This window comes from Mycobacterium riyadhense (assembly GCF_963853645.1).
GTDB classification, from domain to species: domain Bacteria; phylum Actinomycetota; class Actinomycetes; order Mycobacteriales; family Mycobacteriaceae; genus Mycobacterium; species Mycobacterium riyadhense.
Genome location: NZ_OY970456.1, coordinates 5,804,513 through 5,917,842 on the forward strand (window position 1 = coordinate 5,804,513; position 113,330 = coordinate 5,917,842).

General features: G+C 65.8%; 110 protein-coding genes, 2 tRNA genes, 1 other RNA gene and 8 pseudogenes (2 of these 121 running past the window's edge). 53 read left to right on the top strand and 68 right to left on the bottom strand.

Translation table 11 applies throughout. From position 1 onward, the window contains the following. Positions 1-697, top strand: partial view of an acetate--CoA ligase gene (acs, locus tag AADZ78_RS25470; protein ID WP_085251801.1) — the 3' end only. 1,250 nt of this gene lie to the left of the window's left edge; 697 of the gene's 1,947 nt are visible here — the last part of the coding sequence; its start codon lies beyond the left edge, outside the window; it ends in the stop codon at positions 695-697. Here acs and AADZ78_RS29305 read toward each other — a convergent pair. From AADZ78_RS29305 to AADZ78_RS25475, 3 genes and pseudogenes are all read right to left on the bottom strand, one after another. After that, positions 666-770, bottom strand: a pseudogene (locus AADZ78_RS29305) (hypothetical protein); the annotation flags it as partial. The gene acs and the pseudogene AADZ78_RS29305 sit on opposite strands and share 32 nt — an antisense overlap. After that, positions 763-849, bottom strand: a pseudogene (locus AADZ78_RS29310) (hypothetical protein); the annotation flags it as partial. The pseudogenes AADZ78_RS29305 and AADZ78_RS29310, both read right to left, overlap by 8 nt. 67 nt (positions 850-916) lie before the next feature. Then, positions 917-1,612, bottom strand: a complete 696-nt coding sequence (locus AADZ78_RS25475; protein WP_085251800.1) for a S1 family peptidase — start codon at positions 1,610-1,612, stop codon at positions 917-919. A 205-nt stretch (positions 1,613-1,817) separates the two neighbouring features. Between AADZ78_RS25475 and AADZ78_RS25480 the strand changes: the two genes are divergently transcribed. Together AADZ78_RS25480 and AADZ78_RS25485 are read left to right on the top strand one after the other, a co-directional pair. After that, positions 1,818-2,333: a phage holin family protein gene (locus tag AADZ78_RS25480; RefSeq protein WP_085251824.1), complete on the top strand. Its 516-nt coding sequence runs from the start codon at positions 1,818-1,820 to the stop codon at positions 2,331-2,333. Continuing rightward, positions 2,334-3,290, top strand: a complete 957-nt coding sequence (locus AADZ78_RS25485) for an alpha/beta fold hydrolase (RefSeq protein WP_085251799.1) — start codon at positions 2,334-2,336, stop codon at positions 3,288-3,290. On the opposite strand, the gene marP is transcribed toward AADZ78_RS25485, so the two are convergent. The 4 genes from marP to nth are packed head-to-tail and all read right to left on the bottom strand — an operon-like array spanning position 3,283 to position 6,648. Next, on the bottom strand, positions 3,283-4,476 hold the full coding sequence (marP, locus tag AADZ78_RS25490) for an acid resistance serine protease MarP (protein ID WP_139828880.1): 1,194 nt from the start codon (positions 4,474-4,476) through the stop codon (positions 3,283-3,285). The genes AADZ78_RS25485 and marP overlap by 8 nt on opposite strands. 5 nt (positions 4,477-4,481) lie before the next feature. After that, positions 4,482-5,270: an NUDIX hydrolase gene (locus AADZ78_RS25495; RefSeq protein ID WP_204079019.1), complete on the bottom strand. Its 789-nt coding sequence runs from the start codon at positions 5,268-5,270 to the stop codon at positions 4,482-4,484. After that, complete coding sequence (locus AADZ78_RS25500; protein WP_204081735.1) at positions 5,267-5,911, bottom strand: TlpA family protein disulfide reductase; 645 nt, start codon at positions 5,909-5,911, stop codon at positions 5,267-5,269. Before AADZ78_RS25500 ends, AADZ78_RS25495 begins: the two co-directional genes overlap by 4 nt. Beyond that, positions 5,911-6,648 (bottom strand): endonuclease III, encoded by a 738-nt coding sequence (nth, locus tag AADZ78_RS25505; protein ID WP_085251822.1) that lies wholly within the window; start codon positions 6,646-6,648, stop codon positions 5,911-5,913. The genes AADZ78_RS25500 and nth overlap by 1 nt, the downstream gene beginning before the upstream one ends. A gap of 104 nt (positions 6,649-6,752) precedes the next feature. Here nth and AADZ78_RS25510 point away from each other — a divergent pair, with 104 nt between their 5' ends. Both AADZ78_RS25510 and crp read left to right on the top strand, forming a co-directional pair. After that, the gene (locus AADZ78_RS25510; protein WP_085251796.1) at positions 6,753-7,106 is read left to right on the top strand and encodes a hypothetical protein; all 354 of its coding nucleotides are present in this window, start codon (positions 6,753-6,755) and stop codon (positions 7,104-7,106) included. A gap of 95 nt (positions 7,107-7,201) precedes the next feature. Then, positions 7,202-7,876 carry a cAMP-activated global transcriptional regulator CRP gene (crp, locus tag AADZ78_RS25515; protein WP_085251795.1) on the top strand — a complete coding sequence of 225 codons (675 nt, stop codon included), beginning with the start codon at positions 7,202-7,204 and terminating at the stop codon, positions 7,874-7,876. 75 nt (positions 7,877-7,951) lie between these two features. On the opposite strand, the gene AADZ78_RS25520 is transcribed toward crp, so the two are convergent. Genes AADZ78_RS25520 through AADZ78_RS25530 form a run of 3 tightly spaced genes read right to left on the bottom strand, consistent with a single transcriptional unit; the run spans position 7,952 to position 9,390 of the window. Continuing rightward, positions 7,952-8,749, bottom strand: a complete 798-nt coding sequence (locus AADZ78_RS25520) for an MBL fold metallo-hydrolase (protein ID WP_085251794.1) — start codon at positions 8,747-8,749, stop codon at positions 7,952-7,954. Positions 8,750-8,755: 6 nt separating this feature from the next. Then, positions 8,756-9,220: a RidA family protein gene (locus tag AADZ78_RS25525; RefSeq protein ID WP_085251793.1), complete on the bottom strand. Its 465-nt coding sequence runs from the start codon at positions 9,218-9,220 to the stop codon at positions 8,756-8,758. A gap of 8 nt (positions 9,221-9,228) precedes the next feature. Further along, the gene (locus AADZ78_RS25530; RefSeq protein WP_003419736.1) at positions 9,229-9,390 is read right to left on the bottom strand and encodes a DUF4177 domain-containing protein; all 162 of its coding nucleotides are present in this window, start codon (positions 9,388-9,390) and stop codon (positions 9,229-9,231) included. 76 nt (positions 9,391-9,466) lie between these two features. On the opposite strand from AADZ78_RS25530, the gene AADZ78_RS25535 reads away from it, so the two are divergent. Next, entirely contained in the window at positions 9,467-10,492 is a 1,026-nt protein-coding gene (locus AADZ78_RS25535; RefSeq protein WP_085251792.1) for an ArsA-related P-loop ATPase, read from the top strand. Beyond that, positions 10,489-11,649: an ArsA family ATPase gene (locus AADZ78_RS25540; RefSeq protein WP_085251791.1), complete on the top strand. Its 1,161-nt coding sequence runs from the start codon at positions 10,489-10,491 to the stop codon at positions 11,647-11,649. The genes AADZ78_RS25535 and AADZ78_RS25540 overlap by 4 nt, the downstream gene beginning before the upstream one ends. Positions 11,650-11,909: 260 nt before the next feature. Here the strand turns inward: AADZ78_RS25540 and whiB4 are convergent, their stop codons facing one another. Then, positions 11,910-12,266, bottom strand: a complete 357-nt coding sequence (whiB4, locus tag AADZ78_RS25545; RefSeq protein WP_085251790.1) for a transcriptional regulator WhiB4 — start codon at positions 12,264-12,266, stop codon at positions 11,910-11,912. Between the two features lie 358 nt (positions 12,267-12,624). Between whiB4 and ponA2 the strand changes: the two genes are divergently transcribed. The 4 genes from ponA2 (at position 12,625) to AADZ78_RS25565 (ending at position 17,302) form a co-directional block, all read left to right on the top strand. Further along, complete coding sequence (ponA2, locus tag AADZ78_RS25550; protein WP_085251789.1) at positions 12,625-15,051, top strand: transglycosylase/D,D-transpeptidase PonA2; 2,427 nt, start codon at positions 12,625-12,627, stop codon at positions 15,049-15,051. A gap of 57 nt (positions 15,052-15,108) precedes the next feature. Beyond that, complete coding sequence (locus AADZ78_RS25555) at positions 15,109-16,065, top strand: metallophosphoesterase (protein WP_085251788.1); 957 nt, start codon at positions 15,109-15,111, stop codon at positions 16,063-16,065. Next, the gene (locus AADZ78_RS25560; protein WP_085251787.1) at positions 16,062-17,168 is read left to right on the top strand and encodes a PLP-dependent cysteine synthase family protein; all 1,107 of its coding nucleotides are present in this window, start codon (positions 16,062-16,064) and stop codon (positions 17,166-17,168) included. Before AADZ78_RS25555 ends, AADZ78_RS25560 begins: the two co-directional genes overlap by 4 nt. 60 nt (positions 17,169-17,228) lie before the next feature. Then, positions 17,229-17,302: transfer RNA gene (locus AADZ78_RS25565), tRNA-Pro, on the top strand. Between the two features lie 66 nt (positions 17,303-17,368). Here the strand turns inward: AADZ78_RS25565 and AADZ78_RS25570 are convergent. From AADZ78_RS25570 to AADZ78_RS25630, 13 genes and pseudogenes are all read right to left on the bottom strand, one after another. Then, positions 17,369-17,851: a PIN domain nuclease gene (locus tag AADZ78_RS25570; protein ID WP_085251786.1), complete on the bottom strand. Its 483-nt coding sequence runs from the start codon at positions 17,849-17,851 to the stop codon at positions 17,369-17,371. Continuing rightward, positions 17,848-18,072: a FitA-like ribbon-helix-helix domain-containing protein gene (locus AADZ78_RS25575; protein WP_085251785.1), complete on the bottom strand. Its 225-nt coding sequence runs from the start codon at positions 18,070-18,072 to the stop codon at positions 17,848-17,850. Before AADZ78_RS25575 ends, AADZ78_RS25570 begins: the two co-directional genes overlap by 4 nt. Positions 18,073-18,338: 266 nt before the next feature. Beyond that, positions 18,339-18,734 (bottom strand): barstar family protein, encoded by a 396-nt coding sequence (locus AADZ78_RS25580; protein WP_169726360.1) that lies wholly within the window; start codon positions 18,732-18,734, stop codon positions 18,339-18,341. A gap of 117 nt (positions 18,735-18,851) precedes the next feature. Further along, a pseudogene (locus tag AADZ78_RS25585) lies at positions 18,852-19,115 on the bottom strand (ribonuclease domain-containing protein); the annotation flags it as partial. Between the two features lie 23 nt (positions 19,116-19,138). Further along, positions 19,139-19,786: pseudogene (locus AADZ78_RS25590) on the bottom strand (hypothetical protein); the annotation flags it as partial. 54 nt (positions 19,787-19,840) lie between these two features. Then, positions 19,841-19,999, bottom strand: a pseudogene (locus AADZ78_RS25595) (hypothetical protein); the annotation flags it as partial. Beyond that, positions 20,000-20,296 (bottom strand): hypothetical protein, encoded by a 297-nt coding sequence (locus tag AADZ78_RS25600; protein WP_085251782.1) that lies wholly within the window; start codon positions 20,294-20,296, stop codon positions 20,000-20,002. It lies immediately after the preceding pseudogene. Between the two features lie 402 nt (positions 20,297-20,698). Continuing rightward, entirely contained in the window at positions 20,699-20,941 is a 243-nt protein-coding gene (locus AADZ78_RS25605; RefSeq protein ID WP_085251781.1) for a hypothetical protein, read from the bottom strand. 24 nt (positions 20,942-20,965) lie between these two features. Beyond that, positions 20,966-22,450 (bottom strand): cytochrome P450, encoded by a 1,485-nt coding sequence (locus AADZ78_RS25610; protein ID WP_139828872.1) that lies wholly within the window; start codon positions 22,448-22,450, stop codon positions 20,966-20,968. Beyond that, a complete protein-coding gene (locus tag AADZ78_RS25615; RefSeq protein WP_085251821.1) occupies positions 22,437-22,739 on the bottom strand; it encodes a DUF4193 domain-containing protein in 303 nt (100 codons plus the stop codon). Before AADZ78_RS25615 ends, AADZ78_RS25610 begins: the two co-directional genes overlap by 14 nt. Before the next feature lie 192 nt (positions 22,740-22,931). Next, positions 22,932-23,258: a heme-binding protein gene (locus AADZ78_RS25620; protein WP_085251779.1), complete on the bottom strand. Its 327-nt coding sequence runs from the start codon at positions 23,256-23,258 to the stop codon at positions 22,932-22,934. Positions 23,259-23,592: 334 nt separating this feature from the next. Then, positions 23,593-24,354 carry an endonuclease/exonuclease/phosphatase family protein gene (locus AADZ78_RS25625; protein WP_085251778.1) on the bottom strand — a complete coding sequence of 254 codons (762 nt, stop codon included), beginning with the start codon at positions 24,352-24,354 and terminating at the stop codon, positions 23,593-23,595. An 85-nt stretch (positions 24,355-24,439) separates the two neighbouring features. Beyond that, a complete protein-coding gene (locus AADZ78_RS25630) occupies positions 24,440-25,384 on the bottom strand; it encodes an acyl-CoA dehydrogenase (protein WP_085251777.1) in 945 nt (314 codons plus the stop codon). A gap of 192 nt (positions 25,385-25,576) precedes the next feature. Here AADZ78_RS25630 and AADZ78_RS25635 point away from each other — a divergent pair, with 192 nt between their 5' ends. After that, complete coding sequence (locus tag AADZ78_RS25635) at positions 25,577-26,152, top strand: nucleotidyltransferase (RefSeq protein ID WP_085251776.1); 576 nt, start codon at positions 25,577-25,579, stop codon at positions 26,150-26,152. A 22-nt stretch (positions 26,153-26,174) separates the two neighbouring features. Here the strand turns inward: AADZ78_RS25635 and AADZ78_RS25640 are convergent, their stop codons facing one another. Then, positions 26,175-26,432, bottom strand: coding sequence for a DUF7218 family protein (locus tag AADZ78_RS25640; protein ID WP_085251820.1), 258 nt, complete (start codon positions 26,430-26,432; stop codon positions 26,175-26,177). 273 nt (positions 26,433-26,705) lie between these two features. Between AADZ78_RS25640 and AADZ78_RS25645 the strand changes: the two genes are divergently transcribed. Beyond that, positions 26,706-27,872 (top strand): glycosyltransferase, encoded by a 1,167-nt coding sequence (locus AADZ78_RS25645; RefSeq protein WP_085251775.1) that lies wholly within the window; start codon positions 26,706-26,708, stop codon positions 27,870-27,872. Between the two features lie 2 nt (positions 27,873-27,874). On the opposite strand, the gene AADZ78_RS25650 is transcribed toward AADZ78_RS25645, so the two are convergent. From AADZ78_RS25650 to AADZ78_RS25660, 3 genes are all read right to left on the bottom strand, one after another. Beyond that, positions 27,875-28,498, bottom strand: coding sequence for a PAS and ANTAR domain-containing protein (locus tag AADZ78_RS25650; protein WP_085251819.1), 624 nt, complete (start codon positions 28,496-28,498; stop codon positions 27,875-27,877). 175 nt (positions 28,499-28,673) lie between these two features. Continuing rightward, a complete protein-coding gene (locus AADZ78_RS25655; protein WP_085251818.1) occupies positions 28,674-29,189 on the bottom strand; it encodes a DUF6328 family protein in 516 nt (171 codons plus the stop codon). A 394-nt stretch (positions 29,190-29,583) separates the two neighbouring features. Beyond that, the gene (locus AADZ78_RS25660) at positions 29,584-29,952 is read right to left on the bottom strand and encodes an STAS domain-containing protein (RefSeq protein ID WP_085251773.1); all 369 of its coding nucleotides are present in this window, start codon (positions 29,950-29,952) and stop codon (positions 29,584-29,586) included. 162 nt (positions 29,953-30,114) lie between these two features. Between AADZ78_RS25660 and AADZ78_RS25665 the strand changes: the two genes are divergently transcribed. From AADZ78_RS25665 to AADZ78_RS25685, 5 genes are read left to right on the top strand one after another with little or no spacing between them, the layout of a single operon-like run. Then, positions 30,115-31,017 (top strand): STAS domain-containing protein, encoded by a 903-nt coding sequence (locus tag AADZ78_RS25665; RefSeq protein ID WP_085251772.1) that lies wholly within the window; start codon positions 30,115-30,117, stop codon positions 31,015-31,017. A 21-nt stretch (positions 31,018-31,038) separates the two neighbouring features. Further along, positions 31,039-31,428 (top strand): STAS domain-containing protein, encoded by a 390-nt coding sequence (locus tag AADZ78_RS25670; protein WP_085251771.1) that lies wholly within the window; start codon positions 31,039-31,041, stop codon positions 31,426-31,428. After that, a complete protein-coding gene (locus AADZ78_RS25675; RefSeq protein ID WP_139828871.1) occupies positions 31,418-31,828 on the top strand; it encodes an ATP-binding protein in 411 nt (136 codons plus the stop codon). The genes AADZ78_RS25670 and AADZ78_RS25675 overlap by 11 nt, the downstream gene beginning before the upstream one ends. Beyond that, complete coding sequence (locus AADZ78_RS25680) at positions 31,821-32,447, top strand: SpoIIE family protein phosphatase (protein WP_139828870.1); 627 nt, start codon at positions 31,821-31,823, stop codon at positions 32,445-32,447. Before AADZ78_RS25675 ends, AADZ78_RS25680 begins: the two co-directional genes overlap by 8 nt. Continuing rightward, positions 32,444-34,675: a SpoIIE family protein phosphatase gene (locus AADZ78_RS25685; RefSeq protein ID WP_085251770.1), complete on the top strand. Its 2,232-nt coding sequence runs from the start codon at positions 32,444-32,446 to the stop codon at positions 34,673-34,675. The genes AADZ78_RS25680 and AADZ78_RS25685 overlap by 4 nt, the downstream gene beginning before the upstream one ends. Positions 34,676-34,727: 52 nt before the next feature. Here the strand turns inward: AADZ78_RS25685 and AADZ78_RS25690 are convergent, their stop codons facing one another. After that, positions 34,728-35,282: a type 1 glutamine amidotransferase domain-containing protein gene (locus AADZ78_RS25690; protein WP_085251769.1), complete on the bottom strand. Its 555-nt coding sequence runs from the start codon at positions 35,280-35,282 to the stop codon at positions 34,728-34,730. A 191-nt stretch (positions 35,283-35,473) separates the two neighbouring features. After that, a complete protein-coding gene (locus AADZ78_RS25695; protein WP_085251768.1) occupies positions 35,474-35,938 on the bottom strand; it encodes a GatB/YqeY domain-containing protein in 465 nt (154 codons plus the stop codon). A gap of 26 nt (positions 35,939-35,964) precedes the next feature. Here AADZ78_RS25695 and AADZ78_RS25700 point away from each other — a divergent pair, with 26 nt between their 5' ends. Genes AADZ78_RS25700 through AADZ78_RS25720 form a run of 5 tightly spaced genes read left to right on the top strand, consistent with a single transcriptional unit; the run spans position 35,965 to position 41,499 of the window. Beyond that, complete coding sequence (locus tag AADZ78_RS25700) at positions 35,965-37,320, top strand: hypothetical protein (protein ID WP_308204483.1); 1,356 nt, start codon at positions 35,965-35,967, stop codon at positions 37,318-37,320. A gap of 24 nt (positions 37,321-37,344) precedes the next feature. Further along, the gene (locus tag AADZ78_RS25705) at positions 37,345-37,995 is read left to right on the top strand and encodes a DUF4129 domain-containing protein (protein ID WP_085251766.1); all 651 of its coding nucleotides are present in this window, start codon (positions 37,345-37,347) and stop codon (positions 37,993-37,995) included. Beyond that, positions 37,977-39,131: a DUF4350 domain-containing protein gene (locus tag AADZ78_RS25710; RefSeq protein ID WP_085251765.1), complete on the top strand. Its 1,155-nt coding sequence runs from the start codon at positions 37,977-37,979 to the stop codon at positions 39,129-39,131. The genes AADZ78_RS25705 and AADZ78_RS25710 overlap by 19 nt, the downstream gene beginning before the upstream one ends. Next, complete coding sequence (locus tag AADZ78_RS25715) at positions 39,128-40,123, top strand: AAA family ATPase (RefSeq protein WP_085251764.1); 996 nt, start codon at positions 39,128-39,130, stop codon at positions 40,121-40,123. The genes AADZ78_RS25710 and AADZ78_RS25715 overlap by 4 nt, the downstream gene beginning before the upstream one ends. A gap of 53 nt (positions 40,124-40,176) precedes the next feature. Further along, positions 40,177-41,499, top strand: a complete 1,323-nt coding sequence (locus AADZ78_RS25720) for a DUF58 domain-containing protein (RefSeq protein WP_085251763.1) — start codon at positions 40,177-40,179, stop codon at positions 41,497-41,499. 25 nt (positions 41,500-41,524) lie between these two features. Here the strand turns inward: AADZ78_RS25720 and AADZ78_RS25725 are convergent, their stop codons facing one another. Continuing rightward, positions 41,525-42,517, bottom strand: a complete 993-nt coding sequence (locus tag AADZ78_RS25725) for a stage II sporulation protein M (protein ID WP_085251762.1) — start codon at positions 42,515-42,517, stop codon at positions 41,525-41,527. 62 nt (positions 42,518-42,579) lie between these two features. On the opposite strand from AADZ78_RS25725, the gene AADZ78_RS25730 reads away from it, so the two are divergent. Both AADZ78_RS25730 and AADZ78_RS25735 read left to right on the top strand, forming a co-directional pair. After that, positions 42,580-43,458, top strand: coding sequence for an RDD family protein (locus tag AADZ78_RS25730; RefSeq protein ID WP_085251761.1), 879 nt, complete (start codon positions 42,580-42,582; stop codon positions 43,456-43,458). A gap of 165 nt (positions 43,459-43,623) precedes the next feature. Continuing rightward, positions 43,624-44,334, top strand: a complete 711-nt coding sequence (locus AADZ78_RS25735; RefSeq protein ID WP_085251760.1) for a PadR family transcriptional regulator — start codon at positions 43,624-43,626, stop codon at positions 44,332-44,334. 34 nt (positions 44,335-44,368) lie between these two features. Here AADZ78_RS25735 and glpK read toward each other — a convergent pair whose 3' ends face one another. From glpK to AADZ78_RS25750, 3 genes are all read right to left on the bottom strand, one after another. Continuing rightward, the gene (gene glpK, locus AADZ78_RS25740) at positions 44,369-45,886 is read right to left on the bottom strand and encodes a glycerol kinase GlpK (protein WP_085251759.1); all 1,518 of its coding nucleotides are present in this window, start codon (positions 45,884-45,886) and stop codon (positions 44,369-44,371) included. A gap of 65 nt (positions 45,887-45,951) precedes the next feature. Beyond that, positions 45,952-46,389, bottom strand: coding sequence for a type II toxin-antitoxin system VapC family toxin (locus AADZ78_RS25745; protein WP_085251758.1), 438 nt, complete (start codon positions 46,387-46,389; stop codon positions 45,952-45,954). Further along, on the bottom strand, positions 46,386-46,619 hold the full coding sequence (locus AADZ78_RS25750) for an antitoxin (protein ID WP_085251757.1): 234 nt from the start codon (positions 46,617-46,619) through the stop codon (positions 46,386-46,388). The genes AADZ78_RS25745 and AADZ78_RS25750 overlap by 4 nt, the downstream gene beginning before the upstream one ends. Before the next feature lie 81 nt (positions 46,620-46,700). Here AADZ78_RS25750 and AADZ78_RS25755 point away from each other — a divergent pair, with 81 nt between their 5' ends. Together AADZ78_RS25755 and AADZ78_RS25760 are read left to right on the top strand one after the other, a co-directional pair. After that, positions 46,701-48,173 (top strand): glutamate--cysteine ligase, encoded by a 1,473-nt coding sequence (locus AADZ78_RS25755; protein WP_085251756.1) that lies wholly within the window; start codon positions 46,701-46,703, stop codon positions 48,171-48,173. Between the two features lie 20 nt (positions 48,174-48,193). Beyond that, positions 48,194-48,886 (top strand): class I SAM-dependent methyltransferase, encoded by a 693-nt coding sequence (locus AADZ78_RS25760; protein WP_085251755.1) that lies wholly within the window; start codon positions 48,194-48,196, stop codon positions 48,884-48,886. A gap of 28 nt (positions 48,887-48,914) precedes the next feature. Here the strand turns inward: AADZ78_RS25760 and egtE are convergent, their stop codons facing one another. The 11 genes from egtE to AADZ78_RS25815 all read right to left on the bottom strand — a co-directional run bounded on the left by egtE (position 48,915) and on the right by AADZ78_RS25815 (position 59,619). Next, a complete protein-coding gene (egtE, locus tag AADZ78_RS25765; RefSeq protein ID WP_085251754.1) occupies positions 48,915-50,084 on the bottom strand; it encodes an ergothioneine biosynthesis PLP-dependent enzyme EgtE in 1,170 nt (389 codons plus the stop codon). Further along, a complete protein-coding gene (gene egtD / locus AADZ78_RS25770) occupies positions 50,081-51,046 on the bottom strand; it encodes an L-histidine N(alpha)-methyltransferase (protein WP_085251753.1) in 966 nt (321 codons plus the stop codon). Before egtD ends, egtE begins: the two co-directional genes overlap by 4 nt. Then, on the bottom strand, positions 51,043-51,744 hold the full coding sequence (gene egtC / locus AADZ78_RS25775) for an ergothioneine biosynthesis protein EgtC (RefSeq protein WP_085251752.1): 702 nt from the start codon (positions 51,742-51,744) through the stop codon (positions 51,043-51,045). Before egtC ends, egtD begins: the two co-directional genes overlap by 4 nt. Then, the gene (egtB, locus tag AADZ78_RS25780) at positions 51,744-53,033 is read right to left on the bottom strand and encodes an ergothioneine biosynthesis protein EgtB (RefSeq protein WP_085251751.1); all 1,290 of its coding nucleotides are present in this window, start codon (positions 53,031-53,033) and stop codon (positions 51,744-51,746) included. Before egtB ends, egtC begins: the two co-directional genes overlap by 1 nt. After that, positions 53,030-54,337, bottom strand: coding sequence for an ergothioneine biosynthesis glutamate--cysteine ligase EgtA (gene egtA / locus AADZ78_RS25785; RefSeq protein ID WP_085251750.1), 1,308 nt, complete (start codon positions 54,335-54,337; stop codon positions 53,030-53,032). The genes egtB and egtA overlap by 4 nt, the downstream gene beginning before the upstream one ends. 169 nt (positions 54,338-54,506) lie before the next feature. Continuing rightward, positions 54,507-55,784 carry an ISKra4 family transposase gene (locus AADZ78_RS25790; RefSeq protein WP_169726357.1) on the bottom strand — a complete coding sequence of 426 codons (1,278 nt, stop codon included), beginning with the start codon at positions 55,782-55,784 and terminating at the stop codon, positions 54,507-54,509. Between the two features lie 59 nt (positions 55,785-55,843). Beyond that, positions 55,844-56,269: a DUF6788 family protein gene (locus tag AADZ78_RS25795; protein WP_085251679.1), complete on the bottom strand. Its 426-nt coding sequence runs from the start codon at positions 56,267-56,269 to the stop codon at positions 55,844-55,846. Positions 56,270-56,408: 139 nt separating this feature from the next. Further along, on the bottom strand, positions 56,409-57,056 hold the full coding sequence (locus AADZ78_RS25800) for a sensor domain-containing protein (protein WP_139828896.1): 648 nt from the start codon (positions 57,054-57,056) through the stop codon (positions 56,409-56,411). Positions 57,057-57,148: 92 nt separating this feature from the next. Next, positions 57,149-58,597, bottom strand: coding sequence for a catalase (locus AADZ78_RS25805; protein WP_085251935.1), 1,449 nt, complete (start codon positions 58,595-58,597; stop codon positions 57,149-57,151). Positions 58,598-58,736: 139 nt separating this feature from the next. Continuing rightward, positions 58,737-59,156, bottom strand: a complete 420-nt coding sequence (locus AADZ78_RS25810) for a hypothetical protein (protein ID WP_085251936.1) — start codon at positions 59,154-59,156, stop codon at positions 58,737-58,739. Between the two features lie 115 nt (positions 59,157-59,271). Continuing rightward, positions 59,272-59,619, bottom strand: coding sequence for a hypothetical protein (locus tag AADZ78_RS25815; protein ID WP_308204493.1), 348 nt, complete (start codon positions 59,617-59,619; stop codon positions 59,272-59,274). A 353-nt stretch (positions 59,620-59,972) separates the two neighbouring features. Between AADZ78_RS25815 and AADZ78_RS25820 the strand changes: the two genes are divergently transcribed. Beyond that, positions 59,973-61,421, top strand: coding sequence for a PE family protein (locus AADZ78_RS25820; RefSeq protein ID WP_204903297.1), 1,449 nt, complete (start codon positions 59,973-59,975; stop codon positions 61,419-61,421). A gap of 128 nt (positions 61,422-61,549) precedes the next feature. Here AADZ78_RS25820 and AADZ78_RS25825 read toward each other — a convergent pair whose 3' ends face one another. From AADZ78_RS25825 to AADZ78_RS25835, 3 genes are read right to left on the bottom strand one after another with little or no spacing between them, the layout of a single operon-like run. Further along, positions 61,550-62,668 (bottom strand): DUF4185 domain-containing protein, encoded by a 1,119-nt coding sequence (locus tag AADZ78_RS25825; RefSeq protein WP_372510570.1) that lies wholly within the window; start codon positions 62,666-62,668, stop codon positions 61,550-61,552. A 23-nt stretch (positions 62,669-62,691) separates the two neighbouring features. Beyond that, positions 62,692-63,729 (bottom strand): aspartate-semialdehyde dehydrogenase, encoded by a 1,038-nt coding sequence (locus tag AADZ78_RS25830; RefSeq protein WP_085248917.1) that lies wholly within the window; start codon positions 63,727-63,729, stop codon positions 62,692-62,694. Further along, positions 63,730-64,995: an aspartate kinase gene (locus AADZ78_RS25835; RefSeq protein WP_085248916.1), complete on the bottom strand. Its 1,266-nt coding sequence runs from the start codon at positions 64,993-64,995 to the stop codon at positions 63,730-63,732. Positions 64,996-65,277: 282 nt separating this feature from the next. Between AADZ78_RS25835 and leuA the strand changes: the two genes are divergently transcribed. After that, complete coding sequence (gene leuA / locus AADZ78_RS25840; RefSeq protein WP_204903296.1) at positions 65,278-67,323, top strand: 2-isopropylmalate synthase; 2,046 nt, start codon at positions 65,278-65,280, stop codon at positions 67,321-67,323. Positions 67,324-67,777: 454 nt separating this feature from the next. On the opposite strand, the gene AADZ78_RS25845 is transcribed toward leuA, so the two are convergent. The 3 genes and pseudogenes from AADZ78_RS25845 to AADZ78_RS29315 all read right to left on the bottom strand — a co-directional run. Next, positions 67,778-68,341: a TetR/AcrR family transcriptional regulator gene (locus tag AADZ78_RS25845; protein WP_085248913.1), complete on the bottom strand. Its 564-nt coding sequence runs from the start codon at positions 68,339-68,341 to the stop codon at positions 67,778-67,780. An 82-nt stretch (positions 68,342-68,423) separates the two neighbouring features. After that, the gene (locus tag AADZ78_RS25850; protein WP_085248918.1) at positions 68,424-69,413 is read right to left on the bottom strand and encodes a DEDDh family exonuclease; all 990 of its coding nucleotides are present in this window, start codon (positions 69,411-69,413) and stop codon (positions 68,424-68,426) included. A gap of 253 nt (positions 69,414-69,666) precedes the next feature. Beyond that, positions 69,667-69,988: pseudogene (locus AADZ78_RS29315) on the bottom strand (transposase); the annotation flags it as partial. Between the two features lie 233 nt (positions 69,989-70,221). Here AADZ78_RS29315 and AADZ78_RS25860 point away from each other — a divergent pair. Further along, entirely contained in the window at positions 70,222-72,174 is a 1,953-nt protein-coding gene (locus tag AADZ78_RS25860) for a PE domain-containing protein (protein ID WP_204903295.1), read from the top strand. A 44-nt stretch (positions 72,175-72,218) separates the two neighbouring features. On the opposite strand, the gene AADZ78_RS25865 is transcribed toward AADZ78_RS25860, so the two are convergent. Both AADZ78_RS25865 and AADZ78_RS25870 read right to left on the bottom strand, forming a co-directional pair. After that, positions 72,219-72,533: an ISAzo13-like element transposase-related protein gene (locus tag AADZ78_RS25865; RefSeq protein ID WP_085251285.1), complete on the bottom strand. Its 315-nt coding sequence runs from the start codon at positions 72,531-72,533 to the stop codon at positions 72,219-72,221. Between the two features lie 45 nt (positions 72,534-72,578). Further along, positions 72,579-72,731, bottom strand: a complete 153-nt coding sequence (locus AADZ78_RS25870) for a hypothetical protein (RefSeq protein ID WP_204903533.1) — start codon at positions 72,729-72,731, stop codon at positions 72,579-72,581. A gap of 157 nt (positions 72,732-72,888) precedes the next feature. On the opposite strand from AADZ78_RS25870, the gene AADZ78_RS25875 reads away from it, so the two are divergent. The 3 genes from AADZ78_RS25875 (at position 72,889) to AADZ78_RS25885 (ending at position 76,994) form a co-directional block, all read left to right on the top strand. Further along, on the top strand, positions 72,889-74,841 hold the full coding sequence (locus AADZ78_RS25875; protein ID WP_341343624.1) for a PE domain-containing protein: 1,953 nt from the start codon (positions 72,889-72,891) through the stop codon (positions 74,839-74,841). 223 nt (positions 74,842-75,064) lie between these two features. Next, positions 75,065-76,294, top strand: coding sequence for a Mur ligase family protein (locus AADZ78_RS25880; RefSeq protein WP_085252809.1), 1,230 nt, complete (start codon positions 75,065-75,067; stop codon positions 76,292-76,294). Beyond that, on the top strand, positions 76,287-76,994 hold the full coding sequence (locus tag AADZ78_RS25885; RefSeq protein WP_085252808.1) for a type 1 glutamine amidotransferase: 708 nt from the start codon (positions 76,287-76,289) through the stop codon (positions 76,992-76,994). Before AADZ78_RS25880 ends, AADZ78_RS25885 begins: the two co-directional genes overlap by 8 nt. Here AADZ78_RS25885 and AADZ78_RS25890 read toward each other — a convergent pair. The 3 genes from AADZ78_RS25890 to AADZ78_RS25900 all read right to left on the bottom strand — a co-directional run bounded on the left by AADZ78_RS25890 (position 76,905) and on the right by AADZ78_RS25900 (position 78,942). Beyond that, on the bottom strand, positions 76,905-77,813 hold the full coding sequence (locus AADZ78_RS25890; RefSeq protein ID WP_085252807.1) for an endonuclease domain-containing protein: 909 nt from the start codon (positions 77,811-77,813) through the stop codon (positions 76,905-76,907). The genes AADZ78_RS25885 and AADZ78_RS25890 overlap by 90 nt on opposite strands. Before the next feature lie 95 nt (positions 77,814-77,908). Further along, the gene (gene recR / locus AADZ78_RS25895; protein WP_085252806.1) at positions 77,909-78,520 is read right to left on the bottom strand and encodes a recombination mediator RecR; all 612 of its coding nucleotides are present in this window, start codon (positions 78,518-78,520) and stop codon (positions 77,909-77,911) included. An 11-nt stretch (positions 78,521-78,531) separates the two neighbouring features. Then, positions 78,532-78,942, bottom strand: coding sequence for a YbaB/EbfC family nucleoid-associated protein (locus AADZ78_RS25900; protein ID WP_085252805.1), 411 nt, complete (start codon positions 78,940-78,942; stop codon positions 78,532-78,534). Between the two features lie 98 nt (positions 78,943-79,040). Between AADZ78_RS25900 and AADZ78_RS25905 the strand changes: the two genes are divergently transcribed. Continuing rightward, positions 79,041-79,802, top strand: coding sequence for an Rv3717 family N-acetylmuramoyl-L-alanine amidase (locus AADZ78_RS25905; RefSeq protein ID WP_085252804.1), 762 nt, complete (start codon positions 79,041-79,043; stop codon positions 79,800-79,802). Here the strand turns inward: AADZ78_RS25905 and AADZ78_RS25910 are convergent. Further along, the gene (locus tag AADZ78_RS25910; protein ID WP_085252803.1) at positions 79,799-80,236 is read right to left on the bottom strand and encodes an SRPBCC family protein; all 438 of its coding nucleotides are present in this window, start codon (positions 80,234-80,236) and stop codon (positions 79,799-79,801) included. The genes AADZ78_RS25905 and AADZ78_RS25910 overlap by 4 nt on opposite strands. Positions 80,237-80,295: 59 nt before the next feature. On the opposite strand from AADZ78_RS25910, the gene AADZ78_RS25915 reads away from it, so the two are divergent. After that, positions 80,296-81,672 (top strand): FAD-binding oxidoreductase, encoded by a 1,377-nt coding sequence (locus AADZ78_RS25915; protein ID WP_204801379.1) that lies wholly within the window; start codon positions 80,296-80,298, stop codon positions 81,670-81,672. Beyond that, positions 81,669-82,976, top strand: a complete 1,308-nt coding sequence (locus AADZ78_RS25920; RefSeq protein WP_204801377.1) for a class I SAM-dependent methyltransferase — start codon at positions 81,669-81,671, stop codon at positions 82,974-82,976. The genes AADZ78_RS25915 and AADZ78_RS25920 overlap by 4 nt, the downstream gene beginning before the upstream one ends. Positions 82,977-82,978: 2 nt before the next feature. On the opposite strand, the gene AADZ78_RS25925 is transcribed toward AADZ78_RS25920, so the two are convergent. The 3 genes from AADZ78_RS25925 to ffs all read right to left on the bottom strand — a co-directional run bounded on the left by AADZ78_RS25925 (position 82,979) and on the right by ffs (position 86,166). Further along, on the bottom strand, positions 82,979-84,700 hold the full coding sequence (locus AADZ78_RS25925; protein WP_085252801.1) for a DNA polymerase III subunits gamma/tau: 1,722 nt from the start codon (positions 84,698-84,700) through the stop codon (positions 82,979-82,981). Between the two features lie 36 nt (positions 84,701-84,736). Further along, positions 84,737-86,023: an aminotransferase class I/II-fold pyridoxal phosphate-dependent enzyme gene (locus tag AADZ78_RS25930; protein WP_169726402.1), complete on the bottom strand. Its 1,287-nt coding sequence runs from the start codon at positions 86,021-86,023 to the stop codon at positions 84,737-84,739. 46 nt (positions 86,024-86,069) lie between these two features. Beyond that, positions 86,070-86,166, bottom strand: an RNA gene (gene ffs / locus AADZ78_RS25935) — signal recognition particle sRNA small type. 58 nt (positions 86,167-86,224) lie between these two features. On the opposite strand from ffs, the gene AADZ78_RS25940 reads away from it, so the two are divergent. Both AADZ78_RS25940 and AADZ78_RS25945 read left to right on the top strand, forming a co-directional pair. Next, positions 86,225-86,310 (top strand) — tRNA-Ser (locus AADZ78_RS25940). Positions 86,311-86,402: 92 nt separating this feature from the next. After that, a complete protein-coding gene (locus AADZ78_RS25945) occupies positions 86,403-87,188 on the top strand; it encodes a hypothetical protein (RefSeq protein WP_085252799.1) in 786 nt (261 codons plus the stop codon). On the opposite strand, the gene AADZ78_RS25950 is transcribed toward AADZ78_RS25945, so the two are convergent. After that, the gene (locus tag AADZ78_RS25950; RefSeq protein WP_239656671.1) at positions 87,189-87,902 is read right to left on the bottom strand and encodes an enoyl-CoA hydratase/isomerase family protein; all 714 of its coding nucleotides are present in this window, start codon (positions 87,900-87,902) and stop codon (positions 87,189-87,191) included. A 167-nt stretch (positions 87,903-88,069) separates the two neighbouring features. Between AADZ78_RS25950 and AADZ78_RS25955 the strand changes: the two genes are divergently transcribed. The 3 genes from AADZ78_RS25955 to AADZ78_RS25965 all read left to right on the top strand — a co-directional run bounded on the left by AADZ78_RS25955 (position 88,070) and on the right by AADZ78_RS25965 (position 91,664). Next, complete coding sequence (locus AADZ78_RS25955) at positions 88,070-88,510, top strand: lipoprotein LpqH (protein ID WP_204081788.1); 441 nt, start codon at positions 88,070-88,072, stop codon at positions 88,508-88,510. Between the two features lie 98 nt (positions 88,511-88,608). Continuing rightward, entirely contained in the window at positions 88,609-90,315 is a 1,707-nt protein-coding gene (locus tag AADZ78_RS25960) for a hypothetical protein (protein WP_085252798.1), read from the top strand. Then, a complete protein-coding gene (locus tag AADZ78_RS25965) occupies positions 90,312-91,664 on the top strand; it encodes a CHAT domain-containing protein (protein WP_085252797.1) in 1,353 nt (450 codons plus the stop codon). The genes AADZ78_RS25960 and AADZ78_RS25965 overlap by 4 nt, the downstream gene beginning before the upstream one ends. 4 nt (positions 91,665-91,668) lie before the next feature. Here AADZ78_RS25965 and AADZ78_RS25970 read toward each other — a convergent pair whose 3' ends face one another. Beyond that, the gene (locus tag AADZ78_RS25970; RefSeq protein WP_372510542.1) at positions 91,669-92,055 is read right to left on the bottom strand and encodes a hypothetical protein; all 387 of its coding nucleotides are present in this window, start codon (positions 92,053-92,055) and stop codon (positions 91,669-91,671) included. A gap of 45 nt (positions 92,056-92,100) precedes the next feature. On the opposite strand from AADZ78_RS25970, the gene AADZ78_RS25975 reads away from it, so the two are divergent. The 6 genes from AADZ78_RS25975 (at position 92,101) to AADZ78_RS26000 (ending at position 99,449) form a co-directional block, all read left to right on the top strand. Next, positions 92,101-93,429 carry a hypothetical protein gene (locus tag AADZ78_RS25975; protein WP_085252795.1) on the top strand — a complete coding sequence of 443 codons (1,329 nt, stop codon included), beginning with the start codon at positions 92,101-92,103 and terminating at the stop codon, positions 93,427-93,429. Further along, the gene (locus AADZ78_RS25980; protein WP_085252794.1) at positions 93,426-94,526 is read left to right on the top strand and encodes a hypothetical protein; all 1,101 of its coding nucleotides are present in this window, start codon (positions 93,426-93,428) and stop codon (positions 94,524-94,526) included. The genes AADZ78_RS25975 and AADZ78_RS25980 overlap by 4 nt, the downstream gene beginning before the upstream one ends. 17 nt (positions 94,527-94,543) lie before the next feature. Next, complete coding sequence (locus AADZ78_RS25985) at positions 94,544-95,599, top strand: dihydrodipicolinate reductase (protein WP_085252793.1); 1,056 nt, start codon at positions 94,544-94,546, stop codon at positions 95,597-95,599. Between the two features lie 34 nt (positions 95,600-95,633). After that, a complete protein-coding gene (locus AADZ78_RS25990) occupies positions 95,634-97,445 on the top strand; it encodes a PPE family protein (protein ID WP_085252792.1) in 1,812 nt (603 codons plus the stop codon). A 250-nt stretch (positions 97,446-97,695) separates the two neighbouring features. Next, positions 97,696-98,403: a cutinase family protein gene (locus AADZ78_RS25995; RefSeq protein WP_372510541.1), complete on the top strand. Its 708-nt coding sequence runs from the start codon at positions 97,696-97,698 to the stop codon at positions 98,401-98,403. Between the two features lie 62 nt (positions 98,404-98,465). Next, positions 98,466-99,449, top strand: coding sequence for an SDR family NAD(P)-dependent oxidoreductase (locus tag AADZ78_RS26000; protein WP_085252791.1), 984 nt, complete (start codon positions 98,466-98,468; stop codon positions 99,447-99,449). Here the strand turns inward: AADZ78_RS26000 and AADZ78_RS26005 are convergent. Further along, complete coding sequence (locus AADZ78_RS26005; protein ID WP_169726399.1) at positions 99,446-99,592, bottom strand: hypothetical protein; 147 nt, start codon at positions 99,590-99,592, stop codon at positions 99,446-99,448. The two genes, AADZ78_RS26000 and AADZ78_RS26005, sit on opposite strands and share 4 nt — an antisense overlap. Before the next feature lie 767 nt (positions 99,593-100,359). Here AADZ78_RS26005 and AADZ78_RS26010 point away from each other — a divergent pair. Together AADZ78_RS26010 and AADZ78_RS26015 are read left to right on the top strand one after the other, a co-directional pair. Next, entirely contained in the window at positions 100,360-102,165 is a 1,806-nt protein-coding gene (locus tag AADZ78_RS26010) for an FAD-dependent oxidoreductase (RefSeq protein WP_085252790.1), read from the top strand. After that, the gene (locus tag AADZ78_RS26015; protein ID WP_085252813.1) at positions 102,162-105,368 is read left to right on the top strand and encodes an MFS transporter; all 3,207 of its coding nucleotides are present in this window, start codon (positions 102,162-102,164) and stop codon (positions 105,366-105,368) included. The genes AADZ78_RS26010 and AADZ78_RS26015 overlap by 4 nt, the downstream gene beginning before the upstream one ends. A gap of 16 nt (positions 105,369-105,384) precedes the next feature. Here AADZ78_RS26015 and ligD read toward each other — a convergent pair whose 3' ends face one another. Continuing rightward, positions 105,385-106,407 carry a non-homologous end-joining DNA ligase gene (gene ligD, locus AADZ78_RS26020; protein WP_085252789.1) on the bottom strand — a complete coding sequence of 341 codons (1,023 nt, stop codon included), beginning with the start codon at positions 106,405-106,407 and terminating at the stop codon, positions 105,385-105,387. A 37-nt stretch (positions 106,408-106,444) separates the two neighbouring features. Between ligD and AADZ78_RS26025 the strand changes: the two genes are divergently transcribed. After that, positions 106,445-107,539: an ATP-dependent DNA ligase gene (locus AADZ78_RS26025; protein WP_085252788.1), complete on the top strand. Its 1,095-nt coding sequence runs from the start codon at positions 106,445-106,447 to the stop codon at positions 107,537-107,539. Between the two features lie 45 nt (positions 107,540-107,584). Beyond that, positions 107,585-108,025, top strand: coding sequence for a hypothetical protein (locus AADZ78_RS26030; RefSeq protein ID WP_085252787.1), 441 nt, complete (start codon positions 107,585-107,587; stop codon positions 108,023-108,025). Between the two features lie 7 nt (positions 108,026-108,032). Here AADZ78_RS26030 and AADZ78_RS26035 read toward each other — a convergent pair whose 3' ends face one another. Beyond that, positions 108,033-109,265, bottom strand: coding sequence for a cytochrome P450 (locus tag AADZ78_RS26035; RefSeq protein WP_085252786.1), 1,233 nt, complete (start codon positions 109,263-109,265; stop codon positions 108,033-108,035). An 82-nt stretch (positions 109,266-109,347) separates the two neighbouring features. Here AADZ78_RS26035 and AADZ78_RS26040 point away from each other — a divergent pair, with 82 nt between their 5' ends. Then, positions 109,348-110,400, top strand: a complete 1,053-nt coding sequence (locus tag AADZ78_RS26040) for a DUF2330 domain-containing protein (protein WP_085252785.1) — start codon at positions 109,348-109,350, stop codon at positions 110,398-110,400. Here the strand turns inward: AADZ78_RS26040 and AADZ78_RS26045 are convergent. Both AADZ78_RS26045 and AADZ78_RS26050 read right to left on the bottom strand, forming a co-directional pair. Then, entirely contained in the window at positions 110,397-110,879 is a 483-nt protein-coding gene (locus tag AADZ78_RS26045) for an NUDIX domain-containing protein (RefSeq protein WP_085252784.1), read from the bottom strand. The genes AADZ78_RS26040 and AADZ78_RS26045 overlap by 4 nt on opposite strands. Before the next feature lie 14 nt (positions 110,880-110,893). Continuing rightward, positions 110,894-112,255, bottom strand: coding sequence for a WS/DGAT/MGAT family O-acyltransferase (locus tag AADZ78_RS26050; RefSeq protein ID WP_085252783.1), 1,362 nt, complete (start codon positions 112,253-112,255; stop codon positions 110,894-110,896). Positions 112,256-112,436: 181 nt separating this feature from the next. Between AADZ78_RS26050 and AADZ78_RS26055 the strand changes: the two are divergent. Beyond that, positions 112,437-112,586, top strand: a pseudogene (locus AADZ78_RS26055) (AraC family transcriptional regulator); the annotation flags it as partial. Here AADZ78_RS26055 and eccE read toward each other — a convergent pair. Continuing rightward, a pseudogene (gene eccE / locus AADZ78_RS26060) lies at positions 112,569-113,330 on the bottom strand (type VII secretion protein EccE); its annotated part runs 240 nt beyond the window's last position; the annotation flags it as partial. The pseudogenes AADZ78_RS26055 and eccE overlap by 18 nt on opposite strands.

Sequence of the window (113,330 nt, forward strand, 5' to 3'; positions counted from 1 at the left end):
GGGCTCGGCGATGATCTCGCCGCTGCCGGGAGTCGCTGTGACCAAACCCGGTTCGGCAATGGCGGCACTGCCTGGAATCTCGGCCAAGATCGTCGACGACCATGGCGACCCGCTAGAGCCGGGCGGCGACAAGGACGTCAGCGGATACCTGGTCCTGGACAGGCCGTGGCCCTCGATGCTGCGCGGCATTTGGGGGGACCCGGAGCGGTATCGGGAAACGTACTGGTCCAAGTTCGCCGACAAGGGTTTCTATTTCGCCGGCGACGGCGCCCGTTTCGACGCCGACGGCGCGATCTGGCTATTGGGCCGCATCGACGACGTGATGAATGTGTCGGGGCACCGCATCTCCACGGCCGAGGTGGAATCGGCACTCGTCGGTCACGGCGGGGTGGCCGAGGCCGCGGTGGTCGGAGTTGCCGACGACACCACCACGCAGGCCATCTGTGCGTTCGTGGTGCTCCGCGCTAACTGCGAACCCAACGACTCGACTGTCGACGAACTGCGCACCCATGTCGCTCGGGAGATCTCGCCGATCGCCCGGCCGCGTGAGGTCCACGTCGTGCCGGAGCTGCCCAAGACCCGTAGCGGCAAGATCATGCGCCGGCTATTGCGCGATGTTGCCGAAAACCGCGACCTGGGCGACACGTCCACGCTGCTCGATCCCAGCGTGTTCGACGCGATCCGGGCCGCGAAGTAGCTAGCTCACGCGGCGATCGCAAGCGCGGCGGAGCCGGGCGCTGGGGGTACCTCCCGCTTGCGGGGGACGGGTCGCCGCCGACCGACACGCGGCGATCGCAAGCGCGGCGGAGCCGGGCGCTGGGGGTACCTCCCGCTTGCGGGGGACGGGTCGCCGCCGACCGACACGCGGCGATCGCAAGCGCGGCGGAGCCGGGCGCAGCGGGTCGCCGCCGACCAGCTACGTCCCCACCGGGACGAATCCCGAACCCGGCCGGTTCTTTTCGTTGATGTCGGCCAGGTCCGCGTTGAACGACATCACCACTGCCGGGGTGTGCAGCGGGATGTACTTGGTGACGCACGTGGGCAGGTTTTCGCTGAACGCGCCGTGGATCATCCCGACCAGCAGATTGTCAACCGTCACCGGCGCACCGGAGTCTCCCGGTCCCCCGCAGACCTGCATCAGGATGCTGCCCGGGTCCTGGCCCGGTCCCCAGGTGACGCCGCACGAGTTGCCGGTGGTGCGCCCCTGCTTACAGGCGATCTGCCCGAAAGTCGGGTCCGGGCCGATGCCGTTGATGGCAAAGCCGTTGAAGTTGGCCACCGGTGTCACCTTGGCCGGATCGAACTTGATCACCGCGTAGTCGAGGGCGTCATTGCCGGCAACCATCGTGCCTACCGGGGGATTGTTCCCCGGACCCTCGGCGGCGACGGGTGCGCCCGGTCCCCCACAGTGCGCGGAGGTGAAGCCGATGAGATCGCCGAACTTGTCGTGGCCGATGGCGGTCAGGGTGCACAGCGTGCCCCCATTGACCACGATGCCGGCACCGCCGCCCAACGGGACCTTGTCGTCGGCAGCCGCGGTATTCGCCGGCAGGGATACCAGTGCCCAGAGCGCGGCAACGATCGCCGCGCAGCTGCGGAGCGCCGTCTGCAAAGTGGTACCCCCGTCGAGTGGTAGGACAGCGTAGGACAGCTGCGCCAGTCTAAATGATCATCGCCGAAGGTCGGTTGCGTGTGAAATGGCCGCAAGCGTCAATTTTGCGGACGGCCTGCACGGGGTTCCGCCGGGCCCCGGATCGCATGGCAACATAAACCGCGGCGACTGCGAACCGCGGCCAGTTGAACCGAGAGGACCGTCTGTGAGCAAACCTGATCGCAACAGCGGTGTGCCCAGCACGCTGACCACGATTCCGCTGGCCGACCCACACGCCGGACCTGCTGAGCCGTCGATCGGTGACCTGATCAAAGACGCGACAACTCAAATGTCGACGCTGGTGCGTGCCGAGGTCGAACTGGCCCGCGCCGAGATTACCCGTGACGTGAAGAAGGGGCTAACCGGCAGCGTTTTCTTCATCTCCGCGCTGGTGATCCTGTTCTACTCCACGTTCTTTTTCTTCTTTTTCCTCGCCGAGCTCTTGGACACCTGGATCTGGCGCTGGGTGGCGTTCCTCGTCGTGTTCGCGATCATGGTGGTAGTCACCCTGGTGCTGGCCCTGTTTGGGTTCTTGAAGGTCCGCCGGATCCGTGGACCGCGGCAGACCATCGAATCGGTCAGGGAGACGCGCGAAGCGCTCACCCCAGGCCATGACAAGTCCGGGCCCCCGAAGGCGATCACGTCAGACGGCAGGCCGCCGACCGACCCCTCAGGTTGGTAAATGCCAGCACCAGATCCGTCGGTGACGCGGATCGACGGGCCGTGGCGCCATCTGGATGTGCACGCCAACGGCATCCGGTTCCACATCGTTGAGGCGGTAACTGACGACGCCCAGCCGGCCGCGACCCGGCCGCTGGTCATCCTGCTGCATGGGTTCGGCTCGTTCTGGTGGTCGTGGCGTCACCAGCTGCGCGGACTGACCGGGGCGCGAGTGGTCGCGGTCGACCTGCGCGGTTATGGCGGCAGTGACAAACCACCTCGCGGCTACGACGGCTGGACCCTGGCCGGCGACACCGCCGGACTCATTCGTGCGCTCGGCCACTCGTCGGCGACCTTGGTCGGCCACGCCGACGGCGGACTGGCTTGTTGGACCACCGCGCTGCTGCATTCCCGGCTGGTGCGCGCCATCGCCCTGATCAGCTCACCGCACCCCGCCGCGCTACGCCGAACCACGCTGCTGCGGCGCGATCAGGGACGGGCATTGCTACCAACGCTGCTGCGCTACCAGATTCCCATCTGGCCGGAACGCTTGCTGACTCGCGATAACGCCGACGAGATCGAACGCCTGGTCCGCAGCCGTAGTTGCGCCAAATGGCAAGCCGGCGAAGACTTTTCGGAGAGCATCGGCTATCTGCGGCAGGCCATCCAGATCCCGGGGGCCGCGCACTGCGCGCTGGAGTACCAGCGCTGGGCGGTGCGCAGCCAGCTGCGCGGCGAAGGCCGGCGATTCATGCGATCGATGATTGCCCAGCTTGGCATCCCGCTGCTCCACCTACGCGGTGACCTCGATCCCTACGTACTGGCTGTGGCGGTCGAGCGCACTCAGCGTTACGCGCCGCACGGCCGTTACATATCCATTGCCGGCGCAGGACATTTCAGCCATGAAGAGGCGCCCGACGACGTCAACCGGCATCTGGTCCGGTTTCTCGAGCAGGTGCACGGATCCCGGCTCAGCTGACGCAGGCGCCGGTGCCCACCTGCTGGGTCGCGCCGATCTTGGCCAGCTGGCCCGCCACCTCGGTGGCGGTCAACACGAAGCCGGTGTCGGGGTCATCGACCGCCGCGCCGAACACCACCCCGAGCACCTGACCGTTGAGATCGATCAACGGTCCACCCGAATCACCTTGTTCCACAGTGGCTCTGATGGTGTAGACGTCGCGAGTGACCGGCTGTGGACTCCGGTAGATGTCGGGGCCGCTGAGCTTGATGGCCTCACGAATCCGGGCCGGGGTCGCAGTGAAGTTACCACCGCCGGGATAGCCCATCACCACCACACTGGTGCCGGTTTTCGCCTCGGTTTCGGCGAACGTCAGCGGCGGTGGCGGCAGGTTGGGGACGTCCAGGATCGCGATGTCGACCGACGGGTCATAGGACACCACGGTCGCGTCGAAGGGCTTGCCGCTGGCGTACACCGAGACGCTGTTGGATCCGGCCACCACATGCGCGTTCGTCATCACCCGATCCGGTGCTATCACAAACCCACTGCCCTCCAACACCTTCTGGCAACTGGGTGCCAGGCTGCGGACCTTGACGACACTGGGCGCGGTCGCCAGCACGACCGGGCTGTTCGCCAGCTCCGGGTCCGGTGAGGCGACCGGGATGACCGGGGTGCGGCTGAACGGCTCTAGCACCGCCGGCAGGCCGGAGGTGTTCAGCAGCGCCGACAACCGCTTGGGCACCGACTTCAGCCAGGTGGGCGCCACGTCGTTGACCTGAGCGAGTACCCGCGAACCGCGGACCGCGGCAGCCAGCTCGGGCTGGTCCTTCGACTGCGTCAGCGGCGTCGCTAGCAACCAGGCCGCGGTCAGCACCACGACGAGCTGCACTCCCACCCCGATGACCGAGTCGATGGCACGGACCGGCCGGTTGCGGATTGCGCCGCGCACCGCCCGTCCCAGCACCACACCGGCGACCTCACCGACGACGACCAGCGCCAGTATCAAAAAGAGCGCGGTGAACAATTTGGCTCGCGGTGCGGCGATGTGGCTGACGATGTGCGGCGCCAACAGCACGCCGGCTATCGCGCCCAGCAGCACACCCGCAAACGACAGCGTTGAGCCCAGTGCGCCCGAACGCCAGCCGGATACCGCCGCGATGAAGGCGACCGCCAAGACCGCGATATCCAGCCACTGCGACGGGGTCATCGAATTCATCGCAACCCACCACCTTCGCCGACCAGCATCATCGCGTCGTCCAGCTCACGGACATCGCTGGTGTCCCAATGTTGGGCCCAGCCGGCGACGTCGAGCACCGCAGAAATCACCTGGCCAGTGAATCCCCACACCAGCATCTGGTTCAACAGAAACGCCGGACCGGCCCAGCGGCGACTCAGGCTGCCGCGGTACACCATCAGCCGGTTGGCCGGATTGATGAAGGCACGCACCGGAACCCGTGTCACGATCGCCGTCTCGGCCTCGTTGACAACATGCACCGGCCCGGGATCCGGCGAATACGCCAGCACGGGCACGACGTGGAACCGGGAGGGCGCGATGAACGTCCGCTCCATGGTGGCCAGCGGGTGGAGCCGTCCCACGTCAACGCCGGTCTCCTCGTGCGCTTCCCGAAGGGCGGTGGCCACGGGCCCGTCGTCCGCGGGATCGGATGTGCCACCGGGGAAGGCGGCCTGGCCAGCGTGGTGACGCAGGGTCGAGGCCCGCACCGTCAGCAGCAGGTCGGCATCGTCGGGCAGACCGCCGTTGGCCGGCCCGTCCACCGGGCCCGAGAACAGCACCAGAACGGCGGCGTCGCGGCCGTCGCGGCTTAACGAGGCTGTTGCTCGCGCGGCAGTCACCATGGCCAGCACGTCGGCGGGCAACCGGCGCCGAAACGCGTCAGGTACCTGATCGACGTTGTCGACGAGCGGGCGCAGCCACGACGGGCCCAGCTCAGGAGTCAAGGCGACCGCAGCACTCACCGGCGCCTCCCTCCGGCTAGTCACCCCACCTGGTTTCCGACGGCGGCCGCGATCTCGTCGGCACTACGGAAAGCCCGCGGCAGCGTCTGGGCCACGCTACCGTCCGGCCGCAGCACCACGGTTGCGGGCATCACATTTGCCACCCGCAGCGCCGCCGCTACCTTACGACGGCCGTCCTGCAGCGTGGGCAGCCGAACGCCGAGATCGGCCAACCGCAGCAGGGCGGCCGTCTCGTTCTCGTCCTGATGCACAGTCACCACCATCACCTCGGACCCGATCCGTCGCTGATACTCGGCCATCGCCGGCAGCTCGGCCGTACACGGCGCGCACCAGTATGCCCACAAATTGATGACCACCCGGCGGCCGGCCAGCGCCCGCGCGACGTCGACCGGCGAGCCGTCCGCCGCGCATTCCACCACCACATCCCGCAGCGCTACCGGCCCGGAATTCTGGCCCGCGGGGCAGGGCGGCAGGTTCGCGCGCTGCCGCGGTCCGGCCAGCGCTGCCGGGGTGTCGGCGTCGCGGTGTTCACGTGCGGCGGGTGCCTGGGTGATGGAACTGGGTGGGGAACTATCTCGCAGCTGGCCCATCAGCGCCACGATCAGCGCGGCCACGACGGCCAGGATCGCGATGGTCCAGCGGGTCCTCCCGGTCAACCGCGATATCACAGCCCAGCCAGAGCCAGCAGGTGCTCAGTTTCCGGGCCCTGAACCAGCGGTGCGGCAAGCAACGGTTCGGTGGGACCGAGCCCGTACGAGGGACAGTCTTTGGCGAGCAGGCACACCCCGCACGCCGGTTTGCGGGCGTGGCACACCCGGCGGCCGTGAAAGATCACGCGATGGCTAAGCAAGGTCCACTCCTTGCGCTCGATGAGTTCGCCGACCGCATGCTCCACCTTGATCGGGTCCTCTTCAGCGGTCCAGCGCCACCGTCGCACCAACCGTCCGAAATGGGTGTCGACGGTGATGCCGGGGACGTTGAAGGCATTTCCCAGGATGACGTTGGCCGTCTTGCGCCCCACCCCGGGCAGCGTGACCAGCTCATCCATGGTGGCGGGCACCTCGCCGTCAAACCTCTCGACGAGGGCTTGCCCGAGGCCGATGAGCGCCGTCGCCTTGTTGCGGTAGAAGCCAGTGGGGCGGATGAGACCTTCGAGCTCGGTGCGGTCCGCTCGCGCGTAATCCAGCGCCGTCTTGTATCGCGCGAATAATGCCGGCGTTGTCAAGTTCACCCGTTTGTCGGTGCTCTGCGCGGAAAGGATGGTGGCCACCGCAAGCTCGAGTGGCGAGGTGAAATCAAGCTCGCAGTACACGTGCGGGAATGCCTGTGCCAGCGCACGATTCATTCGGCGCGCCCGTCGCACCAAGCCGGTTCGGGTTTCGGTGGCCCAGCGGCCGGCGATACCGAGTCCGGATGCGGCTGACCTTGCCTTTGAGCTCCTGGACGACTTGGCCGCTGTCACCTACGACAGAGTACTGATTTCGTGATCTCTCTGAGACCTTAACCATGTTTACTCTCCTTGTGTCATGGTTGCTGGTGGCCTGCATTCCAGCGCTGCTGATGCTGGCGACGCTCTGGCTCGGCCGGCTGGAAAAGGCGCTCGCCCACGACACGGTTACAGCGAGCGACGTCGCAAAGTTTTTGGAGCAGGCCGAGGCCGTGGATCTGCACACGCTGGCCCGGGAGGGGATGCCGGAGGCGATGGATTACCTGCATCGCCGCCAAGCCCTGGGCTTGGCGGCGGCCCCAGCTCCCAAAACCCTCACCGGGGGGCGACATCGCGCCGAGCCCGCCTTCGCCGGTGACCATTCCCAGAGCAATCCACCGTTGACGGTGACGCGACACGTCAATCGTGTGTAGCGTTGGCAGGTCGGACCGTTTGGCCTACCTTTAGACTCGTGTCGGTCTTGAGGGGTTCTGCCCGTATTAATTCGTTGGAAAGCTGAAGAGGCAACGTGGACGAGATCCTGGCGAGGGCAGGAATCTTCCAGGGGGTTGAGCCCGCCGCAGTCGCCGCCCTGACCAAACAACTGCAGCCGGTCGACTTCCCCCGTGGACATACGGTATTCGCTGAGGGTGAGCCGGGCGATCGGCTGTACATCATCGTCGCGGGAAAGGTCAAGATCGGTCGCCGCTCACCAGACGGCCGGGAAAATCTGCTGACCATCATGGGTCCGTCGGACATGTTCGGCGAGTTGTCGATCTTCGACCCGGGGCCGCGAACTTCGAGCGCGACGACGATTACCGAGGTGCGGGCGGTGTCGATGGACCGCGACGCGCTGCGGGCATGGATTGCCGATCGCCCTGAAATCGCCGAGCAGCTATTGCGGGTACTCGCTCGCCGGTTGCGTCGCACCAACAACAACCTGGCTGACCTGATCTTCACTGACGTGCCCGGCCGGGTGGCCAAGCAGTTGCTGCAGCTCGCCCAGCGATTCGGCACCCAGGAAGGGGGCGCGATGCGGGTCACCCACGACCTGACGCAGGAGGAGATCGCCCAGCTAGTTGGCGCTTCTCGGGAGACGGTGAACAAGGCGCTGGCCGACTTCGCCCACCGCGGCTGGATTCGTCTGGAGGGCAAGAGCGTGCTGATCTCCGACTCCGAACGCCTGGCCCGCCGAGCGAGGTAGCTTTCTCACGCCGAGCAGACGCAAAATTGCCCTGGAACCAGCGTTCCAGGGCGATTTTGCGTCTGCTCGCCCTACTTAGCCGCGTAGGTAGTTCAGCTGCACCTGCACCGACCACTCGGCCGCATCCCAAAGCTTCTCGTCGACGTCGACATAGACGTGTGCGACGATCTGGCGGGCCGTGGCTTCCTCGCCCAGATCCCGCAACGCTGAGCGCACCTGCTCGAGCCGCTCACGGCGATGCGCCAGGTACCCCGATGCGACGGCGCCCAGATCCGGCAGGTCCGGCCCGTGCCCAGGCAACACCGTCCGATCGCCGAGGCCACGCAGCCGCTGCAGCGACTCCATGTAGTCGCTCAGGCTGCCGTCTTCGGAGTCCATGACGGTGGTGCCGCGCCCCAGCACGCTATCCGCCGTCAACACGGCGTCGTCGAGGACGAACGACAGCGAATCGGCGGTGTGGCCGGGTGTCGCCATCACTTTGATCTTCAGGCCGGCCGCATCGATCACCTCGCCATCGACCAGTTCACCCCCGAGGCCCCGCAAGAACCCGCTGCCCGCCGAGCGCACGGTCGCCCCGGTCAGCTCGACCAGCTTGTCGATGCCGTCGGTGTGGTCGCCGTGGCGGTGGCTGATCAACACCAGCGCAATCCGGCCCAACGCGGCAACGCGCTCAATGTGCGCGTCGTCTGGCCCAGGATCGACGATGACCAACTCATCACTGCGCGGCCCGCGCAACACCCAGGTATTGGTGCCCTCCAACGTCAGCAGGCCAGGGTTGTCGGCCAACAGCACAGACGCGGTGTCAGTGACCGGCCGCAGCCGCCCGTATGCGGGATGGGTCAGTGACTCGGCTGTCGCGGCTGTCTCGGACATTGGCCGTTAGCCGACCTCCACGATCAGCTCGACTTCCACCGGAGCGTCCAGCGGCAGCTCGGACACGCCGACGGCCGAACGCGCATGCGTGCCCTGGTCGCCGAAGATTTCGGCCAGCAGGTCGGAGGCCCCGTTGACGACGCTGGGCTGACCGTTGAAACCCGGTGCGGAGGCGACAAACCCAACGACCTTAACCACGCGGGTCACCGCGTCAAGACCCACCACCGAATCCACCGCCGCCAGCGCGTTGAGCGCGCAGAGCCGCGCGAGGGCCTTGCCCTCCTCGGGGTTGACGTCGGCACCGACCTTGCCGGTCCGGAGCAGTTTTCCGGCCTCGAATGGAAGCTGGCCGGCGGTGTATACCAAGTTGCCGGTACGCACCGCCGGAACGTAAGCCGCCAGCGGCGCCACCACTTGCGGAAGCGTCACACCGAGCTGCCCAAGCCGGGCCTTCCACGATCCCGCGTTCATTAACCCTCCTACTTCGGGCGCTTCAGGTAAGCGACGTGCTGCTCGCCGGTGGGCCCGGGCAGCACCGCCACCAGCTCCCAGCCATCGGCACCCCACTGGTCGAGGATCTGTTTGGTGGCATGGGTGAGCAGCGGAACGGTGGCGTATTCCCATGCGGTCGGTTGGGTCATGACGCGAGCTTATCCGTCGGATTTCACCGCCTCCGGCCAGCCCGGTGGCCACCCAGATCGGTAGGGCTAGCATGCGATGGTGGCAAACACCTCTAGCGGCGCTGGTGCCGTCGGCTGGCCGTCGCGCTTGTCGAAGGCCCGCCTGCATTTTGTGACGGGCAAAGGCGGTACCGGCAAATCGACGATTGCGGCGGCGCTGGCGCTGACCCTGGCAGCGGGGGGCCGCAAAGTTCTACTGGTAGAAGTCGAAGGGCGCCAAGGGATTGCGCAACTTTTCGACGTCCCGCCCCTGCCGTACCAGGAGCTCAAGATCGCGACCGCGGAGCGCGGCGGCCAAGTCAACGCGCTAGCAATCGACATTGAGGCCGCGTTCCTGGAATACCTCGACATGTTCTACAACCTCGGCATAGCGGGCCGGGCGATGCGCCGCATCGGTGCGATCGAGTTTGCGACAACGATAGCGCCCGGTCTGCGCGACGTCTTACTCACCGGAAAGATCAAGGAGACGGTGATACGCCTGAACAAGGGGACCAAGAACCCGGTGTACGACGCGATCGTCGTCGACGCACCACCAACCGGCCGAATCACACGCTTCCTGGACGTCACAAAGGCCGTGTCCGATCTGGCCAAAGGGGGCCCGGTGCATTCGCAGGCCGAGGGTGTGGTCAAGTTGCTGCACTCCGACCAGACCGCAATTCACCTGGTGACGCTGCTGGAAGCGCTGCCGGTGCAGGAAACGCTGGAAGCCATTGAGGAGCTTGCCGAGATGGAACTGCCGATCGGCAGCGTCATCGTGAACCGCAATATCCCGGTCTATCTAGAGCCGGAAGACCTGGCAAAAGCCGCGGAAGGCGATGTCGATGCGGACTCGGTTCGGGCCGGTTTGGCCACGGCCGGAATCAAGCTCTCCGACGCCGACTTCGCCGGTCTGCTGACTGAGACCATCGAGCACGCCACCCGAATCGCCGCGCGCGCCGAGACCGCGCAACAACTCGACGCCTTACACGTGCCGCGGCTGGAATTACCGACGATCTCTGACGGCGTCGACCTTGGCAGCCTCTACGAACTCTCGGAATCGCTTGCACATCAGGGGGTTCGATGAGCGTTACACCGCAACCCCTCGATATGGCCGCAATCTTGGCCGATACATCCAACCGAGTTGTGGTGTGCTGCGGCGCGGGCGGTGTCGGCAAGACAACCACCGCGGCGGCGATGGCGTTGCGTGCCGCCGAATACGGCCGAACCGTAGTCGTTTTGACAATCGACCCGGCTAAGCGGCTGGCACAAGCGTTGGGTATCAACGACCTTGGCAACACACCACAACGCGTGCCGCTCCCGCCAGAAGTCCCCGGCGAGCTGCACGCGATGATGCTCGACATGCGGCGGACGTTCGACGAAATGGTGATCCAATACTCCGGATCCCAACGGGCACAGGCGATTCTGGATAACCAGTTCTATCAGACCGTCGCCACATCACTTGCCGGAACGCAAGAGTACATGGCCATGGAGAAACTCGGTCAGTTGCTAGCGCAGGACCGCTGGGACCTGGTGGTAGTGGACACTCCGCCGTCACGTAACGCGCTGGACTTCTTGGACGCACCAAAACGCCTGGGCAGCTTTATGGATAGCCGGCTTTGGAGGTTGCTACTCGCGCCTGGCCGCGGCATCGGGCGATTGGTAACCGGCGCAATGGGATTGGCCATGAAGGCACTATCGACAATTCTCGGTTCACAGATGCTGGCGGACGCGGCGGCATTCGTGCAGTCGCTGGACGCCACCTTCGGCGGGTTCCGTGAGAAGGCCGATCGCACCTACGCGCTATTGAAGCGGCGCGGCACTCAGTTCGTGGTGGTTTCGGCGGCCGAGCCCGATGCACTGCGCGAGGCGTCCTTCTTCGTCGACCGGCTATCACAGGAAGGGATGCCGCTTGCGGGGCTGGTCTTGAACCGCACCCACCCGACGTTGTGTGCATTGCCGGTCGAGCGGGCGATCGACGCCACCGAAACGTTGGAGACGGAGAGGGCCGGCTCGCATCCCGCGGCCCTGACGGCAGCCGTGCTGCGGATTCATGCCGACCGTGGACAGACGGCCAAGCGCGAAGTCCGGCTGCTGTCTCGCTTCACGGGAGCCAACCCCCATGTACCCGTCATCGGGGTGCCGTCGCTACCGTTTGACGTCTCTGACCTGGAGGCGCTGCGCGCACTCGCTGACCAGCTTGCTCCCCTGGGTGATGATGCGGGCCGCGCAGCGGCCCGCTGAGGAGCCGACGAATCACGCCCCCGCCGGCGAACGATGCGGGCCGCGCAGCGGCCCGGTCAATCTACTTGCGTTCGTCGACCGAAAGTGCAGCGCATCGGCCGATTAGGAACTAATGTATTGGACACCTGCCAATCGCTGTTGGAGCGCTACCCAGCCAGAGGTTGTCCGCAAACCGGTAGATGTAACAGAAATGTAATGACGAATACGCCTGCCGGACACCTCACAGCTAATCAGATGGCGTAAGGAAAATTCGCGCAGAATCAGCCGGCGGTGCCGGTGCGGCGCTTGCGCTTTTCGAAGTAGTCCGACCACGAGACCACCTCTGGGTGCTGCTTGAGGAGGGCCCTGCGCTGACGCTCGGTCATACCGCCCCACACGCCGAATTCCACCTTGTTGTCAAGGGCGTCCGCCCCGCATTCCTGCATCACCGGGCAGTGACGGCAGATCACCGCCGCCTTGCGTTGTGCAGCTCCACGCACAAACAGTTCGTCTGGGTCCGTGGCCCGGCACAATGCCTTCGACACCCACGCGATGCGCTCTTCGGCGTCGACACTGCGGAGAACGTTCTGTGCGGCCACAAGGTTCGTCCTTCGAGCGGCCGGACGTGTTCCTGACACGAGCTGATCCCTTCCTCCCGGTCGCCCTTGCGACCGCCCTCCTCGAGCTCCAGCCGATGTTGCGATCGTCGCCACATCATGCATATCGCTGTTACCTGTATCTCACTGCCTATACAAGTTAGGTGGTCAGGTGGCAATTGCGCAACAGTCCGATAACGGTTTTTTTGGGACGGGCGTCCCGACTTGCGCGGGCCGGCCGGGGAAAACGCGTCTCCTTGGTCCCGTTTCGTGGCCCTGAGCTGTGATGTCGCTGAAAATTTTGGTTGGCCTCTGGCGGCGCTCAGGTTTGTGTGCTCCAAAAGATTTTTTTCGGCGCAGCGGCGTGGGAGCGCGCCGGCGTGTCGCTACTGTAGTACGCATGCCCGAGCGCCCCCCGGTGGTTCTTACTCTGCTGAAGCTCGCCGGGTGCTGTCTGCTCGCTAGTGTCGTCGCCGCCGCGCTGATGTTCCCCTTCGCGGGCGGACTTGGCCTCATGTCGAATCGCGCCTCCGAGGTCGTCGCCAACGGCTCGGCCCAGCTGCTCGAGGGCGAAGTGCCGGCGGTATCGACGATGGTCGACGCGAAGGGCAACACGATCGCCTGGCTGTACTCGCAGCGCCGGTTCGAGGTGCCGTCGGACAAGATCGCCAACACCATGAAGCTGGCGATCGTCTCGATCGAGGACAAGCGGTTCGCGGATCACAACGGCGTGGACTGGAAGGGCACCCTGACCGGCCTGGCCGGCTACGCGTCCGGCGATCTCGACACCCGCGGCGGTTCGACCATCGAGCAGCAGTACGTGAAGAACTACCAGCTGCTGGTAACGGCCCAGACCGATGCCGAGAAGCGTGCGGCCGTCGAAACCACCCCGGCGCGCAAGCTGCGCGAGATCCGCATGGCGCTCACGCTGGACAAGACCTTCACCAAACCCGAGATCCTGACCCGCTACCTGAACCTGGTGTCATTCGGCAACAACTCGTTCGGTGTCCAGGACGCGGCGCAGACCTACTTCGGCGTCAACGCGATCGACCTGAACTGGCAGCAGGCCGCGCTGTTGGCGGGCATGGTGCAGTCCACCAGCACGCTCAACCCGTACACCAACCCCGAAGGCGCGTTGGCCCGGCGGAACTTGGTGCTGGACACCATGATCGAGAACATCCCCCAAGAGGCCGACGCACTGCGCGCCGCCAAAGCTCAGCCGCTGGGGATATTGCCGCAGCCCAACGAGCTCCCCAGAGGCTGCATCGCCGCCGGTGACCGCGCCTTCTTCTGCGACTACGTCCAGGAGTACTTGTCTCGCGCCGGGATCAGTAAGGAACAGGTGGCTCGGGGTGGCTATCTGATCCGCACCACGCTGGACCCCGACGTGCAGGCGCCGGTGAAAGCGGCCATCGACAAATTCGCCCCGCCCACCCTGGCCGGCATCTCCAGCGTGATGAGCGTGATCAGGCCGGGTAAGGATGCGCACAAGGTGCTAGCGATGGCCAGCAACCGCAAGTACGGGCTGGACACCGAAGCCGGTGAAACCATGCGACCACAGCCGTTCTCGTTGGTCGGCGACGGCGCCGGGTCCATCTTCAAGATCTTCACCACGGCCGCCGCTATGGACATGGGCATGGGCATCAACGCCAACCTCGACGTGCCGCCCCGGTTCCAGGCCAAGGGGTTGGGCAGCGGCGGGGCCAAGGGCTGCCCCAAGGACACCTGGTGCGTGGTCAACGCCGGTAACTACCGCGGGTCGATGAACGTGACCGACGCGCTAGCCACCTCGCCCAACACCGCATTCGCCAAGCTGATCTCGCAGATCGGGGTCGGGCGCGCGGTGGACATGGCCATCAAACTCGGGCTGCGGTCCTACGCCAATCCCGGTACCGCCCGCGATTACAACCCCGATAGCAATGAGAGCCTGGCCGACTTCGTCAAGCGGCAGAACATCGGTTCGTTCACCCTGGGGCCCATCGAGGTCAATGCGCTGGAACTGTCCAACGTCGCGGCGACGCTGGCGTCCGGCGGCATGTGGTGCCCACCCAGCCCGATCGACAAGCTGATCGACCGCAACGGCAACGAGGTCGCCGTCACCACCGAGACCTGCGATCAGGTGGTGCCGGAGGGTCTGGCCAACACCCTTGCCAACGCGATGAGCAAAGACGCGGTGGGCAGCGGCACCGCTGCTGGTTCGGCGGGCGCGGCCGGCTGGGACCTGCCGATGTCGGGCAAGACGGGTACCACCGAGGCCCACCGGTCATCTGGCTTCGTCGGCTTCACCAACCGCTACGCGGCGGCCAACTACATCTACGACGACTCCACCAATCCAACGGACCTGTGTTCCGGTCCGCTGCGCCACTGCGGCAGCGGTGACCTCTACGGCGGCAACGAACCGGCCCGCACCTGGTTCACCGCAATGAAGCCGATCGCGACTAACTTCGGCGAGATACATTTGCCGCCAACCGATCCGCGCTATGTCGACGGCTCACCGGCTTCGCGGGTGCCGAGCGTGGCCGGTCTGGATGTTGACCAGGCTCGACAGCGCTTGAAGGACGCCGGTTTCCAGGTCGCCGACCAACCCAACTCCGTCAACAGCTCCGCGAAGTACGGCGAGGTGGTCGGAACGACGCCCAGCGGCCAGACAATTCCGGGTTCGATCGTGACGATCCAGATCAGCAACGGCATCCCGCCGCCTCCGCCTCCGCCACCGGAGGGTGCGCCACCGGAGGTGGTGGGATCGCAGGTCATCGAGATTCCCGGCCTGCCGCCGATCACCATTCCGCTGCTGGCACCGCCGCCACCGCCGGCGCCACCTCCGTAGGCCTGGAAGCGGCAGAGAACGCGCGGCCAGTCCCCGATCGGCAGTAGGCTGCCTGGCATGGCTGCTCTGCCCATCGTGTTACGCACAGGTGCCGTCGCGCTCGGCTCGGCGGTTGCCGGCATCGGTTACGCCGCGTTCGTCGAGCGCAACGCGTTCGTCCTGCGTGAGGTGACCATGCCGGTCTTGTCGCCGGGCTCCACGCCACTGCGGGTGCTGCATATCAGCGATCTCCATATGCTGCCCAACCAGCGCCGCAAGCAGGCCTGGTTGCGCGAGCTGGCGAGCTGGGAACCCGATCTGGTGGTCAACACCGGCGACAACCTGGCGCATCCCAAGGCGGTGCCCGCGGTGGTCCAGACCCTCGGCGAGCTGCTGTCGCGCCCGGGCGTCTTCGTCTTCGGCAGCAATGACTACTTCGGGCCGCGTCTGAAAAACCCGATGAACTACCTGACCAACCCGGAGCACCGGGTCCGCGGCGAGCCGCTGCCCTGGCAGGACCTGAGGGCGGCATTCACCGAACGTGGATGGCTCGACCTCACCCACACTCGCCGCGAGTTCGAGGTGGCCGGGCTGCACATTGCCGCCGCGGGTGTGGACGACCCGCACATCGACCGGGACCGCTACGACACCATCGCGGGCCCGGCAAGCGCGGCGGCCAACCTGCGGCTGGGGCTAACCCATTCGCCGGAGCCACGGGTGCTGGACCGTTTCGCCGCCGACGGCTACCAGCTGGTGATGGCCGGCCACACCCACGGCGGGCAGCTGTGCCTGCCGTTCTATGGGGCTCTGGTGACCAACTGCGGCCTGGACCGTTCCCGGGCCAAGGGAGCGTCTCGGTGGGGTGCAACCATGCGGCTGCATGTTTCCGCCGGGATCGGCACCTCACCGTTTGCACCGGTGCGGTTCTGCTGTCGGCCGGAGGCGACCCTGTTGACGTTGATTGCCGCCCCGACGGGCGGCCGAGATTCGACCAGGAACCTGGGCCGTTCACAACCAACCGCTTCGGTGCGTTGAGCGATCGGGCCCGCATCGCGGTCCGTAGCCAGTCCCGCAGCTGGACGGACAACGCAATCCGATTGATCGAAGCCGACACGCGGCGCAGCGCCGACACCCACTTGCTGCGCTACCCGCTGCCTTCGGCTTGGGGCACCGACGGGAACGTCGAGCTGTACCTCAAGGACGAGACGACGCACATCACCGGCAGCCTCAAGCACCGGCTGGCGCGCTCGCTGTTCCTCTACGCGCTGTGTAACGGGTGGATCGAGGAAGGCACCACCGTAGTCGAGGCGTCGTCGGGTTCGACGGCGATCTCCGAGGCCTATTTCGCGGCCCTGCTCGGTCTGCCGTTCATCGCCGTGGTACCCGCGGCGACCAGCGCTTCCAAGATTGCGCTGATCGAATCGCAAGGTGGCCGTTGCCATTTCGTAGAGAATTCCAGTCAGGTCTACGCCGAGGCCGCGCGTCTTGCGGCGGAGACCGGCGGGCACTACCTCGACCAGTTCACCAACGCCGAGCGCGCCACCGACTGGCGCGGCAACAACAACATCGCCGAGTCGATCTACATACAGATGCGGGAAGAACAACATCCGATCCCGGACTGGATCGTGGTCGGCGCCGGCACCGGCGGAACCAGCGCGACGATCGGCCGCTACATCCGCTACCGGCGGCACATGACGCGGTTGTGCGTTGTGGACCCGGAGAATTCGGCATTCTTTCCCGCCTACGCGGAAGACCGGTACGACATCGTCATGCCCACCTCGTCGCGTATCGAGGGCATCGGCCGGCCGCGGGTGGAGCCGTCATTTCTGCCTGACGTGGTCGACCGCATGGTGTCAGTTCCCGACGCGGCCTCGATCGCCGCCGCTCGCCATGTCAGTGCCGTCCTGGGCCGCCGGGTGGGGCCGTCGACGGGCACCAACGTGTGGGGCGCCTTCGGCCTGCTCGCCGAGATGGTGGCCGAAGGCCGCAGCGGTTCGGTAGTGACACTGCTCGCGGACAGCGGCGACCGCTACACCGACACGTATTTCAACGATGAATGGGTGACCGCTCAGGGGCTCGATCCCACCGGCCCGGCCCAAGCACTGGTGGAGTTCGAACGCTCCTGCACGTGGAACTGACGCCCAGCCTGCGGTTTGGCCAGCCCCCCGGCCAGTGCGATAGGCTGTCGTGGCTTCAAGCGGGGTGTGGCGCAGCTTGGTAGCGCGCTTCGTTCGGGACGAAGAGGCCGTGGGTTCAAATCCCGCCACCCCGACTCTCATCAGAGCAGATTAGAGGGCCTGGCCGTCAATCCGGTGGGGCCCTTTGTCCCACTCCGCAGTCAGTCCGCGGTAGATTCGCGAGCTTGCTCAAGATTGTCCAGCGCGCCCGAACGGCCCCCCTTGGCTGTGCTGGCGTAGGCCAGGCGAGTCGCGGGTTGTCCGGTCACCGCGGTGATGGTGTCGAAGTCGTTGTCGACGTGCAGGATGGTCAACCCGGAAAGCTCGGCGGTGGCCGCAATGATGAGGTCGGGAATTGACGGACCGCGGTGCTGACCCCGATCGGCGAGCAGGATCTGGACTTCCAAGGCGCGGTCCTCAATCTTCGGCGTCAAGTACTCGACTGGCATTGCCGCCAGGGGCGGCTCGCGGAACTCACGGCGCGCGACATCTCCGGATCGGGCCGAATAGCCAATTTCCAGGCGTGTCAAGTTGCTGATGTGGACTAGGCCGCGCTCGATGCGGTTTGCCCACAGGTCCCGATCGGAGCTATGGCCAAGTCGGACCAGGGCCGACTTGTCAATCAGCCACTCCCCTTCGGTCATTCCCCCCATGCCTCGCGCATCAACTCCGCGTCAGCGAGGCCCATAACCGCCTGTCCGAGCCGTTGGAGGTCGTCGGCGGTGACCCGCACGCGTATCGTCCGGGCATCCTGGGCAAGGCGGCGGCGAATGTACTCGACGCGCGACAAGCCCACCTCAGCCGCTCGTGCATCGAGGCCTGCCAGCACGTCATCTGGTATGTCGCGGATCAATACGTCACTCACGGTCGAATGATATCTCCTGATATCATGTCACGTCGAGGCACTTCGGGCCGACAAGTGTGCCCTCCGCCGCAGCGACGGGCTCGGACGGCATTCATCCGTGGAGTCCTCCCGGCGGCAGTTCGACAACCGCCGACTCACTCGTCACATCGACTTCGCCGCGCGGAACACTGGCAAGGACGAGGCGGCCCTACTCCGGCGTTCCGCTCAGCTTGGATGCCCACATGGCCACGTCCAGAAGCCCAGGCGCGCAGGTTTGGACGTTGTGCTCAAACGGAAACTGCCGCGATTTGGATGCCGACGGTTAGCCAACGTTCGCGAACTTCGTGGAGTTGGTCGGCGGGAGCGGAAAGCAATAAGCCGAAGGCCGCTGGCGGGCTGGCTTCGTCGCGGTAGTAATCCCGGTAAAACGGCATTGTGTTGGCGAACCAAGGAAACAGATCGGGTTGTTCAACCAAGAGTAGGTGCGCATCGGTTATGTCAGTGAGGTAGCCAGGAGCGGGCGGCTTTCCGGTAGATGTATTTATCAAGTTATCGAAGTCGCGCATGCAATCATCAAAGGCGTCTCTATTGCGCCCGAACCAAGGCGGGAAGTGCCAGGCTTCGGCGAAGGCGTCGAATAAGGCGTCGAGAGTTTTTGTGCGCGCCCCGGCGATTGTTCGCACCTCGACACCGGCGGGGGGCGCCAACGGCGATGGTGTCTCGGGGTGCACACCCACGCAGGGTCCGTGCTCAGCGGCCTGCGCGAGGAACTCATCTAAGTTCACGTTTGTGTACCATCACTATCGAATCCGGTGAAACGTTCGGTAATGATCAGTGGTATACCACGCCGATCCGTCGCTGCCGGTGATGATGCGCTCGAGGTCGCGGTCCTGGTTCGGAACCTTTGGGTTGACGTCCCACTCTTTGTAGGTAATCGGATTGCCAGATGCGTCCCTGGCTGGCAAAAGTTGTTCGGTGTTGTTGAAAGTACTTCCGCCCTTAGTTCCCGGCGCATTCGCGGCTCCGGGCCATTTTCCAGCATCTACCTCGTTTAGTGTGTCTTGTACATTTTGCGGCGCTGGCGGCTCCCCCGGAGCGGGAGCTGTTGGCTCTCCGCCTTCTACTGGTACACCCAGTTCCCCTAATCGGGCTCTGATTGCAGCTTGTCTTTCAAGGAGAGGACCCTTGTCGGCGATGCAGGCGTCATAGGCTGCCTGCTCGGCAGGACAAACGTGCGCCCGCATCGGGCGTTGTAGCGGGCTATATCTGCGTTGACGGCGTCCCATGCGGCGCGGGCCTGCGCAGCTGTCATGTCTTTCGGGTCGCCCGGCACCGGTGATAGCGGGTCTTGTTTGAAGGTGTGCCGGTCGACGGCCCGGATGTGCGGCTTGTGGTTGCGGGGCGACGGTATCGGTCGCGCCGGCGCGGTTGGGGGTTCGGGGAAACTGACAGCATGAAGGGCTGCGGTGGCGGCACTGATTTTGGCGGCCACTTCGTGTTCCAGCCCAACCAGTTGTGTTGCGCGCCGGCGGATGTCGCCGGCGAATGCTTGCGCTTGGGCCTGACGAGATGCCCGTTCTGCGGCGGTCCGGCTGGTTCGGGTGTCGATGACCGACAGGTCTTCTTCGACGTTGAAGCCGGCATCAAGGGCGTCCTCGACGGCATAGATGACCCTGCGCTGGGCTGCGCCGATTACTCCGGCGCCGTCACGGGCAATCTGGGTCGCCTGCCGCAAATGATCGGCCTTACTGCTAACGATTGCGAGATCGCCGGCGGTTCGCTCGCGCAGCCCATCACCCCCAGCGCCTTCCCAGACAATGAGGTGGGACTGGTTGCGCATCTGCAAGAACACGTCTTCTCAGTGATCGGCGGTCTTCGTCCAGTAATGGGCCGCCGCAATGAGATGCTCGGTGTCCCAGTCTTGGATTTGCGACAGGGACGGCAGCATCTACACCGCCCTGCATTGCGGCACAACAGCCATCTCAGCCCCGACAACCGCTTCGTTGGTGACATACCCCGCAACGGCGGCCTCGACCGCTCCCGCCGTCGCCTGTGTTCGGACCGCCAACGCCGCCGCAGCGAGACCCATCGCTGTGTGGACACCGCTTACCGCGGCTGTGATGGGCTGCCATGGCTGCCCCCGCAATGGTGGCGCGAGCACGCCAAGGTCAGCATCTAGTTCACGCCATTGGCTGGCCGTGGCTCTTAGCTGATGAACATCGATGCGCAGCTCACCGGATTCCATCCTCGGGAAGTCTAATGGCGAGGTAAGGGTGGGCAACTCATCGGAGGTCGACCGATCGCGCGACGACTACTAGATCCGCGGCCACCCGAAGCCACGCGACTTCAAGCTGTTTGCGCACCGCTACGTCCCCGCGCGATCCGTCGCAAAACTGGCAGCAATTTCTGTACTCGTGGATGATCCACCGGTACCGCGGCGTTCAGCAAGGTGTCGCGGGCGGATGCGATACGTTCCATCGCGGAGTACAGGTTAGTTACGGCGCTTGGTTCGGGCACAGCCATGCTCGGCACGAGCCGTCAGGCCACTCTGGAACGGCACAGCGGGTGCCGGCCAATCGCGCAAATTATTTCATGCTGGCACCCAGTACTTGAAGTTCGGGACGAACAGCCGTGAGTTCAAATCCCGCTACACGAGGTGCACGCGGGCCAGCGCGAAGAATACGACGATCCATACAGCGGAGATCGCCAGGCCAGCTACGGCTAATCCTCGACCTTCGTCTCGGGATTTGACTTGGCATAGCGCGGCGACGGCGCAAATGATGCTCAAACCCACCGCCCCCACGATGCCGAAAGCGAGCGCGGCCCGGGCGTGGACGTTGACCTCAGGTGTGACGCCCGCAACCGGGTCGGTCTGGTCGGTGCTGGTCATTCGCGGGCTCCCCTCGTCGGTTGTTCAGAGACGAGGTTCACCACCACCGCTTGGAAGGTTCTCAAAGGATTCTTGGAAAGACCGATACGGCCGGAACACCACCCGGGTGCCGTGTCGGGGCGCCAGCATGATGGACCGTCGCACGATCCGCTCGGGCCGCGCGTCGACAGCGCTGAACTCGCCCTCACGCAACAACGTGTGCAGCACGGTGATCAACTCTCGCACCGAAAAGGCCGCCCCGAGACAGCGTTTGACGCCGCCGCCGAACGGAACCCACGCGAATGTTTGCGGCCGGGTGCCCAGGAAGCGCTCGGGCCGAAACTCATTGGGATGGTCGTAGACATCCGAGTGGCGGTTAATCGCGATGATATGGACGACGATTCGCGTGCCGGCATCTACGCAGTAGCCGCCGATCCGAAACGGTTTCGCGGCAACACGCGCGGTCAGCGGCGCGGGTGGTCGCACCCGCAGGGTCTCGTTGATCACCGCCGTGGTGAACTCTTCGGCACCGCTGACGGCCTCCTCGCGCACCCGCTGCAGCGCATCGGGGTGATGCAACAACAGGTCGAAGGCCCACGCCAACGTGGTCGCGGTGGTTTCGTGACCCGCCAGCACCAAGGTGATCAGGTCGTCGCGAATCTCGCTGTCCGACAAGCGTTCACCATCTTCGCCACACGCGCACATGAGCAACGCCAGAACATCTGACTGCTCGGTCAAGCCCGGATCGCCGCGCCGCTGGGCGATCAGCGGCATCACGACGTCGTCGATCTCCCGGAACGCTCGCGCCCGCGACGGCCACACCCGCAACGCGCCCAACCGACGCAGTGCGTAGCGAACCGTCAATTGCTCTGAGACACCAAGGTTTAACAGGCGTTCGAAGGGCCGGCCCAACCGCCGCACCTCGTCGGGTTCCTCGACGCCAAAGATGACCTTGACGATCACGTCCAGCATCAGCGACCGCGCCGCCTCCAGCATCTGGAACGGGCGGTCAACCGGCCAGCTGCGCATCGCCGCGCGTGTGGAGTTCTCGATGATCGGCACGTAACTGGTCAAAGCCGCGCCATGCAGCGAAGGCGTCAGCAGTTTGCGCCGCCGAAGATGTTCCGGCTCCTCCTGCACGAACATCGATCCAGACCCGTAGATCGCCGCCGCGGGGCCCACGCCTTCGCCGCCGAGTAGGACGTCCGTCGGGGCAGTGAAGACCTCTTTGGCAAGTGCGGGATCGGAAACGATCGCAACCTCACCGAGGCTGAGGATAGGCATCGTCATGATCGGTCCGTAGCGACTGATCAGTCGCAGCATCCGGCGCTCCCCACCGACCAGGTAGGCAACGGCATATGCCGCGGCGAAGGCGGTACGAAACCCACGCGGGGCGGGCAATCCCGGTGGCGGGCTCAGGGCATCCGGTCCGCTCTCCGGACAAGGTACGGACACGCTGACGACAGAAACACGGCACGCCTGACGGGTCAAGGTGACAGTCGCGGCGCGGCGACGTTCACATGCAGTCAGCGCAGATCATGCGTCCGCCGCTGGTGCTGCGTAGCCGGCTGCGGTGCTGCACCAGGAAACAGGACGAACAGGTGAACTCGTCGGCTCGCTGGGGAATCACGGTCACCGACAGTTCTTCGCTGGACAGATCCGCCCCGGGGAGTTCGAAGAAGGAGGCATCGTTTGGGTCGTCGTCGACGACTGCCGTGGCCACTGTCGGCAACGCAGATCCCAGATCACGTAGAACAGACCTGTCCGCGGGCTCGGCGTCGGACACCCGACGTGCGTCGTAATCGCTAGCGGTCCGCATTGGCATTCCTTCCTGCTGAGTGACCGGGTTACGCACTTGGCAGGTGCCACCCGTGGCTCAGTCAGTACCCAATTGAGGTGCGGGCCACACGCATCAACGTCAAGAAATTCCACACACGCGCAAAACCAACGACAAGCGACGCGCCCGTTAGCGCGCCGTGAACCGAAGCCCGGGCAGCCTGGTTGGGGCGGGTCAGGCGGCCAGGGACCCCAGCTGCGTCGGGGGTATCGCCGTATAGCACTGGCCTTCGATGTCGCCGATGAGGGCCAGCATGCCGGTCAAATCGCTGTAGTGGTGCGGATGCTCGAGGAAATAGTTGCGGAGGGTGACGAAGGACGGTGGAGCCGGCTGGTTGTAGGCCGCCGTGACCGCCCGGCCGGTCTCGGCGTCGAGTCGAGTGCAGTCAGGCGCGGCGGCGGCCGATGGCGCGCCGAGCACCCCGAAGGCAATCCCACCGAGCAGGCACCCGGCGCTGATACCGGCTACCCGAAAGCCTGCGGACTTGCTACTGAATTTCATGGCGGTTGAATAGCCACCCGAACCAGACGCAAACCCCCTTGGCGACGAACCGGGGTTGGCGCTAGCCGGAAGTTACGGCTGTTTAGGTAGCAATTTTTCGGGTTTGACTTAGGTTTTTGTTCGTTCAGCGGGTGAGTCGTTCTGGCTACAGGGCTGCTGGGGAGCACTGGTCACCGTGGGGCCGCAGCCATCCTTGCGGCATCGAAACTGAAACCTGGGCGGGCCTTCTCGGCGTGTCGTCGCCGTGGTGTCAGTGTCGAGGTCGTCACCCATCGGCCCAGCTCACACCGCAAATCAACTTCGCGGGACACTATAACTTCGGGTTAGCCGACGACTACCGGTGTAGGTCGACCGCCAGCGGCCGGTGATCGGAGATCGGCATCAACTCGGATGCAGTGGCGCCGGCACGCAGATCACGATCGTCGGTCAGGATGTGGTCCAGCTGGCGGTCCGGGGTGGCCGCCGGAAACGTTTTCGCTGTCGCTAGCGGCCGCATGCCCGACCAGCGCCGCACGGCGACGGGCGTGAGGTTGAGATCCCCGGTCAGCAACCGCGGGCCCGGGAGGCCGCGCAGGGCATGAACCAGCCGACGCAGTTGACGCCGGTTCCAGCCAGGAACGAAGGACAGATGGGTATTGGCGACCGTCATCGGGCCCAGGGGGGTCTGCAAGCGCGCGATGACCGCCGTCCGCGGCTCTTCGTTGACGATCATCACCTTGTTTGGCCCCGGCAGGTACATCGGGAAGCGCATCGCAACGCGGGGCAATCGCACCACCTGCCAGCTGGCCACCGGGAATCGGGACAGTAGCGCGATACCGTAGCCCGCGGTCCCGGGCTGTTCACGGCCGGTGGCGGCCATCCAGGTCGCCCCGGGGGTGCCCGAGATCGCCGCGACAAACCGATGCTCCACCGCGCCCATGGCTTCGGCCGCCGTCGCGGTGAGATCCGCATTGCCGGAACGAGGTTGGTCGCAGTCGACCTCCTGCAGGGCCAGCACATCGGGGTCAAGAAGGCGTATGCAATCCCGTAGCCGTTGGATGTCCACTCCGTCGCCGACGGTGCGGCCATGCAGGATGTTGAAGGTCGCCACCCGCATGACTACCCATAAGCTCCCGGTACCGTCTCGCCTGCCGCCAACGACCTTTCGTCAGCTCCCGCCGAGCCGTCTGCCGGCATGGCCCTCAAGTAGCCCGCCCGGCAAGTCGCCCCAGTTCGGCCAAATCCCGCTCGGCATGACTTTGTCGGATATAAATCGTCAGGTCGGCGACCCGCTGCGCATGCCCGCCGTCCTGACATAGTGGGCCCGGGCCGAGTGCGCGGCCGGTGCGGGTGATGGCTTCGTCTACGGCATGTTCCACCACGGTGCGGACGCGGCGGGCCAGCAGTTGAGCGTTACCGGCCAGGTCAAATGGGTCAGCGTCGATCTCGGCCGCCGCGGTGCTGAGCATTGCGTCGCCCGCGGCAAGCGCGGCGTCCACGGCGCCCAGGTGTGCGAGCGCGTACGCGTCAGCCGATTGGCTTCCGGCGCAGCGGTAGAGCGGATCGGCGACCCTGCATGCGCCACCGAGCCAGCAAGCGGCCACTCCGATTGCGGCGTGCCAGAAGCCGGGCCGTGCCAAGTAGGCACCGGGTTCCCCCACTGCGACCGCGTGCGTGTTGGTGAATTGCACCGACCGGGTATCGCTGCCGGCCATCCCTGGGTTCCACCACGTGCTCGGCAATGGCTTGACGGTTGGATCGGTCAGACTTACCGAGAACAGTCCAAGCTTGTGCTCGCCCACATCGGCGGTGACCAGCGCGTGAGTGCAAAACCCGGCGCCCGGGCACCATACCTTGGTGCCGTTGAGCGTGAACTCGTCGCCGATGAAGTTTGTCGCGGTCAGCACGGCGTCGCAAGATTCGGCCGCCCAGACTCCCCACAATTGACCCGGCTCTGGAGGTTTGCCGCCCAACTCGTGGAGTATCGCGACAGCGTCAAGATGGGCTTCGGCTATGCGGGCCGCGGCGATGTCCTCCTCGGCGAGCCCTGCTAGCCGCCGCCAGCGTTCGGCGGTATGCCCGGACGCCGGCAGGGGCACCTCCAAACGGCCGGAATCCACCCAGTGCTGCACCAACCCGGCGGTCATGCCAAGTCCCCTACAACTGTGTCAGGGGCGGCACCGGCTGGTTGGCGTACCAGGACGTTGTGGGCGGGAATCACCAGGGCCGCCCAGTCGTAGGCGCGCGACGCTGCGGCTGACATGGTTTTGCTGATTGCCCGTTTCACCGCCCATTAAACGGTTGGCCGACACCGATGATGGGGTATGACTTAACCCACTATGACCCTGAGCTCGGGCGGCGGCTCCCCCGGCGACGCGCGCACCCAGTTGCGCGAAGCGCTGCGTAGTGCCGCTTCGGCGCTCAAGCAGCATGGACCGCCCTTCGCATTGGCGGGCAGCTACGCACTGTGGGCCTACGGCGCACCGGAACCCAGTCACGATGTCGACTTCTTGATCGCCGAGTCCGACGTGCAGGCCGCCACCACGACGCTCGGCAAGGCCGGCTTCGAGGTCGAACATCCCCCCGAAGACTGGCTATTCAAGGCGCGCACCGGCGCGATGGTCGTGGATGTGCTCTACCGCGTCAACGGCGTGCCGGTGCAGCCGGCCAACCTGGAATGCGTGGAAGACCGTGTGGTGCTGGCGATTTCGATGCCGGTGCTGCCGCCGACGATGGTGTTGATCCAAAAGCTGCGCGCCTTTACCGAGCATTACTGCAACTTCGCTGTGCTGCTGCCCGCGGTGCGAGCCATCCGGGAGCAGCTGGACTGGGACCTCATTGAGGCTGCGACGGCAGACAACGATTTCGCGGTCGCTTTCCTGGTGTTGGTGGAGCGGCTCGGCATCAGAGGCTAGCCACCAGGCGTTGCCGAGCCGCTCAGTGGTGACGCAATTTGGCGACTAGCTTGTCTTTCGACAGACTCGAATATCCCGACATACCCAGTTCTTTGGCCCGCTTCTTCAGTTGCGGAACCGTCCAGTCTTCGTAGGAACCGGCCCTGCCGCCCTTACGGCCCACCGAGGACTTTCCCTGGCCCGCTGCGGCGTTTGATATCCGGGCCGCCTTCTCCTTCGATTCGCCCTTACGGCGCAAATCCTCGTACAGCTTCTCGCTCTTGATCGACGGATTCGGCACGAACGCCACCTCCCTAATACGTGATGTAACGCCACTGCAAGGATGCCCCGTGTCGCGCTCATCAAACCCAAGCAGCTCGAACCGGCGAGATAATATGCCGGACAGTGCCTTTCACACGATCGGCATGCCGGTGAAACCGCCGCCACCCAGGCATGCGCAACGGCATTCGTAACGCCATCTGCGTTTGGTTCCGACTTCCCTCGTTTAGCCGCCGCCGCGGCCGGGTACCCGGCTGAATTGCGAGATGGCCGCCCACACGCGAAGGGAGTCGCGGTGAGGATCGCAATCGTCCACGACGACGACCTCAGCGCCGACGATTGCAAGCAACTATGTGCCGCGCTAACGGCGCGCGGGCATGATGTCACGGCCTACTTTCGGCGACAGCATCGCGACGCTGCAATGATGGCCGAAGATGACTTTCGGCTCGTCGCGATGCGCGCGGGTCCAGCCAAGGCACTGTCGGCGCAGGAGGTGCTGCCTTTCGTCGGCGACTGCGCGGCCCAACTCGCCCGCGTCTGGTCGGCCGATCGACCTGACGTCGTGCACGGGTACGGGTGGTTGGGCGGTCTGGCGGCGCAGTTGGCGGCACGGCAGCTATGCCTGCCCACCGTCCAGAGCTTTCATGGCCTGGTCTCGATGATGGGTACCGCCGGCGCTCTACCGATCAACGCCGAACGCGCCCGCCTGGTACCGCTGCTGGCCCGCAACGCAACGTGGGTGACCGGTGGCAGCAACGACGACATTGATGCGCTGGCCAGACTACGTCATAGCCGGTCCCGCCTATCCGTCTTGTCCACCGGTGTCGACGTCCAACGCTACAGCCCGGTGGGCCCTGCGCTGGCCCGTACGGATCTCCATCGGGTGCTGTGCTTGGAACCAAACCCACTGTCGTGCAACGGATTCGACAAAGCGGTACGCGTCTTGGGCAAGCTAGCCGGTACGGAGCTAGTCTGTGCGGAATCCGCTGCCTCAGATCACCGCCACAGCAAGGAACGAGGCAGACTGAAACACCTGGCCGCCGAGCTGGGGGTGAGCGAACGGGCCCGGTTCCTGGGCTCGGTGGTGGCTGACGAACTGCCGGCGCTGCTGCGATCCGCCGACGTGGTTGTCTGTACACCAGAGCAGGCGCCGCGGGCGACGACGGCGCTGCAAGCCATGGCCAGCGGCGTCGCCGTGGTGGCAACCGCCGTCGGCGCGTTGGCCGATACCGTGGTTCACTCCGTGACCGGACTGCTGGTGTCGCCGAACAAACCCAGTGAATTGCACGGTGCATTGAAAACCCTTCAGGAACAAAGCTTTCGGTGTGAGGGAATGGGCGCGACAGGCCGGCTACGAGCGGAATCGCGCTTCACGTGGGACCGGGTTGCGCTCGACGCGATGCGCATCTACGAGCAGGCGCGTGCGTCGTACCACACGCGACACGTTGCACACGCTGGCTAGCGCTAATTGCTGACACCCTGGGGCACGCGTAGCGGTCCGCCGACCGCGCTGGCCACGCCATTGAGCGGCACCTCGCGTCCCGCCGCATCGGCCACGATGCGTTCGGCGAGGATCCGCACCTTGGTGTTTGACCTCTGCGAAAGCCTGGTCAGAAGCTCGAACGCGGCATCGGCGTCCAGCCCGTGTTGTAGCATCAGCACGCCTAGGGCCTGATTGATCACCGCCCGCCGGGCATTTACCGCCAGCACCGCGCCGGTGAGTTGCTCTTGTACGTCGGCCTGGAACTGTTGGGTAATGTCGACAAAGAACCCTGCGGCACCGGTAACCACGCCTCGGCCGTCGTAGATCGGGTTGGCGACTACCACCACGATGTGCACATCGCCGCTGCTATCGATGATCCGGTGCCGATTGCTGAACGGCACCCCGTACCGACACGCTCGCTCGATCAGTTCCAATACCGTCGGCTTGTCATCGGGATGCTTGTGCGCAAGGAGCAAATCAGTGGTTGGAGTGACACGCCCCGGCTCGTAGCCATGCATCCGGATGATCTCGTCGGACCACTCCCAGCGGTTTTCGCGGGCGATGTAGCGGAACCTGCCTACCCGTGGCCAGCTCTTGCGTCGCATCAGAGAAGTATCACCCAAAAGCGTGATACGGATGGGCATTTCGGCAGACCGGCTCACGCGGCACGATCACTTCGCATTTCGGACAACAACTTTCTGATTCCCGTTGTCTTGCCAACGTCGGAGCCCCTCACAATTACGCACGCGCCCAATTACTTACACTCGCGGCCCAGCGGCTTTATGAATCCCGCAGCTTTAGATTTCGGCTACGTAGCCAGAGGGGGACCAGCAGCCAGAACACGGCGAACAACGCGAGCGCGCACGTCCCGGCGATGATGCCCGCAGCGTGTCCGGACACCGCGTCAAAAATGATGACCGTCACCCCGGTCAGCGCGAGACCCAGTAGCACCAAACCGGCGTACGCAGACCGGTGGGCCGCCGATACCAGCACCAGGAGCCGATGCCGTCGAAATAGCAGCCGGTGCATGCCGACCGGCGCGATCAGCGCTACCGTCGCCCCCACCGAACATCCCACTGTCGCCAGATACACCGCCCGCATGGTGTCACCGAGAAGGTCGAAACGCTGCTGGAAGGGCAGCGTCAAGAGGAAACCGGTCAGCAGCTGCACTCCCGTCTGCGTCACTCGCAGCTCCTGTAACAGGCTGGCCCAGTTGCGATCGAGCCGCTCGGCTTCGGTTTCTCCGCGTTCGCGGTGATCCCACGGCTGGTCGTATGCCGGATGGTCGACATCCATAGCCGTGATCATCGCATCGTTTGGCGGCAGGGCCGTCACGTTGCATTGACACTCGGTGTCAACGATTGGCGCCAGAATGCCGCGCCGTTCATAGTGTTCACTCGGATGCGCGGTGAGAACGCCGCCGTTGGAGCGCTGCCGATACCGATGGCGACCTTGCCGAAAAGACCCGGGACCCAAAGTAGCGCAAGCAAAAGCGGCTTCCTGGGGTACCGGCGCCGATGTTCGGCCGCCACAGCATTTAGCTAAACTAAGCAAATTCCGGTCAACTCGTCAGTGATCTTGATTCCTAGCAAGCCTCCAGCTGCGCGAGATCGACATTTTGCAGACAAAGCGCGAGAGGCGGCCTGCAAAACGTCGATCTCGACAAATGGTCTCGCGCCAAGGTGGCGCCCTAGCGGTTGAGCCTGCCGTCGCGCACGCCGGTCAAGGCGTCGTCCAGCGTCGGATACAGCGGGAATGTCTTGTCCAGACCGGTCAGATGAATCGGCCTCCTGGTCGCCGGACCCCGCGCGACTACTCCAAACTCAGCGGAACTGCCGAGCTTCTCATACGTCGCGGCCAGAATCTTCAGGCCCACCGAGCCGAGAAATTCCACCGCCGAGAGGTCGATAACCAGCGCCTTTGGATTGTCCGCAACTACTGCGCCGATGGCCTTCTCCAGGGCTGGAGCCGTCACCAGGTCAATCTCGCCGCCGATACTTAGTACGACGACCCCATCGTGGTCCGCAACCGTGGCGGTGATCGAATCAGGAGCTGACAATGGGCGATCCTTAGTCTGAACCGTCGGTGTGCTGCAAGCCTAACCTGCCGCACGAACTGCAAGAAGAATAAGACCTCAACACGTCGGATGGGACGAGTCGGGCTAGTCTCCCCATAGGACTCGCGTTCGGTGCGGAGCGCGACCACAGCAGCGGGAGGCCAGATGCCAGATTCGCCGTCGGATTTCAATATCCCCAGCGCCGCGGCGCAAACGGTGAACATATCCAGCGAAGGTCTGCTGCCACAGCTGGTCCAACACCTGCGCCGCAATCGAACCGCCCTGCGCGAGGAGTGGGCACGCAGGATCACCGACGCCGAGTTGCTTACCGCGATGACGCCCGAGGAGCTCTTCTCTGAAGCGACCGCCGTCTACGACAACTACGTAGAGGTCCTCGAGACCGGTAGCGTCGAGGCGCTGCAGGCCTACGCACGCGACCTGTCGGAACGGATCATCCCCCGAGGTGTGGAAACCGATGAGGTCGTTGGGATCGTGCTGCTGTTGCGCGACGTCCTCGCCCGCTCACTGTTCGAGAAGTACCAGGCAGAGTTCGGGATGCTGAACCGGGTTCTCGACGCTTACGAACCCGCGGCCAACCGTATCGCCAACACCGTGGCCGTCAGCTTCGTGCAGGAACGCGAGCGCATCATCCGGCAACAGCAGGAGGCGATCCGTGAGCTGTCGACGCCAGTGCTGCAGGTGCGCGAGCAGTTGCTGATTCTGCCGATCATCGGCGTGCTGGACAGCCAGCGCGCCCGGCAGCTCACCGAACAGCTGCTGCGGGCCATTCGGGCGAACCGGGCGAAAGTGGTGGTCATTGACATCACCGGTGTGCCCACCATCGACTCCACGGTGGCAAACCATCTGGTCCAGACGGTTGACGCCTCTGGGTTGATGGGCGCGAGCGTAATCATCACCGGCCTCTCCTCGGAAATCGCGCTGACCCTGGTGACGATCGGGCTGGACCTGTCGAAGATGAATGCCGTCGGCGACCTACAAGGCGGTATCGAGGAAGCCGAGCGCTTGCTGGGATACGAGGTGACTCGCACTGGCGAGCAAACCGGGTAACGACAACCACAACTAGCGGCGATGCCAGTACCAATCTTGAAACAGGGCGCGATTCTGATCGCCACGGTCCAGGCCGCGCTCACCGATTCCGACACCGAACGACTGCGGTACGAGCTCATGGAACGGGTCAGCCGATTCCGTTCCCAGGGGATCATCGTCGACGTCACCGCCATCGATGTGATGGATTCGTTCGCGGCCCGGTCGCTGCGGACGATCGCGCACATGACCCGGCTACGCGGCGCCGAGACCGTGATCGTCGGCCTGCAGCCAGAGGTGGCCTTCGCGATGGTTCAACTGGGCCTCACCTTTGACGACATGAACACCGCGCTGGACCTGGAAGAGGGGATAGCGCTGCTGAATCGGCAACTGGGACTTGGCAGATCGACGATCGGGCGCGACGGTGCCGGATGACATCGTGGTTAACATACGTCAACCCGACGACATAGTCGCTGCCCGCAAAGCCGGACATCAGCTTGCCCTCGATCTGGGATTCTCGCTGACTGATGTCACAATGATCGCCACGGCGATCTCTGAAGTTGCCCGCAACATCACCAGCTATGCCGGCCACGGCAAGGTGTCGGTCGCGGTGCAGGACCGGGAGGGCCGCAAGGCGTTGGTAGTTCGCGCCGAGGACGACGGTCCCGGTATCGCCGATATCGACCGTGCGATGGAAGACGGATACTCCACCGGCCGCGGGCTCGGCCTGGGCTTGCCCGGTGCCCGACGCCTGATGGATCGGATGATCGTGCAATCCGCGCTTGGCCGTGGAACGGTCATCGAAATGTGGAAATGGGTTCCTTCGCGTGCATAAGACTGGGCGGTTCGGGCCGATCGAGTGGGCGGCGATGGGTCGTCCACGACCGGGCGAATACGTCTCTGGCGACCAGTCGATCGCGGTCGACATCGACGGCACAGCTGCCCTGTTCGGCGTCTTGGACGGACTCGGTCACGGCCCGGCAGCCGCAACTGCCGCGCTCACCGCCGCCGACGTACTCCGACGCACCGGTGGCGAACGACTCGAAGTCTTGGTGCAACTTTGTCACCGGGTGTTGACCGGCACCAGGGGGATCGCAATGACCCTGGCCCGAATCGATTTCGAGGCCAGCACGCTGACATGGACCGGGGTTGGGAACGTGCGCGCCAACCTGGTCGCCAAGGGCGTGAGCGGCGTCGCGGTGCGGTCCTCCGCGCGCCTAACTGGTGGGATCGTCGGTTACCGCACACCGGAAATCCTACCCGCACAACGCGTTTCAATACGTACCGGCGACCTGCTCGTCATCGCCACTGACGGCATCGCCGGAGACCACCTAGACCATATCGACTTCGCCGCCACCGCCACAGCCATAGCCGAGCAGATCATCGACAAGCATGCGAAGGAAACCGACGACGCGATGGTGCTTGCCGCCCGTCATCGGGGTGCCTTGCCATGACCGACATTTCCAACGCGGACGAATTTCACGCCCACTACGTTGCCGCACTGCGTACCTACCTGGACGCGCGCGGTGAGGACAACCTGGCCGTCGGCCACGAGCTGGGACGCCGGGCCCTGCAAGAACAAATCAGCATGCTCGACATCATCGAGAACCACGCCCGTATGGTCGATGAACTCTCCAAGCGCTCCCAGGTCGACGCACCGGCGGCACTGGAATTCCTGTTGCAGACGCTGGCCGCACTCGATGTCGCAACTCGCGGGTTTCTCGACGGCACCAAGCGGTACGAGGAGCAACGGGCCCGCGCAGAGGATCTGGCAAATCGGGACAGGTTTCGCAGCGCACTGGTGAATTCGCTGCAGGAAGGGTTTTTCGTCGCCGACCACGACGGCGCGGTGGTCGAGATAAACCACGCCTTCTCGGAGATCCTGGGCTATCCCGCCGAGGATCTGCCCTACCGGTGGCCACACCCATGGCTGGTTGACAAAAAGACGGCGCTGGAACAGCAAAACCTCGTCCGCAAGGAAGGCAGCGCCCAGTACGAGACACCCATTCGGCATCGAAACGGCCATCTCGTCTGGGTGACGGTGAGCATCAACGCGGTTACCGGGCCTGGCTCAGACCTCGATGTGTACGTCGGAACGATTCGAGATATCACGGCGGAGCGGGCATTTGCCGCACGGGAAAGCGCGGTCCTGCGCCTTGCCACGGCCGTTGGCGTAGCCAAAAGCGTTGCGGAGGTGCTGTCGATCACGCTCGAAGAGTGCCGGACCGCGGTAGATGTGCGGCGCGTGGTCTTGGTTATGTGGCCGCCGGGCGACGGCGAACCAACCGTCCAGGTAACGGGCGAGCCGGCCGAATCGACCTGGCGCGGCTTGGATCCGTTGCTGCGCCAGACGTTTCAGGACGCGCGTCATCAGCTTCCCTTGACGGCCCGGACGATCGAGTGGCCAGACTCTCCAGGTAAGGCCCAGGGAATGGTAGCGGTGCTCTCTGGCACCGGCGACGTTGCGTTGTGGTTGGAGCTTCGCGCGCCTCGCTGGGTGATCGCCGAGGACCGGCTTCTGGTCACGGTGCTCATCGGCCATCTCAGCTTGGCAATCCAGCATGTTCGCCAGTTCGAGAGTGCCCGCGAAACCTCGCTGACGTTGCAGCGTGCGCTGCTGCCTCCGCTGAAACCGCCCCCAGGCTTTGCCGTTCGCTACGAACCCGCAGTCCCGCCGCTCGAGATCGGGGGCGACTGGTATGACGTATTGCCCATCGACGATCACCGCATCGGCATCGTCGTCGGCGACTGTGTAGGCCGCGGGCTACCAGCCGCCGCAATCATGGGTCAACTTCGCAGCTCGGCTCGCGCGCTATTGCTTACCGGCGCGAAACCGGCGCTATTACTCGAGCAGCTCGACGCCGCGGCGTCGCTCATTCCAGATGCGTACTGCACCACGGTGTTTCTGGCAATCCTGGACACCCAGTCCGGGATCCTGGAGTACAGCAACGCCGGGCATATGCCCGCCGTGCTTGCCGGGGCTGGGTATAAGCAGTCACCGACGATGTTCTTGACCGACGCCGCGTCGGTACCGCTCGCCGTGCGCCGCAACGAGACTCGTCCGCAAGCATCACAGGTACTGCTGCCCGGCTCTACGTTGCTGCTATTCACCGATGGCTTGGTGGAGCGTAAGCATGAGTCGATCGATGATGGCCTCGCGCGCGTCGCCGAGGTCTTGATGGACACCATGCGGTTGCCGATCGGTGATCTCGCCGATGCCGTGCTGCGCCAGTTGGCGCCACCGGCAGGTTATGACGACGATGTCGCCATGGTCGCGTACCGGCACGAGCTACCACCGCTCTGGCTCGAAACCGATGCTCACGCAGCACAATTGGCCATCATCCGGCGTCAGCTGAGCTCGTGGCTGCGAGTCGCCGGTGTCTCCGCGGCGCAGGTCAGCGACATCGTGCTCGTGGTTAGCGAGGCCTGCACAAACTGCGTCGAGCATGCTTATCGCGGGCATGACGTCGGAACGATGCTGCTCGAGGTGAAGGCCGTTGGCGACCAAATCCACACGAGGATAACTGATTCCGGTTCGTGGAAGCCTCCGACCGCCGGGCCGGGCAGCGGCGGTCGGGGTCTGCTTTTGATCAAGACAATCAGTGAGTCGGTGAAAGTCGACAGCACTCCGAACGGAACCACCATCGATATCATCTTCCGGCTGTCGGCAGCGGCGGGATGAGCGTCAGTCTGAGCCCGAAGTTGCGAGCGCCCGGCTGACGCCGCCGGCGTGACTAGCTCGCGGCGACGCGCGCGAATTCGTGGATGATCGTCGAGCAGAACGCCGCGAGGTCAGACGGCGACCGGCTGGTGATCAAATTGCCGTCAACGACGACTTCCTCATCGACCACGTTGGCTCCTGCATTGCGAAGGTCGGTGCGGATGCTTGGGTACGAAGTCAGCGTTCGCCCCGAAACCACACCGGCCTCGACCAGGATCCACGGACCATGGCAGATCGCGGCGACCGGCTTTCCGGAGTCGACGAAGTTGCGCACGAACGCCACGGCAGAATCGTCCCGACGCAACTTGTCGGGATTTACCGTGCCGCCGGGCAGCAGCAACGCATCGAATTCGGATACCGATGCATCCGACACCGTGCGATCCACGGCGAAGGTTCCGGCCGGCTCGAGATCGTGTTCGCGCGCATGGATTTGACCGGGCCGCAGTGACAGCACCTGGACGACGGCACCAGCTTGCTGTAGGGCTGCATTCGGTTGCTGTAGTTCAACCTTCTCGACACCGTCGGCGGCCAGGATGGCGATCGTCTTTCCTTGCAACTCGTTTGACATACCGTACTCCTTCTTTGTGTGTTAGTTCGAAGCACCACCCCACGGCCGAACAGCTCGCGGATGATCGTGCACGTCACGCACGTTCTTCGGCCCAAACCGCATCGTTCACAGGGTCTTTCGGGCGACTCTGCTGGGCAATCAGGGTGTGGCCAAATCGGGTCATACCACCCGGGTACCCCGGTGCGAGAGTCTTAAAGCCGTTCCTTCACCGCGGCGGACAAGCGTGCCCCATCAGCCTTGCCCTGTGCAATCGCAGTGGCCACCCTCATCACCAGTCCCATCTGCTTCATCGTGGGTCGCTCCCCGATTTGCTCGGCCACTTCGGCTATCGCGGTGTCGACCACGTCGGCGACCTCTGCCTCGGTGAGCGGAGTGGGCAAGTACTCATCGATGATCCGTGCCTCGGCGTGCTCGTTGGCGGCGAGTTCGCCACGACCGTTCTGGGTGTAGATCTCGGCGGCCTCACCGCGCTTCCGTGACTCCCTGGTCAGCACCTTGAGCACTTCGTCGTCCGAGAGCTCTCTTGCCTGCTTGCCGGAGACTTCCTCGGTCTGGATCGCAGCCAGTAGCATGCGCAGGGTCGCGGTACGTAGCTTGTCCTGGGCCTTCATCGCCTCGGTGAGGTCCGACCGGAGCCGAGATTTGAGTTCCGCCATGGTAGAGACGCTACGCGCCTTACGTTGTGAATTGCCCCGCCCGCCGACAGGATGGAGCCCATGACCAACGACGACCGGCGCTGCACCCAGTGAGCACACTGCCGCCTGGTTATCCGGTTGAGCCACCACCGACCGGCTACCCCACATTCGGGTATGACGGTGTGCCTCCGGCTTACGGACCACCGCCCGGCTACGGACCACCGCCCGGCTACGGACCACCGCCCGGCTACGGACCACCGCCCGGCTACGGACCACCGCCCGGCTACGGACCACCACCCGGCTACGGACCACCACCCGGCTACGGACCACCACCCGGTTACGGACCACCGCCCGGCTACGGACCACCGCCCGGTTACGGACCACCGCCCGGCTCCCAATACGGTCCGCCACTTGTCCCGGGAGCGGTGAAGCCGGGAATCATCCCACTGCGGCCCCTGACCCTGAGCGACATCTTCAACGGCGCGGTCGGCTACATCCGCGCCAACCCCAAGGCCACTCTGGGCTTGACGGCCATTGTCGTGGTGATCATGCAGGTCATCACATTGGCAGCCACTCTGGGACCCCTAGTCGCGTACGGCAGGTTTTCGACGGGGGAGCCCGACGAGCTGACCGGCGGTGTCGTTCTCGCCTGGCTCGCCTCGATCGGAGGCGGTGTCCTGCTCAGCTGGCTGGGCGGAATGCTGCTCAGCGGCATGCTCACCGTCGTCGTCGGGCGGGCCGTGTTCGGGTCGCCGATCACGGTCGGCGAAGCCTGGGCCAAGGTCCGCGGTCGCCTGCTGACGCTGATCGGCCTGGCAATGCTCGAAGCCGTCGGCGTGGTGGCGCTGGTCGGGTTGGTGATCGTGATCCTGGTCGGGGTCGCCGCGGTCGCCAATGGAGCGGCGGCGGTCCTCCTCGGCTTCCCCTTGCTGCTCCTGGTAGTGGTGCTGCTGGCCTACCTGTACACCGTGCTGTTGTTCGCGCCCGTATTGATCGTCCTGGAGCGGCTGCCGCTTGTCGACGCGATCACCAGATCCTTTGCGCTGGTCCGCAACGGCTTCTGGAGGGTGTTCGGTATCCGGCTGCTAGCGGCGCTCGTGGTGGGCGTGGTCGGTGGTGCGATTTCGGCGCCGTTCAGCCTCGTCGGGCAGATATTGGTGGGTGTCGCGGGGTCCACCACCATGCTGCTCGTCGGCACCACGCTGTCGTCCATCGGTGGCGCGGTGAGCCAGATCATCACTGCGCCGTTCACCGCCGGGGTGGTCGTGCTGTTGTACACGGATCGCCGAATGCGCGCCGAGGCCTTCGACCTGGTGCTTCAGTCCGGTTTACAAACCGGCCCGGCCGGCGGGCCGGCCGCTGTGGAGTCCACCGATAACCTGTGGCTCACGCGGCCTTTCTAACCGACCAGTGAGGACTGACTGACCGTGCCCTCCATCGACATCGACCGCGATGCCGCACACGAGGCCGCGCAGCGTGAGCTCAACAAGCCGATCTATCCCAAGGATTCGCTAGCGAACCAGATCAACGACTGGATCAACGAGCTGCTCTACCGGCTGGTGGAGAAGGCCAACTCGGTATCTGGCGGGTGGCTCACCGTCACCGTGCTGATCGCCCTGCTGGTGGTCGCCGTGATCGTCGCCGTCCGCATCGCACGGCGCACCATGCGCACCAACCGTGGTGGCGACTACCAGCTTTTCGACGTCGGCCAACTGACTGCCGCCCAACACCGGGCGACGGCTGAAGGCTATGCGGCCGAAGGTAATTGGGCCGCCGCGATCCGGCACCGGCTACGCGCTGTCGCCCGCCAGTTGGAGGAGACCGGCGTGGTCACCCCGGTTGCTGGCCGTACCGCCAACGAGCTGGCCAACGACGCCGGCGCGGCATTGCCGCACCTGACAGGGGAGCTGACGCGGGCAGCGACCGCGTTCAACGACGTCACCTACGGCGAACGGCCCGGAACCCAAGCCGCCTACCAGATGATCGCCGACCTGGATGACCACATCCGGTTCCGTTCAACCGCGCCTTCGGCGGTGGCGCAGCCCGCCGCGCTCGAGTCATGGGCGCGGGTCCGGTGATCCCCGCACGCTCGGGCTCCGGACCGGCCGCTCGGCAACGGCGCCCCTGGCGCGGGGTGTTGCTCATCCTGGCCGCAATCACCGTCGTCGCCGCCATCACCACATACCTGACGGCACCGCGCCCCGGCGGCACGATGGACCCCGAATCCACCGGATCCTCAGGTGCGCATGCCCTCGTGACGCTGCTGCGCGAGCACGGCGTCGAGGTGGTGGTGGCCCGCACCATCGCCGATGTCGAGGGTTCGGCCCGGCCTGACACATTGTTGCTGGTGGCCCAGAGTCACTACCTGACCGATAACTCGGTACTGGATCGGCTGGCCAAAGCCCCTGGCGACCTGTTACTGGTGGAGCCCACATCGCGAACTCGCAGCGCCCTAACTCCGGGGCTGCGCATGGCGACCGCCGGACCATTCGACAGCCAACCGGATTGTCCGCTGCGGGAAGCGAATCGGGCCGGATCTGTGCATTTCGGGCCCGCCGACACCTATCGCGCCAAGGGCGACCTGACGCTAATCAGCTGTTACGGCGGGGCATTGGTCCGTTTTCGCGACGATGGCCGAACCATCACCGTGGTCGGCAGTAGCAACTTCATGACCAACGGGGGCCTGTTGCAGGCCGGCAACGCGGCGCTGGCGATGAACCTCGCCGGCGCCCAGCCCCGTGTCGTCTGGTACGCGCCCAACCACATCGAAGGCGAAAAGTCTTCTCCGTCATCTATTTACGACCTGATTCCAGCGAACGTGACGTGGATCGTCTGGCAGCTGTGGCTGGTGGTAATCCTGGTGGCGCTGTGGAAAGGCCGGCGGATCGGTCCGCTGGTGGCCGAGGAGTTACCCGTTGTGGTCCGCGCATCGGAGACCGTCGAAGGTCGCGCTCGGCTGTACCGGTCCCGCCGGGCCCGCGACCGCGCCGCGGAAGCACTGCGCATGGCGACCCTGCAGCGGCTGGTCCCTCGTCTCGGCATCGGCTCGAACGCGGCGCCGCCGGCGGTGGTGATGACCGTAGCCCAGCGCAGCGGGGCCGACCCGGAGTTCGTTCGATACCACCTGTTCGGTCCGCCCCCGGCCACCGACAACGATCTATTACAACTTGCCCGTACGCTCGACGAGATCGAAAGGCAGGTCACACACTCGTGACACCGTCTCCTTCCAGCCCGCAAGCCCCTGCAGCCCAGACCCCGATCGCAGCATCGGCCCGTGATGCCTTGCTGGAGTTACGCACCGAGATCGCCAAGGCCGTCGTCGGCCAGGACGGGGTGATCAGCGGCCTGGTGATCGCGCTGCTGTGTCGTGGCCACGTGCTCCTGGAAGGTGTTCCGGGAGTTGCGAAGACGCTGATGATCCGTGCCCTATCGGCCGCCTTGCAGCTGGAGTTCAAGCGGGTGCAGTTCACCCCTGACCTGATGCCCGGCGATGTCACCGGTTCGCTGGTCTATGACACCCACACCGCGGAGTTCGTGTTCCGGCCGGGTCCGGTCTTCACCAACCTGCTGCTGGCCGATGAGATCAACCGGACCCCGCCCAAGACGCAGGCTGCGCTGCTCGAGGCGATGGAGGAGCGGCAGGTCAGCGTGGAGGGTCAACCCAAGCCGCTGCCCGACCCGTTCATCGTCGCGGCGACCCAGAATCCCATCGAATACGAGGGCACCTATCAGTTGCCCGAAGCCCAACTCGACCGTTTCCTGCTCAAACTGAATGTGACGTTGCCGGCTCGCGACGCCGAGATCGCCATCCTCGGCCGCCACGCGCATGGCTTCGATCCGCGCGACCTGTCGGCGATCAAGCCGGTGGCCGGGCCGGCGGACCTGGCGGCCGGCCGCGAGGCGGTGCGCCAGGTGCTGATCGCCGATGAGGTGCTGGGCTACATCGTCGACATCGTTGGGGCGACGCGATCCTCCCCCGCGCTACAACTGGGTGTGTCACCCCGCGGGGCAACGGCACTGCTGGCCACCGCCCGGTCCTGGGCCTGGCTGTCCGGGCGCAGCTATGTCACTCCCGACGACGTGAAGGCCATGGCCCGCCCGACGCTACGCCACCGGGTGATGCTGCGCCCAGAAGCCGAGCTTGAAGGTGCCACGCCCGACGGGGTTCTGGACGGGATTTTGGCTTCGGTTCCGGTGCCTCGCTAGTGATCCCGCGCCGGCAACGATGCAGAGTGCAGCGATGAGAAGGAGCGGCGCCAATGGTCCTTAGCGGGCGCACCGGCTTGCTGGCGTTGATCGCCGTCCTGCCGATCGCGCTGTCCCCTTGGCCTGCAAGGACTTTCGCCCTAATGCTTTGGGCGTTGGCGTTGGCTGTGACCATCGACATCGTGCTGGCGGCCAGCCCGCGCAAGCTGCGCTATACCCGGTCGCCGGATAGTTCGGCCCGGCTTGGCCAGCCTGTGGATGCGGGCTTGCTGATCCACAATGGCAACCGCCGCCGGTTCCGCGGACATGTTCGCGATGCGTGGCCGCCAAGTGCGCGCACGCAGCCCCGCACCCACACGGTCCGTATCGCCGCCGGCCAGGACCAGCTGGTGGTCACGGCGTTGCGGCCGGTTCGGCGTGGCGACCAATGCGCGGCCATGGTCACGGCTCGATCGCTGGGACCGCTCGGGTTGGCGGGACGTCAGGGCTCCAAGGCGGTGCCCGGACAGGTCCGGGTGCTGCCGCCGTTCTTGTCGCGCAAGCACCTGCCGTCACGGCTGGCGAAACTTCGGGAGATCGACGGTCTGCTGCCCACGCTGATTCGCGGCCAGGGAACCGAATTCGATTCGCTGCGCGAGTATGTCGTCGGCGACGACGTCCGCTCGATCGACTGGCGTGCGACCGCGCGTCGTGCCGACGTGATGGTGCGCACCTGGCGGCCGGAACGCGATCGGCGGGTCGTCATCGTGCTCGACACCGGACGGATGGCGGCCGGTCGCGTCGGTGTGGATCCGACCGCCGCCGACCCAGCAGGCTGGCCGCGGCTGGACTGGTCCATGGACGCCGCTCTATTGCTGGCGGCGCTGGCGTCGCGGGCCGGGGATCATGTCGACTTCCTGGCCCACGACCGGGTGAGCCGGGCTGGGGTGTTCGGCGCGTCGCGCACCGAGCTGCTGGCCCAACTGGTCGGTGCCATGGCTCCGCTGCAGCCGGCGCTTGTCGAATCCGACTGGCGCGCAATGGTTGCCAACATCGTGCGACGGACCCGGCGGCGATCGCTGGTGGTGCTGCTGACCGATCTCAACGCGACCGCTCTCGAGGAGGGCCTGCTGCCGGTGCTGCCACAATTGTCGGGCAAACACCATGTATTGGTCGCCGCGGTTGCCGACCCGCGCGTGGATCAACTAGCCATCGGGCGTTCCGACGCGGCAGCGGTTTACGACGCGGCGGCCGCCGAACGAGCCCGTAATGACCGGCGTGCGATCGCGATGCGACTGCGCACGAGCGGGGTGGACGTCGTCGATGCACCGCCCACAGAGATTGCGCCCGCACTTGCCGACCGCTATCTGGCGATGAAGGCGACCGGACGGCTTTAGCCCCATTTGCCGCCGCGCGGCTGATTCAGCCGGTGGGCACCACGTCGGGCGCGTCCTCGATATCGCCTGTCTCTCCGGCCGTTACGGCGCGACGGCCGAAGTACACGACGTAGCCCAAGAACGCCGCCTCGGCAGTAAGGCCGATCGCGATACGCACAAATGTGGGCAATGGCGATGGCGTCACCATCGCTTCGATCAATCCCGAGACCAGCAATACGCCCACCAGTCCCACGGCGACCGATACGACACCGCGGCCTTGCTCGGCAAGGACCTGTCCGCGCGGCCGGTCACCGGGCGATATCACCGACCATCCCAGCCGCATCCCGACCGCGCCGGCAAGAAACACCGCCGTCAACTCGAGCAGCCCATGCGGAAGCAGCAGGCCCAGCAATAAGCCGCCCTTGCCCGCCTGGAACATCAGGCCGCCGATCACGCCCACATTGGCGGCGTTTTCGAAAAGCACAAACGGTATCGGCAGACCCAGGACGACGGACATGGCGATGCACTTGGCGGCCACCCAGGTGTTGTTCACCCAGACCTGAAGGGCGAATGCCGCAGCGGGGTGTGCGCTGTAATACGACTGAACGTCGTGGTTGACCAATTCGTCTATGTCCGTTGGCGTTCCGATGAGCGACTGCACCTCGGGACTGTTGGCCACCCAGAAACCGATAACCACTGTGACGGCGAAGAACGCTACCGCCGTCGCCAGCCACCAGCGCCAGGCACGATAGGCGACCACTGGGAAGGACACCGTCCAGAAACGAACGAACGTACTCGTCAGCGGGGCATGCGCGCCGGTGACCGCGGAGCGGGCGCGCGCCACCAGGCTCGACAGTCGAGCCGTCACCAGTGAATCCGACGACACCGATCGCAGCATCGACAGATGCGTCGACACCCGCTGATAGAGCTCGACCAGTTCATCAACCTCGGCGCCGGTCAGCGAGCGGCGTCTTTTGACCAGCTGATCAAGCCGGTCCCAGGTGGCACGGTGGGTCAGCAAGAACGCGTCGACATCCACCCTGCGGAGCCTACCCAGCGAGTGCGCGGGGCGCGGCTCGAAATACCTGTACCGTCCCAGTTATGCCAGAGGTGGTGACCGGGGACGCGGTGGTGCTTGATGTACAGATCGCGCAGCTACCGGTGCGGGCGGTGAGCGCAATCATCGACATCATCGTGATATTCGTCGGCTACATCCTGGGAATGATGCTCTGGGCAGCCTCGTTGGCTCAGTTCGACGAAGCGCTGACAATCGCATTCCTGATCATTTTCACGGTGCTGGCAATGGTCGGTTACCCCGTCGCAATAGAGACGGCAACGCGGGGCCGCTCGATAGGCAAGATCGTGATGGGCCTGCGGGTGGTATCCGACGACGGCGGCCCCGAACGCTTCCGGCAGGCGCTTTTTCGCGCGCTGGCCTCGGTGGTAGAAATCTGGATGCTGCTAGGCAGCCCCGCGGTGATCTGCAGCCTGCTGTCGCCGAAGGCCAAACGTGTCGGCGACATATTCGCCGGCACAGTCGTTGTCAGCGAACGCGGTCCCCGGCTGAGGCCGCCGCCGGCGATGCCGCCGTCACTCGCCTGGTGGGCGTCCTCGCTACAACTTTCCGGACTCACCGCGGGCCAGGCCGAGGTCGCGCGTCAATTCCTTTCCCGGGCAGCACAACTCGATCCGATGCTGCGCCAACAGATGGCATACCGGATTGCCGCCGATGTGCTGTCTCGCATCGCTCCGCCACCGCCGCCCGGTGTCCCGCCGCAATTGGTACTTGCCGCGGTGCTTGCCGAAAGGCACCGGCGCGAACTGGCCCGGCTCCGTCCGGCTATGGGTCCGATGATGCCGCAGCCGGGACCTGTTCCCTGGCCACCGGCAGGGCCTCCGCAGCAGGCACCAGCACCCATTCCGTGGCCGGAAACCGATCAGACGCCACCAACCGCGGGCGGATTCTCGCCGCCAAGGTAAGCCCTCCTATTGCGACGGTAGTCGCCAGGATGGCGACATCGGCTTCCGCCGCGGGACAGCCATCTGGCGTTGCATCGCGTTAGTTTACGATATATCGTGATACACAGTCATATATCGGAGGGCAGCGGCAAGAGGCCTTCCGCAAGAAGCGCAAGGACCACAGACATGAACACCCCATTCACTCCCCCCAGCGGGCCATTCGGCGGGCGGCCCGGTTTCGGTTTCGGTTTCGGCTTCGGGCCAGGACCTGCACAGCGGCGCGCCCTGCAGGGCGCCAAGCGCCACGCGCGGCGCGAGTTCTTCGAGCACCTCCGCGACCATGCCGACGATCACGACGGATCCTTCGGCTTTGGCCCCGGCTTCGGGCCCGGCTTCGGCCCCGGTTTCGTTTTCGGGTTCGGCCCGGGCGGCCCCCGCGGCGGTTGGCGCCGGGGCGGACGCGGACGGCGCGGCGACGTGCGGGCGGCCATCTTGGTGCTGCTGGCCGAACGGCCGATGCACGGCTACGAGATGATCCAGCAAATCGCCGAACGCAGCAATGGAATATGGCGGCCAAGCCCCGGGTCGGTGTACCCGACGCTGCAGCTACTCGACGACGAAGGCTTGATCACCGCCAGCGAGACCGACGGCAGCAAGAAGCTTTTCGAGCTGACCGACGACGGCCGCGCCGCAGCCGAAAAGGTCGAAGCCCCACCGTGGGAGGAGATCGCCGAGGGCGTCGACCCGGGCCACATCAACCTGCGCACGGCCACGCGCCAACTCTTTGGCGCGATCGCGCAATCGGCGCATACCGCCAGCTCCGAGCAGCAGCAGCGGATCGTCGACATCATTAACACTGCGCGTCGCGAGATCTACGGCATCCTCGGCGAGGACTGAACCGCGTGCCCGCGGGCATCAAGCCGGTCGGAGGCTACGAGACGTCGACCCAATCCAGGGTGCGCTGCACCGCCTTGCGCCAGCCGGCGTATCCGGCGGCACGCTCCTCGTCGTCCCACGTCGGCGTCCACCGCTTGTCCTCTTGCCAGTTGGCCCGTAGGTCGCAGGGATCGGCCCAGAAACCAACGGCCAAACCGGCCGCGTAGGCAGCACCCAATGCGGTGGTCTCGGCAACCACCGGTCGCACCACGTCCACTCCCAACACGTCGGCCTGGATCTGCATGCACAAGTCGTTGCCGGTGATGCCGCCATCTACCTTCAGCACCTCAAGGCGCACACCGGAATCCGCCTCCATGGCGTCCACCACATCGCGACTCTGATAGCAGATCGCCTCCAGCGTTGCGCGAGCCAGGTGTGCGTTGGTGTTGAACCGCGATAGCCCGACGATCGCGCCGCGGGCATCCGATCGCCAATACGGGGCGAACAACCCGGAGAACGCCGGCACGAAATAGACCCCGCCGTTGTCGGCAACCTGACGCGCCAGCGACTCGCTCTGGGCCGCGCCGCTGATGATGCCCAGCTGATCGCGCAGCCATTGCACCGCCGACCCCGTCACCGCGATCGAACCCTCAAGTGCGTACACGGGTTTGGCGTCCCCGAACTGGTAACAAACGGTGGTCAGCAGGCCGTTTTTCGATCGCACGATCGTTTCGCCGGTGTTGAGTAGCAAGAAATTGCCGGTGCCGTAGGTGTTTTTCGCCTCGCCTGCGGCCAGGCACACCTGACCGACCATGGCCGCATGCTGGTCGCCCAGGACTCCGGTGATGGGCACCCCACCCCCGACGGGCCCGGAATCCAACGTGACACCGTAGGGCTGCAGCGCCGAAGACGGCTCGATCGCGGGCAGCATCGCGCGTGGGATGGAGAAAAAGGACAGCAGCTCGTCGTCCCAGTCCAACGTCTCCAGGTTCATCAGCATGGTCCGGCTGGCGTTGGTCACATCGGTGACATGCACGCCACCGCGCGGCCCGCCCGTCAGATTCCACAACACCCAGGTGTCCGGCGTGCCGAACAGCGCGTCGCCGCTTTCGGCGGCCGCGCGCACCCCGTCGACATTCTCCAAGATCCACTGCAACTTCCCGCCCGAGAAGTACGTGGCCGGCGGCAACCCGGCCTTACGGCGGATCACGTCGCCGCGTTCGTCTCGGTCCAGCGCCGACGCGATGCGATCGGTGCGGGTGTCCTGCCAGACGATCGCGTTGTAATACGGGCGGCCGGTACGCCTATTCCATACCAGCGTGGTCTCACGTTGGTTCGTAATACCCAACGCCGCAATATCTTTCGATGAGAAGTTGGTCGTGTTCAGCACCGTAGTCAGCACCGAAGCGGTACGCTCCCAGATCTCGACCGGATTGTGTTCAACCCACCCCGCGCGAGGCAGGATCTGCTCATGCTCGAGCTGGTGGCGGGCCACCTCGGCGCCGTCGTGATCAAAGATCATGCAGCGCGTGCTGGTGGTGCCCTGGTCGATTGCGGCTATGAATTCGGCCAACTGCTCTCCTAACGGTGCTCGTCCATGATGGTCTACGCAGCTTCAGATCCTCGACGCGGACCCATTCAGTCGACGAAGGGATCGCGCACCTTGATCCCTTCGAACTTCCGGAAGTCACGGTCGTGACTCCAGATCGTGGCGACGCCGTGCTGGTGCATGAGCGCGACGAGGTGGGCGTCTGGGATGAGGTTGCCCTTGGGTTTGACGGTGCCGGCTACCCGTCGATAAGCGGACCAGAATCCGTCGATCTCGCCGACCTGCCGCACGTGTGGCTTGGAGACGAACTGCTCGATGTTGTCAACCGCGACCTCGGACGTCAGCGGCGAATCGAGCAACCTCGGATGGGTGACGATGCGTAGGTAGCCGAGGGCGACCGGCCAGAGCAGGTAAACAATGCCGGGTCCGGCCAAGAACCGCTCCACGAGCGCCTTCGCCTTGTCATGAAACGGACTGCCCCGATGCGTCGCGTAGACCAGGATGTTGACGTCGAAGGTCTCGCTCATCTTTCGATTGGCCGGTCCAGCACCGCCCCGACGGCGTCTTTGTCGTCCAGATCCACGCGCGGCCGTAGGTCGGCGGTCGCCCAGCGGATGTCCACACTCGGGTGAGGCTTGGCCGCGAGCGCTTGAGCCAGCAGTTCGGATACGAGCTGCCCCAACGGTTTGCGCTCCTCACGCTGACGCTGCTTCAACGCTCGCAGTATGTCGTCGTCGAGGTCGATCGTGGTTCGCATGCATCAGATGCTAGGCCACCTCGTATCTGATGCGTAATCCTGCTGTTGCGCAGTGGACGGTAAACCTGTTGCATCGGCTTTGTGGGCGAAGAGGTAAAGCGCACCACGTATAACCGCGCACATCGGCGGGAATACCGGCGCAAGGTGCGGCTGTGCTTGGACGTCTTCGAAACGATGCTTGCCCAGTCCAGCTTCGACGCCGACCAGCCGCTCACCGGTATGGAGATCGAGTGCAACCTCGTCGACGCGGACTATCAGCCCGCCATGTCGAATCGGTACGTGCTCGACGCTATCGGAGATCCGGCCTACCAGACCGAATTGGGCGCTTACAACATCGAATTCAATGTCCCGCCCCGCCCGCTTCCCGGACACACCGGCCTCGACTTGGAGAAGGAAGTGCGCGCCAGCCTCAACGATGCCGAGCGAAAAGCTAGCTCCAGCGGAGCTCACATCGTGATGATCGGCATCCTGCCCACGCTGATGCCGAAGCATCTGACCCAGGGCTGGATGAGCGAATCAACGCGGTACGCAGCGCTCAACAAATCCATCTTCAGTGCACGCGGCGAATATATCCCTATCAACATCTCCGGTCCGGAACCGCTGAGCTGGCAAGCCGCCTCCATCGCGCCCGAATCCGCGTGCACCAGCATGCAATTGCATCTGCAGGTAGCTCCAGCGGATTTCGCCGCCCATTGGAACGCCGCCCAAGTGCTGGCCGGCCCGCAGCTTGCGCTCGGCGCGAACTCGCCCTTCTTCTTCGGCCACCGGCTATGGTCGGAAACCCGAATCGAATTGTTCACCCAATCCACCGACACCCGGCCCGAGGAACTCAAGACCCAGGGAGTGCGCCCTCGGGTCTGGTTCGGTGAACGATGGATCACTTCGGTTCTCGATCTGTTCCAGGAGAACATCCGCTACTTTCCGTCGCTGCTACCCGAGGTGTCCGACGAGGATCCGGTCGCCGAATTGGCGGCCGGACGCACCCCGCACCTGTCGGAATTGCGCCTGCACAACGGCACCGTGTACCGGTGGAACCGGCCGGTTTACGACGTTGTGGACGGGCGACCCCATCTACGGTTGGAGAACCGGGTGTTGCCGGCCGGACCGACCGTCGTTGACATGCTGGCGAATTCGGCTTTCTACTACGGGATGGCGCACAGCCTGTCGCAGGCGGACCCACCGCTGTGGACAAGGATGAGTTTCGCTGCGGCACAGGCGAATTTCCTGGCAGCCGCCAAGCAAGGTATCGACGCCCGGCTGGCCTGGCCGGGCCTGGGCGAGGTAACCGCTCGGGAATTGGTGTTGGGCACATTGTTGCCGCTGGCCCACGAGGGATTGCGGCGACGGGGTGTCGATGCTGAAGTGCGCGACCGATTCTTGGGTGTCATCGCCGACCGTGCTCAGACCGGCCGCAATGGCGCGAGCTGGCAGGTATCCACCGTGCAGGCCCTGGAAGACGGCGGACTGAGCCGGTCCGCAGCGCTGGCGGAGATGCTGCGCCGGTACTGCGAACACATGCACGCGAACGAACCGGTCCATACCTGGCCCCTCTAACCGCGGGTAGGTTGGGAACCATGTCACCCGAGGTAATGGACTGGGACGAAGTCTATAAGGGGCAGGGCGCCTTTGAAGGTCCACCGCCGTGGAACATCGGTGAGCCACAGCCCGAACTGGCGGCGTTGATCGCGGCCGAAAAGGTCCGCAGCGACGTGCTGGACGCCGGATGCGGGTTTGCCGAGTTGTCGTTGGCGCTGGCCGCCGACGGGTACACCGTGGTGGGTATCGATATCACCCCGACGGCCATTGCGGCGGCCACCAAGGCGGCGCGGGACCGCGGGTTGACCACGGCCAGCTTCGAGCAGGCTGACATCACAGAGTTTTCCGGCTACGACGGCCGCTTTGCCACGGTGATCGACAGCACGCTGTTTCACTCGCTGCCGGTGGAGGGACGCGATGGCTATCTGCGTTCGGTACACCGCGCCGCCGCCCCGGGCGCCAGCTATTTCGTGCTGGTGTTCGCCAAGGGCGCCTTTCCCGCAGAGCTGGAAACCAAGCCCAACGAAGTCGACGAAGACGAGTTGCGAGCGGCGGTGAGCAAATACTGGGAGATCGACGAGATTCGGCCGGCATACATCCACGCCAAGATTCCCGAGATTCCACCGCAGACGCCTGGTGCGCCGGTCGTCGAATTTCCGCCGCACGGCCGCGACGAGAAGGGCCGGATGAAGCTTCCTGCCTACCTGCTGACGGCACACAAGGCCGGCTAGCGGCACCCAGGCCGGCCCGGGGGCGACCTCAATCGGAGGTCGCCGCGGTCGCTTCGCTAAGTGCTTCGGCGAACGCCTCCAGGTCCTGCGCGGTGGTGTCCACGTGCGGCGAGATCCGCAGCACAGGTGCTGTCAGCTGCAGGGGTGCTCGCCGTATTCCCGCGCAGGTGGTCACGATCCGCCGCTGCGCCAGCAGCCAGTCCCGCACCGCTGCGGGGTCGGCGCCGCCGGTCGAAGCCATCGTGGTAATTGCGCTGGGTTCTTCGACCCCTTCGACCACTCGCCAGCCGTCGAGGTCGGCCAGCACGGTGCGGGCAATGCCGCCCAGCTCCGCCAAGCGTGCCCGCACCGACTCGGGCCCGCACGCCAGGTGCTCGCCCAACGCCACCGAGTATCCGACCCGTGCCGCGACATTGGCTTCGCCGAATCCGAGTTGTTGGGCAATCGAGGATTCCGGAGCCCAATCCGGCGCTGGCAGCCTTGGCGTCAATCGCTCCATCAGTTCGGGTCGCACTGCCAGCACGCCGACGCCGCGCGGCCCGGCGATCCATTTGCGCGACGACGAGTACGCGACGTCAGCACCCACCGCGCAGTCCACCTGTCCCATGGCCTGGGCAGCATCAACGACGAGCGGCAGTCCCAGCTGGTCGCAGAGCTTCGCCACCAGCGCAAGCGGTTGCACGGTGCCGCAGTGACTGGCTACCGGAGTCAGGTGGACGAGGTCCGGCGGGTCGTCTTCCAGCTCGAACGCCGCGTCGTCAAGCGCCAACCTGCCGTCGTCGAGGGTCGGGAGCGGACGCGGGGTGAATCCGTGCGCGGCCATCATGGCCAGGTTGGGGCCGTATTCGCCCGGCAGGCAGGCCACCGTCCGGCCTTCCCCGGGCCAGCTCCCCAGCAGCAGATCCAGCGCGTGGAGCGAGCCCGTGGTGAACACCACCTCCGCATCGGGCATGCCATACAAGGTCGCAACCGCAGCTCGTCCAGCGTCGAGCACCGGTGTGGCAGCCTCGGCGGCGACGTATCCGCCGACCTCGGACTCATGCAGCGCATGCTGGGCCGTGGCCTGCAGTACCGCGAAGCTCTGGCGCGAGCATGCCGCGCTGTCCAAATGCAGCCCGGCAGCGGGCGGGCGGGCCGCCCGCCACCGGTCCGTCAGGGTGCCGCCTTGGCGCTCTGCACCGTCGCCGGCGCGGCTCACTTGGCGGCCAGCGACAAACCGAAGTCTCCGACGTCGTCGGTCCACCACCGGACGCGCCGCAGTCCCGCCCCGGCCAACTCGGCACCCACCGCGTCCGGCCGGAACTTGCACGAGACTTCGGTGAGCATCTCCTCGCCGGCGGCGAAGTCGACGGTCAAATCCAGCGCACCCACCCGTACGCGCTGGCGACGGTCGACCCGCAGCCACATCTCGATCCGCTCCTCGTCGGCATTCCAGCGGGCCAGGTGCTGATACGCGTCGACGTCGAAATCCGCGTCGAGCTCCCGGTTGATCACGGCCAGCACATTGCGGTTGAACCGCGCCGTCACGCCGGCGGCATCGTCATAGGCCCGTACCAGCCGACCAGCATCCTTGACCAGGTCAGTGCCCAGCAACAGAGCGTCTCCCGGCCGCATCACCGCGGCCAACGTCGCGAGAAACTCCGCGCGCGGCCCGGGCGTCAGGTTACCGATCGTCGACCCCAAGAACACGAACAGCCGGCGCCCGCCGACTGGAATCTCGGTCAGATGTTCCTCGAAATCGCCACAGACGGCCTTGATCTCGACGCCTGCGTATTCGCGCTGAATCGCACCCGCGGTCGCCGACAGCACGCTGGCATCGACGTCGAACGGCACGAATCTGCGCAACGATCCGCGGTCCCGCAGCGCATCCAGCAGCATCCGGGTCTTTTCCGACGTGCCGCTGCCCAGCTCAACCAGGGTGTCTGCGGCGCTGGCCGTGGCAATTTCGGCCGACCGGGCGCGCAGGATTGCGGCCTCGGCGCGCGTCGGGTAATACTCCGGCAACCTGGTGATCTGATCGAACAGGTCACTGCCCACCGAGTCGTAGAACCACTTGGGCGGCAACGATTTCGGTGTCTGCTGTAGGCCTTCGAACACGTCGCGGCGCAATGCGTGGTACGCGGAGTCCTCAGCGAGATGGTTGGACAGCGACAGCGTCATTGGGTTCCCTTCGGGTGGTCGAGTGCGGTCAGCTTGACACCATCCGCGGTGACTTCGACATAGTGGCGGTCCGGTACGTCTTCCCAATCCGGGTCGTCGTCGTAGGGTTCGCTGGCCAGCACCACGCCATCGTCGCGGCGCAAGATGCACAAGGTGTCACCCCAGGTGGTAGCGACAAGTCGGGAACCGTTGGCGGCCAGTATGTTTAGCCGGGCAAGCGGGTCGGCCGCCCCGAGCTCGACGATCGTGTCGCCCAGCGCGCCCATCCCACGATCGAAGATCGTGGCTGCCAATATTGCGCTGTCGCAAACTGATTCGGCGGAGAAGCTGGTCGGCAGCAGCGCACGGTCGACCACACCGTTATGCGACAACAGCCAGTGACCGTCGGTGAATGGCGCGGCCGCACTGACTTCGATCGGCATCCCGACGGTCGCCGAACGCACGGCCGCTACCACGCAGTGGCTGCGCAGGGCTGGCGCGACCGATTCGAACGAAGCCTCCCCCCACAACGGCGTCGAGCTGCGCCAGCGCCGGGGTATAGCGCCGTCGAAGAACCCGACGCCCCAGCCGTCGGCGTTCATCAACCCGTGCTTTTGCCGGCGCGGGGCATACGACTGCACCCGCAAGCCCTGCGGCGGATCCAGTACGAGCGAGGAAAGCGTGACTTCGGCCCCGAGCCATCCCAAGTGACGGCACATCAGCTGGGATCCTCAACCGACCACGCCAACCGAACACCGGAGAAAATTTGACGACGGTACGGGTGATCCCAGTTTCGGAAGCTGGGCCGCAGTATGGCCGGCTCCACCGCCCACGATCCACCACGCAGCACCCGGTAATCGCCGTCAAAGAATGGCTGTGAGTAGCGCTCGTAGATCATCGGGACGAACCCGGGCCAGGGTCGCAGCGATGAGCTGGTCCATTCCCAGACGTCGCCGAGCATCTGTTCGACCCCATACGCCGAAGCTCCGGCCGGGTAGGCGCCAACGGTCGCGGGCCGCAACCCCGCGCCACCCAAGTTGGCGTGCGCGTCCGACGGCTGCGCATCACCCCACGGGTAGCGACGCCTGGAGTTGGTCGACGGATCCCACGCGCAGGCCTTCTCCCATTCCGCCTCGGTGGGCAGCCGGGCACCGGCCCACGCCGCATACGCCTCGGCCTCGAAGTAGCTGACATGCTGCACCGGCTCATCGGCGGGAAGGTCCTCGACATGGCCGAACCGGGTACGCATGCGCGCGTCGGAACTCCAGAACTGCGGCGCGGTCAAACCCGCGGCCTGGCGGTGCTGCCAGCCACGGGTGGACCACCACCGCGGCTGCGTGTAGCCGCCGTCGGAGATGAAGTCTTGCCACTCGCCGTTGGTGACCGGCACCCGGCCAATCCGGAATGCCGGCACGTCCACGACGTGAGCGGGACGTTCGTTGTCCAACGAGTACGGCTCGCTCGCCGCGTCCACGCCCAGCACGAACGGGCCGCCGGGCACCAACACCGAGGTCCCAGCCACGCCCGCCCGGCCGGGGGGCAGGGCCGAGGTCTCACGCAACAGCGGCGGGCCGGAACGCAGATTCAATGCTTGCAGCATGGTCTCGTCGTGCTGGTTTTCGTGGCTGATGACCAGCGCGAATTCGAAGTCGCCGGCATCTTCGGGCAATGCGTCGAGGGCATCCAGGGCGGCGGAGCGGACCGTCTGGCAATATGACCGGGCCTGGTCCGGTGACAGCAGCGGCAAATCGATCCGGCTCGCGCGGGAATGCTCGAACGCGTCATAGAGACCTTCGACGGCCACCGGCAACAACCCGGGCCGGCCCGGATCCCCGCCGCGCAACAGCCACAACTCTTCCTGCTGACCGATGTGCGCCAGGTCCCACACCAGTGGGCTCATCAACGGGTCGTACTGCCGACACAGCTCGGCGTCGTCGAAATCGACCAGGCGCAACGTCCGCGCGCGCGCCCGGTCCAGGTCGCACGCAACCCTTTCCCGTGAGGTCACGACCCCCCTTGCGCTAGCCGTGCGAGCCGCGAAACTGTAGCCGCGATGCCATATTCGAACACCCGGTCGGAGAAATCGTCCGCGGGACATCGGCCTTGCTCGACGTATCGCATCAGGCGTTGCATCGGGTCGGTCAGTTCGGGGGGCATCCGCCGCGCGGCGATGGCCAGACATCGGTTGGCCGCCGTGTAGAGACGTCTGTCGTCCAATCCGATCCGGGCGGCGATGTCCCAGGCCGTGGCAACCGGTTCGACGGCCTCGGCCGCCAGGTCGGCCGCGTCCGGGTCGTCGAGCAACGTCACCAGGGTGAACACCACCGCGGGCCACACGGCGTCGGGCAGGCTGTCGAGGTAACGGACTTCCAGCCACTGCCGGGGCCGCACCGGAGGGAACAGCGTGGTCAGGTGGTATTCCAGATCAGCGGCGGTAGGGCGGCGATCGCCGAGCAGAACCAAGCCGTCGACCCAGTCGGTGAACGGCACATAGTGCGTGACCGCGAATGTGTCTTGAGCATCCGGGCTGCGCACCATCATCACCGGCGCCTTCAGGGCATACCGCGCCCAGTCGGTACCCGGATCGTCGCCGCTGGCACCGAGAATTGGCCCGCAGCGCGCCGAGTCCATCTGGCCCCACACCCGTTGTCGGGTGGATTGCCACCCGGAAAACTCGCCGGTCAGCATCGGCGAGTTGGCCGCGATCGCGATCATCGTCGGGCCCAGCGCATGCGCCAGCCGCACCCGCGCCGCCCAGCCGGCCTGGGGTCCGGCGTCCAGATTGACCTGGATTGAGGCTGTCGATGTCATCATCGCCGCGCCCGCGGCGCCGGTGTGGCTAGCGGCGAAGAACTGCTCCATGGCGCGATAACGCGCACCCGGATTGACCCGCAGCTGCGGCCGCAGCGGATCCGCGCCCAGAAAAACCAAGCCCAGCCCGGCGTTGGCGAACGCCGAACGCAGCACCGTCTGGTCGCGGTTCATGGCATCGATGGCCGGCAGTACGCCATCGACAGGCGGACCGGACAGTTCCACGGCGCCGCCGGGTTCCACGCTGACCACGCTGCCGCCTGGTAGCGGGCTCAGCCACTCGAGGACATCGGTTATTTCATCCCACCTCGGCCGACGAAACGGATCGGCCGGGTCGAAGCAGTGCGCCTCCATTTCCAGACCAACGCGGCCCAGCGAGCCATCGACCAGGCAGCCGTCAGCTATGTACTGCGCCGCGGCCGACGAATCGACTATCTCCGCTTCGAGCGGGCGAACGCGATCCAGTTGCGCGGCCGCGGCTGTGATGGCGGCGAACGTCATATCACGATCCCTCCGGGCACGGAGCCTGCGCAGCTATCGGGACGATAACCGCCAACACTTCATCTTCCAGATCGCACCGACATATTCCCGAACGTAGTGGCCGCACGGGGTGTGCGACAGATTTATAGGTAATCGAAGTTGATCTTGAGTTGAACCGTTGGCCTGCTGGTCATGCGGTGGCGTGGGCGGCGATCTGGTTGTGCGGCTGGGTCCAGATGCGGTCGAAGCGACCGCTGGCCTGTTGGCAGCGCAGGGTGAGGATGCCGGTGGCGCCGGGGATGTTCCAGCGCATGCCGGACAGTTTCAGTCGCTGGCCGACGAGGGATTTGCAGCCGGCCTCGACGACTCCGGAGCCGACGAACATGCCGTGTGCGCGGAAGTAGGCGTAGCGCATCCGGTGGGCGTTGGTCTTGAAGTACGGCAGTGCTCTTGCCGTCTGGTGGGCGGTGTCGTCTGGTAGTTGCGGCAGGAGCCGCTCGGTTTGGGTGACCAGGGTTTCGATGTCGCCGGCGTCGAGGTCGGCCAGGCGGGCGGCCAACCAGTCCAGGTGCTCATCGCCGAGGACGCCGGTGAGGTGCGCGGCGAGGGCGTGCAGGTGTTCGCGGGCGTGGTAGAGGTCCACGATCGGGGTGGCCGCGGGCAGGATCGCGGTGGCCAGGTTCCAGATCCAGGGCGCGCCGTCGCCGAGGACGACCAGTTGGCGGATGGCATCGGCGCCGCGGCGGCGGGCCTCGGCCGCCACCAGGGTGGTGAATTCGGCCACGGGGGCGAAGCTGGCCAGGTAGCTGGTGGAGTCCGGGTCGCGCACTGGCCGGCCGTCGGTGTCGACGGTGGTCTGGGTGAACAGGGCGGCGAGTTTGACCTCGCGGGTGCGGGCCCGCCCGTCGGGGGCCTTGCCGGCACGCCCGGTGGTGGCGGCGGGCACCATCGGCACGCCGGTGCCGTCGATGGCGAGGTAGAGCTTGTCGGGCAGCACCGCCGGTGGCAGCACGCGCACCCGGCGGGCCGCGATGGCGGCCGACTCGGCGGCGATGCGCGCCGCGACGGCGGCACCGTCGTTTTCGGCGCTGCGTTCGATCCGCTTGGGGTTCAACCGGATTCCGGCCAGCTCAGCGAGCAGGTCGGACGCGGTGGCGAACGGTTGCGCGGCCCCGGCGCGGGCCACCATCCGGCGCAGTCCCGGCGACAGCGACGCCCCGGTAACACCGAGCACGTCGTCACGCGGAACGAGGCCGCGCCCGCACCCGCCGCAGTGGTAGTAGGCGCGGCGCAGTTCGACCGGCCCCAGCACGGTCTGGATCGTCTTGGTCCGGTAGCCGACGAACTCGGCCGCATGACCTGCACTGCAGTCGATCCGGGGTCCGCGGTGGCCGGTGTCGGCGGCCAGCAATCGGCCTAGCAGCGAGGCACCGAGCCGGGTCATCGCGGTGCGGATCGCCAGCTCCACGGCCTCCAAATCCTCCCCTGAGGTACCCAGCGACCGCACGGCCAGCGCGGCCAGCCGGTCTACCTCGGCCGCGAACTCCGCTTCGAGCGCCTCTCGGAGCCCCCTTTTTCGGCCTGCGTGTCGACCGTGGACGAAACCGTGCCGGCCGCACCGGGCGGGCGCGCCTCACAGATGGCTTCGTTGACCGCCACGATCTGCTCGCTCACCGCCGCGAAGCGGTGGTAATTGGCCAGCTCGGCGCGCACCTTGTCCACCTCCTCGGCCGACAACTGCCGCCCCTTGGTACCGCGCCCGGCCACGGTGCGCGTCCACAGATACCGCGGCCCGTGCCCGGGGTGATCCGGTTGCGCGCACGCGCAGTTGGGTTTCCCGCAGCGACGGTAGTTCTCGCTGATCGAGCCGCGCCGGAAATCGCCCGTCGCGGCCAGCTGCTCGTAGAGCCTGGTCCGCTGCCCCTCCAGATCGTCCAACGACGGATCCACCATCCACGCTCCTAGTCTGGTTGTTTATACCACAACCAGACTATCGCGCCACCAGCCGCAATCCCGAGCACCTACATTCGTGTCGCACACCCGGCCGCACGGGGTAAACGAGTACCCAAATTACCGCCCGCAAGTAGCCCAGTTACTGGCCCAGCGTGTTCTGCATCGCGCCAGCCAGCACGTTCACCGCGGGACCGGCGTTGCCAGACTGGCAGACCTTGGCCTGCAGCAACACATTTTCGCGCAGCCGGGTTTGATCGAAGCAGCGACGATCGGTGCCCGCTTCTTGTTTGGTCCACGCGGAATCCGCAGCGCCGGGTGGCCCGCCGGCGAACGACCACACCTGGGTGATTCCGTTGTCCAAGTGCATCGCGGTGGTCTGCCCTGAGCAACCCGCGGTCCGGTCGACAACACGGTGGAAGGCCCGGTCGGCGGCGTCGTTGGTAGCGAACACCCCAACCGCCTGCTTGACGTAGTGGGTTTGGTCGGTGGCCGACGTCTGCGTGGTCGCTCCGTTGAACGACGCCAGGTCGGGATCGTTGTACACCTCGGGCAGCCCGATGTCCGCCCAGTTGTTGCACACCGGCTCGTCGACCCAAAACGCCTGGAAGGGCTCGGTGAACACCGACTCCCACCCCATTGGGCCGCCGACGATATTGCCGACCGATCCTCTGCCGAGGACCGCGTAGTTCACCACTCCCGGCTCCGACGGGTTCGCAGCGGCAATCGGCACTGCGAGCATTCCGGCGATACCCAGGCCGCAGCTCAACACCGCGGCGGTGACGCGCATCGTCATGGCCCGATCATGCCAGGCGCGACGAACGTCGAGTTGTCAGGCCGAAATGCGTCGTCCAAACCGCCCAACAGCTCGACGTTGGACGCCTAGCTCAGATTGGCCCGAACCCCCTCCTCGACTTTCTTGCCAAGATCGGCGTCTACGTTGCGCCAGTACTCGAACACCCGCGACAGCACCGGCTCCTTCACACCCTTGGAGACGTGTCCAATAATGTTGTGCGCCAAACGGTCCCGCGCGTCATCGTCGAGCACCTCACGGACCATGGTGCCGGCCTGCCCCCAGTCGTCGTCCTCGGCCCGCAGCGTGTACGCGGCCCGGATCATCTCACCGTCGGCGTACCAGCGCACCTCGGCGGCGCGTGCCGGGTCGGCTTGCGGGCCACCGTAGGAGTTGGGCGCATAGACCGGATCCGAGACGTTGTGGATGCGCATTGCCCCGTCTTTGGAGTAGCTGTGCACCTCTACTTTCGGCGTATTGACCGGTATCTGCTTGTAATTGGTCCCCAGCCGGGCACGGTGTGCATCGGCGTAGGAGAAGCCGCGAGCCAGCAGCATCTTGTCCGGACTGAGGCCGGTGCCGGGCACGATGTTGTTGGGCTCGAAGGCGGCCTGCTCGATCTCGGTGTGGTAGTCGGTGACGTTGCGGTCGAGCGTCAGCCTGCCGACTTCGATCAACGGATAGTCGCCGTGCGGCCACACTTTGGTCAGATCGAACGGGTTGAAGCGGTAGGTCTTGGCCTCCTCGAACGGCATGATCTGCATCTTGAGCGTCCAGCTCGGGTACTCACCACGCTCAATGGCCTCGTAGAGATCCCGCTGGTGGTAGTCACCGTCTTCGCCGGCAAGGCGGTCGGCCTCCTCCTGAGTCAAGAAGTCGGCGCCCTGATCGGTCTTGAAGTGGTACTTCACCCAGAAGATCTCGCCGGCGGAGTTGATCCAGCTGTAGGCGTGACTGCTGTAGCCGTTCATATGCCGCCAGCTCTTGGGGATGCCCCGGTCACCCATTAGCCAAGTCACCTGATGCGCCGACTCGGGCGAGAGAGTCCAGAAGTCCCACTGCATGTTGTGGTCGCGCAGATTGGTTGCCGCCATGCGCTTCTGCGACCGGATGAAGTGCTGGAACTTCAGCGGATCGCGCACGAAGAAGATCGGCGTGTTGTTGCCGACCATGTCGAAGTTGCCCTCCGCCGTATAGAACTTCAGCGCGAAGCCGCGCGGATCCCGCCAGGTGTCTGGGCTGCCACGCTCACCGGCAACCGTGGAGAACCGGATCAGTGTGTCGGTCTTGGTACCCGGCTGAAAAACCGCGGCGCTGGTGTACTTGCTGACGTCGTTGGTCACCTCGAAGTGGCCGAACGCGCCGCCGCCCTTGGCGTGCGGTTGACGTTCCGGGATGCGTTCCCGGTTGAACATGGCCATCTGCTCGATGAGGTAGTGGTCCTGCAGCAGAATCGGGCCATCGGGTCCGATCGTCAACGACTGATCGTCACTGGGTGCGGGGCCGCCGCCGTCAGTGGTGGTGTAGCGTTTCGTCATTCGCTATCTCCTCCTTGCCGAATAAGGTTAGGTATCAAGCGCTTTCAGTGCGCTACCGCGCAACTAGGCATCACAGTAGAGCCAGCGATCGCGCGACACAGCGGTCACGCCAACCGAGAAAATGATCAAAGTCCGGCCGCTAGCGTCCGGGCGGACTAGTGGGGAGAGTGGCCGGACCCGTTGTCGGCGGCGGAACGGGAACGGAACCGCCGGGACCAACTACCCCAGGGGGCGGTGGGCCGGGTAGGAACCCAGGACCGATACCCGCAGGCGGAGGTCCTCCCTGGAACCAGTACCACCCGGCCCCTGGACCGGAACCACCGGGGCCTCCGGAACCTCCAGTTCGGAATATGCCGAAGTGATGGCGGTGGTGATGGCATTTGCCGCCCCCGGCCACTATCGCACCGGCGAAGAATATCGTCGACGCGATGAAAACAATCCCGGCGATGATCACCACCCAGGCTGCGGCCCGGTACAGCCGGGACGGCTTCTCCCATGCCGGCGGCGGTGGAGGCGGAGCTGTTGCGACGGGGGCTGGGGGTTCCGGTGTTTCGCTCATATCTTTGAATATCCACTCAAGCCGGTATGACCGTAAAGGGTTCCGACGACAAAGTTGTCATGAATTGACGTAGCCCGGTGCTCTGCTGAACACCGGGCGCGTAGGTATGGGTGCGCTACCGACCGGGTGTCGGCGAGGGCGCGATCGATGGCGCAACCGACGTCGGCACCTGCCCGGGTCCGGCCGGCCCGGTACCAGGATTGACCGCCGGTGCACCGGTATCTGGAAGACGGTGCATCATCCCATGCTTGAAGTGATGCCGGTGGTGATGGCCGCCGTGCCCGGTGAGCATGCCCAGCCGGAAGCCGGTGAAGAAGATGACCGAGACGATGAACACGATCCCGGCAACGATGACTACCCAGGCTGCGGCTTTGAAGACCTTGGGGGTCTGGTACGCCGGTGGATTTGCCGTCGGTGGTGGCGGTGGTGCTACTGCGGTAGAAGTTTCACTCATGAGACGCATGATGCCTGGGCAAACAATAGTCGCGGCTATGCGTTACTTATGTAGCAGCTGTGAGCCCAACTCTCGTTGGCGAAGCTGTAGCTGCCGTTATCATTTTCGGCGTGTCGTCGCGGTGCTCTCGGCGACCGACAGTACGCACCGCGCCAGGCGACCGGGGTGTCGTCGGTGGCGTCCGGCGCGGGCGCGGGCGGATCAGGTTCTTCGGGCTGAGCTTATGAGTTTTCTATGAGGTTATGTAGCGCGACATCGATCGTCTGACACGGCGCGTACCTTGCTTTCGTTGTTCCGACGGCCGGGGAACCGCCGGGGCCTAGTAAATAACCGCGTGACGGGTTTGCTAATGGGGGGTTGACATGTCGTATGTGATTGCGGCGCCGGAGATAATGGCGGCGGCGGCAACGGATCTGGCCCGAATCGAATCGGCGCTCAGCACGGCCAACGCGGCCGCGATGGCTCAGACGACGTCACTGCTTGCGGCGGGCGCCGATGAGGTGTCGGTCGCAGTCGCGGCGCTGTTTTCCGCCCACGGCCAGGGGTATCAGGCGCTCAGTGCGCAGGCGGCGGCGTTTCATGACCAGTTCATGCGGGCTCTGGCCGCGGGGGCGGGCTCGTATGCCAGTGCGGAGGCCGCGTCCGCCACGCCTATGCAGGAGCTGCTCAATCTGATCAATGCCCCATTCGTGACGCTGACCGGGCGCCCGCTGATCGGCAACGGCGCCAACGGGGCCCCGGAAAGCGGGGCCAATGGCGGGGCCGGCGGGTGGTTGATCGGCAACGGCGGCGCCGGCGGGTCCGGTGCCACCGCTGTTGGCGACGGTAAGGCCGGCGGTAACGGCGGGCCCGCCGGGCTGTTCGGCAACGGCGGGGCAGGCGGGGCCGGCGGGAACTCACTGAGCGGCACCGGCGGGGCCGGCGGCCGTGGCGGCGACGCCATGCTGTTCGGCAACGGCGGCCCCGGCGGGGCCGGCGGGTGGGCAGGGGGCACTGCCCAAGTCGCCGGGGCCGGCGGGGCCGGCGGCAACGCCGGTTCGCTCTTCGGCGCCGCCGGGACCGGCGGCGTCGGAGGGTCCGCCACAGACACCGGCGGTGACGGCGGGCCCGGCGGGGCCGGCGGGGCCGGCGGGATGTTCGCCAGCGGCGGGGCCGGCGGGGCCGGCGGGTCTGGCGGCAACACCGACGGTGACGGCGGGGCCGGCGGGGCCGGCGGGGCCGGCGGGCTGTTCGGCGCCGGCGGTGACGGCGGGGCCGGCGGGGCTGGCGGGACCACCGCCACCGGCGGGGCCGGCGGGGCCGGGGGCAACGCCGGCATGCTCTCGGTCGGTGCCGCCGGCGGCGCCGGCGGCAGCGGCGGGTCCGGGGACGGTATCGGCGGTGACGGCGGGGCCGGTGGGACCGGCAGCTTAATCTTGGGCGCCGGCGGCGCCGGCGGCGCCGGCGGCAGCGGCGGGACCACCGTTAGCCCCGGCATCGGCGGGGCCGGCGGGTTAGGTGGGGCCGGCGGCTTAGTCATAGGCTCTGGCGGCAGCGGCGGCGCCGGCGGGTTCGGCACCATCACCGGCGGGGCCGGCGGGGCCGGCGGCAAGCCCGGACTGATTGGCAACGGCGGTGACGGGGGTGCCGGAGGCGACGGCGGCATCGGCGGCGGCGCCGGTGGGGCCGGCGGCAACGCCGTGCTGATCGGCAACGGCGGCAACGGCGGCAACGGCGGTGGCTTCGGGCCCGTCAAGGGCAACGGCGGCACCGGCGGCACCGGCGGGCTGCTGCTCGGCCTGAACGGGATCAACGGGACGAAGGGCGTATAGCCACGGGGCCCTCGGGGCCCGCGCGCATCGCAGGTCGCGCGCGATTAATTGACCTGATGAGCTACTGCGCGTGTCGTCACGCCAAGCCTTCAACTCGTCAAGCGCGCACTGCAGGCGGAAAGCGGAAATTAGCCGTCTGAAGTGGGTTTGAACGGGTTGACCGCGAACTGAATGACCCGGTAGGGACCGGTCTGGCGGGCGCGGGTATCCCACTGGCTGACGAATATCCGCAACTCATCGAGCGTGGAACCTGGCGAAATGTAGCCGCCGTACGGTTGCGCGAGCCGGTTGTCGTACGGCGGCGGCAGACTCTCCGCCGGGTCGGGCCACTCGTCGTGTCGCACCACCGTGGTCACCGGCGCGTCACCCAGCAATGTCGGGTCGTGGGCCACCCGGACCTCCATGTCGCCGGTGTTGGCGTTGAAATAGGACAGCACGGTCTGGCCATCGATCTGCCTGATGCTCATCTCGCCCACCTGGTCGGGCCACAGCGGCGTCGGTGGCTTGTTCCAACCACCGCCGGGTCCCGCCGCCCAGCCCTGCCACCGCGAACGGTCGGTGAACGCTTGGGGCGTGGCCCGGTATAGCACCACCGGTTGCCTGCGGGTGAAGCTGTTGGCCACGATGTAGACCCAGCCGCTTGGCGAATCGGGGGTTGGGATGGGGTCGTAGTACCCGCTGATCTGCGTCTGATGGTCGTCCTGGAAGGAGGCGTCGCGCCGCGATCCCGGAACGGTCTGCCAGCCGCCGCGCGCCGGTTCGGCAACCACTAGCCGCGAGTTCAACGGCTCCAGGTCTTTCGTCGTAGCCACCATCAGGTAGTTGCGCCGGTTGATCTGGACCACCCCGGCGGGCAGCTGCGAAGTCCCCGGCGGTGTGGGATCGGCCAGTAGCGGTTTGCTGATGCCGGTGACGCCCGTATAGCGCACCCCGTCGGGATCGTCGACCGATGCGGTGTCGACATGCAACGCGATCGGCGCGTACCAGCCGCCGAACCCGACGCCCTGACCGGCAAAGCTGTCGCCGCATACCTGCAGCAGTTGGCTGGGGAACTCCACGAACTCGCACAGGTCGGTGGCACCGATCCCGTAGTCGCCGGTCGGGGTTCCGGTACCGGCCGTCGGACCGATCCGTAGCACTTGACCCGGTGCCAGCGGCCGCAGGATCGGCTCCGGTGCGGGTGCGGGCGGATCGGCGTGTGCGATCCAACATGCACCCCAAAAGAATTGTGGCACAACCAAACACAACAATGCCGCGGTATGCCCGCGGATCACAATTCAGAAGCCAGCAGCTCGGCGATCTGAATTGTGTTCAGCGCCGCCCCCTTGCGAAGGTTGTCACCCGAAACGAACAGCGCCAGGCCACGACCGTCCGGGACTCCGGGGTCCGGGCGGACGCGGCCGACCAGTGATTCGTCGACGCCGGCGGCAGCCAGGGGTGTGGGTATATCGACGAGCTTCACACCCGGGGCGCCGCCGAGCAGTTCGCGAGCCCGCTGCGGCGAGAGCGGCCGGGCGAATTCGGCGTTGATCGACAGCGAGTGGCCGGTGAATACCGGAACCCGCACACAGGTGCCGCTCACCAACAAGTGCGGAATGCCGAGGATCTTGCGGCTCTCAAAGCGCAGCTTCTGGTCCTCGTCGGTTTCGCCGGAGCCGTCGTCGACCAGCGATCCGGCCAGTGGCACCACGTTAAACGCAATGGGCGCAACGTATTTGCTTGGTGCCGGGAAATCCACGGCGTCACCGGCGTGCACCAACTGTTCGGCCTCCCCGATGACAGCACGCGCCTGAATGGCGAGTTCGTCCACCCCGGCCAGACCGCTGCCGGACACCGCCTGATAGGTAGACGCAACGATGCGCACCAACTGGGCTTCGTCGTGCAGCACCTTGAGCACCGGCATGGCGGCCATCGTGGTGCAGTTCGGGTTGGCGATGATGCCCTTCGGCCGCTTATGCGCGTCCCGGTGGAAGTTCACCTCCGACACCACCAGCGGCACGTCGGGGTCCTTTCGCCACGCCGACGAGTTGTCGATCACCGTCACGCCGGCGGCCGCGAACCGCGGCGCCTGCACCCTAGACATCGCCGCGCCGGCAGAGAACAGCGCGATGTCCAGCCCGCTCGGGTCGGCGGTTTCGGCGTCTTCGACCTCGATCTCTTGACCGCGGAAGGCCAGCTTGCGGCCCTGTGAGCGGGCGGAGGCGAAGAACCGCACGGATTGGGCCGGAAAGTCGCGTTCGTCGAGCAGGGTGCGCATCACCTGGCCCACCTGTCCGGTGGCGCCAACTACCCCAATTGACAAGCCCATTTACCGCCCCGTCCCCGCGTACACCGTCGCCGTCTCCTCGCCACCAAGACCGAATGCCTCATGCAAAGCAACGACGGCCTTGTCGAGTTCGGTGTCACGGCACAACACCGAGATGCGGATCTCGGAGGTGGAGATCAGCTCGATGTTGACCCCGACCGCGGCCAGCGCTTCACAGAAGGTCGCCGTAACCCCGGGATGGCTGCGCATGCCCGCCCCGATCAGCGACACCTTGCCGATGTGGTCGTCGTAGAGCAGCTGGGTGAAGCCGATCTCGTCCTTAAGCGCGTCCAGCTTGGCCACCGCCGTGGGCCCGCTGTCGCGGGAACAGGTGAAGGTGATGTCGGTCTTGCCATCCTCGACCTTGGAGACGTTTTGCAGCACCATGTCGATGTTCACATCGGCGTCGGCGACGGCGCGAAACACTTTGGCGGCGTACCCCGGTATGTCGGGGAGCCCGACAACAGTCACCTTGGCCTCGCTGCGGTCGTGCGCGACTCCGGTCAGGATGGGGTCTTCCATGGCTATGTCCTTGATCGATCCGACGACGACGGTGCCTAGCTTGTCCGAATACGACGACCGAACATGCACCGGAATGTTATGGCGCCGTGCGTATTCCACACAGCGCAGCATCAGTACCTTGGCGCCGCAGGCGGCCATTTCGAGCATCTCTTCGAAGGTCACCGTGTCGAGCTTGCGAGCGTTGTGCACGATGCGTGGGTCGCCGCTGAAGATGCCGTCCACATCGGTGTAGATCTCGCAGACGTCGGCGCCCAGGGCCGCGGCCATGGCGACGGCGGTGGTGTCCGAGCCCCCGCGCCCCAAGGTGGTGACGTCGCGGGTGTCCTGGCTGACGCCTTGGAATCCCGCGACCAACACAATCCGGCCTTCGTCGAGCGCGGTTTGCAGACGCCCCGGGGTGACGTCGATGATCTTCGCGTTGCCGTGAGTGCCGGTGGTGATCACGCCCGCTTGCGAACCGGTGAATGACCGGGCATGAGCCCCCAGCGATTCGATTGCCATGGCCACCAACGCGTTGGAGATGCGTTCACCGGCGGTCAGCAGCATGTCCAATTCCCGGGGTGGCGGGGCTGGGCATACCTGCTGAGCCAGGTCCAGCAGGTCGTCGGTGGTGTCGCCCATCGCCGAGACCACCACGACGACGTCGTTTCCCTGCTTCTTGGTCTCGACGATGCGCTCAGCGACGCGGCGGATCCGGTCGGCGTCGGCCACCGAAGATCCGCCGTACTTCTGCACGACGAGCGCCACTGAATCCCTTCCCGGCTTGGCGATAAGTCCACAACAGAATACGTGGTGGCCGAGTGTGGGCTCTCAGCACGGAAACTGCGACGAAACCGTCCATAAGTCCCACGCTCGGCGGCTCAGACCGCGGGTTTTGGTCGAGGCGGCACTAGCGGTAGAGTTCAGGACGTGCAGCGGGTGCTCCTCCTCGGACGCCGCGACGGGGTCTGATCCAGACCGGCTTCCCGTCGCGGGTCGTTCGCGATGCGCCGGTCTGAGGTTCCTTCTAACTTCCCCGGAGCAACTACCGTGACTAATCCTGATTCACCCGACGCCTATCAGTCAGCCCGCACCATCGTGAAACCCGCCGGCCCACCCAGGCCCGGCCAGCCCGTCTGGAACCCGCAGCGAGGTTCCGCGATGCCGGTCAACCGGTACCGACCGTTCGCCGATGAGGTCGAGCCCATCCGGGTCCCCAGCCGCACCTGGCCCGACCGTGTGATCGATCGCGCGCCCCTGTGGTGCGCGGTGGATCTGCGCGACGGCAACCAGGCGCTGATCGACCCGATGAGCCCGGCCCGCAAGCGCCGCATGTTCGACCTGCTGGTCCGCATGGGCTACAAGGAGATCGAGGTCGGGTTTCCGTCGGCCAGTCAGACCGACTTCGACTTCGTCCGCGAGATCATCGAGCAGGGCGCGATTCCCGACGACGTCACCATCCAGGTGCTGACCCAATGCCGGCCCGAGCTGATCGAGCGCACCTTCGAGGCGTGTTCGGGTGCAGCCCGCGCGATCGTGCACTTCTACAACTCGACGTCAATCCTGCAGCGCCGCGTGGTATTTCGCGCCGACCGCGCCGCCGTACAAGCGATCGCGGTGGACGGGGCGCACAAGTGCGTCGAGGAGGCCGCGAAATACCCGGGCACGCAGTGGCGGTTCGAGTACTCGCCGGAGTCCTACACCGGCACCGAGCTGGAATACGCCAAGCAGGTGTGCGACGCCGTCGGCGAGGTCATCCAACCGACGCCGGACAATCCGATCATCTTCAACCTGCCCGCCACCGTCGAGATGGCAACCCCCAACGTCTACGCCGACTCGATCGAGTGGATGAGCCGCAACCTGGCCAACCGGGAGTCGGTGATTCTGAGCCTGCATCCCCACAATGACCGCGGAACCGCCGTCGCCGCAGCCGAATTGGGCTTTGCCGCCGGCGCCGACCGGATCGAGGGCTGCCTGTTCGGCAACGGCGAGCGCACCGGCAACGTGTGCCTGGTGACGCTGGGGCTCAACCTGTTCTCCCGCGGCGTGGACCCGCAGATCGATTTCTCCAACATCGACGAGATCCGGCGTACCGTGGAGTACTGCAACCAGCTGCCGGTGCACGAGCGTCACCCCTATGGCGGGGACCTGGTGTACACCGCGTTCTCGGGTAGCCACCAGGACGCCATCAACAAGGGTCTGGACGCGATGAAGTTCGACGCCGACGCCGCCGACACCGACGTGGACGAAATGCTCTGGCAGGTGCCCTATCTGCCGATCGACCCCAAGGACGTCGGACGTACCTACGAGGCAGTGATCCGGGTCAACTCGCAGTCCGGCAAGGGCGGGGTGGCCTACATCATGAAGGCGGACTACGGCCTGGCCCTGCCGCGACGGCTGCAGATCGAGTTCTCCCGCGTGATCCAAGAGATCGCAGAGGGCACGGCGGGCGAGGGGGGTGAGGTCTCGCCGAAGGAGATGTGGGATGCGTTCGCCGAGGAGTACCTGGCCCCGGTGTGGCCGCTGGAGCGCATGAAGCAGCATGTCGATGCGTCCGACGAGGACGGCGGCACTACCAGCATCAAGGCGACCGTCAAGGTCAACGGGGTCGAGACCGAGATCAGCGGTTCGGGCAACGGCCCGTTGGCCGCGTTCGTCCATGCGCTTGGCGGCGTCGGGTTCGACGTAGCGGTCCTGGACTACTCCGAACACGCGATGAGTTCCGGCGACGATGCTCAGGCGGCTGCTTATGTTGAGGCTTCGGTAGCCGTGCCGATCGCGAGCGCGGCGCAGCCGGGCGAAGCGGGTCGGCACGCAGACAGCCCCGTGCCGATCGCGAGCGCGGCGCAGCCGGGCGAAGCGGGTCGGCACGCAGACAGCCCCGTGCCGATCGCGAGCGCGGCGCAGCCGGGCGAAGCGGGTCGGCACGCAGACAGCCCCGTGCCGATCGCGAGCGCGGCGCAGCCGGGCGAAGCGGGTCGGCACGCAGACAGCCCCCGCCGAACGGTGTGGGGCGTGGGCATAGCGCCGTCGATCACTACGGCGTCGCTGCGCGCCGTAGTGTCGGCGGTCAACCGAGCAAGCAATGCACGATAACGGGGATGCCCAGGCGAAGTTTGACAGATCCCCAAGACCAGCCACCGCGACCACCCCAGCAGTCGTTCGCGGACGGCTATCCGCCACCTCCCTATCCGGCGGCGCCGGGTCCCTGGACCTACCCACCACCGCAGCCCCACTTCGGCTCCGCTGCCTCTCCGCGGAACAATGTGGGCACCGGGTCGCTGGGGCTAGGGATCGTAGCCGCGCTGCTCTCCTGGGTGCCGGTCGTGGGTCTCATCCTGGGCATATGCGCCGTGGCGACTGGGGTTCGCGCACGTACGCGGGTAAAACGGGGCGAAGCCGATAACGATGTCAGGTCGCTTGCGGGCGTCGTACTGGGCATTGTCGCCATCGTTATAGGCGCCGCGATTTCAATCTGGATGTTGTATGTGATGGTCAGTTACCAGGTGTGCATAGGAAATGCCACCGACCGCTATCAATATTCGCGGTGTTAGATCTCGAGAAACGCGCGCAGTAGCCGGTCGACCAGCCCGGCCGGGTCATCGGCACCGGGAATCGTGAGGGCGCTGAACGCATATCCGTTGAGTAGGCGGCTCAGCTCGTCCATTTGTTGGGCCGTTGGGGTGAAACCCGCCGCCTCGATGATGAGCGTGGCGGACTTCACGGCCGCGGCCTGCAGGTCCTTCAAGAACGGCAGCAGCTCGGGCCGCCGGGTGCCCTCCATGAATAGCTCGAACCGGGCCAACGTGAAACGACGAAACTGCTCATCAGGATCGGAGAGCATCCGCGTCATGAGCGCCTTGACGCCGTCGCGGCTGAGCGACCCTATCGCGGCCCGCAAGGCCTCGACGCGCTGCCAATGCAGATCGACGGTGCGGGCTGCCGTGGCTTCGAGCAAGGCCTGGCGTGTCCGGAAGTAGTTCGACGTAGTTCCTGGAGGCAGGCCCGCCCGGTCATCGACCTGGCGATGCGTCAGGCCCCCGATGCCCGTGTCGGCGAGTATGCCGATGGCGGCGTCGAGGATCTGGAGACGACGTTCGGGATTTGAGGGCATCAGTATTTGTAGCGCAGCCGTCAAAACATCTGAAAAGAACGCGACGCGGCGCCACACCAGGGTGCCGGTGAATGTCGGCGCGTTAGAAAAGTGCGAGCTGCTCGTCGACCCGGGCGACGTCGGCGAACTCCTCCATGCTTCGTCCACCGACGACCGAACCGACACGGTCCATGAACAGCGCGTCGGAAACCACCGGCACCCCCAGCCGCAGCGCGTGGTAGCCCTTGCCCTGCTCGGGGGTGGTGTCGTTGCAGACCACCAGGGAGGTGTCGCGGTCGACGGCATCGCTGTAGGCCAGTCCGGCGTGCAGGATCCGCTCGACGAGTTCGTCGTGTGTGCGTGCCACCTCAGCGGCCAGCGCCACCCGCATGCCCTGGACCAGCGGCCTGCCCGTCACGTACCGGCCCGGGTTGAGATAGGGGCACGGCATCCGGGAAGCCAGCGCCTTCAGCGGTCGCAACACGTCGTGGGTCACCCGACCGTTGGGCCACCGCCGCCGGGTCACCGGATGTACCGGCAGCCAGACGTCACGTTCGCGGGCTCGCCCGAGGGCGGCTGCCAGTATCCCGGTCAACACTCGCGCGTCGTCGAACGCGTCGTGCGGCCGTTCCTGGGTCACTCCCCAGTGCGCGGCCAGGGTTTCCAGCCGAAGATTGTCGATGCCGAGTTCTAGCCGCCGGGCCAGCTCAACCGTGCACATGACGGTGTCGACCGGAAGTTCGGCTTCGGCGAACTCGGCTTCCGCGGCCAGGAAGGCATAGTCGAACGCGACGTTGTGCGCCACCAGCGTGCGGCCACGTAGCACCTCGACCACGTCACCGACGATGTCGGCGAACTGCGGCTGATCTTCCAGCATGGCGGCGGTCAGGCCGTGCACGTGGGTAGGGCCGGGGTCCACGCCGGGGTTGAGCAGGCTCACCACGGATTGCTCTACCCGGCCGGCGGCGTCCAGGCCGAGCACGGCAAGGCTGATGATCCTGGCCTGACCGGGGCGAAAGCCGGAGGTCTCGACATCGATAACGGCCCAACCCCCGTCCGAGTGACCGGCGGGCCGTCCCCAGATGTGGCTCACACCGATGAGGATGACATGTCCGACCGACATCTCCGACGTCGCTGCGCATCGTGTCGGCAGTTGAACTAAAACGAAGGCGACCCACTGCGCTCGACAAAGAGCGCCGAACTTGCGATCGCCCTCTTGGACCCGCTGATGTAGTGGCCCCAGTGGGGGGATTTCGCAGTAGCGAGATTCGCGACGGATGGGGTCGTCTTGGCCGGTTGATATCAACGGGTGGCCAGGGTGGTTAGGTGCCCCGGCGGGTCCCGGATCAGGCGATGGCCCAGCCTCCGGCATCTGGATGCAGGCCCAGGGTGGCCAGTCGGGCGAGGTTGATGACGCTTTGCTCGAGCGAGGATGTCGGTCAGGATGCGTTTTTGGCCGCGGCAGCGGGCTTTGCGCCCACTCCAGGGCCGGCGGGTGAAGTGGCTGATTTTGCGTTCCACGACCGGCCGATACTTTCGGCAATCGGACTGCCAGTCCGGATCGCGTTGGCAGGCCTTGGCGTGCTGGAGTGCGGCTTCATGGGCATGGACTGTGATCACTCGACCGCGGCGGACTTTGGTGCATTCGGCTGATCGCGCTGGGAGTGAGCCCGGCAGCGGCGGCCTGGGCGGTACCGCGCTTCGCGTGCTGTCCGGCCACCTCGCGCCGCCCCGCGTGGTGCATTACGCACAATGTTTGCCCTCGGTTTGGTGGGAAACGCCCTTGGCGAGGCGGTTCCCGCCACCGACGATCCCGATCTGAGGTGCGTTATTGGCGCGTGTGAGTTGCGCGTCTGTGGCTCGCCTAGCACTGATGGTCCTGGGTTGCTGGAGGTAGGGAAATGTCGTTTGTGAGTGTGGCGCCGGAGCTGGTGGTGGCGGCGGCGGCGGATTTGGCGCGTCTGGGGTCGGCGGTCAGTGCGGCCAATGCGGCGGCGGCGGGGTCGACGACGACGTTGTTGGCCGCTGGTGGCGATGAGGTCTCAGCGGCGATCGCGGCGTTGTTCGGGGCCCATGCGCAGGAGTATCAGGTGATCGGTGCGCAGGTGGCGGGGTTTCATCAGGGGTTTGTGCGGGCGTTGACCGGCGCTGGGGGCGCTTATGCGGCCGCCGAGGCGCTGAGCGCGCAAAGCGTGGAGCAGGATCTGTTGGGCCTGATCAATGCGCCGACGCAGCTGTTGTTGGGGCGGCCGTTGATCGGTAACGGGGCTGATGGGGCCCCGGGGCAGGCCGGTGGGCCTGGGGGGTTGTTGTGGGGCAATGGCGGCAACGGTGGTGCCAGCACGACGGTGGGGGTGGCCGGTGGGGCTGGCGGTGATGCCGGGCTGTTCGGTAATGGCGGGGCTGGGGGGGCTGGGGCGGCTGGGGCCGCTGGTGCGGCCGGGGGGGTCGGCGGGGTCGGTGGTGCTGGTGGGTGGTTGGGTGGCTTTGGTGGGGCCGGCGGGGTCGGTGGGGCCGGCGGGGCCGCCACGGTGGGGGTGGGTGGGGCTGGTGGTGTCGGGGGTGCGGGTGGGGTCTGTCGGGCGTTGTTGTGGTTCTCGGGTGGGGCTGGTGGGGAAGGTGGCGCGGGCGGGGTCGGCGCGGTCGGCTCGGCCAGCGGGGTGGGTGGTGCGGGCGGTGCCGGCGGGGCCAGCTGGGGGTTGTTCGGTCAGGGCGGTTCGGGCGGTGTGGGCGGGACCGGTGGTGCCGGCTCGGCGTTTGGTGTGGCCGGCGGCGCCGGCGGTAGCGGCGGTGTGGGTGGTGGTGGCGGGCTTGGCGGTGTTGGTGGGGTCGGCGGCAGCGGCGGTCACGGCGGGCTCGGCGGCGCGGCCATGGCCGGCTTTACCGCTGCCGGCGGCACCGGCGGTGCCGGTGGGGCCGCTGTCGGTGTGTCCGGCGGGGCCGGCGGGAACGGCGGTGGCGGTGGTGCCGCCGGCACCGTGACCACCATCAGTGTCGGCGCCGGCGCCGGCCCGAACGGGGTGGCGGTCAACCCGGGCGGCAACGTCTACGTCACCAACACGAACGGCACGGTGTCGGTGATCGACCCCACCACCAACACCGTCACCGGATCACCCATCCCCGTCGGCGGCGCGCCGGAGGGGGTGGCGGTCAACCCGGGCGGCAACGTCTACGTCGCCAACTTCAACAGCAACACGGTGTCGGTGATCGACCCCACCACCAACACCGTCACCGGATCACCCATCCCCGTCGGCAACGGCCCGGTCGGGGTGGCGGTCAACCCGGGCGGCAACGTCTACGTCACCAACCTCAACGGCAGCACGGTGTCGGTGATCGACCCCACCACCAACACCGTCACCGGATCACCCATCCCCGTCGGCGGCTTCCCGTTCGGGGTGGCGGTCAACCCGGGCGGCGACGTCTACGTCGCCAACCAGTTCAGCGCCACGGTGTCGGTGATCGATCCCACCACCAACACCATCACCGGATCACCCATCCCCGTCGGCAACGGCCCGGTCGGGGTGGCGGTCAGCCCCGTCACCGGCGACGTCTACGTCACCAGCCAGTTCAGCGGCACGGTGTCGGTGATCGACCCCACCACCAACACCGTCACCGGATCACCCATCCCCGTCGGCGCCTTCCCGTTCGGGGTGGCGGTCAGCCCCATCACCGGCGCCATCTACGTCACCAACCTCAACGACGGCACGATGTCGGTGATCAACCCCACCACCAACACCGTCACCGCCACCATCACCGTCGGCAACAACCCACAAGGGATAGCGGTCGACCCCACCACCGGTGCCGTCTACGTCGCCAACTCCGGCAGCCACACCGTGTCGGTGATCAGTGGTTAGTGGCGCGTCGGCTATGCCGACAAGGCACCCCGCCGTGCACCCGGCTAGGGGATCGCCTTGCCCAGGTCCTTGTCGGGGACATCGTGGGTCTTGACCTTCTCCGGGTTGCCGCTGGGTCGCCACTGGGTGGCGCCGTTGGTGTAGTGCCCGACGAGTTCCTTGTTGTTGATGTCCACGCCGTTGGTGTCCGCGCCGATCACCGGCTGACCCGCCCAATGATGGGCGCGCACTTGGTCGTTGACATAGCAGAACTGGGCGTGGCGGTGGGGGTGGCGGTGCCCTCGATCTGCTTGGCCGCGGCCTGCAGGCCGACCCGGCGTCGTGCAACAACCGCCGCACCAGCCAGTCGCTGCACCGATGACCCTGACCGGTCAGCGCCGTCGACAGCTGCCGCGTCGACTTGATCATCCAGCGCGGCGGCGATTGCGGATCACCAGGGGTGTGCGGGTCGACCGGCTGGCGCTGATCGCGCTGGGAGTGAGCCCGGCAGCGGCGGCCTGGGCGGTACCGCGCTTCGCGTGCTGTCCGGCCACCTCGCGCCGCCCCGCGTGGTGCATTACGCACAATGTTTGCCCTCGGTTTGGTGGGAAACGCCCTTGGCGAGGCGGTTCCCGCCACCGACGATCCCGATCTGAGGTGCGTTATTGGCGCGTGTGAGTTGCGCGTCTGTGGCTCGCCTAGCACTGATGGTCCTGGGTTGCTGGAGGTAGGGAAATGTCGTTTGTGAGTGTGGCGCCGGAGCTGGTGGTGGCGGCGGCGGCGGATTTGGCGCGTCTGGGGTCGGCGGTCAGTGCGGCCAATGCGGCGGTGGCGGGGTCGACGACGACGTTGTTGGCCGCTGGTGGCGATGAGGTCTCAGCGGCGATCGCGGCGTTGTTCGGGGCCCATGCGCAGGAGTATCAGGTGATCGGTGCGCAGGTGGCGGGGTTTCATCAGGGGTTTGTGCGGGCGTTGACCGGCGCTGGGGGCGCTTATGCGGCCGCCGAGGCGCTGAGCGCGCAAAGCGTGGAGCAGGATCTGTTGGGCCTGATCAATGCGCCGACGCAGTTGTTGTTGGGGCGGCCGTTGATCGGTAACGGGGCTGATGGGGCCCCGGGGCAGGCCGGTGGGCCTGGGGGGTTGTTGTGGGGCAATGGCGGCAACGGTGGTGCCAGCACGACGGTGGGGGTGGCCGGTGGGGCTGGCGGTGATGCCGGGCTGTTCGGTAATGGCGGGGCTGGGGGGGCTGGGGCGGCTGGGGCCGCTGGTGCGGCCGGGGGGGTCGGCGGGGTCGGTGGTGCTGGTGGGTGGTTGGGTGGCTTTGGTGGGGCCGGCGGGGTCGGTGGGGCCGGCGGGGCCGCCACGGTGGGGGTGGGTGGGGCTGGTGGTGTCGGGGGTGCGGGTGGGGTCTGTCGGGCGTTGTTGTGGTTCTCGGGTGGGGCTGGTGGGGAAGGTGGCGCGGGCGGGGTCGGCGCGGTCGGCTCGGCCAGCGGGGTGGGTGGTGCGGGCGGTGCCGGCGGGGCCAGCTGGGGGTTGTTCGGTCAGGGCGGTTCGGGCGGTGTGGGCGGGACCGGTGGTGCCGGCTCGGCGTTTGGTGTGGCCGGCGGCGCCGGCGGTAGCGGCGGTGTGGGTGGTGGTGGCGGGCTTGGCGGTGTTGGTGGGGTCGGCGGCAGCGGCGGTCACGGCGGGCTCGGCGGCGCGGCCATGGCCGGCTTTACCGCTGCCGGCGGCACCGGCGGTGCCGGTGGGGCCGCTGTCGGTGTGTCCGGCGGGGCCGGCGGGAACGGCGGTGGCGGTGGTGCCGCCGGCACCGTGACCACCATCAGTGTCGGCGCCGGCGCCGGCCCGAACGGGGTGGCGGTCAACCCGGGCGGCAATGTCTACGTCACCAACACGAACGGCACGGTGTCGGTGATCGACCCCACCACCAACACCGTCACCGGATCACCCATCCCCGTCGGCGGCGCGCCGCGCGGGGTGGCGGTCAACCCGGGCGGCAACGTCTACGTCGCCAACTTCAACAGCAACACGGTGTCGGTGATCGACCCCACCACCAACACCGTCACCGGATCACCCATCCCCGTCGGCGCCTTCCCGTTCGGGGTGGCGGTCAACCCGGGCGGCGACGTCTACGTCGCCAACCAGGGCAGCGGCACGGTGTCGGTGATCGATCCCACCACCAACACCGTCACCGGATCACCCATCCCCATCGGCGGCTTCCCGCGCGGGGTGGCGGTCAACCCGGGCGGCGACGTCTACGTCACCAGCCAGCTCAGCAACACGGTGTCGGTGATCGATCCCACCACCAACACCGTCACCGGATCACCCATCCCCGTCGGCAACGACCCGTCTGGGGTGGCGGTCAGCCCCGTCACCGGCGACGTCTACGTCACCAGCCAGTTCAGCGGCACGGTGTCGGTGATCGACCCCACCACCAACACCGTCACCGGATCACCCATCCCCGTCGGCGCCTTCCCGTTCGGGGTGGCGGTCAGCCCCATCACCGGCGCCATCTACGTCACCAACCTCAACGACGGCACGATGTCGGTGATCAACCCCACCACCAACACCGTCACCGCCACCATCACCGTCGGCAACAACCCAGAAGGGATAGCGGTCGACCCCACCACCGGTGCCGTCTACGTCGCCAACTCCAGCAGCCACACCGTGTCGGTGATCAGTGGTTAGTGGCGCGTCGGCTATGCGACAAGGCACCCCGCCGTGCACCCCGGTGGTTCGGGCATGAGTCGGTGGTGGAAGTGTCATGCGGCAGGTGTGCTCGCCGGCGTAAACGGTGCAGATCCGGTTACGCGCAACCCCAGGTTGCGACAGCACCGCTCTAGCTGGATGAGGGCGACCCGCTGCGCTCGACAAAGAGCGCCGAGCTTGCGATCGCCCTTAAACTGCCCGGGTGGTCACCGCCCGCGCACGCCTGGCCCTCGCCGCGGGGGCGAGTGCGCGCTGGGCGTCGCGAGTCACCGGCCGTGGGGCCGGGGCGATGATCGGCGGACTGGTCGCGATGGCCCTGGACCGCTCCGTGCTGCGTCAACTCGGCGCGGGCCGTCGATCGGTCATCGTCACCGGTACCAACGGCAAGTCGACTACCACGAGGATGACCGCGGCTGCCCTGGGCACCTTGGGCCCGGTGGCCACCAACACCGAGGGCGCCAATATGGACGCCGGTCTGGTGGCCGCGCTGGCCGCTGACCGCCACGCGACGCTGGCGGCCCTGGAAGTCGACGAGATGCACGTACCGCATGTGTCAGACGCGGTCGAACCGAGCGTCATCGTCTTACTCAACCTGTCACGCGACCAGCTGGACCGGGTCGGCGAGATCAACGTCATCGAACGCACGCTGCGGGCCGGGTTGGCCAGACACCCCAATGCCGTCGTGGTAGCCAACTGCGACGACGTGCTGATGACCTCGGCTGCCTACGACAGCCCGAAGGTGGTGTGGGTGGCCGCGGGCGGCGCGTGGTCGAGCGACTCGGTCAGCTGCCCCCGCAGTGGCGAGGTCATCGTCCGCGACCAGGGCCACTGGTATAGCACCGGCGCCGATTTCAAGCGCCCCAGCCCGCATTGGTGGTTCGACGCCGACACCCTTTACGGGCCCGACGGTCTGGCCCTACCGATGCGGCTGGCGCTGCCTGGCGCGGTCAATCGCGGCAACGCCGCCCAGGCCGTCGCCGCGGCCGTCACACTGGGCGCTGACCCCACTTTGGCCGTCGCTGCTGTCTCAACGGTCGACGAGGTCGCCGGGCGCTACCGCACCGTCGGTATCGGCGCGCATGAAGCCCGGATCCTGCTGGCCAAGAACCCGGCCGGCTGGCAGGAGGCGCTGTCCATGGTGGACAAGCACGCGGCCGGGGTGGTCATCGCGGTCAACGGTCAAGTGCCCGACGGCGAAGACCTGTCCTGGTTGTGGGATGTCCGGTTTGAGCATTTCGAGGAGACGGCAGTTGTAGCGGCTGGCGAACGCGGCACCGACCTGGCGGTGCGGCTCGGGTATGCGGGAGTGCGGCACACCCTGGTGCACGACACCGTCGCGGCCATCGCGTCCTGCCCACCCGGACGGGTGGAGGTCGTCGCCAACTACACCGCGTTCCTGCAGCTGCAACGGGCATTGGAGCGCCGTGGCTGACTCGGCGGTGCGGATCGGGCTGGTATTGCCCGACGTGATGGGCACCTACGGCGACGGCGGCAACGCCGTGGTGCTGCGCCAACGGCTTTTACTGCGGGGTATCGCCGCCGAGATCGTCGAGGTCACGCTGGCCGATCCGGTGCCGGACTCGTTGGACCTCTACACGCTGGGCGGCGCCGAAGACTACGCGCAGCGGTTGGCCACCCGGCACCTCATTCGGTACCCCGGGCTGCAGCGCGCGGCCGAACGTGGCGCACCCGTGCTGGCAATCTGTGCGGCCATTCAGGTGCTTGGGCACTGGTACGAGACGTCGTCGGGAGAGCGGGTTGACGGCGTCGGCCTGCTGGATGTGACCACCGCGCCGCAAGACGCACGCACCATCGGCGAGGTAATCAGCGAGCCGTTGCTGGCCGACCTGACGGAGCGGTTGACCGGCTTCGAGAACCACCGCGGCGGCACCGTCCTCGGCTCGGCGGCGTCGCCGCTGGGCGCGGTGGTCAAGGGCGCGGGCAACCGAGCTGGCGACGGCGTTGACGGTGCGGTTCAGGGCAGCGTGGTCGCGACCTACATGCACGGGCCGTGCCTGGCCCGCAACCCGGAACTCGCCGACCTACTGCTGAGCAAGGTGGTCGGCTCGCTGCAGCCGTTGGAGCTGCCCGAGGTGGACTTGCTGCGCCGTGAGCGGCTGACGGCTCGCTAGGGCCTCGCGCACGCGTCGTAGCACATCCTCCGACGCGTCTTCGGCGATCACTCGGACGACGATCCAGCCCAACTCCGCAAGCGTGCGGAGCCGCCGCTGGTCATGCGCGTACCGGCGGCGGTCGCTGCGATGCTGATCTCCGTCATACTCGGCCGCCACCTTGAGTTCCTCCCAGCCCATGTCCAGCACGCCCACGGTGCGCCAGTTGTGCAGGACCGGTATCTGCGTGGTCGGAATAGGTAAGCCGCCGTCGATCAGCAACAGCCGCAGCCACGTCTCCTTGGGCGACGCCGCACCGCCGTCGACAAGCGGCAACAGCGTCCGCAGCTGCTTCAGACCCCGTGCACCTGCGTAACGCTTGGCCAGGAGCGCCACGTCTTCGATTGCAAACGGCGTCGCCCACATCAGCGCGTCGAGGCGTGCCAAAGCCTCCCCTCGCGGGAGATGCCGACCCAGGTCGTACGCCGTCCGGGCGGGTGTGGTGACTGGCAGACCGGCGACGCGGGTGACCTCGTCGTCGCGCAGGGTTTCGTGACGCACGACAACACCGCGCTGCGGCCGGGTATTGCGCGAAATCAGCGCGATGGCAACGTCGTCGTCCACCCATCGGGCACCATGCAGTGCCGAGGCGGCGATACCAGCGATGACCGCTTGGCGGCTCGAGGCTAGCCAGGCGCCAATCGTGCGATCGCGGAGCGTAGGTGCGGAGCACTTAGGCACGTACACACCTCGGTATATCGCGTTATAGCAATGTTTCAGCTCGTGCCTGGTCAGCCGACCGGCGGCCACGGCCTCACTGCCAATAAAGACGTCTCGCATGCGGAGATGCTGACGCCCGCCACCGACATCCGTGAGATCGACGTTTTGCAGACAACGTGCGAGAAACGACCTGCAAAACGTCGATCTCGCGAAAATCAGACCATGGCGCGGCGGCCGGTCAACGCGCGGCCCAAAGTCAGCTCGTCGGCGAATTCCAGGTCACCGCCCATGGGCAACCCCGACGCGATCCGCGTCACCGTCAGACCGGGGATGTCGCGCAGCATCCGCACCAGGTACGTGGCCGTCGCCTCGCCCTCGGTATTGGGGTCGGTCGCGATGATCACCTCGGTGATGTCGACATCATCGACCCGCTCACCGATACGGCTCAGCAATTCGCGAATTCGCAGCTGATCGGGCCCAATGCCGGACAGCGGATCAAGGGCCCCGCCCAGAACGTGATAGCGGCCGCGGAATTCGCGGGTGCGCTCGACGGCCTGAATATCCTTGGGCTCCTCGACGACACACACCACAGACGCATCTCGACGGGTATCAGAACAGATTCGGCACCGGTCGTTGTCGGAGACGTTGCCGCAGACCGCGCAGAACCGCACTCCGTCGCGGACCTTAGCCAGCACCGCGGTCAGGCGGTCGATGTCCGACGGTTCGACTGACAGCAGGTAGAACGCGATGCGCTGCGCGCTCTTGGGTCCGATACCCGGCAGCCTGCCGAGCTCATCGATCAGATCCTGGACGGGTCCCTCAAACATGGTGGTGCAAGTCAGACCCCCGGCCCGGGCGGCGCGCCAGGCGGCCCGGGCGGCATAGGCGGCGCCGGGGGCCTCGGCGGCATTCCCGGCCCGCCGGGCGCACCCGGCGCACCCGGCGGGCGCATCCCCCCAGCCAGCGCCCCCAGCCGCTCCTGCGCCATTTTCGTCACTTGCTGGGACGCGTCTCGCATCGCGCCGACGATCAAGTCCTGCAGGGTCTCGACGTCGTTGGGGTCGACGACCTTGGGGTCGATCGTCACTCCGATCACCTCGCCACTGCCTTTGACCACTACCTTGACCAAGCCGCCACCGGCTTGACCGTGCACCTCCGAGTTGGCCAGCTGGTGCTGAGCCTCCAGTAGCTTCTGTTGCATCTGCTGCGCTTGAGCGAGCAGTGCCGACATATCGCCTCCGGGTTGCATGACAGTCCCCTAGCATCTTGGTCTCGAGTTGGTTTCGCCTGCGGTTGTCGGGCGATTTGAAACACCCAGCGTAGACCGCGCCGCGTTAGCTTTGCGCCGTGGACCTACGAGTGAGCCTGCGTGTCGGAATCGCCACGGTCATCGGGGCGCTCGTCGCCGCTGCGATGCCGACCATCCCGACAGCGACCGCAGTCCCCTCCAACATCGCGGGCATGGTCGTGTTCATCGACCCGGGCCACAACGGAGCCAATGACGCATCCATCGGTCGCCAGGTGCCCACCGGTCGCGGCGGCACCAAGGACTGCCAGGCCAGCGGAACGTCGAGCAACAGCGGCTATCCCGAGCACACCTTCACCTGGGACACAGCGCTGCGACTGCGCGCCGCGCTCAGCGCGCTGGGGGTACGCACCGCCATGTCCCGTGGCAATGACAACGCCCTCGGCCCGTGCGTTGACGAGCGCGCCAACATGGCCAACTCACTGCGCCCCAACGCCGTCGTCAGCCTGCACGCCGACGGCGGTCCCGCAACCGGCCGGGGATTCCACGTCAACTACTCATCCCCACCGCTCAACGCGGCTCAGTCCGGGCCGTCGGTGCAGTTCGCCCGGGTCATGCGCGACCAGCTGCAGGCGTCGGGCATTCCGCCGGCGAACTACATCGGCCAAAACGGCCTTTACGGGCGCTCGGATCTGGCCGGCCTGAACCTGGCGCAGTATCCGTCGGTCCTCGTCGAATTGGGCAACATGAAGAATCCTGCAGACTCGGCGCTGATGGAGTCCCCCGAGGGGAGACAGAAATACGCCGACGCCCTGGTTCGTGGCGTCGCGGGTTTCCTGGCCACCCAGGGCCAAGCACGCTAACCCTCTAGTTCGGTCTTCAGATTCGCCAACACCTCGGCCTGGATCTTCTTCAGCCCCAACGGTGCAAAGGTCTTTTCGAAAAAGCCCTTGACGCCGCCCGCGCCGGTCCAGGACGTCGTTACGGTGACGCTGGATCCGGGTCCCGCGGGAGCCACCGTCCAGTTGGTGACCATGGAAGAGTTCGCGTCCTTTTCGATCACGGTGTGGCCGGCGACGTCGACGTTGACCCGCACGTCGCGAACACGCGATTCGGTCGCCTGCAATCGCCATTTGGCGACGGTGCCCTGCCCGTGACCGCCCTGAAGCACCTGGTATTCGCTGTAGTGCGAAGACAGGATTTTCGGGCGGACGTTCTCGTAGTCGGCCACCGCGTCGAGCGCGGCCGCGGGCTCAGCATTGATTAAGATCGTGCTGGCTGCGCTCACCTGTCCCATCAGCTGTAACTCCTCTGCTCCCAATGCACGGTCTGTTGTCGAGGACTAGGGTATATGTGATGCCTGTCCCCGGATCCGCACTGGCTGCACACACGACCGGCGTCCAGCGGCTGCTGGCGAGTTATCAATCCATCCCCCCAGCCGCGCCCGTCCGGCTCGCCAAGCCCACCTCAAATCTGTTCCGGGCGCGGGCCAAAAGCGATGCACCCGGCCTAGATACGTCAGGACTGACGGGTGTCATCAGTATCGATCCGGACGCGCGCACCGCCGACGTGGCCGGCATGTGCACGTACGAGGACCTGGTCGCGGCGACACTGCGTTACGGCCTGTCGCCACTTGTGGTTCCGCAGTTGAAGACCATCACGCTCGGGGGCGCGGTTACCGGCTTGGGCATCGAGTCGGCATCGTTTCGCAACGGCCTGCCACACGAATCGGTGCTGGAGATGGATATCCTCACCGGCGCAGGCGAATTGATCACCGTATCTCCCGATCAGCACGCCGACCTTTACCGGACTTTCCCCAATTCCTATGGAACACTAGGCTATTCGACCAGGCTCCGGATCCTGCTAGAGCCGGTGATGCCGTTTGTGGCGTTGCGCCACATCCGATTTCGCTCGTTGACCGAGATGCTCGCGACGATGGAACGCATCATCGATACGGGCGGGTTGGATGGCGTAGCGGTGGACTATCTCGACGGAGTGGTGTTCCGCGCCGACGAAAGCTACCTCTGTGTCGGCAGGCGGACCGCAACGCCCGGCCCCGTGAGCGACTACACCGGACAAGACATCTACTACCGGTCCATCCAGCATGAGACGGGAATCAAGGAAGACCGGTTGACCATCCACGATTACTTCTGGCGTTGGGACACCGACTGGTTCTGGTGCTCGCGAGCGTTTGGCGCCCAAAACCCCAAATTGCGACGCTGGTGGCCGCGACGCTACCGGCGCAGCAGCTTCTACTGGAAGTTGGTGGCCTTGGATCAGCGCTTCGACATCGCGGACCGGATCGAACGCCGACATGGGCGCCCGGCCCGGGAACGGGTGGTGCAGGACGTCGAGGTACCGATCGAACGGACCCGCGACTTCCTCGAGTGGTTCTTGGCCAATGTTGCCATCTCGCCAATCTGGTTGTGCCCGTTACGGTTGCGCGATCACCACGGTTGGCCGCTGTATCCGATCCGGCCCGACCGCAGCTATGTCAACATCGGGTTCTGGTCATCGGTGCCCGTCGGCGCCACCGAGGGCACCACCAACCGGGCGATCGAGGAGAAGGTGAGTGAGCTGGACGGTCACAAGTCGCTCTACTCCGACTCCTACTACACCCGTGAGAAGTTTGACGAACTCTACGGCGGGGAGTCTTACAACACCGTGAAGAAAACTTACGACCCCGACTCTCGTCTTCTCGATCTCTACGCAAAGGCGGTGCAACGACGATGACGACAACCACGCCTCAGCACCCGTTCGGGAGCAAGCTCAGCATGGCTGAGATCCTGGAGATCTTTACCGCATCCGGGCGGCAGCCGCTGAAATTCACCGCGTACGACGGCAGTACCGCCGGACACGAAGACGCCGTTTTGGGTCTGGAACTCAAATCCCCCCGCGGCGCCACATATCTGGCCACCGCCCCCGGCGAACTCGGCATCGCGCGCGCCTACGTGTCGGGCGACCTGCAGACGCACGGCGTACATCCCGGCGACCCGTACGACCTGCTCATATCGCTGACCGATCGGGTCGAATTCAAACGGCCGTCGGTACGGGTGCTGGCCAACGTGGTGCGCTCGATCGGCGTCGAGAATCTGTTGCCGATCGCCCCACCGCCGCAGGAGACGCCGCCCCGGTGGCGCCGGACCGTTGACGGCTTGATGCACAGCAAGACTCGCGATGCCGAGGCCATCCACCACCACTACGACGTGTCCAACGCCTTCTATGAGTGGGTGCTCGGGCCGTCCATGACCTACACCTGCGCGGTCTATCCCAACCCCGAGGCGACGCTGGAAGAGGCCCAGGAGAACAAATACCGGCTGATATTCGAGAAACTGCGGCTGAAGCCGGGCGACCAGCTGCTTGACGTCGGCTGCGGCTGGGGCGGCATGGTGCGCTACGCCGCCCGACGAGGTGTCCGCGCCATAGGCGCCACGCTGTCGGCCGAGCAGGCCAAGTGGGCGCAGAAAGCCATCGAAGAGGAAGGACTGAGCGAACTAGCTGAAGTGCGGCACTCCGACTATCGGGACGTGGCCGAGACCGGCTTCGACGCGGTTTCGTCGATCGGGCTGACCGAGCACATCGGCGTCAAGAATTACCCCGCGTACTTTGGATTCCTCAAGTCGAAATTGCGCACCGGCGGCCTACTGCTCAACCACTGCATTACCCGTCCCGACAACAAATCGACCTCCTTCGCGGGCGGGTTCACCGACCGCTACGTGTTCCCGGACGGGGAACTCACCGGGTCGGGGCGCATCATCACCGAGATCCAGGAGGTCGGTTTGGAGGTGCTGCACGAGGAGAACTTCCGGCATCACTACGCGATGACACTGCGCGACTGGTGCCACAACCTCGTCGAACACTGGGATGAGGCGGTCGTTGAGGTCGGTCTGCCGATCGCCAAGGTGTGGGGTCTGTACATGGCAGCTTCACGGGTGGCCTTCGAACGCAACAACATTCAGCTGCATCACGTGCTAGCCGCCAACGTTGACGTCTGGGGCGACGACAACTTGCCGCTGCGGCCGTGGTGGCAGCCCTAGCCCTAGCCGTCAATACGCCGGGCGCCCAGTTCGTTCTGCAGTAACTCCAGCGCGACCTCTTCGGGGTCGCGACGCGGAGCTGACGCGTCGTTGCGGCCCGCCTCGGCGAGCATGCTTTCCTCTTCGTCGCGCTGAGCGGAATTCACTTCGGGGGCCGGCTCTTCCACCTTGGGAGCCGGGGCGCTGGGTGCGGGCTCGGCTGCGCCCGTCTCACACCGAACCCGCCAGTCGACTCCCAGCGTGTCTTTGAGCGCCTCGGCGATAACGTCGGCGTTGCGCTGCTCGGACAGCCTCTTGGCCAGTGGCGCCGAATCGTGGCTCAGCACCAGTGTGTTGCCCTCGAGCGCACGAACCGTCGCGCCCGCCAGCATCACCTCGGTGGTGCGACTGCGCTGGCGCACCTTGTCACGCACCTCTCGCCATATGCTGCGAACCGCGGCCGCGTTGAGCTCACCCGGGGCCGGAGTCGGTTCGGGCGCTGGGGTTGGAGCGGGTTCCGGCGCAGGCGCGGGTTTCGGTTCTGCGGGCGCGGCAGCAACGGGCCGGGGCGTCTCCGATACGGGGACCGACATCGCCAGCCGGGTCTCGATCCGTTCGACACGTTGCAACAGCGCCGATTCGGCGTCGCTGGCCGACGGCAGCAGCAACCGCGCGCAGACGACCTCAAGCAGCAGCCGAGGCGCCGTGGCACCGCGCATTTCGCCCAGCCCCGCCTGTACCACTTCCGCGTATCGGGTCAGGGTCGCCGTCCCGATCCGATCCGCCTGTTCCCGCATCCGGTCCAGCACGTCCTCCGGGGCGTCCACCACGCCGCGGGATGCCGCGTCGGGAACCGCTTGCATCACGATCAGATCCCGGAATCGCTCCAACAGATCGGTGGCGAAGCGCCTCGGATCGTGACCGGCATCGATCACCGATTCGACCGCCCGGAACAGCGCCGCGGCATCTGAAGCACCCAACGCGTCGACCGCATCATCGATCAGAGCGACGTCGGTGGCGCCGAGCAGTCCCAGGGCGCGGTGGTAGGTCACGTGACCACCTTCGGCTCCAGCCGCCAGCTGATCGAGCACCGAGAGGGTATCGCGGGGCGAACCTCCGCCGGCTCGGATCACCAGCGGATACACCGCGTCGTCGACGACGACGCCCTCCTGCTCACAGATCCGCGTGATCAACGCCCGCATCGTGCGCGGCGGCAACAGCCGGAATGGATAGTGATGGGTGCGCGACCGAATCGTCGGCAGCACCTTTTCCGGTTCGGTGGTGGCAAATATGAAGATGAGGTGCTCGGGCGGCTCCTCCACGATCTTGAGCAGCGCATTGAAACCCGCCGTGGTCACCATGTGGGCTTCGTCCACGATGAACACGCGGTATCGCGATTGGGCCGGCGCGTAGAAGGCGCGGTCGCGCAGCTCACGGGTGTCGTCCACACCGCCATGACTGGCGGCGTCCAGCTCTACCACGTCGATGCTGCCGGGTGCGTTCGGCGCCAGCGACACGCAGGAGTCGCACGCACCGCACGGCGTGGCCGTGGGTCCCTGTGCGCAGTTCAACGACCGTGCCAAAATGCGCGCCGACGACGTCTTTCCGCAGCCTCGCGGCCCGGAGAACAGGTACGCATGGTTGATGCGGCCGGCCTCTAAAGCGATGGATAACGGCTCGGTGACGTGCTCCTGCCCGACCACCTCGGCGAAGGTTGCCGGTCGATACTTGCGGTACAGAGCCACCTCAGCAGGCTACTTGGGCTGGGTGACAGCGGCCTGTCAGGGCATCGATGCAAGATTGAGCGCTGACTCGGTTGCCGCCAGCAGCGCGCAGGTGGCCAGTCCGTCGACCGCGTTCCGCAGGTCGGGCAGTGACGGGAACGTGGGCGCGATGCGGATATTCTTGTCGTCCGGATCTTTTCGGTACGGGAACGAAGAGCCGGCCTCGGTAACCGCGATACCTGCGTCCTTGGCCAGGGCGACGGTCCTACGTGCGGTGCCGGGCAACACGTCGAGGCTAACGAAGTAGCCGCCCTTCGGCTCGGTCCAGGAGGCGATCTTGGAGTCGGTCAGCCGCTGATCCAGAATCTCGAGCGTCAGAGCGAACTTTGGCGCCAGTATCTGCTGGTGGCGCAGCATGTGCAGGCGCACCCCGTCGGCGTCGCCGAAGAAGCGCAGATGCCGCAGCTGGTTGACCTTGTCCGGACCGATCGTTTTCTTGCCGGCGTACTGCAGATACCACGCGATGTTGCCCAGCGATCCGCCGAGGAAGCTGACGCCGGCGCCGGCGAAGGTGATTTTCGATGTGGACGCAAACACATACGGCCGGTTCGGGTTGCCCGCCTTGGCGGCCAGCCCGAGTACGTCAATCTGGCGGACGAAATCCAGCGTCAGGGTGTGCACGGCATACGCGTTGTCCCAGAACAACCGGAAGTCGGGTGCCGCGGTCCGCATCTGGACGAGCCGTCGAACCGTTTCCCAGGAGTAGGTCACCCCGGTGGGGTTGGCGAATACCGGTACCGCCCACATCCCCTTGATGGCTGGGTCGACGGCGACCAGTTCTTCGATCAGATCGACGTCCGGCCCGTCCGCCAACGTCGGGACCGGGATCATCTCGATGCCCATCGTCTCGGTGATCGCAAAGTGCCGGTCATACCCGGGGACGGGACACAGGAATTTGGCGCTCGGTTCGTCTTTCCAGGGCCGCGGCGAGTCGACTCCGCCGTACAACATCGAGAAGGCGACCAGGTCGTGCATCAACTCCAGGCTGGAGTTGTTTCCAGCGACCAGGTTTGGCACCGGGATGCCAAGCAGCTCCCCGAAGATGGCACGCAATCCGGGCAGGCCGTGCAGGCCGCCGTAGTTGCGGGTGTCGGTGCCCTCGGGGTCGCGGTAGTCGTCCCCGGGCAAGCTCAGCAGCTGGTTGGACAGGTTGAGCTGCTCCGGGGCGGGTTTGCCGCGGGTGAGATCCAGGGCCAGCTTCTTGGCCTGCAGATCCGCATAGTCCTGCCGATGGCGGGCGTGCAGCGTCGCGAGCTCTTCAGGGCTGAGGGAATCGAACGCCACCACACGGCCTTTCGGTCCTACGCACAAGTACTGGCTCTGCCCCCCGACTAAGGGGACCCCGCGCACCCGACAGAGCCCATTGACCCTTGCTGCCTTCCGGCCCTGGGGGAGTTCACAGGATAAACGCCGCGCGGGGTCCATCGCGAGTGTAATACGGCGACTGCAAGACACCTGGCGGGGCTCAGCGGCTACCATGGCCACGGAGGATTCGCCTAGTGGCCTATGGCGCTCGCCTGGAACGCGGGTTGGGTTAACAGCCCTCGCGGGTTCAAATCCCGCATCCTCCGCAACCGGGTTCGCCCTGCCTTCAGGCATGGGCGACCATGATGTGGGTTCTGGTGGCCTAGGCTGGCTTGATCTCACCAGCACAAGGAGGGGTATGGCGCGCAAGTGGGCCATCCTTTGGCACGCGTGGTTTTCGATTGGCGCCGGCATCCTCTTCTTCTATTTCGTATTGCCCCGCTGGCCTGAGCTGGTGGGCGAAACCTCGCACACGCTCGGGACAGCGCTTCGGATTGTGACGGGCGTGGTGGTCGGCCTGGCGGCGCTCCCGGTGGTGTTCACGCTGTTGCGCACCCGCAAGCCCGAGCTCGGAGTTCCGCAGCTGGCGCTCTCGTTACGAACCTGGTCGATCGTGGCCCATGTGCTGGCGGGGGTGCTCATCGTCGGCACCGCGATCAGCGAGATCTGGTTCACCCTGGATGCCGCCGGACGGTGGTTGTTCGGGATCTACGGGGCCGCCGCCGCCGTCGCAGTACTCGGGTTTTTCGCGTTCTACCTGTCGTTCGTCGCAGAACTGCCGCCGCCGCCACCCAAACCGCTCAAGCCGAAGAAGCCCAAGAAGCGGCGTCTTCGCGGCAAGAAGCGCAAGGCTGCCGAGGTCGAAGAGGCCGAAGAGATCGAAGAGGCCGAAGAGGCCGAAGCGGCCGAAGCGGAGGTCGAAGAGGCCGAAGAGGCCGAAGCGGAGGCCGGCGACACTGAGGAAGCCGAAACGGTAGCCCAGGCCGAGGAGACGCCCGACGAGCCGGCCGAGACGGAACCCGAATCAGCTACCGAAGAAGCGGTCGCCGAGCAGCCCCGGCCTGCCTTGCGTAACCGTCGCCCGACCGGCAAGACGTCGCATCGGCGCCGGCGCACCCGTGGCGGGGTCGCTGTCGAGGAGTGACTAACGGCGCCGCAGACGCTCCAAGTAGTCGGCGATGAGCTGGCGTGTTTGGTCGGCACCCCAGAGTTCGCGGACCTCGCGGTCCACGTCGCTAGATTCGCGGATCCGCGCCAAGGTTGGACCGCGTAGCTGGGCCTTGGTGTGGCGGTAGGCATCGGCCGGAATGTCACCGAGGTCGGACGCCTCCGCTACGGCAGCCTCGATGAGACCCTCGGCGACGACGCTGTGCGCAAGTCCCCTGGCGACCGCCTCGGCTCCCCGATAATTGCGGCCACCGAGCAGCACTTCCTCGGCGTGGTCGCCGCATGCGTAGCGCATCACCTCCAGAGCGGCGACGGGAAACGGCACTCCAACACGTACCTCCGATGCCCCGATCTGCGCATCGGGGCTGATCACGCGTCGGTCGCAGGCGCACGCAAGCACACATCCGCCGGCGATGGCGGCCCCGTTGATCGCGGCCACCGTCGGTCCCGGATAGCCGAACATGGCCTCGAACGCCTCCGCGAGCGCCGGGACCAACCGATCGGTGTATTCGGCCCCGCCCTCGAGAACGCGGTTGAGGTCGACGCCGGCGCAGTACACCCGGCCGGCCCCGGTGACTACCAGCGCGCCACCACCCGACCACGCCCGTTGCCGGATGGCGTCGGTCAGCTCCCCCAGCAGCTCGACATCGAGGGCGTTCACCCGTCCCGATGACAGGGTCAACACGGTCACAGATTGCACGGTCTGAATCTCAATCACACTGACAGCCTGGCACCCGAAGATATTGGGATCGGTAGCGATGCGTGCGGTCTGTACTTACCGCCATGACGACGCCAACGGGGCGGCGCATGACGGAAGGAAATCCAGTGAATCGTGTTCTCGCGGCTGCGATCGGAACCATTGGCTGCGCATCGGCGCTGGTGGGTTGCTCCAGCGGCGGCCACACAGCCAGCCCGGCATCGAGCGTTTCCACCGGCGGTGGCGGCACCGTTGTCCAGGTTGGCGGAACTGACCTCCCCGGCTTGAACCCCGCCTCGGTGACCTGCGTCAAGCAGGCCGGGAAAATCAACATCGGCAGTGGCTCCACTGGAGGCCAGCAACAGGCGTTGGCGGTGGTGATGACGGACGCGAATCCCCCGACGGTCGATTCCCTGGCACTCGTTGTCGATGGCAATGCCCTATCGGTCGCCGACAACATGGGCGCCAAGGTCGGCTCGGCGAAGGTGTCGGTGGACGGCAAGACCTACACCATCACGGGTCAGGCACAGGGCGCCGACTTGAAGAATCCGATGGCGGGGATGATCACCAAGGACTTCAACATCAAGGTGTCCTGCGGTTGATCGAGGGGTATTCCGCGCGGCGGACATGCAGCGCATGTCCGCCGCTTCGGGCTAGATCGACCGCCCGCGCACCCGCCCATCGGACTTATGATGCAGCCGTGTCGATCGCCGGCGACCTGGAACGCGCGCGCCGCCTGGCGTTCGCCGCCGACGAGGGCGGGGCTCGGGATCTGCTGCTGTCCCTGATCCCACAGATCGAGCAGGCCGATCGAGACGATCTGCTGCTGGAAGTCTTCGCGCAACTGGGTGAGATCTACCTGGCCCGAGGCGCGAACGATGGAGTCCAAGAATCCATCCAGCGCATTCGTGATTGTTTGGCCAGTTACTCGGGAATCCTTGCCGGCACCAGGCCCGAAGCGGCCAGCCAGGTGCGGATGTCTGGCGCCCAGATCGCGTATATGGTCCGTCGATACTCGCGGCGGGCCCAGTTCCTGCAAACCGGCCTGGCCGCGGCACAGGGCGATCATGAAGGCGCCGAGGCGGCACTGGCGGCGCTAGCCGACGACAGCGCAGCGCCAGAACTCGCCGACGAGCATGCCTACCTGCTCACCTACGCACGGATCCTGTGCGCGTCCGCGCTCTGCGAAGACGACCTGCATGTGCGGTCACTTCCATTGTGGCAGCAGGTGCTCGGCGCTATCGCGGACACCAAATGCGCCGACTTCCTTCGGGTTACCGGAGCCACCGCATACGGCAGATTCTGCGTCGAGACCGGGCGACTGACCGAAGCCGAGCCCTGGCTGCGTCGGGCCGGCGCTTGCGCAGAGGCTAATGGCTGGGAATTAGCTACTGCTAGAACACAATTGGAGCGAGCCGCGGCACGTTGGTCCGCGGGTGACCACGTGGCGACCGAGCAGCTGGTATCGGAGGCCTATCCCGTCATCGCCAAATACGCCCGAGCTCATGACGTCTCCCGATGCTGGCTTTATCTCGGTCTCACCCGGTTGGGAAGCGGCGCTTTGGAGGCCGCCGACCAGTGCTGGGAGCACGCCGAGAAGCACTGGCGTGAACTCGGAAAGCCGCTGCACCTGCACCGTATTCTGCTGCAACGCAGCTGGATAGCTATCTTTTGGGGCCACTTCGCGGAAGCGGTGGAGATGATCGCCCAGGCACGGGAATTGCTCGACTCATCACCACGCAGCAGTTGGCTGCAGTACGCCCAACTCGACAATCACCTTGGAACCGTCTGGCGTGCGGATGCTTTGACGGACTTGGGGTTGGACGCGGCCGGCGACCCTGATGAGACGTTGCAGGAAACCGAAGCGCGGCACGCCGAGGCGCTTGGCGTCCTGCACGGCGAGGTTGGCACGCCGGAGTACTGGCGCGCAATGACAAAGCTCGAACAGGCAGCTGAGCTCAAAGTACCCGCCGCGTTGGCAGTCGACTCGGTGCGGTACTCGATCGCCGACGCCGACGCGAGATCGCGTTGGGCGGCCCAGATTTCGGCGCCGATTCTGGCGGGCGCCTTCGCCGTCGCGTGGGAATGGGAGAACACCCAACTGGTCAGCGAGCTCGTCGAATATCACAGCGCACGAGGAACTTTCAACACCGAACCGACAAGGCAGGAAACAAGTGAGTGGGCATCGACGGCCACGACACCGGTGATCATCGATACCACGCAGGCTCTGGCCGCCGCCGGACCGTCGTCGCAAGGAGGTAGCTCGCTCACGCGTCTCGGCCCGCTGCCGCCGTTACAGATGCAACCGGACGCCGAGCCCATCATGAGTCACTATCGCGCGCTGGCGTTTCAGCGATACGGCCGTGACGTCACAGCGGCTGAGCCGGCCTGGTCGACTTGGCCATGAGCGACCCGGACCGACTGACTCTGGTCCTGCGCTACGCCGACGTCGGCATCGCCACGTACGCCAGTTTGCGGATAGTCGGACAACCCGCAAAGACCGTCACCTGGGTGGTGGAGGAACCGATCCTGCTGGCAGCCTTGCAAGAACTGACCGATGCCCTGCCCGAACCCCACGGCGCCGAAAGCGGTCGGGACGCCATCGAGCGAGCCTTGGCCAGGGGTCCATTCGCGGCGCCGGACACCGAACTGACGGCCGCCTACATCCTGGGCGTGCTGCTGATCGGTCCGGCGGGGTGGCAGCTGCTGGCGGAGTGCGTCGCATCGCCGCGCCCGATTCTGTTCGTCTCACCCAGTGCCCGGCTGGCACGTGTCCCCTGGGGACTGTTGGCGATCCCGAAATCTGGCCCAAGCAAAGAAGAACTGGTGCGAGCGCGCTACGAAGCCATTACCGCCAGTGGAACGGCGGCAGCCCGGATCCCATGGCGGCTTGACGACATCAACGAGCACACCGACGGCTATCGCCTGATGGAGCTGGTCGACGTGCTGATGGCGGTCCCCCAGAACATCGTGCACGCGCAGCGAGCCCCCGCGCGATGGGACGCCAGGCAAGACCGTCCACCCGTCCTGATTCTGGATCCTCGGATACCCGGCCAGCGCCCGGATTCCGCGCTCGGGTCGGTGCTCGGTAGGCCCTCGGATCAAACACCATTGGCGCGCCACTTCGCCGAAGTGATGCACCGTCGCGCGGTGTTCCCGGAAGTCGACAACGCGGTCGAATTATTCCGCCGACAGGATGCCGACCGCAGGTGGTTGACGCACGTGTTGGCGCAGCGCCCGAGTCGGCTGATGTATGTCGGCCATGCAAGTTCAGCTGCTAGCCAGGCTGATCGAGCGGCGCTCCATCTGGCTTGCGCCGCACAGCTTCCCGGAGACGCCGACGCCATCGGTGACCACCGTCCGCTCACCGCGTCGGACCTGATGTCACTGCAGCTACCCATGCCACCGCGAGTAGCGTTGCTGGCCTGCGCATCCGGTGGCGACTACCGATTCGACGAGGCGACCGGCCTGGTGGCGGCGATGATCCTGGGCGGGGCTCAGTTGGTGACGGCGACGTTGTGGTCACTGCCCACTACCGCAGCCTATCGGCAGTTCGCCTGCGCTAGCGCAGATCTGACTGATCCGATGACCCAGGTGGTTGTTGCGGTGGATCGCGCACACGAGGCCGTCGACGCCGGGTGTGCGGTGAATCGTTGGCAACGAGAACAAATGCGGTTATGGCGGGACGGGACCGTCACCGCCAGCCCGCTGTATTGGGGCGCGCTGGTCACTTTCGCTGTCGACGGTGCACGATAATGGATCACACCAAGGTCAGACTTCTCGCGCGCACCGCTAAGACGTCGTCGGGTAGCGAAAGCCGTTCGCGGGCAGCGGGATCGAACGCAACCAGCACGACCAGCCCGGGACGTAACATTGATGTTTCCGGATCTGAGTCGTCGTGCACCAACCGACCCACGAACGTGTCGCCGTGCACACTGGCAACCTCGATCCAGATCTCCCGCTCTCCGGCGGCGGCGTCAGATTCTTCGGCGTCGACGACCGTGCCAACTCCGACGGTGGGGCGTGCTTCGGCAGCGTGGCGCCGGCGGGTAAGTCGTCCGACGAGGAACACCGAGGCGCCAATCGCGAGCAGCTTCAACTTGTTCATGCCACTAGCTTCGAGGCGTCGACTGGCTACCGAACCCAACTTTCGGGGTGTCACTAATTTCAGTGTTGCCCCTATCCTGTGGAGATGAGCCCGGGTCCGCAGGTAGCGAGCGCCGAGAACGTCGCAGCGGTCGGGCATGCCCGCCGGGCGGTGATCGACCAGGCGTGGCGCGCAATCGGTCCCGGCGTCGGGGTGCTCAGCAGCGATGACGGCGGCCCGCTGAGCCGGACGGTCAAACGTATCATCGATCCGCTGGTGTTGCGACTGCGATCGAATCCTCAATATTCGGCCCCGGTTGTGGCCGCCGAGACGGCATCGGCGATGCACGATCTCATCGTTGCGAGCGGTCCGCAATTGCGTTTCGCTGCAGCGTGGTTCGAGGTTCTCAAACTCGAGCGTCGCAGGCAGCGGATTCGCAGCGGTAATGCCCAGGAGCTGTACTTTCCGGTGTGCTTCGAGCTCGCGGTGACCAAAGGCGCACCCGAGGCCCAAGATCGCGACACGCCGGCCGCGGTGCTCCACGAGATTCACCACGGCCGCGACCGCACCGCCATCGAGGTACTGAATGAGTACGTGGCCAGTTCCGAGATCGTCGCCACACTGAGCGATCAACTCGAGCGCAGCTGGCGCGACGTGCGGGCCAGCGACACGGTAATCGAACCGTTCCTGGCCGAGCTGACCACCGTGCTGGGGCCCGCCACCACCCACAATGCTGCTACAGCGCGCCAACGCGTCTGGTCGACCATGATCGCCGACGCCACACCGTACAACCTGGGTGCACTCGCACGCGCCGACGCGGCGGAGCTGCCCTGGTCGATTGTCAATCTGGGCTTGAGTTCTGCTGCGCCGCAACGGCAACCAACGATCAACGGAGGTTCCGACAGCGACCGTCCACTGGATCGCAGCGTGGTGGACCGGGTGCGCGCCACCTTGCGACGCGCCCTGGATCGCGACGCTTTGCCCGACATCCCGCTGCTGTGCGCGGAAGAGGTCGACCGCGCCAGCGCACCGTGGGGACTGCTGGCCGAGGACAAGCAGGCCACCCTGGTGGCCGGCATCGAGGTCGCGATCGAGCTTGCGCCGTTGGACCGGTCCGTCACCAGCCGCTACGCCTTGGCCGCCCAGATCCAGGCCAGGCTGCGCAAGGAGGCCTATGTCCTGCACGCGCGGCGCTATCTCGCCGAGGGCGGCCCAATCCATCCCCGGCAACGCCAGGTGGTCGACGACCTCGCCTCCTACGCACAGCCGTACCTCAGCCGGCTGTGGGCGCGACTGCATGGTCGTGACGTCTGGCAGGAGCCATGCGACGACGTCGACGACGTGCGGTCGCTGCTCGAGGGCGTGGCCAGATCGGTGAGCCTCGACCACCGGCAACGGATCAAGGCGATGCTCGAATTGCAGGTCGCGGGATGAGATTGGTTGCCGAGTCCGGCCTGTGGACCACCGGACGCCCTACTGCGCCATGGCCATTGGCCGCGGTGCTGGAGGTCAGCGGCGCGGTGTTGTCCTGGACGATTGACGAGCAGGCCGACGCCATCCACATCACCTTCACCGATGTGTCTCGCGCCGACTGGCTTTGGCGCGTCGTCGGTCAGTCTGGGTATGTGGATCTGGTTTCTGCCCTGGGTGCGGCCGCTCCCGACGAGCCACGCAGCATCGACCTCACCGGCGTCGACATCGCGCCGGGATCGCTGGCCCCGCTGCGCAGGTTGGCGGTGGGTCATTGGTTGCGGCGCTGGTGGCCCGCAAGTCAGCGGGACGGCATTGCGGGCCTGGACCACTCGCTGCTCGACGTCGAGATCGCGACGCTGACGGCCGGCGCGCAAGACTTTTTCACCGACGACACCCTGGATTCCGACGTGGCCGAGCTGCTGGCGCCGCACGCCGCGTCCCTGATGACATACCTCAGGAGTGATGACGAGCGCGTCCGAAAACTGGTCCGCGCCGGGGTCGAAATTGCCGACGAGGTCGGCATCGATGTTGAGTCGAGCACCGCCCTGGACATCCCGACCGGGCGACAGGATGACTACGCACTGGCCGCCGGCACTGACGGGAATCCGCTGGGTTCGGCGACGATCGCCCGCGGCGTCGCGTCGATCAGCTGGGCTGCGGTCCCACCCGGAGTTTTCGACGCGGCCGAGGACACCGTCTCCTGGAGTGTCGAGGCGGCCGGCGCGGCGGTGGTCGCCGTCGTGCGCGCGGCCGTCGTCGGACCGGATCCGGCCACCGGCATCCCCGTGCGGGTGCGCTCCGGCGACGTCCGGGGCACAGGCGCCCTGGGATCCGACGGCCACGCCACGCTGCCATTGGTCGACGCCGCGCAGCGGCCGGTAACGGAATCGTCGGCCTGGAACCACGACTGGCCGACGACGTCGGTGGTCATCGGGGCCGACCTGGCCGAGTCACGCCAGACCCGGGACCGGATCCGCAGCTGGGCGCGCGCACGGTTGGACCGGCCACCGGACGACGCATTCCTCGCCGAGATCCTGGCGGCCGAATCTGCCTACTGAGCGCCTATGCTGAGCGAGTGCCCAACAGTTATCGCGTCGTGCAATGGACCACCGGAAATGTCGGCAAGAGCTCGGTCCGGGCGATCGCAGCGAACCCCGCGCTGGAATTGGTGGGGTGTTATGCGTGGTCGCCAGAGAAGGCCGGACGTGATGCCGGCGAGCTGTGTGGTATCGAGCCGCTGGGGGTGACCGCCAGCAGTGACGTCGACGCGCTGCTCTCGCTGAAGCCGGATTGCGTGGTCTACAACCCGATGTGGATCGACGTCGATGAACTGGTCCGCATCCTGTCGGCGGGCGTCAATGTGGTCACCACCGCGGCCTTCATTACCGGGCACAGCCTGGGTGCCGGCCGCGACCGCATCCTCGAGGCGTGCCGGAAGGGCGGCTCGACGATCTTCGGGTCCGGCGTCAGTCCCGGCTTTGCTGAGCTGTTGGCCATCGTGTCGGCTGTGGTGTGCAACCGCGTCGACAAGGTCACCGTCAACGAGGCCGCTGACACCACGTTCTACGACTCGCCGGCGACCGAGAAACCGGTGGGCTTCGGGCAGCCGATCGACCACGCGGAGCTGCAAACGATGACTGCCCAGGGAACGGCCATCTTCGCCGAGGCTGTCCGATTGGTCGCCGACGCACTGGGCGTCGAACTCGACGACGTTCGCTGTGTGGCCGAGTATGCAAAGACCACAGCCGATCTCGACCTCGGATCGTGGACCATACCCGCGGGATGCGTCGCAGGCGTCTACGCAAGCTGGCGTGGGGTGCGCGGCGACCAGACGGTCGTGGAGCTCAACGTCCGGTGGCGTAAAGGACAGACGCTCGAACCTGACTGGAAGATCGACCAAGACGGCTGGATCATCCAGATCGACGGGCAGCCGACCGTAACAACGAAGGTCAGCTTCTTGCCGCCGCCATACTTCCAAGCCGAGACGATCGCCGACTTCATGGTGCTCGGGCACGTCATGACGACGATGCCCACCATCAACGCGATCCCGGCCGTCGTTGCCGCCGCCCCCGGCATCGTCACTTACAACGACCTGCCGTTGACACTCCCCCGCGGATTGGTCCCAAACTAGATAGAGTTCTGGGCGGGGAGGAAGACCGCAAACCATGAACTTTCTGGTATTGCCGCCGGAGATCAATTCGGCACAAATTCTTGCCGGCGCGGGGTCCGCTCCAATGCTGGCCGCGGCGGCGGCCTGGGACGGACTGGCCAATGAATTGGCCTTGGCGGCAACCTCATTCAGCTCGGCGACGTCGAACCTTTCGCGGCAAGCCTGGCAGGGCGCAGCCGCGGCGGCGATGGCCACCAGGGCGGCCGAGTATGTGGGGCGGCTGAACGCGGCGTCCGTCCTAGCTGGGGCCGCGGCTGCCCAAGCAAAGACGGCGGCCGCGGTCTACGAAGCGGCGGTTGCAGCCACGGTCCATCCAGCGATGATCACGGCCAACCGCACGCGGCTGGCGTCGCTTGTCTGGTCGAATCTGTTCGGGCAGAACGCTCCTGCGATCGCGGCCGCCGAAGCCCACTACGAGCAGATGTGGGCCCAGGACGTGGCGGCAATGTCCGAGTACTACGCCGGGGCTTCGGCCGTGGCCACACAGTTGACACACCAGGGGCTGCAAAACGTCAATCTGGGCATCGGCAACATCGGCAATCTGAATCTGGGCAGCGGGAACACCGGCAATACCAACCTGGGTAGCGGAAACATCGGCAATAGCAACGTGGGTGGCGGAAACTACGGTCATAGCAATCTGGGCAGCGGCAACTACGGCCATACCAACCTGGGCAGCGGAAACGGCAACGTGCTGGATGGTGTGACGTCCCATTTCAACATCGGCAGCGGAAACGTCGGTGACTACAACGTTGGCTTCGGAAATTCCGGCCCCGGAGGTGGGACAGGTAACGGAAACGTCGGCAACGGAAACCAGGGCAGCCAAAACGTCGGCAGCGGCAACACCGGCAACGGCAACGTCGGCTCGGGCAACACCGGCAACGGCAACGTCGGCTACGGCAACGCCGGTAATCAAAACTGGGGACTGGGCAACACCGGAAGCAACAACATCGGTTTCGGCAACACCGGAACCAACAACATCGGCATCGGGCTCACCGGCAACAACCAAATCGGCTTCGGTGCCCTGAACTCGGGTAGCGGGAACGTCGGCTTCGGCAACTCCGGCACCAACAACATCGGCTTCTTCAATTCGGGCAGCGGAAACTTCGGCGTCGGCAATTCCGGGGTCAACAACACCGGCATCGCGAACTCCGGTGCCACCAACACCGGCATCTGGAACTCGGGTGACATCAACACCGGCATCGGGAACTCCGGCACCAGCGCGTACGGCGGAGTCAACACCGGCTTCGGAAACGGCGGATACCACAACACGGGCTTCGGGAATGGGGGCGCGTTCAACGCGGGCAGCTTCAACTCGGGCAACCACAACACGGGCGGCTTCAACTCGGGCTTCCTCAATACGGGCGCATTCAATTCCGGCTCGGTGAACACCGGCTTCGCGAACTCGGGGAGCATCAACACGGGCCTGTTCAACTCGGGCGCACTGAACACGGGGGTAGGCAGCTCGACCGACCAACCCGCCGGCAACTCGGGGTTCGGCAACTCGGGTGCGAATACCTCGGGCTTTTTCAACGGCACCGGCGCCGATAGTTCCGGGTTCGGGAACACCAGCGGTTTCGGTTTGAACTCGGGCTTCTTCAACACGGGCAGCGGTGGCCGCGCGACCGGTTACCTGAACTCGGGTGCCGGCTTCGGCGTCACCGGGTTCTTCAACTTCGGCAGCGGCGGCTTGAACTCGGGCTTTTTCAACTCCGGCGACGCCGGCGGGAACTCAGGACTGCACAACACCGGTGGCGGTAGCTCGGGTGGATTCAACGCCGGAATCGGGCAGTCGGGCTTCTTCCAGTAACCGTCTCCCGCGGCGACCGAAGCGGCCAAACCCGGTGAGTAAGAGGGGAACTGGCGATTCGTAGCGACCCCGCCGGAAGAGGGTTTGGCGTCCGCACGTTGTCGGGTATTCATCGTCATATGAGACCTCGCTGCCGGAGTTTACGGTTACTCGTGAAACATGTTGCGGTATAAACGGACCGCTATCGCGGCGGGAAGGATTCGCGGCGACTGCTGGCCAATCAATATCCAAATCAGGTAAGGGTGTTCGAATGAAGCAACACGTCATTGCAGTGGCACGTCGCGTTGCGTTGGCCGCAGGTCTGGCGGCGGCGCTGACAACTGGCACGATGCCGAGCATGCCCGTCTGGTCGGCCGCCGCCGAACCATGTCCGGACGTTGAGGTGGTGTTCGCCCGCGGCACCGGCGAGCCACCGGGGCTTGGCGGCATTGGCGGGTCATTCGTCGATGCTCTGCGGCCGCAAATCGGATCCCGGTCGCTGGGGGTTTACCCGGTCAATTATCCGGCCAGTACCGATTTTGGCAGCCCCGATTTTCCCAAGACGGTCATCGAAGGGATCCGTGACGCGAGCTCGCATATCCAGTCCATGGTGGCCAGCTGCCCCAATACCAGAGAGGTTCTCGGCGGCTACTCCCAAGGCGCGGCCGTTGCGGGCTACGTCACCTCGGCTGCCGTACCACCCGGCGTTCCCGTCGCCGCGGTGCCCCCACCGATGCCACCCGCGACGGCAAACCACGTCGCCGCGGTCGTTCTTTTCGGAACACCTTCGCCGCAATTCCTCGGACAGTATGGAGCACCACCGATCGCCATCGGCCCGCTGTATCAGCCCAAGACCATCCAGCTATGCGCCGACGGCGACCCGATATGCGGTACCGGCGAAAGCGCGGCCATCCATACTCTGTACGCGGTGAACGGCATGACAAACCAAGGCGCCGATTTCGCCGCAAGTCACCTGTAACCCCCCAGCCGTGTGATGCACCCAACAATCGCCCGGCTGGTACACCGTTGCACAATCTCAAGATGCGTGTTCTGGTAACCGGCGGGACGGGATTCGTGGGCGGCTGGACCGCCAAGGCGATTGCTGACGCGGGACACTCCGTCCGGTTCCTGGTCCGAAATCCCAAACGCCTCACTACATCTGTCGCCAAGCTGGGTGTCGACGTCTCGGATTTCGTTGTCGGGGATATCAAGGACCGTGACTCGGTGCACGAGGCGCTCAGCGGATGCGACGCCGTCGTACACAGCGCCGCCCTGGTCGCCACCGATCCTCGTCAGGCTCAGCAAATGCTTTCCACGAACATGGAGGGCGCACGAAACGTTCTTGGTCAAGCCGTTCGACTAGGCCTGGATCCGATCGTGCATGTGTCAAGCTTCACCGCGCTTTTTCATCCCAACTTGGAAACGCTGACGGCGGACTTGCCCGTTGTCGGTGGAACCGATGGGTACGGCACCTCCAAAGCGCAGGTGGAAATTTATGCCCGCGGATTGCAGGACGCCGGGGCACCGGTGAACATCACCTATCCCGGCATGGTCCTGGGTCCGCCCGTCGGCGACCAGTTCGGCGAAGCCGGGGAGGGGGTCAAGGCCGCGCTGCAGATGCACACGATTCCCGGACGGAATGCGGCGTGGCTGGTCATTGACGTCCGCGATGTGGCCGCACTGCACGCCGCCCTGTTGGAACCCGGACGGGGGCCACGTCGCTACATGGTGGGCGGCCACCGGATTCCGGTGGTCGAGCTCGCGAACATGCTCAGACAGATCGCCGACACTCCCATGGTTGCCGTTCCGATTCCCGACACCTGGCTGCGGGTGGCCGGGAGTTTGTTGGATCTCGCGGGTCCGTATCTTCCCTTCGAGAATCCATTCACCGCTGCGGGGATGCAGTACTACACGCAGATGCCGGAATCCGACGATTCGCCAAGCGAGCAAGAACTTGGTATCGCCTACCGGGATCCACGCGACACGGTGGCCGATACGGTCGCGGCCCTACGCGCGACCCGCTAATCCGCCTCAGGGGGTTCCGCGTCATCTTCAGCCGGTGGCGAGCTCTTTAGCCACTTCCTCAGCCTAAGAAGCTCATTGATCACGATGCCGATCCCCAGCAGTACCAGCGTCGTCACCACGATCGCGGTTGTCACAGACTCCATGGTGACAGGCCGACACGTCGGCAGGACGAAGCCCCCGCCCTCCACGAGTGACGTCGTGAGCCCACACGCTGCCGGGTCTGATCGCCGCGGTGCGTCAATTCTGCTCGGCGTGAACAAAACTCGACACTGACCCGGTCAGGATCGAGTGCTCGGGCGGAGCCTCGGACATGATTCCGGCGCCGGGCATGTCGGATCTAGCCGGGACCAAGGTCGAAGATGTCCCTTCAACTGCAGACGACGTCCGCCCTCCGATGCTCGTTCGATGCCGAATGTGTTGGTATCAGCTAGAAGTCGTGCGGCTCGTGTGTGTGTAGAGAGGTGCCTCATCGCGTCGCACGCAAAGCCCGGATGGGGGTTGGCGACGATGCCGATGCCGTTCCGTACGGGGGCATAGCATTTAACCGGACAGTTTGCAAAGTCGTTGGACACCTTGCTGTCTCGCGCGACAACCACACAGCATTGGAGCAAATCCGCAACAGGCCATATGTCGGACAACCCCTGTCCACCGACTGTATGACACGAATTTCATGCCCTGGACGACTAGGCGCAACACATCGTGCTGGTAGACACTTTGTGCCGGTAGCCCCGGGAAGCCGGCGATCGCTCGGAGCGGTCGCCTGGAACCAGGGAGCCTCCTACACCGCGAGTCCACCGTCGAACTCACGCACCTGCCGCCGCGCAGGTTGATTCGACTAGTCGCATTCCCTGATTTGCACTAGCTAGCCCCCGGAGAAATTGGAGCCACGACAACCGTGTCAGAAGACGGGATGAACCCGCCGATGCCTGCCAAAACACATGTCGTCATTGCCGGTGCTGGAATCGCGGGAATGGCTGCCGCCATGCTCCTGGCCGAAGCCGGAATGCGGGTCACGTTGTGCGACGCCGCACCCGAAGCCGGCGGCAAGGCCAAAAGCTTTCGACTCGCGGATGGTCACCCGACCGAGCACAGTTTGCGGGTTTACACCGACTCGTACCAGACCCTGCTCACCCTGTTCGCCCGCATACCCACCGAGAATGGCATGACCGCGCTCGACAATCTGGTCGGCGTGAGTCTCGTCTCGGCTACCAAACGCGGCGTGATTGGCCGAATGACTGCGCCGGTTCCGTTGCGACGCCGGCGGCCGACGTTTGCGCAGATCGTTGACAAGGTGGTCGAACCGCTCCGGCAGCTTGGCCGGATCGCAATACGGAGCCTCATGGTGATTGTGGGTCTGGCTCAAAGAGGACTGACACCCACCGAGGTCATCCACTATCTCTACGCGCATCTGCGCCTGTTGTGGATGTGCAGGGAGCGACTCTTCGCGGAACTGGGCGATATTTCGTATGGGGACTACCTACAGCTAAGCCACAAGTCTCACCAGGCGCAGGAATTCTTTTCGGTCTTGCCGCGCATTTACGTCGCGGCGCGCCCCAGCGCGGAGGCGGCAGCGATTGCTCCTATGGTTCTCAAAGGGCTGTTTCGCCTGAAAAGCACGTGCCCTTCAGCTCTCATTGACGCACAGCTGCCCTCGATCATGATGATGGATGGGCCGACGAGCGAGCGCATGATCGATCCCTGGGTTCGTCACCTCCGACATCTCGGTGTCGACATCCAATTCGACACGCGCGTCGGCGATCTCGAGTTCGGGGATGGCCGCGTCACCGCACTGATATCGGCTGATGGCCGCAGGTTCGCTTGCGACTATGCCATCCTCGCCGTGCCCTATCTGACGCTTCGTGAGTTGGCCACATCGGATCGCGTCAAGCAGCATCTTCCTCAGCTCACCGAGGTGCATGCCATTGCGCTCGAGGCATCGAACGGAATCCAGTGTTTTCTGCGCGACATTCCCACGACGTGGCCTTCATTCGTCCGCCCCGGCGTGGTCGCCGCGCATGTGGAAAGCGAGTGGTCCCTAGTCTCCGTTCTCCAGGGGGAAGGCTTCTGGAGAAACGTCTACCTGCCCGACGGAACCAAATACGTTCTGTCGATCACCTGGAGTGACGTGGACAAGCCCGGTCCGGTTTTCCATCGGCCGTTGAGCGAATGTACGCCAGAGGAGATATTGACCGAGTGCCTGGCGCAGTGTGGCCTCGATCGGTCGCCCATCCTGGGCTGGCAGCTTGATCAGGAGCTGAAGTTCCTGGGCGAGGCCGACTACCAGACGCTGGCGGACGAGCTACCCCCGCATCTTGTCTCGGCGCCCACGTCCGGGAAGCGCATGGTGAATTTCTCGCCGCTCAACATTTTGATGCCGGGCGCTCGCCACCGATCTCCGGGCATTTGCACGGAAGTGCCCAACCTCTTTCTTGCCGGTGAAGCCATCTATTCGCCCGACTTGACTTTGTTTGTTCCCACCATGGAGAAGGCCGCAAGCTCCGGTTACCTGGCCGCCCACCAGATCATGAGCGTGGTTGCTTCCCATGTCCCGCCTCCACTGCGGATCGACTTCCGTGATCCCGCCCCGTTCGCGGTTCTCCGGCGCGTGGATCGATGGTTTTGGCGCCGCAGCCAGCCACCCGACCGATCGACAACCCCGACCAGACTCACTCCCTTGACCAGCACCAACCCGCGCAGAACCTGGAGTTCACCATGACCGTCCAGACCGTCTCCACCGTCAACGCTCCGCCCGTTATCGACGCCGGGCCCGCCGGACCCGGCAGACGGGGCCGTGGCCGCCGGACCACCCCGCTCACTCGACGCCGTCAGCCCTCCCCGGCGTCGGTGCTGCTGGTGGCGGCCTTCGGCGCCTTTCTCGCTTTTCTTGACTCGACGATCGTCAATGTCGCGTTCCCCGACATCCAGCGGTATTTCCATAGCGGCATCAGCGACCTGTCGTGGGTGCTCAACGCGTACAACATCGTCTTCGCGGCGTTTCTGGTGGCCGCGGGCAAGCTCGCCGACCTGCTAGGGCGCAAGCGGGTCTTCCTCTATGGCGTGGTGTTGTTCACGATCGCGTCCGGGTTGTGCGCGGTCGCCGACAGCGTCGGGGAACTGGTCGCGTTTCGCGTGCTGCAGGGCATCAGCGCAGCGGTCTTGGTACCGGCATCGCTGGGGCTGGTGGTCGAGGCCTTCCCCGCCGAGCGGCGCGCGCATGGGGTGAACCTGTGGGGTGCGGCGGGAGCCATCGCCGCGGGCCTCGGCCCGCCGATCGGTGGTGCTCTCGTTGAGGCGTGGGGCTGGCGGTGGGTGTTCCTGGTGAACCTACCGCTGGGGGTTGTGGCCGTGCTGGCGGCTCGGCGGGCGCTGGTGGAGAGCCGGGCTTCCGGACGACGGCGCGTGCCCGACGTGCGTGGTGCGGCGCTGCTGGCCATCGCGCTGGGGTTGCTGACCTTGGGGTTGATCAAGGGCCCGGACTGGGGTTGGGACAGCCCGGCGGCGAGCGGGTCCTTGGTGGCCGCGGCGCTCGCGATGGTCGGATTTGTGATGAGCTCGCGACACCACCCCGCACCACTGGTAGAGCCCGCGCTGTTGCGGATCCGCTCGATCGTGGCCGGCAGCGGGCTCACCGCGGTCGCCAGCGCCGGTTTCTATGCCTATCTACTGACGCACGTGCTGTTCCTGAAGTACGTGTGGGGCTACACGCTGCTGCAGGCCGGGCTGGCCGTTGCCCCGGCCGCGTTCGTCGCCGCCGTCGTCGCGGGGCTGCTTGGCCGCGTCGCCGACCGACACGGTTACCGCGTCATCATCGGCGTCGGCGCGCTGATCTGGGCCGGCAGCCTGTTGTGGTACCTCGAGCGTGTCGGGTCCAAGCCCAACTTCCTGGGCGAGTGGCTGCCCGGCCAGCTACTGCAAGGAATAGGCGTGGGCGCGACGTTGCCGCTGCTCAGCAGTGCCGCCCTGGCCGGGCTTGCCGCAGGCGGCAGCTACGCCACCGCTTCGGCGGTGATCGGCGCCATCCGCCAGGTGGGCGCCGTGATCGGCATCGCCCTGCTGGTGGTCCTGATCGGCACACCGACACCGGGCCAGGCCGAAGAGGCGTTGCGGCGTGGCTGGGCGATGGCCGCGATCTGTTTCGTGGCGGTCGGGATCGCTGCGGTGCTGCTCGGCCGCGTCCGCCAGGCCCCCGCAGAGGCTGTTGAACCCCAGCCTGCGCGCGAACCCGCGCCGCCGGTCGCTCCGGTGCGACCTCAGCTGACGGCACCCACTCCGGCCGCGCCAGTGCCCCCAATGCTCAAGGCTTCCCACGAATTCGACTTGCTGCAGGCGCTGCGGTTTGCCCGACCGGACGCGCAGGAGGTTGAGCTGCAGGCCGGCTCGTATTTGTTCCGCGCGGGCGATATGTCCGATGCGCTCTACGTGGTGCGCCGCGGCCGCCTGCAGGTCCTCGCCGGCGGCGGCGAGCAGGAAGAAGTGGTCGCCGAGCTGGGCCGCGGCCAGGTGGTTGGCGAGCTCGGGGTGCTGCTCAACGCGCCCCGCTCCGCGACAGTGCGGGCGGTGCGCGACTCGACCCTGACGCGACTGACCAAGCCCGAATTCGACAAGATCGCCGACGCCGGCGTGCTCGCGGCACTGGCAGGGGTACTGGCCAAGCGACAGCACCAGACGCGTGTCGCTGCCCAGCGGACAACGCCCGAGGTCGTCGTCGCCGTCGTCGGTGTCGATGCCACCGCGCCCGTAGCGATGGTGGCGACCGAATTGTGCGCGGTGCTGTCGACCCGGCTACGCGCAGTTGCCCCCGGCCGGGTAGACCGCGATGGGTTGGAACGTGCCGAGCAGGCCGCTGACCGGGTGGTGATACACGCGGCGGTCGATGATGCGCAGTGGCGGGACTTCTGTTTGCGCGTCGCCGATCGCGTGGTGCTGGTCGCGAGCGACCCGGCGCCGCGTTCAGCACCACTGGCGGCCCGAGCGACCGGCGCCGACCTGGTGCTGGCAGGACCAGCCGCCGGCCGGGAGCAGCGACGTGCCTGGGAGGAATTGATCACGCCGCGGTCGGTGCACACTGTCCGCGGCCGAACGGTTGCCGACGACTTGCAGGTGCTGGCCGCGCGTATCGCGGGGCGTTCTATCGGATTGGTCCTTGGCGGTGGGGCCGCGCGGGCGTGTGCCCACCTCGGCGTGCTCGAGGAATTGGAGGCCGCCGGGGTCACCATAGACCGGTTCGCCGGGACCAGCATGGGGGCGATCATCGCCGCTCTGGCGGCCAGCGGTAGGGACGCCGCCGCTGTGGATGCGCAAATCTACGAGCACTTCGTACGCAAGAGCCATGGCGACTACACCCTGCCGAGCAAGGGACTCATCCGCGGAAAACGCACCCGGGCCTCCCTGCGCATGATCTTCGGAGACCAGCTAGTCGAGGAATTGCCCAAGCACTTCCGCTGCGTCAGCGTCGACCTGCTGGCCCGACAGCCCGTCGTGCATCGCCGAGGCCTGCTCGCCGATGTCATCGGCTGCTCGATGCGGCTGCCCTTTCTGTACGCGCCAATGCCCTACAACGGCACACTGCACGTCGATGGTGGCGTGCTGGACAACGTGCCCGTCACCACATTGGTGGGGAAGGACGGTCCGCTCATCGCGGTGAACGTGGCCGCTGGCGGAAATCCAAACCCCGCGTCCAGCGGCAATCGCCGCGGCAAACCACGGGTGCCCGGCCTCACCGACACCCTGCTGCGCACCATGACAATCAGCAGCGCGATGGCGTCAGAAGCGGTGCTCGCACAGGCCGACCTCGTGATCAAACCCAACCCAATCGGGGTCGGACTAATGGAGTACCACCAGATTGACCGTGCCCGCGAAGCAGGCCGGAGCGCGGCCCGCGAAGCGTTGCCACAGATTATGGAGCTGGTACACCGCTGAACAGCGGCTCGCGCCGCTACTTCCGATCCGTATCCCGGCTCGGCTGCACCCGCTTGGGTTCGCCCGGCATCTTCGGATAGTTCGGCGGATACGGCATATCGCCAAGCCCGCGTTCTTCGTCGGCCGCCACCATGTCCAGCAAGGGGGCGATCGATTGGGCCACGTCATCCATGGCGGCCCACGGGTCGGCGCGGTCCCGCACCAGGTCGGGGACGGTCGCCATCGTGTAGTCGTCCGGATCGGCGCCGGCCAATTCCCCCCACGTGAGTGGCATGGACACGGTCGCGATCGGGGTACGACGCACGGAATACGCCGACGCCATGGTGCGGTCGCGGGCGTTTTGGTTGAAATCGATGAAGATGCGCTTGCCACGTTCTTCCTTCCACCACGACGTCGTCACCGCATCCGGCGCGCGGCGCTCCACCTCGCGGGCCAGCGCGATGCCCGCCCGGCGCACTTCGATGAAATCCCAGTCGGTGGCGATCCGCAGAAAAACGTGGACCCCGCGACCCCCGGATGTCTTCGGATAGCCGACCAAACCCAGCTCGTCGAGCAAAGGTCGCAGCACATCGACGGCGATCGCGCGTGCCTGTTCGAATCCGGTGCCGGGTTGCGGATCCAGGTCGATGCGCAACTCGTCGGGATGCTCGGTGTCGGGACAGCGCACCTGCCAGGGGTGCAGCGTGACGGTGCCCATCTGGGCCGCCCACACGATCGCTGCTGGGTGCGTCACCTTCAGCGCGTCGGCGGTCCGCCCCGACGGGAATGTCACCCGGCAGGTTTCGAGATAGTCGGGATGGTGCTGCGGTATCCGTTTCTGGTAGATCTCCTCGCCTTCGATGCCGTCGGGAAAGCGCTGCAAGTGCGTCGGCCGGTCCCGCAGCGCGGTCAGCATCGGACCGGCCGCCACAGCGCGGTAGTACGCGACGAGCCGACCCTTGGTGCCGTTCGAGCCGAGCTGGGGAAAATACACCCGGTCCGGATTGGTCAACCGCACCGCGATGCCGTCGACGTCGAGTTCTTCTGCTGCGGCAGCCATATCTGGATTCCAGCATGCCGCACGCCAGAATGAAGCAATGGACTTACCCGTCATGCCGCCGGTCTCACCGATGCTCGCCAAGTCGGTGAAGTCGATCCCACCCGATGCGTCGTATGAACCCAAATGGGATGGGTTCCGCTCCATCTGCTTTCGCGACGGCGACGAGGTCGAGTTGGGCAGCCGCAATGAGCGACCGATGACCCGCTACTTCCCGGAGCTGGTCGCCGCGGTCAAGGCCGAGTTGCCACAACGTTGCGTGATTGACGGCGAGATCGTCATCGCCAGAACCCGCGGCGCCTATCAGGGGCTGGACTTCGAGGCATTGCAGCAACGCATCCACCCGGCCGATTCGCGGGTGCGAATGCTCGCCGAGCAGACACCGGCTTCCTTCATCGCCTTCGACCTACTTGCCCTCGGCGACGACGACTACACCGTACGCCCGTTCAACGAGCGGCGCGCCGCCCTCGTCGATGCGGTGAACTCGGGTCCGTCGATCCACGTCACGCCGGCAACCACCGACTTATCCACCGCCCAGCGATGGTTCGACGAGTTCGAAGGGGCCGGTCTCGACGGCGTCATCGCCAAGCCGCTGACAATCACCTATCAGCCCCACAAGCGGGTCATGTTCAAGATCAAGCACGAGCGGACCGCCGACTGCGTGGTGGCCGGGTACCGGGTGCACAAGTCCGGCGGTGACGCGATCGGGTCGCTGCTGCTCGGGCTTTACCAGGATGACGGCCAACTCGCATCGGTCGGAGTGATCGGCGCGTTCCCCATGGCCGAACGACGACGGCTGTTCACCGAGCTGCAGCCGCTCGTCACCAGCTTCGACAACCACCCATGGAACTGGGCGGCACATGAAGCCGGCGAACGCACTCCGCGCAAAAACGAGTTCTCCCGCTGGAACGCCGGCAAGGACCTCTCGTTCGTGCCGCTGCGACCCGAGCGGGTGGTCGAAGTGCGTTATGACCACATGGAAGGCGTGCGTTTCCGACACACCGCACAGTTCAGCCGATGGCGCCCCGACCGCGACCCGCATTCATGTACCTACGAGCAGCTGGAACAACCAGCTACTTTCAGCCTGGGCGACATCGTGCCCGGGCTCATTGGCGGTAGTGCAGACGGCCCATAACGGCCAAATGCAAACAATTTTCGCTAGCGACGTTAGGCTGTCGCAATGCACGTAGCGGCATTGTTCGTGGCGGGTTCAGCCACCCTCGCTGGCTCCGCGATTAACGCCACCCAAATACCCACGACCAGTTATGACGTCGACCAAATCCCCATGTGGCTGACGGTTCCGGTGGTGCTGGTGGTGCACGCGCCAAGTGGCGGAGACTACGACCCACAAATTTTTGTTGTGTGCAAAGATCCGGGCGGGGAGCGGCGCGGAGCGCTGCGATCGAGCTGGGACTGGCCTGACGAGGACGGCAAGCCATCCAAGTACCGGTGCTTTACCTACGACCTCTCGTTCGCGATCGAATCCGAGGGTGAGTACACGATCGGTGCTTACTACGACGCGGAGGCCACCGACCAGGTGGCCACACCGATACCGCTGGCGATCAGACTGGCCGGTCCCCGGCTGCCCGGCAATAACGGCCTGGGTACCGGCTCGATCTAGGGCGCGGTCAGACCGCCACCATCAACTCGGAGAGTCCGCGCAACGTGACGTTCGGCTTGTACTGCGGCTCGACGTCCAGCAACCGCGCGTTTGGGAAGCGTGCGGTCACGGCCGCAAGGGCAACGCTGGCTTCCAGGCGCGCCAGCGGAGCGCCCAGGCAATAGTGCGCCCCGAGGCCAAATCCCAAGTGCCGCACCGTCCCCCGGTCTGGGTCGAAGACATCGGGCCGGTCGAACTCCTCGGCATCACGCTGCGCGGCGGCCAGCAACAGCATCATGATATCCCCCTTGGGCACCTCTACCTCACCAATTGTCATGTGGTCGAGGGCAATTCGGCTGGCAAGTTGTACGGGCGGGTCGTAACGCATCGTCTCCTCGACGACCGCCGAGGCGCGACCGGCGTCGCCGCCCAGCGCGGCCCACTGCGGGCGGTGGCGCAACAACGCCAACATGGCGTTCGCAATCAAGTTCACCGTGGTCTCATGTCCGGCGATCAGCAACAGGTTGCAGGTGGCGACGATCTCCTCGGTGGTCAGCTGGTCACCGGCTTCCTCCACTGCGACCAGACCCGACATCAGGTCGTCGCCGGGGTGCGAGCGCCGCTGCTCGATTAGGCCGCGCAGGTAGTCGCGCAACCACAGAGCGGCTTGCCGGCGCTCCTCGACACCGTCCTCTGGCTGGCCGGTAATGGAGACGAAGGGGTCAAGCGCCTGCGCCAACCGAGCCGAGGCGCGGCTGAATTGCGGCTCGTCTTCCAGCGGCACACCGAGCAGCCGGCAGATGACCGCCACCGGCAGCGGATAGGCGAAGTCGCGGATGACATCGAACTGGCCATCAACCCGGTCCAGCAAGCCGTGCACCAGCGCCCCGATGTCGGGTTGCAGCGCGTTGACAACCTTGGGCGCGAAAGCCTTGCTGACCAGCTTGCGTAGCCGGGTGTGATCGGGGGGATCGAGAAAGAGGAATCCCGGCGGGCCGAGCGGGCGTTGCTCTATGCCGTTGCTGATCTCCCGCTGCGCAATCGTCGAGTTGAGCCGGTCGCTGCTCGACAGGGGGTGTCGCAACACCTCCTCGCAGTGTCGATACGCGGAGAAGACGGCGAGGTTGGCCTCTGGCAGAAGGACGGGTCCGCGGTCCCGAAACTGCGCATAGAGCGGGTAAGGGTCCGCCCGGTTGGCCGGATCAAGCATCCTGAGCAGTAGGGCTTGTGATTCGGCCTGAACTGTCGAGGTGGACGTCATTCTCACAGTGTGCCTGCATCGCCGAGAGTGGCGGTGTTCAAAGTGGGTCGCCTCACGCATGCAGCCGCGTAGCATCAGCGGAATGACGGTGCGTCGCATCGGCCGGTTGGGGGTTGTCGTCATCGTTCTGGCCGCCAGCATGGTGCTGAGCGCACCGAGTTACGCGTGTGCTTGTGGTGCGGCCGTCGCTCCTGACGGTGCCCAGGCCACGATGAACAATGAAGTGGCGCTGGTGCATTGGGATGGGACAACCGAGAATATTCTCATGCGGGTCGCGATGAACGCCGCTACGGACAACGTCGCCCTGGTGGTTCCGACTCCTGCACCGGCGACCGTGGCGGTGGGCGACAAGGCCGCTTTCATGGAGCTGGACGAACTCACCGCGCCGCAGATCCAGCACCAACGACGTTGGACTCTGGGGATCGGCATTGGAGATCCCGCGCCACGCGAAGGGGCGGTAGCGGCCCGGCCGCCAGAGGTGGTCAATCAGGTGCGCCTCGGCCCGCTCGAGGCCACCACCCTGGCCGGCGGTGACCTGGCCGGACTGCAAAAGTGGTTGGCCGACAACGGTTATTCCATCCGGCCGGCGGTGTCCGACGCTCTGAATCCGTATGTACGCGAAGGCTGGGCGTTCGTCGCCATGCGCCTGACGAGCGACGCCCCGATAGTAGGCGGGCTCAATCCGGTGCGACTCACCTTCCAGTCGCCACGCTTGGTCTATCCGATGCGACTCTCGGTCGCCGCCCCGGACCCACAACATGTGATCATCTACACCTTGTCCGACCACCGGCAGCAGCGCACCGATGCCGACGCAGCCGTCCAGAACACCAAAGTCGAATTCGCCGGCAATGTCGTAGCTGCCGTTCGTGACCCACTGCTGCGCGAATGGGTCGGCAACCATGGTCCGTATCTGACCAAGACGCAGGTGGACATCCTTCAGACGTCGCGAATCTCGTCGGATTTCACGTTCGGCAACGCACCAAACGACAATGCCTACCGGCAGGTCCACATCGTCTATGACAACATCGAAATCCCGGTCGTGCTGGTGGTGTTCGCCGGGTTGGTGGTCATCGCGATCGCGGCGACGGTGATCTTCGTGACGGTCCTGCGCCTTGGTCGACGGCGGGGAGCTTAGCCTTCGGTTAACCCGGCGACCACCGGATCGTTCATCAACCGATCCAGAATGGCGCGCTGACCCTTGAGCAGCTTGGCGCGCGCCCGCGCCACCGGAAACCAGCCCACCCGGTCGACTTCGGGGAACTCCCTCAGCTTGCCCGAACCCTTGGGCCACTCCATTTCGAAGGTGTTGCTGCGCGCGCAGGTGACGTCGAGGTCGCCGCGGACGGCATACACGGTGACCACCTTGCCGCCGGGTTGTTTCACCGAACCGAAGTCGATGTGCGGCCCGTCAGGCACCGGCAACCCGATCTCCTCGCCGAACTCGCGTTGGGCGGCCACCCACGGATCGTCGCCGTCGGTGTACTCACCTTTCGGAATTGACCAGGCGCCCTCGTCCTTTCGGGCCCAAAACGGCCCGCCCGGATGAGCGATCAGGACTTCGACGACCCCCGCGCGCGCCCGGTATAACAGCAGACCGGCGCTGAGCTTGGGCATGCGATGTGGCCGTTTCAGACTCCGACGGCCTGTTCCAGGTCCTTCAACGACGACTCGAGGTGCGCGAGTAGCCGCTGCAAGTGCGGCACGCTGCGGCGGCATCCGACCAGTCCGAAATCCAGATTCCCCGCGTTGTTCACCAGGGTTATGTTCAGCGCTTGACCGTCCGGGATGTTCGACAGCGGATAGCTGCCGTCGAGCTTCGCGCCGCCGTAGTACAGCGGTTCTGCGGGGCCCCGCACATTCGAGATGACGATGTTGAACGGTGGACGCACCGTCGACAGGTAACCCGGTATGCCCGCCAGGGCCAGCGGCGCCATGTTCAATGCGGACAACGCCAGCACCTGCAATTGCGGCAGCTCGGCGAGCACCTTTTTGTTGCCGCGCATGGAGTCGCTGATGACCTGAATCCGCTCCGCTGGATCCTCGACGTCAGTGGCGAGGTTACACAGGATGCTGCCGACCTTGTTGCCACCGTCGTCGGCCTCCTTCTCTGAGCGCAGGCTAACGGGAACCATCGCGATCAACGGGGTGTCCGGCAGCGCATCCTGCTCCATCAGGTAGTAGCGCAGCGCACCGGAGCACATTGCCAGCGCGGCGTCGTTGACGGTCACACCAGCGGCCTGCTTGACGTTCTTGATGCGGTCCAGCGACCACGACTGCCCGGCACACCTACGCGCTCCCCCGATCTTGACGTTGAACATGGTGTGCGGAGCCGCGAACGGCAATGTCAACTGCTGCTCGAACAGTGCGGCACGGGCCAGCTTCAGAGTCGAAGGGGCGAGTCCCACAATGGATCCCGCTACTTTGATCAACGAGTCCAAAGTCGACGATCCGCCGCCGGAGTGCTCGCGGGGCGGCCGCGGTAGGTTCCACATCGCCCGCACCTCGGTGTCTTGCGGGTCGGGCGACAGCGTCCGCTGCATCAGCTTCACCGCCGAAACACCGTCGATGAGGGCATGATGCATTTTGGTGTACATGGCGAACCGGCCGTCGTTCAGGCCTTCCACCACATGCACTTCCCACAGCGGGCGGTGACGATCAAGCAGGCTGGTGTGTAGCCGGGAGGTCAGCTCGAGCAGGTCGCGAACCCGACCCGGCGACGGCAGCGCCGAGCGCCGCACGTGATAGTCGACGTCGATCTCATCGTCATAGGCCCACGCCACACGGGCGATTCCGCCGCCGATGGTCGCGGGGTGCTTGCGGAATGTGGGCTGGAACTCGTCGTTGGCAAGCAGAGCGTCGGTGAACTGTCGAACGAATTGTCGATCGGCCCCCTCCGGGGGCTTGTACAACGACAAACCGCCTACGTGCATGGGGTGCTCGCGTGATTCGACAAACAGAAACATCGAGTCGGTGGGCATCATCAGCTCCATGCGCCTATTAGATCGCGATATAGCAATTTGCGGTAGCGGCGCCCCGCGACCGGGCCCGTGACACCGCCCCGCCATCCGCTGAGGGTCAACGGTCCGTGCCTGCAGACGCGGCAATAACGAGGCCACTACCTTCGCTGCGGTCGTCGGCGAGGTCCGCCGAGATGCCGCCGATCGCTACCTACGGACCACCGGGACGAACCTGTCGGATTTGGCCCGTGAATTGGGTTACCCCGAGCAGAGCATCCCCGCCCGTTCGTGCAAGAGGTGGTTTGGAGCCGGTCCACCCGCCTACCGCGTGCAGACCCGGCCGCCGTCCATCGCGAGAACTTGAGGCCGGCCACCGCAGTCGGACCAGCAGATCGTCGGGCAGGGCGGTGTGTCCGTCGAGTCGCCGGGATGACAGCGGATTCAGCGCCATTGTCGCCCTAGCGTGGTTGCCATGCTGCGGAGTCAGGCCCGCCACTGGCGGGGGGCCGTCGGGCGCAGCGCCGGTCCGCAACGCACAGGCAGCTGCCAGCGTGAAACCCGTTCGACCGCATGCTATTTCTAGCGCCATCCAGGTCTCACTCGCCGGGTGCGCACGGACTTCATCCAGGCTGTTGGGCAGCGTGTCATCTATGTCGAGCCGGTATGCCACAACGTAATCGCCGGCGCCCGCCATAATCTCGCGCCGAAGCGCGGTCCACGTCTCACGGGCGGATCGAGCGACCAGCGGCGGGATGTCGTCGGGACCGGCCATTGTGACCACCCAGCCGAGTTCAGTGAGATGATCGGCAAGTCGGCGCGCTATGACCTGCGCGGCATGTTCCAACGGGATGGACGACGAGCGGGCCAGCAGTGCGGCCAGATTATCGGCGGCTGACACCGTCAATGCGATCCAGGTGCGTGAAACGCCAGTCGCGATGCACCTGTTGGTGATTCGGATGTTATCGACTCGTAGCCCGTAACGATTCAGGTAGCTGGCGATCAGCGGCAGCGGAAGCATATTGTCACCGGCCAGCGCCCGGATCCGCAGCAGCACTGTAGTCTTCGCGTCAATACCTGTTTCGCGTAAGCACCCTCGGTAGCTGCGCGC

Excerpts from the sequence above, each read along its gene's own strand:
- AADZ78_RS25485 (WP_085251799.1), top strand. The coding sequence starts at position 2,334 with ATGCCAGCACCAGATCCGTCGGTGACGCGGATCGACGGGCCGTGGCGC.
- marP (WP_139828880.1), bottom strand. The coding sequence starts at position 4,476 with ATGACCCCGTCGCAGTGGCTGGATATCGCGGTCTTGGCGGTCGCCTTC.
- AADZ78_RS25510 (WP_085251796.1), top strand. The coding sequence starts at position 6,753 with ATGTTTACTCTCCTTGTGTCATGGTTGCTGGTGGCCTGCATTCCAGCG.
- AADZ78_RS25520 (WP_085251794.1), bottom strand. The coding sequence starts at position 8,749 with ATGTCCGAGACAGCCGCGACAGCCGAGTCACTGACCCATCCCGCATAC.
- AADZ78_RS25525 (WP_085251793.1), bottom strand. The coding sequence starts at position 9,220 with ATGAACGCGGGATCGTGGAAGGCCCGGCTTGGGCAGCTCGGTGTGACG.
- AADZ78_RS25530 (WP_003419736.1), bottom strand. The coding sequence starts at position 9,390 with ATGACCCAACCGACCGCATGGGAATACGCCACCGTTCCGCTGCTCACC.
- AADZ78_RS25535 (WP_085251792.1), top strand. The coding sequence starts at position 9,467 with ATGGTGGCAAACACCTCTAGCGGCGCTGGTGCCGTCGGCTGGCCGTCG.
- AADZ78_RS25540 (WP_085251791.1), top strand. The coding sequence starts at position 10,489 with ATGAGCGTTACACCGCAACCCCTCGATATGGCCGCAATCTTGGCCGAT.
- ponA2 (WP_085251789.1), top strand. The coding sequence starts at position 12,625 with ATGCCCGAGCGCCCCCCGGTGGTTCTTACTCTGCTGAAGCTCGCCGGG.
- AADZ78_RS25555 (WP_085251788.1), top strand. The coding sequence starts at position 15,109 with ATGGCTGCTCTGCCCATCGTGTTACGCACAGGTGCCGTCGCGCTCGGC.
- AADZ78_RS25570 (WP_085251786.1), bottom strand. The coding sequence starts at position 17,851 with ATGACCGAAGGGGAGTGGCTGATTGACAAGTCGGCCCTGGTCCGACTT.
- AADZ78_RS25600 (WP_085251782.1), bottom strand. The coding sequence starts at position 20,296 with ATGGAATCCGGTGAGCTGCGCATCGATGTTCATCAGCTAAGAGCCACG.
- AADZ78_RS25605 (WP_085251781.1), bottom strand. The coding sequence starts at position 20,941 with ATGACCAGCACCGACCAGACCGACCCGGTTGCGGGCGTCACACCTGAG.
- AADZ78_RS25615 (WP_085251821.1), bottom strand. The coding sequence starts at position 22,739 with ATGCGGACCGCTAGCGATTACGACGCACGTCGGGTGTCCGACGCCGAG.
- AADZ78_RS25620 (WP_085251779.1), bottom strand. The coding sequence starts at position 23,258 with ATGAAATTCAGTAGCAAGTCCGCAGGCTTTCGGGTAGCCGGTATCAGC.
- AADZ78_RS25625 (WP_085251778.1), bottom strand. The coding sequence starts at position 24,354 with ATGCGGGTGGCGACCTTCAACATCCTGCATGGCCGCACCGTCGGCGAC.
- AADZ78_RS25630 (WP_085251777.1), bottom strand. The coding sequence starts at position 25,384 with ATGACCGCCGGGTTGGTGCAGCACTGGGTGGATTCCGGCCGTTTGGAG.
- AADZ78_RS25635 (WP_085251776.1), top strand. The coding sequence starts at position 25,577 with ATGACCCTGAGCTCGGGCGGCGGCTCCCCCGGCGACGCGCGCACCCAG.
- AADZ78_RS25650 (WP_085251819.1), bottom strand. The coding sequence starts at position 28,498 with ATGCGACGCAAGAGCTGGCCACGGGTAGGCAGGTTCCGCTACATCGCC.
- AADZ78_RS25655 (WP_085251818.1), bottom strand. The coding sequence starts at position 29,189 with ATGGATGTCGACCATCCGGCATACGACCAGCCGTGGGATCACCGCGAA.
- AADZ78_RS25665 (WP_085251772.1), top strand. The coding sequence starts at position 30,115 with ATGCCAGATTCGCCGTCGGATTTCAATATCCCCAGCGCCGCGGCGCAA.
- AADZ78_RS25670 (WP_085251771.1), top strand. The coding sequence starts at position 31,039 with ATGCCAGTACCAATCTTGAAACAGGGCGCGATTCTGATCGCCACGGTC.
- AADZ78_RS25685 (WP_085251770.1), top strand. The coding sequence starts at position 32,444 with ATGACCGACATTTCCAACGCGGACGAATTTCACGCCCACTACGTTGCC.
- AADZ78_RS25690 (WP_085251769.1), bottom strand. The coding sequence starts at position 35,282 with ATGTCAAACGAGTTGCAAGGAAAGACGATCGCCATCCTGGCCGCCGAC.
- AADZ78_RS25695 (WP_085251768.1), bottom strand. The coding sequence starts at position 35,938 with ATGGCGGAACTCAAATCTCGGCTCCGGTCGGACCTCACCGAGGCGATG.
- AADZ78_RS25710 (WP_085251765.1), top strand. The coding sequence starts at position 37,977 with ATGGGCGCGGGTCCGGTGATCCCCGCACGCTCGGGCTCCGGACCGGCC.
- AADZ78_RS25720 (WP_085251763.1), top strand. The coding sequence starts at position 40,177 with ATGGTCCTTAGCGGGCGCACCGGCTTGCTGGCGTTGATCGCCGTCCTG.
- AADZ78_RS25730 (WP_085251761.1), top strand. The coding sequence starts at position 42,580 with ATGCCAGAGGTGGTGACCGGGGACGCGGTGGTGCTTGATGTACAGATC.
- AADZ78_RS25735 (WP_085251760.1), top strand. The coding sequence starts at position 43,624 with ATGAACACCCCATTCACTCCCCCCAGCGGGCCATTCGGCGGGCGGCCC.
- AADZ78_RS25745 (WP_085251758.1), bottom strand. The coding sequence starts at position 46,389 with ATGAGCGAGACCTTCGACGTCAACATCCTGGTCTACGCGACGCATCGG.
- AADZ78_RS25750 (WP_085251757.1), bottom strand. The coding sequence starts at position 46,619 with ATGCGAACCACGATCGACCTCGACGACGACATACTGCGAGCGTTGAAG.
- AADZ78_RS25760 (WP_085251755.1), top strand. The coding sequence starts at position 48,194 with ATGTCACCCGAGGTAATGGACTGGGACGAAGTCTATAAGGGGCAGGGC.
- egtD (WP_085251753.1), bottom strand. The coding sequence starts at position 51,046 with ATGACGCTGTCGCTGTCCAACCATCTCGCTGAGGACTCCGCGTACCAC.
- egtC (WP_085251752.1), bottom strand. The coding sequence starts at position 51,744 with ATGTGCCGTCACTTGGGATGGCTCGGGGCCGAAGTCACGCTTTCCTCG.
- egtA (WP_085251750.1), bottom strand. The coding sequence starts at position 54,337 with ATGACGTTCGCCGCCATCACAGCCGCGGCCGCGCAACTGGATCGCGTT.
- AADZ78_RS25795 (WP_085251679.1), bottom strand. The coding sequence starts at position 56,269 with ATGGTGGATCCGTCGTTGGACGATCTGGAGGGGCAGCGGACCAGGCTC.
- AADZ78_RS25800 (WP_139828896.1), bottom strand. The coding sequence starts at position 57,056 with ATGCGCGTCACCGCCGCGGTGTTGAGCTGCGGCCTGGGTATCGCCGGA.
- AADZ78_RS25805 (WP_085251935.1), bottom strand. The coding sequence starts at position 58,597 with ATGACGAAACGCTACACCACCACTGACGGCGGCGGCCCCGCACCCAGT.
- AADZ78_RS25810 (WP_085251936.1), bottom strand. The coding sequence starts at position 59,156 with ATGAGCGAAACACCGGAACCCCCAGCCCCCGTCGCAACAGCTCCGCCT.
- AADZ78_RS25815 (WP_308204493.1), bottom strand. The coding sequence starts at position 59,619 with ATGCGTCTCATGAGTGAAACTTCTACCGCAGTAGCACCACCGCCACCA.
- AADZ78_RS25820 (WP_204903297.1), top strand. The coding sequence starts at position 59,973 with ATGTCGTATGTGATTGCGGCGCCGGAGATAATGGCGGCGGCGGCAACG.
- AADZ78_RS25830 (WP_085248917.1), bottom strand. The coding sequence starts at position 63,729 with ATGGGCTTGTCAATTGGGGTAGTTGGCGCCACCGGACAGGTGGGCCAG.
- AADZ78_RS25845 (WP_085248913.1), bottom strand. The coding sequence starts at position 68,341 with ATGCCCTCAAATCCCGAACGTCGTCTCCAGATCCTCGACGCCGCCATC.
- AADZ78_RS25860 (WP_204903295.1), top strand. The coding sequence starts at position 70,222 with ATGTCGTTTGTGAGTGTGGCGCCGGAGCTGGTGGTGGCGGCGGCGGCG.
- AADZ78_RS25870 (WP_204903533.1), bottom strand. The coding sequence starts at position 72,731 with ATGCACCACGCGGGGCGGCGCGAGGTGGCCGGACAGCACGCGAAGCGC.
- AADZ78_RS25875 (WP_341343624.1), top strand. The coding sequence starts at position 72,889 with ATGTCGTTTGTGAGTGTGGCGCCGGAGCTGGTGGTGGCGGCGGCGGCG.
- AADZ78_RS25890 (WP_085252807.1), bottom strand. The coding sequence starts at position 77,813 with ATGCGAGACGTCTTTATTGGCAGTGAGGCCGTGGCCGCCGGTCGGCTG.
- recR (WP_085252806.1), bottom strand. The coding sequence starts at position 78,520 with ATGTTTGAGGGACCCGTCCAGGATCTGATCGATGAGCTCGGCAGGCTG.
- AADZ78_RS25900 (WP_085252805.1), bottom strand. The coding sequence starts at position 78,942 with ATGCAACCCGGAGGCGATATGTCGGCACTGCTCGCTCAAGCGCAGCAG.
- AADZ78_RS25910 (WP_085252803.1), bottom strand. The coding sequence starts at position 80,236 with ATGGGACAGGTGAGCGCAGCCAGCACGATCTTAATCAATGCTGAGCCC.
- AADZ78_RS25915 (WP_204801379.1), top strand. The coding sequence starts at position 80,296 with ATGCCTGTCCCCGGATCCGCACTGGCTGCACACACGACCGGCGTCCAG.
- AADZ78_RS25920 (WP_204801377.1), top strand. The coding sequence starts at position 81,669 with ATGACGACAACCACGCCTCAGCACCCGTTCGGGAGCAAGCTCAGCATG.
- AADZ78_RS25945 (WP_085252799.1), top strand. The coding sequence starts at position 86,403 with ATGGCGCGCAAGTGGGCCATCCTTTGGCACGCGTGGTTTTCGATTGGC.
- AADZ78_RS25965 (WP_085252797.1), top strand. The coding sequence starts at position 90,312 with ATGAGCGACCCGGACCGACTGACTCTGGTCCTGCGCTACGCCGACGTC.
- AADZ78_RS25975 (WP_085252795.1), top strand. The coding sequence starts at position 92,101 with ATGAGCCCGGGTCCGCAGGTAGCGAGCGCCGAGAACGTCGCAGCGGTC.
- AADZ78_RS25980 (WP_085252794.1), top strand. The coding sequence starts at position 93,426 with ATGAGATTGGTTGCCGAGTCCGGCCTGTGGACCACCGGACGCCCTACT.
- AADZ78_RS25990 (WP_085252792.1), top strand. The coding sequence starts at position 95,634 with ATGAACTTTCTGGTATTGCCGCCGGAGATCAATTCGGCACAAATTCTT.
- AADZ78_RS25995 (WP_372510541.1), top strand. The coding sequence starts at position 97,696 with ATGAAGCAACACGTCATTGCAGTGGCACGTCGCGTTGCGTTGGCCGCA.
- AADZ78_RS26000 (WP_085252791.1), top strand. The coding sequence starts at position 98,466 with ATGCGTGTTCTGGTAACCGGCGGGACGGGATTCGTGGGCGGCTGGACC.
- AADZ78_RS26005 (WP_169726399.1), bottom strand. The coding sequence starts at position 99,592 with ATGGAGTCTGTGACAACCGCGATCGTGGTGACGACGCTGGTACTGCTG.
- AADZ78_RS26010 (WP_085252790.1), top strand. The coding sequence starts at position 100,360 with ATGAACCCGCCGATGCCTGCCAAAACACATGTCGTCATTGCCGGTGCT.
- AADZ78_RS26015 (WP_085252813.1), top strand. The coding sequence starts at position 102,162 with ATGACCGTCCAGACCGTCTCCACCGTCAACGCTCCGCCCGTTATCGAC.
- ligD (WP_085252789.1), bottom strand. The coding sequence starts at position 106,407 with ATGGCTGCCGCAGCAGAAGAACTCGACGTCGACGGCATCGCGGTGCGG.
- AADZ78_RS26025 (WP_085252788.1), top strand. The coding sequence starts at position 106,445 with ATGGACTTACCCGTCATGCCGCCGGTCTCACCGATGCTCGCCAAGTCG.
- AADZ78_RS26030 (WP_085252787.1), top strand. The coding sequence starts at position 107,585 with ATGCACGTAGCGGCATTGTTCGTGGCGGGTTCAGCCACCCTCGCTGGC.
- AADZ78_RS26035 (WP_085252786.1), bottom strand. The coding sequence starts at position 109,265 with ATGACGTCCACCTCGACAGTTCAGGCCGAATCACAAGCCCTACTGCTC.
- AADZ78_RS26040 (WP_085252785.1), top strand. The coding sequence starts at position 109,348 with ATGACGGTGCGTCGCATCGGCCGGTTGGGGGTTGTCGTCATCGTTCTG.
- AADZ78_RS26045 (WP_085252784.1), bottom strand. The coding sequence starts at position 110,879 with ATGCCCAAGCTCAGCGCCGGTCTGCTGTTATACCGGGCGCGCGCGGGG.
- AADZ78_RS26050 (WP_085252783.1), bottom strand. The coding sequence starts at position 112,255 with ATGGAGCTGATGATGCCCACCGACTCGATGTTTCTGTTTGTCGAATCA.